Below are 115,343 nucleotides of genomic sequence, written 5' to 3' on the forward strand. Positions count from 1 at the left end.
CCGCGCCGTCCTCTCGGCCGCCGCCGCGCTCCGCGCGCCCTCGACCGCCTCGGCCCCCGCCGCAGCGCCGGCCGCGCCCGCCAGCGAGGCCCGCAGGGCGTCACGCCGTCCGATCCCTTCGGATGTCATCCCGCTCCCTTCGGCGTCGTCGACGCCCATCCAAGAAGGGACGACATAAAGAAGATCGAAATCCGGGGGGCGCTTGCTCGTTCGCCCGGGGGATCCCGGATCCCTCACACGAGCGAAGTGCCCCCGCGTACCGGACGCCTACGCTGGCAACGCTTCGTCGACCAGGGGAGGCGCCCGTGCGCTCCAGCCCTTCCCGGATGCGGCGCCCTCCTGCAGGATGGCGCCGTACACCGCGGCGATACCCGCACCCCACTCCCCGAACCTCAGAGAGCCTCTGGCTTCGCATGCAGGGGCATAGGCGCCGGCCAGTGTCCTCACAGGCGTGGGGAGTCCCAGAGACGTGCGAACAGGTGCGGTGAGGGGCTCATCGCGGCGGCTGTGCGAATCTCGAGAAAGGTGGGTAGACGATGGGCTTGCGTGTGCCGCTGGGCCTAGGCGTGTCCCGGACCGATGCCGCCGTGGGGGCCGTCGTCATCCTGCTGACGGTCACGCCCGCGTTCGTCCCGCACGTGCAGCCGTGGTGGGTGGTGACGCTGGCGGTCCTGACGTCCGTGCCGGTGCTGTGGCGGAACAGGGCGATGTTCGCCGTGGGCGCCGTGGTGGGGGGCGCGATGATGACGCTCGCGCTCACCTACAAGGTGCTGCCCGACCCGCCCCTGCTGCTCCTGCCGTACGGCGTCCTGGTCTGCGTCTTCACGTTCGCGGCCCGCACGATGCCCCTGGTGCCGCGCGCGGTCGCCACCGCCGCCCTCGTCATCGGCGTGGTGGTGTCGCTCGTCGTCCCGCACGAGAACCTGGAGACGTCCCGCTACCTGGTCACCGCGGTCGTCGCCGCGTACGCGCTCGGGCTGGGCCGACGCGCCAGACGCTCCGCCGAGGCCGCCGAACGCTCGGCGGAGGCGGCCGAACGCGCGGCACGACTCGCCGAACGTGAGCGGGAACGCCGCCTCGTCGAGGAACGCGCCGCCGCCGTGGAACGCGAACGCACCCGCATCGCCCGCGACATGCACGACATCCTCACCCACTCGGTCGGGCTGATGGTCGTACAGGCCGAAGCCGGGCCGCTGGTCGTCCGCGACCGCCCGGCGCAGGCCGAGGCGGCGTTCGAGGCCATCGCGGAGACAGGACGCGACGCCATCGCCCAGCTCCGCCTCATCCTCGGCTCCCTGCGCGGCAACCCCGAAGGCAAGCCGCCCGTCCCACCTGCCCGGGCCGCATCCGGCCCGGCAATGGCGCAGCAGCCCGCCCCGACCACGCGACGAACGTCCTCCGCTACGTCCTCGCGCACGGCGCCGGCCACCACGCGGCACGCGACCCCTGCCAGAACCCAGCGCGCCGCCGTGATGCCCGGGCTGGACGGTATTCCGTCCCTGATCACCAACGCCCGCCGGGCGGGCCTGGACGCCGAACTCGAAACGCTCGGCGAGCCTTCGAAGGTCCCGTCCGACGTGGGCGTCGCCGCGTACCGCATCGTCCAAGAGGCGCTGACCAACACGATCCGGCACTCCGGCGCGCAATCCGTGCGCGTACGGCTCAGCTGGTCGCCCACCGTTCTGGAGCTCACCGTGACCGACGACGGCCCAGGCGCCGACGAAGAACCCCGCGAGGGACACGGCATCATCGGAATGCGCGAACGGGTGGCGGCCTGCGGCGGCACCCTGGACGTGCGCCGAGGACGGCCGGGTTTCGTCGTCACCGCAAGACTGCCGATCGGATGAAGGCCGACATGCTCCGCGTACTCATCGCCGACGACCAGGACCTCTTCCGCGGCGGCTTCGCCATGATCCTCAACGCGCACGACGACATCACCGTGGTCGGCGAGGCCGCCGACGGCGCCGAGGCGATCGCCAAGGCCGTCGAACTGGAACCCGACCTGGTGCTCATGGACATCCGCATGCCCGGCGTGGACGGCGTCGAGGCCACCGCCGAGGTGTGCCGCCGCACCACCGCCAAGGTGCTGGTGCTGACCATGTACGACGTCGACGAGTACGTCTACGAGGCGTTGCGCGCGGGAGCCAGCGGCTTCCTCCTCAAGGACGTGCGGCGCGACGACCTGGTGCGCGCCGTCCGGCAGGTGGCCGGGGGCGAGTCGCTGCTGGCCCCGAGCATCACCCGCCGGCTGATCGCCGACCTGGTCGGCCGGGGCCGCGCCCGCCCCGGGCTGAGCCGCCGCCTGGCCGAGCTGACCGAACGAGAAGTCGACACCCTCCGGCAACTGGCGAAGGGCCGCTCCAACGCCGAGATCGCCGCCGAACTGGTGGTCAGCGAGCACACCGTCAAGACCCACGTGAGCAACGTGCTGACCAAGCTGGGCCTGCGCGACCGCGCACAAGCCGTCGTCTTCGCCTACGAGTCCGGCCTCGTGGTCCCCGGCGACGCCTGATCTCCCTCACGCGAGGGAGACGCACATCGCCCTTTCCGGCGATCCGGCCGAGCACCCCGAAGCCCGAACCTCGCAGCAGCCTTCGAACACAGGAGACTGCTCATGCGAAAAACCGCCGCACTCGCAGCGGCCGCCGCCCTGCTGCTGACGTCCGCATGCTCGGCGTCGGCAACGTCCGTCGCCGCGTCGAGTCACGCGTCATGCGAGACGACGACGACCCTCGGCAAGATCAGCGGCGCCGCCCGCGACGGCCTCTGCGTCTTCCGCGGAATCCCCTACGCGGCACCGCCGACCGGAGACCGCCGCTTCCGCCCACCCCAGCCGGTCGCCTCCTGGCGCGGAAAGACGCTCCAGGCCACCAACGACAAGGCCGTCTGCCCGCAGGACCGCGACGGCCTGTCCGAGGACTATCCGGACGACCGTCCCGTCTACACCGACGAGGACTGCCTCTACCTCAACGTGTGGACGCCGCGTCCCGACCAGCGCAAACGGCCCGTCATCGTGTTCGTCCACGGCGGCGCCGCCCGCTTCGGCACCGCCAACGAGCCCCGCTACGACGGCTCGCAGCTCGCCACCCGCGGCGACGCGGTCGTCGTCTCCCTCAACTACCGGCTCGGCATGCTCGGCTGGACGGAACTGGGCGACCTCGACCCCGCCTACCGCGGCTCCGGCAACAACGGCCTGCGCGACCAGATCGCCGCCCTGACCTGGGTACGCGACCACGTGGCCGACTTCGGCGGCGACCCCGCGAACATCACGGCCGTCGGCGAATCGGCGGGCGCGTTCTCCCTCAGCGCCATGCTCGCCACCGCCCACCCCGAGCGGCTGTTCCGCCGCGTCGTCCTCCAAAGCGGCAGCGGCGCGCTCGTCCAGTCCGCCGCGTACAAGCGCCGGATGGCCGCGACCCTCCCCGTCAAATCCATCGACGAACTGCGAAGCATGCCGGTCGCCCGGCTCCTCGAGATGCAGGAGAAGACGATCGAAACCGCCTCACCAGGCGTCCTCGGCGCCCTGCACTTCGGCCCGTACGTCGACGGCACGCTCGTCCGCGGCCCGGTGACGGAACGCGTCGCCGCCGGCAACGCCCGCCGCGTCGACATCCTGCTCGGCACCACCCAGGACGAAATGAACTTCTTCGGCCAGCTGGGCCCCGACGCCATGCGCGCGATCGCCGCCCAGTACCAAGACGTCTTCTTCCCCCGCGAACTCGCCGCGCGCCGCGAACAGATGACGTCCGTCTACCGCAGGGGACGCTCCCCGCTCGACGCCTCCCTCGCGATGTTCACCGACCAGGGAATGCGCGTCCCCGCCCTCCGCCTGGCCGAGGCCCAGAGCCGGTGGCGCCCCACCTACGTCTACGAGTTCGGCTGGCGTCCCCCGTCCGGCTTCGGAGCCGTGCACACGATCGAACTGCCCTTCATGTTCGGCACGTTCCGCTTCAACGGCATCCTCGGCGGCGCCGAAGGCTTCGCCGCCGACCGCGCCCGCCTCACCACCCTCTCCGATCAGATGCTCGACGCCTGGACGACCTTCGCCCGCACCGGCACCCCGAACAGGCGCCGTAGCAAGGCGTCCTCCCGCCCGTACTGGCCCGCGTACCGAGCACCACAACGCGCGACGATGATGTGGAACACCTCGTCGACCATCGCGAACGACCCACGCGGCAACGAACGAGCCCTCTGGAACGGCTACTCCTTCCCCCCGTTCGACCTGCCCTGACACCTCTCCAGGCCGCGCTCTGGTGACGCCCACGCCGCCGTGACCGCACGATGCGCGGCGCCTCGGAGGCAGTGCTCCCACACCAGGTCGTAGGCGTACCTCGGCTGCGCTCAGCCCTCCGCCTGGCGTGCCGGGCCGGGCCGCCGGCTACTCCCACCCGGCGGCCCAGCCCGGCGATCAACGAACACCGCACCGTCTGGCCGGCCACGGCGTCCGCCGAGTTCAGAGCCGCGCCCCCAGGTCCGCCCCGTTCTTGGGACGCAGGAACTCCGAGGGCCGAATCGACCCGTCCGCATTCCGCGGCCCGGTGATGACCGAGGCGTCCGTGCTCACCAACGACGCGTCGTTCCAGGTGCCGCCCAGGTTCCACGAGTTGCCGCTGCCGCCCGAGTTCGACCCCAGCGAAACGGCCGTGCCGTTGCTCGCCGACAGGTTCCTCGTCAGCGTCGAATCCGAGTCGGCGAAGTCGAAGCCGTTGCCGGGGTTCTTCCAGGCCGTGCTGCGCTCGATCGTCAGAGAGCCCGGGTTCCCGTTGTCGATGAACCCGGCCACGGCGTTCTGCCAGGCCATGCTGTTGCGGACGATGTGATTCGCCGCCGGATCCGGGTCGCCGCCGCCCATCTTGAACCCGTTGCCGTCACCGGTGTAGTCGGGCAGGTTCCACCGATTGAACCCGTTACCGTACGCGACACTGCCCTCAATCCGGATCGACGACAGGAACTCCCACGCGTCGAACCCGTCGTCGGAGTTGTTCCACAACCTGGCGCCGCGCACGACGTTCCCCGTGCCCGACCCCTCCTTGATGGCCAGGCCGTCGGCGCTCTCCCCGTTCTTGCGCGGATCCCGGTTCCCGTAACTGTCCAGGTTGATGATCTGGTTGTTGCCGGACGAGCCCTGCAGGTGGAGCCCGCTCTCGTAGTTGTCCCTGGTCGTGAGCCGCTCGAACACATTGTTGCCGGCGTCCAGCCCGAAGATCCCGTACGGCCCGTGGACGATCTCCAGCCCGACGACCCGCCAATAGTCACCCTCGATGTGCAACGCGCCCCGCTGCGCCCGCGGAATGCTCGACCCCACCGCACCAGGCGTGTACGGCATGTTCTCCCCGTCGATGACGACCCGCTCACTGCCGTAGGCCGTCAACGTGATCGGGGCACTCGCCGACCCGTTCTTGTTCAACTGGACGTTGGCGCTCGGCGCGTACGTCCCACCCCGCACGTAGATGGTCGTCCCCGCCTGCGCCAGGTCGACCGCCTTCTGAATCGTCGCCAACGGCTGGGCCTGCGTCCCCGGATTACCGTCACTGCCGCTGGTCGCCACATACAACTCACTCGCCGCCTGCGCGGACGTCGCCCCCACCGAGACGACCCCCACCGCCGCCGCCGCGAGCACCGACCCCATCACGCCGACGCCCCGGAGAAAAGCCATGCTCCACCTCTCCGCCTTTGGTACGGGCGCCCCAGGCTAGGGAAAGCGCTTTCCAGCGACAACCCCTGTTTTCACACCCATTCACAGCACCCCCGCCACCTGCCCCCCACGCCATCCACACTCCGCCCCGCCCAGACACGCTCTGCCCCAGCAACCCCCGCACAACGAGCCCAACCTCGTGCCGGCCACCGCAGCCACCGCCCCCACCAGCAGAGCCCCCAACCACCACGCCGACACACTCCAGAAATTCAAACCCTCGCCCGACGGCAGAGCATGCAGCCCAACCGCAGGCGGTGACCGCAGCAGCCACGGCGACGCGCATGACGGTGGTGCCGTCGTGCAGGGAGTAGGGGTGAACGTCACGCCGGTCAGCCGCACCCGCCAGCCGAGCCGCCCAGCCACCACGCATGCGGTCCGGCCGCAGGCGGTGAGCGGGGCTGCCACGGTGATGCGCATGACGGTGGTGCCGCCTTCCCGGGAGTAGGGGTGAACGCCACGCCGGTCAGCCGCACCCACAATCGCCCCCCCAGCCACCACGCGGACGTATGCGGTCGAGTCGCAGGCGGTGAGCGGGGCGGCCATGGTGATGTGCATGACGGTGGTGCCGCCGTGCAGGGAGTTGGTAGTGACGTCACGCTGGTCAGCAGCGCGGCGGTGTGCGCCAGGACGCGTCCGGTCGTGCCGTGCGGGGCCGGGTGGTGTGCCAGGGCCGCGACTAGGGACGCCACGACCAGGGCCACTCCCCCCCGGTGCCAGATGTGGTGCCCCTGGTCTCGTCCCATAGGTGCGCGACTCTCAGGGCAGAGCGACGCGTCCTGGGAGACCATCACTAACCCCAGCCCCCAGACGGGCCAGTCCCGTCCCTGTCAGCAGCATGACTTCGGCCGCCATCCCCGTAGTCGCCGGGTTCTCCGACGCGAGGGGATGACGGCCAGGTCTAAGTCAATGTGATCAACGGTGTGCCGGGCCGGGCGGTGACGCGCACGACAGCCGGCGGCGGATAGAGGCGCGGCGGCCTGCTCAGCCGCCGCCGAGCCGACTCACCCGCGTGGCCTCATCCGACCCTCCGTGTGTAGATGACGCGGTCGACGAGGCGTTCGCTCTGGCCGGGCGGGGTGAAGTAGAGGTCGAAGCTGTGGCGACCGTCTCTCGCGATGGTGATGACCGTGCGCATGGCGATGGTCTTGCCGAGGTAGTCCGGGCCGAGCACGCCGGGATCGGTGAACGTGCCGGGGATGGACAGCACGGACGAGGTCCCGGCGACCGGGGCGCCGCGGTAGGTCATGGCGGTCGGCGTGACGCTGTCGAAGGTGGTCCACTCGTAGCGGCGGTCGATGTTGGAGAAGCCCAGGATTCCGACCCGGTAGTAGCGGTTGCCGCCGAGAGTCCCCTCGGTCTTCTCCTCCAGGAAACGGCCGCCGGTCTTGCTGATCCAGCGCATCTTGACGGTGATGTCACGGGACACGATCGGCTCGCCCCCGGACCCCAGGATGTAGTTGTACTTGACGGCCTTCCAGGTGCCGACCAGCGGGTCGAGAGCTCGGTGGTACGCGCCTGGGGTGAGGTTGTCGGCGGGGGCGGCGGATACGTGCCGCGCGGTGGGCTGGTACTGGACGGACGCACCCGCCGCGCCGGTCAATCCGACGACCAGGGCCGCCGCCGCGGCGGTAACTGAAATCCTCTTGAGCACGGCTGTTCAACTCCATGATTCGGTTTCGTGGGGTGACGACAGCGGTCGCCACGTGAGGGCGAGAAGGGCGCGGACAAGGCCGCTCGAATGGGCCGCTCCGACGAACAGCCCTGACAGAACATCCCGGAAGAACGTCTCGGCAGGACGTCCCGGCAGAACGTCTGGCAGGACGGCCCCGGTAGAACGGCCCTGGCAGGACAGCCCCGGCCGGACGTCTCGGCAGGACGTTTCCGGACGGGCAGCCCCGGTTGGGCAGCTCTGGCAGGACGGCCCTGCCAGTACGTTTCGGCCGGACGTCCCAGCAGAACGTCCCAGCAGGACGACCTCGGGAGCACGACCCCGGGAGGACGGCCCGGCAGGACGGCCCAAACGACGGCCCAGCAGGACGGCCAAGAGCTGCACTGGCAGGCCGGCCCCCGGAAGGACGGCCCCACCAGAACGGCCCCGGAAGGGCAGCTCTGGCGGAACGTCCCAGCAGGACGACCTCGGGAGGACGTCCCGGCAGAACGTCCCGGCAGAACGCCCAGGCAGGACGGGCCCACAAGGGCAGTTCTGGGAGGCGGGCTCCGGCTGGGTGGCTTGGACGGGACGGCGTCGGTGAAGTGGTCGGGCAGCGACGGTTTATCGAACTTGAACGCGGTCCGTGGGCGATGAGTCGAAGTCGTGAGCATGGGCCCTCGCCCACTGCTCGAAGGTGCGGGCCGGTCGGCCCGTCACGTCCTCGACGTCCGGGTGGATCTGCGACTCGTCGAGTGTGCCGTCGCGGTTGAAGCGGAAGAAGGCGTCGACGTACTCGGAGGGCATGCTCTTCTCCATCTCGACGCGGGCCTCCTCGTCCGGCAGGCCTACACAGCGCAGGTCCCGGCCGAGCACCGTGGCCAGAACGGCGATCTGGTCGGCGGGCAGCAGTGCCTCCGGGCCGGTCAACTCATAGACCTGGCCCTCGTGCCCACCGCTCGTCAGCGCCCGCGCCGCGACGGCTGCTATGTCGCGCGGATCAATGCAGGCGGCCGCCACATCCGCAAACGGCACACGCACCGTATCTCCCGCCCGCAGTTGCGGCACCCAGCGCAGCGCGTTGGACATGAACGACCGAGGCCGCAGGAACGTCCAGGGCAGTCCGGACTCGCGGACGGCCCGTTCGGACAGCGTCATGTAGCGGGAGATCGCATTGCTCATGTCCGCGAGCGCGGCCGATCCGCCGGACAGCAGCACCACCCGCCGCACACCCGCGTCGCGGGCCCGAGCCAGCAACCCGGGCATGTCCGCGTATCCCGGCAGAAGGAACATCCCGCGTACGCCCCTGAACGCGTCGGTCAGCCCGTCGGGCTCGTTGAGGTCGCCGCCGACGGCTTCGGCGCCGTCCGGCAACACGGCGTCCGCCCTGCGCACCAGTCCGCGCACCGGTGCACCGAACTCGTTGAGCGCGCCGACGACTTCCGACCCGACATTGCCTGTCGCGCCTGTGACCAGGAACATCCCTCTCCTAGAGTTCTCGGACGAGCCCGGCCGAGAGCGCGACGAGCGCCACGGCGATCAGCAGGGCACCGACACGCGTCAGCGTCGTGCCGAAAGATCGTGCGCCCGCCTGGCCGACCCCGAGGTGAACGAAGAATCCGCCCGACTGGGCGAGCACCCCGGCCAGGAGCACCGCACCGAACGCCCATTCCAGACCGTTCGAGTAACCCGCGCGGGGCAGGTAGAGCCAGTAGACCAGCGTCAGCACCAGCAGGATCCCGGCGTGCGCGTGCCCGGCGCGGAAGAAACGTTCGCGCAGCTCGCCCAGCCTGCCGCCGTCCGTGGTGATGAACTTCAGCAGCGCGTGCCCGCCGAACTCCACGGTGACGATCGACAGGAGGGACGCGACCGGCATCACCTGGGTCGGCTCCATCAGCCGTCATCGCCTTCCGCTTCCGCCGCAAGCGGTGTGACCGTCTCCATCCGCACGCCCTTTCGTCCCGGAGTGATGGTTCTGCCAGGAGGAAAGGCTGGCAACGGGCTCAGGCCCCTCGGTAGTGTCCCTGTCATCGGGCGGGTGTGCATTTGTCATGGTTTCGCGGGGGAGGCCGGGTGGAGCATGCTCGCGACCGGCTTCCGCTTCGGCCGGCTCGGGGCATGCTGTGGGCGTCTCTCGGCATCCTGATCTACATCCGCGTCGCGAGCGGGATCACCGGCGGCTTCTGGCCGTCGGGCGTGCTGCTCGCCATGGCCTCGTATCCGCCGCTGATCGTGCTCATGGCGCCGTGCCGTGGCCAGGCCTTCCGCCATGTGCTGCTGGCCGCCGTGGTGCTGCTGTATCTCCTGCCGTTCCCGATCGTCGGGTTCGAATGGGACTGGATGCCGTGGACGGTGGCCGCGGCCGTGCTCTGCGTTCTGCCCGCACGGTGGGCGTGGCCGCTGTTCGTCATGGTCGTGGGCACCGCCGGCGTGGTCGCCGCGCTGCTGGGGTACGGGGCCTACTGGGCGATCTGGTACATGATCGTCACGGCGGACGACGGCCTCATCGTGTTCAGCGTCGCCGCACTCGTCGGCACGGTGGAACGGCTGGCGGGCGCCAGGGAGGAACTGGCCCGCCTGGCTCTGCTCCGGGAGCGCCTGCGACTGGACGGTGAGCTGCGCGACGTTCTCGGTGGGAGACTCCAGGCGATCGCGTTCCGGATGCGGAAGGCGGCGAGGCAGGACGCCGCCGACGCCCGCCACGAACTGGACGCGGCGACCGAGCTCGCCCGGGAGACCATGGCCGAAGTCCGGGCCACGGCGGGCGCCTACCGTGGCGGCCCCGTTCCCGGCTATCCGGCACAGGTCGAGTCACCGGCCCTGGCGCGTCACGTCCTGCTGGCGGTGCTGGTCATCCAGTGCGTGCTCGCGACGACGAACCTTCACTTCATCGAGCGGGTGAACCCGCTGACCCTCGCCCTCGGCGTCCTCGGCCTCACCGCGATCGTGGTGTTGCAGATGATGCCGCGCACCCGGGTGACGTTCGTCGCGCAGTCGGCGCTGATCCTGCTGCCGCTCGCGGTCCTCCCCGGATCGTGGGATCGAGTACTGAGCTTCTTCAGCGGTTCGGTCCTCCTCAGGATGCGCCCGCCCCGATCATGGCTGATCGTCGGCGTCACACTGGCCGGGCATCTGGCCGTACTCCTCGCCTACACCAACGACAACGTGGCTAACGCCCTGGCGAGCTTCGGTGGCCACGTCATGCTCATGTGGCTGGTGTACTCCCTCGGACGCCTCACCGAGCTGGCCACCGTCCTCGAACGGACACGTCACGACCTCGCCGAGGACGCGGTTCGGCGGGAGCGGACCCGGATCGCCCGCGACCTGCACGACGTTCTCGGGTACAGCCTTTCGGCCGTCGCACTCAAGGGCGAGGTGGCGGGACGTCTCCTGGACACCGCACCCGACCGTGCCAGGACCGAGCTCGCCTCGCTCATCGCGATGGTCGAACAGACGATGGCCGAGCTGCACTCCATCGTCGGCGGCCGCGTCCGGCTCACCCTGACGACCGAGATCGACGCGGCCCGTCAGATTTTGCGATCGGCCGGAATCGAGACGACGACACACGTGCGAATCCCCGCGTTGCCGGACGAGGTCGACACCGCGCTGGCCACCGTCCTCCGCGAGACCGTCACCAACGTCCTGCGGCACAGCCAGGCCGGGACCTGCGCCATCACTGTCTCGCAGGACTCCGGAACCGTGCGGCTACAAGTCGTCAACGACGGCGCCAAACCCCCCGCTGCCCCGAGTGAGCCGGAGCGACCCAAGACCGGCCTCCGCAACCTCGCCCAGCGAACCGGTGGCCGGCTGACCGCGGGGCACCGCCCCGGCGACCTGTTCGAGGTGGTCGCCGAGTTCCGGTCAGATCCAGCCCGACTCGCTCGCGATCCTGATGGCGTCCACCCGGTTCCGAGCGCCCAGCTTGACGACGGCTGAGCTCAGGTAGTTGCGGACGGTCCCGTACGTCAGAAAAAGACGCTCGGCGATCTCCATGGGCTGGGCGCCGGTCGCCGACATGCGCAGCACCTCGGTCTCCCGATGGGTGAGCGGGCTCTCCGGTGCCTGCAACGCGGCCAGGGCCAGATCCGGATCCACCACGCGCCCACCGGCCGCGACGGTCCTGATCGCGTCCGCGAGCTCCGCCGGCCGGATGTCCTTGGGGACGAACGCGTCCACCCGGGCACCGAGCGCGCCGCGCAGCGTGCCGGGCCTGGTGATCGCCGTGAGGATCACGACGCGGCAGTCGGGCAACCGCTCCCGCAGCTCGGCGGCCGCCGAGACCCCGTCCTGCCCGGGCAGCCCGATGTCGATCACGGCGACGTCAGGCCGATGCTCCAGCGCGGCGGGGACGATCTCCCCGCCCGCGGCCACCTCCGCGACGACCTCCATGTCGCCCTCCAGCGACAGGAGTTCGACCAGCGCTTCGCGAAGGATCGTCATATCCTCCGCGATGAGAACTCTGATCACGCAGTCTCCGCACAGCCAGCCGCCCGCCGACCGCGGACGCCGCGTCCCCGCAGGATATAAGCAAAACTGTCGCAACCCGGGCATACCATCCCACCCATGAACCTCTCAGCGATCACACGCGACGCGATCCTCAACGCCGTCGCCGAATGTGACCGCCTGGGACAACAACGCTTCCTGGCCCAGTACGGCTACGCCCCCTCCCGCAACTACTGGCTCCACCACAACGGCACCTACTACGACTCCAAAGCCATCGTCGGCGTGGCGTACCGGCACGTCTCGGGGAGGCCCCTGGCAGCCGACGACTTTTCCGGCGGCCGGCAGACCGTCGGCCGCCTCCTCACCAAGCTGGGCTTCGAGGTGACCATGGACAAAGCATCCACCCCTCACCAGCGACTCCTCACAGCAGTCAAAGGACTGCGTGTCGCGGGCACCCCCGACGGACCCGCCCGACACCAACCCCTCACCCTCCTCTGGGCCCTGGGCCGCGCCGCCCACCGCCGCCCCCGCCTCGTCTCCTGGCAGGACTCACACACAGAACTACGTGGCCTTTTCCTCCAGTACGGCCGACCGAGCTCAAGACCAAGACCGGAGTTCCCCTGGTTGGCTTTGACGCGCACCGAGCTGTGGGAACTCCAAGGCCACACCGGCGAAATCCCTCCCGCCAGCGGCGAGCCGATCAAGTGGCTGGAACACCACAACCCCCACGGCGGCCTCACCACCTGGGCCTACGAACTCGCCGCCACCTCCGACACGGCCCGCGCCGCCGTCATCACCGAGCTAGGCCACCGCTTCTGGGACGGCCCCTGCCCCGAGCCGCTCCTCAAGAACGTAGGCCTCCTGCCGACTGGCCCCGTCCGTCCACCAGCGCAGCCACCAAGCCCGGTCGAGGAGTACCTACGCCTCTGCCAAAAGATCGAAGCCGCCGAAGCCCGCGGCGACCACAACCGCACGACGACCAACACCCGCACGCAGCCCGTCCGATCCGACGACTCGCGGCGAGCAGTCCTCCTCCGCAGCAACGGCCGCTGCGAGAACCCCCTCTGCGCCGGCCAACCCGACGATGTCACCGACTCCGGCGATCCCATCCTCGAGATCGACCACATCGACGACCGCTCAACCTGGGGCCGCGACCACCCCGAACACATGATCGCCCTCTGCCCCAACTGCCACGCAATCAAAACAAGAGGCCGCTCCCGCGAGACTCTCCGCCCCCTCCTCCGCACCGAAGCGAGGAGTCGCCACACCGCCTGGACATCGCTATGACAGACCTGGAAAGGTCTCCTTGATGATCCGCAGGAGCTCAGCAGCCGCCACGCGATCGAGCTGCAGTGTCTGGCTCGTCTTCTTTTCTGATTGACGAGCGTCCGACCCATACGTGCTGAGCTGCAGTAGGTCACCGGCGGGAGTGGTCACCTTCTGGTAGCCGCACTCGACCTCAGTGGGATGGGGCTTTGACGAGTTGGTGGTCTCGAAAAATTCTCTGATGCGTGCCACGTGTACATAATGCCCGTCTCGCCTCCTGGTGTCGACGTCTTAGCTCTAGGGGGCGGGACCCGATGAGTGATCAAACAAGACTGACCTGGGCAGACGGATTTTCCAAGGGGCAGGTGAACTCTCCGGGGCGAGCGCACCAAGCATGCGATCGCGCCGCTGCTATCAGTGACAGTCCACCCGAATGGGAGGATGACCATCTAGCCCGAAGGTTTGAAATCAGATACTCCGCCGGAGGGCATTCTCGGGCACATCCGCGAGGATCGCCGGAGTCTGGCGACGGTCGCACTTTCTATACAGAAAATAGAGTCGCCGCCTACTTCGCGCGATGCAATATTTAAGACGTTATTCGAGGTGGCGCTGAAGTTGACGATGGAGATACCGAATTTCGATACCGCAGTGTTCGGCAATGGCTACCTGAAGCCTCTTTTCTGCTTCGGATGCCACGATTCCGTCCTGTAGAGTGACGATGATCAGGGGCTTTGTGGGCATAGTGACCGCCTTGTTGATCGCTGCCCAGGTTAGATCTCGGAAGGTCTTCGGGCGGCCCCAACAGACGTACCGCTGGACGCCCGATCGCTCTGCTAGGCAGTGCGTCGGCTTCTCGCCAACGCTGCCTTCCACCACAGACCACGCGGCGCCGAGGGTTCGCTCGATGAGGTTTTCGGGGCCAGGGAAGCGACTGCGCGCGTACTTGGCCATGCTGCCAAGACCTTCCTGGGCCCTGGCGTACTCCTTCATGGGGGTGTCCTTGATCCAGGTGCCCATGCGGTGGTCGTCGAAGAAGGGGCGCAGGACGCCTCCGACTCGAGGATCCTCGATCCACTTGCGGTACTGGAGCTTCTTCTCTGTCTGGGTGAGGAGTTCCCAGTCGAGTTCGTCGGCCTGTCGATACAGTTCTGTGATCACTTCGTCACGGATCGCTTCGGGAAGCTCGGACAACAGTCACCAACCTCGAGTCGCTGAAGGGTCTGGGAATTGCAGACGGGCCTCATCGTAGGCGGTTTCCAAGTTGGCGGCATCCTTGATCCACTCATTCATAAGTGATCCGACGCGCTGGTCGGAGAACTCGATGCTAGACGAGGCGACTCCTTGGAGAGTCTCGACTTCATCGACCTCCAGTTCGCGTTTGATGTTCAGCGCTGCGGCGATGCGGCGGAGGTCGCTGACGAAGTCGAGAGCGATAACGCGTTCCTTGCCCTCACGGAGTCGAAGGCCCCGGCCAAGCTGTTGGACGAAGACGCGTCGGCTGTGGGTAACTCTCGCGAAGCAAAGGATGTTGACATCGGGGACGTCGACGCCCTCGTTCAGGATGTCGACGGCGGTCAGAATCGGAATGGCGCCGGAGCGGAAGGCCAGGAGTCGCGACTGGCGTTCTCGCTTGGGCAGTTTCGCGTGCACGGCCTGGGCGTCGGACCAACGGGGGTTCCGCTTAAGGAGGTCTGCTATGCGTTCGGCGTGTTCGACCGTTCTGCAGAAAATTAGGGCTCGTGGCTCGACGATGTTGCCCCAGACGGCTGCGAGTTCGTCCCTGATGGCCTCGTCCCGCTCCGGAAGGAAGAGCTTGGAGTTGAGTTCCGCGAGGCTATAGGAGTTCTTGCTGGCGTCTCGGACCACTTCCCAGTCGATGTTGTCGACGAACAGCCGGTAATCTACTTGGGCGAGGTACCCGTTACGCATTCCGTCTTCGATACCCAACTTGAAGACGGGCTCCCCGAAGCGGTGGGCGATGTTGTATTCATCGCCTCGCCACGGTGTCGCCGTCACTCCGAGTTGGCGAGAGTCAGCGAGCGCATTGAGCAACTCGCTGTATTGGCCGTCCTCGCCCACGTGATGAGCTTCGTCGATGACTACGAGACTCGGGCGATAACCTCGCTGGACCGCGTAGTAAGCGCTCGCCAGGGTGGCGCAGGTTACGCCATCGAGATCGTCTGGCCGTTCCTCTCCAGTAAGAAGGCGTGTCTTCACCATCTTGGGGAGGTGGCGCCACAATGCGCGTTCGAGTTGGTCGACTAGGTCCTTGGTATGGGCTACCACCAGGACCTGATCGCAGGGGAAGCGCTCAAGGTGGTCGTTGATGACCTCTCCGCTGACTACGGTCTTGCCAAGTCCCGTAGCTAGCACGAGCAGGGCGCGACCCGTTCGTTCTAGCCTTCGATTGATTGCATTTCGGGCTTCCTCCTGGTAGGTCCTGAGGACTACCTCGGTGAACTTCTCGTCTACCTGCGCAAACACCCTCTCCAGCGTGGATCCTGACCAAAGGTTAATCTTCGGCGCCAGGAGAGCTAGTTGGTCGGTGCGCTTGGTCGCGTCGACGCTAAACCGCATGTTGGTGACGACAGCCGCCTTGTCCGCTCGGTATTGATCGCGAGCTCGGGCGACCTCATCGACGGCTGCGGCATTGACGATTCCGCGCTTCTTCCACTTGCATTGGAGAACCCACGCCTGGCCTCTACGGCGGCCCAGCAGGTCGCCACCTCCATCGCCGGAGCCATCGATGTTCGCCACATCAGTGAACCCAAGGTGCCAGAGCAGCCGCTCTATCTGCCGAGGAAACTGGTTCGGTCCCAGGCTGAGGAGAAAGGCTGGTTCGAGGAATCCAGAGCCTGTGGTGTCCATCTATTCTGTGTCCGCTAGGTCGGCCTCGACCAATAGGCAGCTCAACTTCACGCGCTGTAGTTCGATGAAGCCAAGCCTCGGTTGATGCTCCTCCATGAGTGCGAGGTCACTCACGAATCCGACCAGTCGTGAGACGACTAGGACCCGGGAGTTGTCGTCGGTCAGCCCCACATAGGCACGTTTGAAAACCTTGCCATCCAGGAACGCCTCAGGCCGCTTTTCGATTAGACTCATAACAGCGTTGGCCGGCAGAAAGAATGCGAACTCGCCGGACTCCACCACGGTCTCCCACGTGGCATCGCCGCGTTCGAGTGCGAATCGCCGCTGAGCCAGCGCGCGTTCTCCCTCTTGGAGAAGTTCCCAGTAACCGGTCGGCGCACCCTTGATCTCCCGGTGCATGGCTTCTCGGATGCGGTCCAGCAGCCTGCCGGCCCTGCTGGCGAGGACATCCGGAGTGATCTTCTGATCGGTCGCGCGACTCTTGATATCGGCGAGCACCGCCGACAACGGCTTGGGGTCTCGGCCTCGAACTCGCATGAACTCGGCGAGTTCGACCATCGCTAGGTCACGCATGTCGACGCCGAAGCCGGTGAACAGGGGGTTGTTCACCGCGAGGAAGATTTCGACCGTCGGCGCCTTCAACATGTGGGTGAACGCGGGAACGAAGTTTCCTGCGGGGTCCTGGAGCCTGCGTTCTCTAACAGCCCACGCCACTAGTTCGACACCACCAAGGCCTGTGGCCTCGTATCTGCCGGAGAGGTCGACGATTTGGACTGCCTTGTCCCGATAACGGGCCAGCCTCTGGTCGAGAGTCTCGCCGGGAGGCGGCTCCGGGGCGCCTCCAGTGGGTGAGGCGTCCGGTTGTTCGTCGGCTTTCTCGTTGTCGTTATCTTCGAGCCCCATCTCTCCAAGGACATCGTCCGGGTCGTCGGCGGACTCCGGAACGATAGGATGATCATGACGGAAGGCCGCCTCATACCAGATTCGGTCTGTCTGGTACTCAGGGTCTCCTTCTCGGAATGCCCGAGCCCACTGGATGGCTTTCTCGAAGAGGGCCTGCTTGCCGTCGCCGGGAACCAGGTAGTTGAGACCCGGGTCCTCGCGTCGGAATCCGGTGAATAGCTTCGCGAGTGGACTGGTGTTCCTCGGCAATCCGAGATTCTTTGCGATCTTCTCTCGGATCGGGCTGTCACCTCTGACCGTGCGGACCACGGTGCGCCACTCCGGGCCATCGTATTCGAAGGCGTCCTTCTTGTAAGTGACGGGCACGTGATCACAGTGGATCTCCCCTACGAAGCGTCCCCGCTTGTGCCGGGAGTCCACAGGGTACTCGGGGTCGGGATCCTCGATGCCGTCCGGGTCCTCGAAGAAGAAGAGGCGCTTGTCGCGGATGAGGATTTTCCGGCCGTTACGCAGGAAGTCGATCCCGTAGTCGGTCTTGTGAAGGTATCGCTGTACACCGATCCATCCCCAGATCCTGCGAGCGCGCAGTTCGAGCCGTTCACCCTGGCAATCGTCGCAGCTTTCAACCCATTCGGGGTTCCAATGTCCGCAATCTTTGCATGCCTTCGCGGGAGCGAGCGGCTGGTCGATCTTTATGATCGCGGGGATCTTCACGCCGTTCCGGGTCACCGTGCGTGACTCGTCCCAAACGCATGGCAGGCGAGGAGGCACCTTTTTCCCGTTCACCGTGATCAGGAAGTCACGTTCCCGGAGAAGGTAGCTGTAGACGTCTCCCAGGCGCTCACGGATCTTGGCGTCCTGCTTGGACAGCGCGTCCCACTGGTCCCGCTTGAGGTCGCTGATGATTATCAGGGTGCCGTGCTCGTCCGGGTGGTCCTTGGGTTCGTAGCGGACAGGGACCTCGTAGTCGTCGCCGCGCCCCAACTGGACCAGGTCCAGGGTTAGGACGATCCAGGAGGGATCTCCCGCGCGTGTCGTCTTGATGGTTGTCCTTCGCCCCAGCCGGGCGGTCGCCACGTTGAACCCCATGCCGTACAGGCCTAGGGAGCCGTAGCGGTTGTTGCTGGTCCAGCCGGCTCGGACCGCGTTACTCAACGTCTCGAGATTCATACCGCGGCCGTTATCGCGAACCCATACCTCGGCGGTGCGGACGTCGCTGTTGCGGCCCGGCAGCGAGATGCTGACGGTCGGGCGTTCCGATCCGATCGTGTCACGCTGGGCGAGGAAGTCGTCGAAGGAGTTGTCGATCAGTTCGGCGAGACACTGCCACTGGGTGAACTCGATGTCGCCCAGCACGGACAGGATCCGCCCGTGTGGCCTGACGTTGATGTTGGGAACTGACACGGACGTCTCCAGATGAGTTGCGCGCGATGCCCCTGCGTGGTGGTCTCCTGACCGCTGGATGAGCGTAGCCGTCTAGGGCGACAGCTCCAAAGGCGCTGATCTCTGTCGCTGGTCTCGGAAGCGCGCCATCGTCGCCACGGCGTTGGTCTCGGCCCTCGTCACGGCGAGGCGCCTCGCGGTACGGGGTGTGGATGTCGGCCGGACGGCGCTCTCATCGTGTCCTGAGGGCGGCCCGGGCCTGGGACCGCTACTCCCTGGGCGAACGGGGTCCGACGTCAGGGCGGCGAGCGGCCTGGCGATCTCTCGCGCCGCCGAGTATTTGAAAACGCTCTTGGAAGAAGTGTGCGCGGTCAGCAACTCCGCGGTACGCTTTCGCCATGCTTGAGCAGTGGCGAAGAGTAGGACAGGACCGCACCGCGGTCGAGTTGTTCGCGGGCGGGGGTGGGCTAGCCATGGCGGTCCACCGCGCGGGGTTCAGGCCGTTGCTGTTCAACGAGTTCGCCAAACGGGCGTGTGAGACCCTACTCGCGAACGGGGCGACGGCCGTGGAGGAGGGACAGATCCCCCCTATCCCGGAGCCCGGAGAGCCCTGCCCGCTTCGAGAGGGGGACATCCGGAAGGTCGACTTCGACTACTTGAAGGGACGCGTGGACGTCCTCGCCGGAGGCCCTCCGTGCCAGCCGTTCAGCCTGGGTGGCGTCGCCAAGGGGGACGAGGACGAGCGGAACATGTTCCCGGAGATGTTCCGCGCCATCCGGGAGATCGAGCCCAAGGCGGTCATCTGCGAGAATGTTCGTGGGCTCCTGCGCCCCTCGTTCAGGCCCTACTTCGACTACATTCTTCGCGAGCTTGCGCTGCCGTTCGAGCAGCGGGATGAGAGCGTGACGTGGCAGGAACACGACGCTGTCCTGCGACGTGTCCTAGAGGAGGGGGCCACACGGCTCGACCGCCGCTACCGAGTGGTTATGACCGCAGTCAACGCCGCCGATTACGGGGTTCCTCAGATCAGGAATCGGATCATCGTCGTCGCGTTCCGGGAGGATCTGGGTGTCGACATCGACAGATTCAAGGAGCTCGTCAGGCCACGATACTCCGAGCACGCCCTCTTCCGATCCATGATCGATGGCTCGTATTGGGAGCGTCATCCGACCGTGCCTAAGGAGGTGCGTGACCGGGTGATGGCGAGGATCCCTGCGGAACTCCCCGTACCGGACGAGACGCTTCCATGGCGCACCTTGCGCGACGCGATCGCCGGCATCGATGGCCAGAAGCCGCTGCCTCCGATCCCGCCGCAGTACCTCGATCGCAAGGAACGCAATCTCGGAGGCTTCTCCGACCACATTGGCTGGCCCAACGCCCGAATCTATCCTGGCCACACCCCCAATGAGCTCGACCGCCCGGCCAAGACAGTCAAGGCCGGTGTCCATGGTGTGCCAGGAGGTGAGTCTGTTGTACTCCTCGATGACGGATCTCATCGCTACATGTCCGTCCGAGAGACCGCCCGCGTCATGACCTTTCCGGACGATTGGAGACTCGAGGGCCCTCGCGGCGAGAAGATGCGCCAACTCGGCAACGCCGTTCCCGTCCTGCTCGGCGAGGTCTTCGCCAAGGCTGTCGCGCGCGTGCTTGACGAGGCGGAGGAAAAGTGACTGACTCCGCAAGTGGCGCCGAAGGCAGGCGCTGGAAGGAAAGACCGCCTCCAGACAAAGCGTGGAGGTGTCGGCCTGGGCGGAGTAGGGCCGCTAGCGCCGCAGAGCAGGATCGTGCCGCTGGGGGACGAGAACGGCGTTTGGTCGACCTTGGTGACGGTCGCGTCGCGCGTGCGTCGGTCGAGCTGAAACTCTTCGATAAACGTCGAAGGATCCATGCTTACCTGAGGTGGTCGGACAAGGGAAAGACCCGAAACAGGTACCTTGGTGAGGTCGACCGAGACACCCGCGCCGAGAACTTGGCGGAAGGATGGAGGCTAGCCGCGGCACGAGGCCTGTTGCGAGAGGTGCCAGAGGCGAAGTCCTGGGCGAGTTCTCCGGCGGTTCGCTCCGTCATGAAGGCGAACCGTGGTCGCGATACCAGGCCGGAACTCGCCCTTCGATCGGCGGTTCACGCTCTCGGGCTTCGTTATCGCGTCGATCGGCGCCCTATCTCGCAGCTTCGCCGCCGCGCTGACCTGGTATTCACCTCGGCTAAGGTCGCGGTCTTCTCTGATGGGTGCTATTGGCACGGCTGCCCGGATCATCATCGACCTGCGAAGCGGAACAATGAGTTCTGGAGTGAAAAGATCAGGACAAACCAAGCCAGGGATCGTGAGACCGACAGGGCCCTCTCGGACGAGGGCTGGGTCGTGATCAGGGTCTGGGAACACGAGGACCCTCGAGCCGCCGCCGAACGCATAGCTGAAGTGGTGCGTTCGAGGAGAACTTAGGGCTGACGAGACTTTGATCTGCGCATTCGTTCCCCTCCCCTCGGCGAGACCTGCGGGGATGTCGAAGGGAGGGGGATAGGACGGTCCCCTTAGGACTGTTCGGCCTGGATGCGGTCGAGATCTTCCTCGGTTAGTTGGCCTTCGAACAGTGCGCGGATTCGCTCCCTCGAGATCTCGGGGGGAACCAGGCTCGGCTTCGGCATGTTCCCTGGGTGTGACCACCAACGTCCAGGGTGGAGTTCGTCCCACGGGGGACGCTTCCCTGTCCTACGGCGATCCGCGCCGGGGTCATGGTTCCCGAATCCATCCACGACGCTGTTCCACACGGGACGGTAGTGCCTGATCATCACTCGCTCGGCTAGGGAAACGAACACCTCGATGGCGACGAGATGGCGAACCATGAAGTCAGCGACTTCAAGATCGCACGCTTGTTCGATAGAGGATCGATGGTCCTTGAGTCGATCCCAGAGGGCGGTGGAGTTCTCGCTGTCCTCCGCGCCGCCTTTGCGTGTTCCTTTTGGTCGTGCCTGCCCTACGTAGATGGGTTTTTTGCACTCTTCGGAACTGATAGGGGCGTACAGCTCATGAGGGCCTTTGTAGTACAGTGCGTAGATTCCGCTGCCATACATCGGTGGCACGTTCTCCAGTGGCTCGGGCTCGCGCGCCAGTAGCTCCATCTCGACGCTACGCCCCAAGTTGTCGAGGTCCAGGGGATTGTACGCGGTGAAGCGTCGCGCTGCGTTGAACCAGGCCTTTTTCTTGCGGGGTTCCTTAGGTCTGGTGGGGGGTTCTTCCCGCTGTTCGTCGGGCGTGGTGAACAACGGATCAGCCGGCAAGGTTTCCTCCGAATGGCGTATCCTAGGTCGTCAGGCGAATAGGTCGCGTAGACGGTGGTGCGAAGCCCGTCGGTAACCCGTCGCCCGCTACGTGTGCTTGATGCATCGTTCGACGCCGTGGTGTTCGATCAGCCGAGGTCCGAGCGTGATCAGACTTCAGCCTAGTGGGTGATGCAGAGCGGACGTATCGCGTCTGGCGAAGCGTTATCGAAAGCGGAGGAACGCCGACCAAGCGCCCACGCTCAAGCGGGGCCTGACCACCAGGTGGCGTACGAGTTGGCGCTGGTCACAGACGCGGCATCGTGACACCACCGCCGGATCCATCCAGATGCTGACCAATCCAAGGAGGTGAACGCGAGGGCCGAGGGCCCCAGTGTGGCCCCTGGAACTGGCCTGCCGAGCACATCGAGCGTGTGAGTAGGATCTTCTGGGGGCGGTGGTCAAGACGATGGCCGAGCGCTGATGAAGCGGGGGCCGATGCGTTTGCGGGACTGTTACGGCGAACGCAGCAGCGAGCGGGTCAACCGCCTCAACTTGTACTCGGAGAGAGACGGGACATCCAGCAAGGAAGGATCGAGCTGGTCTGGCGCGTGGTGATGGGGGATTCGTGGTTGCGGTCTCTATGGGGCGAGCCGGAAGGGGCACCCGGTCGGATGAGAATGCGACCGGGCTCCCCTCGGCAGTGGGCTGGTTGTGCGGCGCTGTCGGCGAGAGCGTGGACGGCCGGTGAGCTCAACGCGGGCCTGGTGCGCGGGCCGCGGTGTGTTGTTCGTGGTAGTGCAGGACGGCTTCGGTGACCGACTCCAGGTCGAAGAACGGGCGGCGGATGCGGTCGGCGTCGCCTGGCTTGAAGGCGACGGCTTGGGGCTCTATCCACACGTTCAGGTCCGGTGGGACGCGGAGTAGGTAGACGCCGTTGAGACCGCCATTGAGATCGAGGGGTATGTCGCGCGCTGTGAGGAAGCTGGCCAGCCGGCGAGTCGCCTGAGCGGGGGTGACGTCGGCCGCGTAGGGCCTGAGCCAGTTGGATGGGAGGGCCAGCGCGCAGTGGACGGCCTTGCCCGGTGTCGGTGACGGGGCGAGGCGGGCGCGGGTGAGGTGGACGTCCCAGCCCTCCGTCACCGCAGAGACGATCGTGAGGCCGTTGCCGTGCTCCTCGAAGGCGTCGCTGTCCTTGCGGCCGTTCTTCCATCGGCGGCAGGCGTCGAAGACCGACACGACGAGTTGCGGCTTCGGGCACATGCGCGCGTGCGTCCACACCTCCATGGTCATTCCCGACTGGGGCGACCCTCCGTAGGCGGCGTGGATGTAGGCGTTGGTCGCCAGTTCGCTAACGGCGAGTGCGGCTGCGTCGACCAGGTCCCCGGGCAGGCCCGACGAGACCAACGTGGAGGTGAGCAGCGACCTCGCCATTCCCGCGAAAGCCGCGTTGGCGGGGAGCTGCCAGGCGTGGGTACCTCCATTCTGGAGGGGGTGGGTGGTGCCCGTCATCACGGGCGCCTCCCCGTGGAGAATCCGACGGTGCCTGCCGGCCTCGGCTTGTGGGGGGCTGTGCGGCGGAAGTAGGCGGCGCAGGAATGTTACGAGCATCGTGCGGCGGCGTGGCCTCTCGTGGCGTCCGCGGGTGGGTGTCGGCTGAGTCCTGCGGGCGTGCGGCGATTGTTGAGGGCCTGGTTGCGGTCGGTGCTGGGGCTTGGGGAGCTGCCGCCGGGTGGGTGGTGGCTGGACGGCCTGGCGGGAGGCGGCGTCGATTTGCCGGCTCAGCTCGGCCGGGTGCGCGGCGCTGATCAGGCGGTGTTGTCCGCTTCGGTCCAGTGTCAGCGCCCGGTACTCGCCAGTGAAGTCGCCGTACCAGCTCGGCGTCTGGGGGAAGCGCTGCCGGAGCTTGGCCACTTCCTGGTCGGGGTCCAGAACGGTCACGGCCCATGGGGGTGTGGCCGCTACGACACCCATGAGACGCCTCCGCGCGAGGACGCGGCGTGCCGCGAAATCCTGCGGGTGGCGACAGGCTCCGCCGGGCTGGCGCAGCTCTTCGTAGGATTGCCCATGGATTGAAGCTCCAGAGTTCGATCAAGGTCCCGGCCGGTGAAGCCGCACCGCGTCCGGGACCGCCCGCCTTGGAGACCAGCGACTCGTCGAAGACTGCTGGCTTCGAAAAGGGGCGCCTTTGTCGTCTGTCGCCTTCGCTCCGACTCTGGATTAGGCCTGGCAGAACCAAGCGATCTCCGCGTTTCTGTGCGCAGGGAGGCGAAGTAAGGAGTCGCCCCTGACGCCTTGGTGGTCGGGGTGGCAGCTCGGGCAGGGTGGACGGAGCGGTGAGTCGGGTTTGACGGGTGGCAGCCGAGCTGCTGCGGGTCAAGCGGTTGGCTGAGGAACAAGCGCCACGTTGCGCAAGGCGTACAGGCTTTCGCTGGACGGCGCGTTGGTCGGCCCGGCCGCGGGAGTTCTTTCCAGGGGAAGACAGCACGGCATCGGGCTGCTCGGTCCGGCTTCTATGACGCCTTCGATGCCGTTCAGCGCCTGGCCGCCGAGGCCGAGTGCCGAGGGGCCGCCACGCGTGGGTGACCCTTAAGCGCCAGGCATTCCGGGCGGTGGGGCCGAGCCTCAGCAGCGGTGCGTAGAGGGTCACCCGACCAACTGAGCGCGCTCGCCTTGGCGTTCGGCTGTTCTGGCCGGCCTCGGCAGGATGTTGCGGATGCGCTGGTGCGGATGCTGGGAAGACTCGGGCTGAGTACACCGCTGCCGGGGACGCCGTTGGGTGACTGGGGGACTGCCACCTGGCCGATACTGCGTTTGGGGCGCGCCTGACCAGGCTCGAAGTTGGAGCGGTGACGGTGTACCCGTGTGGTCGTTTGTGGCTACATCTGGGGTTGCAAGGGGGCTGGGGAGGGTTACGGCCGGAGCCGGATGCCGGGGTGATCATGGGCGGGAGAGGGTCGGCTCATGCGAATCCTCACTGTTTCCGCTCTCACTGTCTCTCTGCTGGCCACTGGTACCGCGGTCGCGGAGGCTCGGACGGTGCATGCCGCCGTGCCGCAGGCTCGGTTCTCTGCGATCACCGTTGCGCCTGGTGGGTTCACGGCCCCGGCCGTCGTGCCACAGGACGCCACGTCGTTCCGGGTGACCACGACCGATCCCGACGGCGCCTACATTGGGCTGATCGGGCTGCGGGAGGGGGTGTCGCTCCAGCGCTACCTGGCGGATCTGGAGCAGGCCTACGACGACACCGACCGCGAGGCGGCCATGGCCGGATCGCGGGCCGTCGAGCGTGACGCGGTGATGTACGGCGGCGCGGCGGTGCTGCCCGATGTTCCCGTCACCTTCACTCCCAGGCTGCGGCCCGGCACGTACTACCTGATCGACTTCAAGGACGTCGGCTCTCCCGGCCTGGCGGACAAGGTGCGCAAGCTGCGCGTCGTAGGCGGGCACGGTGCTGCGGCCGCGCCCCGGGCCGAGGCGGAGATCGTGCAGGTGCAGACGGTGGACGGCCCCCGCTTCCGCGCCCCTGCACAGTTGCGGGCCGGCGCCGCGGTGCGGGTGACCAACCATTCCCGTCAGTTCAATGAGGCGATCTTCATGCCCGTGCCCGAGGGGACGACCCGTGCGCAGGTCGGTGCCTTCTTCGCCGCCGTGCAGGGCGGGCCGGCGGCCCCCTACCCGTTCATCGGCGGTCCTGTGGGGATGGTGCCGTTGTCGCCGGGCCGTTCCACGGTCATCTCCGCCGCGCTGCGTCCGGGCACGTACGCGCTGGTGACCTGGATGACCGACTACCGCACGGGTCGCATGCACGCGGCCCAGGGCATGCACGAGATCATCACCGTGAAGTGATCTGAGGCGGTGGAAGAGCAGGGCCTTGTGGCCGTCGTCCGTGTCATTCGAAGGTCATGGGTTCGCCGCGCTTGAAGCGGCGATATTGCGTGCGGGTAGTGGGCCAGCGGCATCAGTGGTCACACCGTCAGCTGGCCCTTGATTGGGTCGACGACCAAGACACGTTCGGTGCTCGGCTTGGGCAGGGCTGGGGGAGCGCGCAGTGAACGGCCTTGCCCGGCGTCGGTGACGGGGCGAGGCGGGCGCGGCTGAGGTGGACGTCCCTGCCTTCCGTCACCGCAGAGACGATCGTGAGGCCGTTGCTGTGCTCCTCGAACGCGTCGCCGTCCTTACGGCCGTTCTTGCACAAGCCGTCTCGTCGAGGGCGCGGTGTCAGGCGGTGGCGGTGGTCTCCGTGCGCTGGCTCAGGTCGTCTTTGGTGGCTGGCTGATTGCTTTGGTGACGGCGTCCCACTCGTCGGGACGTGACATCCAGCGGTTGACCGGGAGTTTCTTGCGTCTGCCGTCTGCCTGGACCAGGACGATTCGTCGTCCCTCCACGATGAGGGTGTCGGCGCCCGTCGGCTGAAAGGAGCGGCGGGTGCCGATCGGGGCGATTACCTCCAACGTTCGGGTGTGGGGGGTGTAGGTGAAGTACGTGCGGGTCAGGAGGAGTGCGCCGAGCACGATGAACAGCGCACCGAGCACCAGGTTGACAAGACCGGGGGCCAGTAGCCCCAGCACGAAGTTGACCACGCCGATGACGAGGAACAACCACGCGACGGGCGGGTTGTACCGGACCTGCAGGGTGGTACGGGGAGGATGGAGGGGATCGGCCACGATCGGGTCCTTTCGTCGCCGCCCATGATTGTGCACTCGGCCCGCGCGGTGGCGGTGGCGCTGGTGGCCGGTTGCGGTCGCCTGCGCGACGCAAATCGAGCACGGCGGCGGTTTGAAAGAGGCACCGCCGCCCCAGCGTCGACGTTTCACGTTGTGGTCGGCATACGGCGCGAGGGCGAGATGGTCACACCGGCAGTGACTGCGTCGAGGTCGCCGATGGGAGATGCCTGATCACGACTCGAAAGACCCGTCGGTTCTTATGACCTTCACGCGAATGGCTTGGCGGTTGGTCTGCCGGGTGTGCGGCGGCGAGTTTGATCCCTGATGTGAGGGTGGCCGCATCTGGTCTCTCTCGGCCCTCTGCGCGAGCATGGCTGTGGACGAGCTGCTGTGGGGCTTGTTGTGATTCGACGTGGGGTCGACTGCCTGGCAGGGGGCGGTTAGCCGGGTGTGAGGGATGCGTGAGTCGCGGGGCGGCGGCGCGGTAGTCGCCGGGTGGGGGTTGGAGGGGGCGCGAGCTATGGGGTTCGCGAGGAAGGGCGTAGCGGCAGGCGGTGTGGCTGCTGATGAGGTGGTGGAAGAAACGACAGGTTGGGGGCCTGCTTGTCCTCGGTGAGGTCTGTCCCTGCCTGTGGGGGCCGTAGGGCGGCGGAGGGGTACGCGACGCGTGGGCGTCTCCGCCGCCCTGTTCATTCGGCTCGGGTTCGTTGGCGGCAACTGCGGTTGCGGCTGAGGGATTCGTCGCCGCAGTTACCGGTCCCTGCTACTCGAAGGACGGGGCGCGGTAGGTTTCCTTGCCCTCGAACAGCGTCAGCACCACCTTCTTTTCGCTTATCTGGGTGACCGGAGTCGCGAAGAGGTTCTTCTCGATCACGACGAGGTCCGCCTTTTTGCCCACCTCGATCGATCCTCGTTCGTTCTCCGCGAAGATCATGTGCGCGCCGTTGATGGTGTAGCTGGTGATCATTTCGGGCAGGGTCGCACGCTCCTTCGGCCAGGCGGCTCGATCCAGGTCCTCCTCGCGCGTCGTGGTGGGGTCCAGCCTGGTGATGCCGACCTCGATGCCGGTGAGGGGGTACATGTCCTGTTCGAATGTGTCGCTCGAGGGAAAGTCGCTCGACGAGACGACCGGGATGCCGGCGGTCAGGTAGCTCTTGAAGCGGTTGAGGTTGTTCAGCTTGTTCCGCGGGACATCGTCGTACCAGTCCTTGCCGAACCACGGCGGCTGCGGAACCGGAATCACCCCGAGTCGTTGGAACCTCTTCACGTCCTCCTGTTTCACCCAGTCGGCATGGGTCACGACATGGCGGGAGTCTCGCTTCCCGTTCTTCTTGGCGGCGTACTCGAAAGCGTCCAGGGCATTGCTCGACGGATAGAATTCCGGGTTCCCGATGGCGTGGACGTAGACGCGGAATCCTTCCTTGTCGAGTGCGGCGACGGTCTGCTCCAGGACCCGCTGGTCCCATACCAGCTGACCGGCGCCGACCCCGTCGGCGAAGATCTTGATGGTGTCGATCTTGTAGCGCTCGCCCTGGTACTTGTCGCGCAGCGCGACGAGGTCGTCGACCTGCTCGGTCCCCAGGTTCTCGTCGGCCCAGAGCCCGAGATCGAACCGGACGGTCAGTTCGCCGGCGTCGTCCATCGCCTCGAACGCCTTCAGGAGGTTGACCGTCGGGTAGTGCACCGGGACGAACGTCGAGGTGATGCCGTCCGCGGCGGCGGTCTGCTGCCACTTCTCGATGGTCTGCCGGTACTGGTCCACCGTGAAGTCCGGCTGCGGGAGGGCGTTGATGATCAGGTTCTGTGCCGAGAACTCGTGGACGATCCCGTTGGGCTCACCGGTCTTCTCGTCCCGTTCGATGATGCCGCCGGGCGGGTTCTTCGTGTCCTTGGTGATGCCGGCGAGCTCGAGAGCCTTCGAGTTGACCAGCAGGCTGTGGTGCCCGTTGGAGATGATCACCACGGGGATGTCGGGCACCACCGCGTCGAGAAGCTCCCTGGGCATCACGCCGGCCGCCTTGGCGTCGCTCGCGGCGCTGTCCCACCCGACGCCCCGCAACTGCTTGGCGTCCGGGTTCTGCGCGCGCCACTTCCGGATCGCGTCCTGTCGCTTCGCCACCGTGTCATGGGGGTTCAGGCTCAGCCAGAACAGGCTTTCGGCCATCAGGTAGGCGTGGTTGTGGCCGTCGACGAAGCCGGGCGTCATCATCTTGCCGTGGAGGTCGATCACCTTGGTGTTCAAGCCGGTGAACGCCGCGGCGCCTCGGTTCGAGCCGACGTAGACGATCTTGCCGTTCTTGACGGCGACGGCCTGGGCCCAGCTCCTGCGCTTGTCGACCGTATAGATCTGGCCGTTCCGCAGGACCATGTCCGCCACCCGGGCCGATGCGGACGGTGAAGCGTCGGCGGCACCGGCCGTGGCGGCGCCGACGCCGGCGAGCAACGAGCTCGCGAGTACCGACGTCAGGACGAGTGACCTGGACTTTCTGACCATGGCGCACCTTTCGATCATCGGGGGGAGAGTGGTGTGCCGGCAGTGCGCGCCGTGAGATTGATGTACGAGGGCACGCGGGTGCCGGGAGCTGTTCGCCTCGGCGAGGAGGCCTTCTAGCTCTGCGGCGACGGCTCGGGATTGTTCGGCACGTCGACGTTGGCCAGGTCGATGGTGCGCGTCTCCTTGGCGATCAGTGTGGCGACCAGGGAGATGGCGCCCATGGCGGCGAGGTAGGCGCCGATGGCGTAACCGGTGCCGAACCGGCTGTAGAGGGCGACCGCGATGATGGGCGCCAGCGAGCCGGCGAGCACGGACGCGAGGTTGTACGCCAGCGAGATGCCGGAGTAGCGGATCTCGGTGGGGAAGAGTTCGGAGAAGAAGGCGCCGATGACCGCGCTGAAGGCGGCGAAGATCAGCAGTCCGCCGGCGACGGCCGCGATGATGGCGCCGGTGTTCCTGGTGTCGAGCAGGGCGAAGAAGGCGAAGCCCCAGATGATGGTGGCGACGGAGGCGGCGAGGTAGATGGGGCGGCGTCCCACGCGGTCGGCCATGACGGCGAACAGCGGGATGGTGACCACGGCGATGCCCTGGCCGATCATGACCGCGGTGAGCCCGATGGACTTGTCGAGGTCGAGCATCTCGGTGACGTAGGTGATCACCAGCAGGGAGTAGATGTAGAAGCCGGCGTTCTCACCGAAGCGGGTGGCGGCGGCCAGCACGACCTGGCGCCAGTGGTGGCGGACGACCACTCCCACCGGCAGCCGCGGCGGCCTGCCGGACTGAGCCGCCTCCGCCTGCTTCCAGAGCGGGGTCTCGGCGACGTACAGCCGCAGCCACAGGCCGATGATCACGAGCAGTGCGGAGAGCGCGAAGGCGATGCGCCAGCCCCAGTCCAGGAAGGCGTCTTCGGACATGACCGCGCCGAGCAGGGCCAGGACGCCGGCCGCCAGGAGGTTCCCCAGGGGCGGCCCGACGTTGGGCCAGGATGCCCAGAACGCCCGGCGGGTCCGGTCACCGTGCTCGGACACCAGGAGGACCGCGCCGCCCCACTCGCCACCCAGGGCGAATCCCTGGACCAGCCGCAGCAGGACCAGGAGGGCGGGGGCGGCCGCGCCGAGCACGGAGTACGGGGGGAGCAGCGCGATGAGGAACGTGGCGGCCCCCATCAGCAGCAGGCTGGCGATGAGGGTGGCGCGCCGTCCCCTGCGGTCGCCGTAGTGGCCGAGAACGGCCGCGCCGACGGGGCGGGCGACGAACCCGACCGCGTAGGTCGCGAACGCCAGCATCGTGCCCACCAGGGGATCGGCCTTGGGGAAGAAGAGCTGGTTGAACACCAGTGCGGAGGCGGTGCCGTAGAGGAAGAAGTCGTACCACTCCACGGCGGTGCCGGCGAGGCTGGAGCCCGCGATGAGCGGCAGGCTGGTATGCGCCGTGCGCTTGCTAGGTTGGACAGCGGTGTCGGTCATGTCGACCTCCTGGGGTCGAGTCCGAGCGCGTTGGTGGAGACGAGGCTCTGGGTGGGAGAGCGTGGATCGGTACCTGTCGGCCCCGGCGGCTGTGGGCGCAGCCGCCGGGGCCTTTAGGGCCGGGGGAGATCGATCGTGTCGGTGGCCTAGGCCGGTGGCCTTGGGCGTGGCCGCCTCGGCCGCCTCGGCTCGTGGCCTGGACGGCACTCGGCGGTGCGGGGCATGACCTGGTCGGCCACGAACGGGGCTGGGCGTGCGGAGGCTAGAAGGTCCAGTGGACGGGTTCGTGTCCGCGGTCGACGATGTCGCTGAACCTGCCCGCGAGGAATCCGAGGGGTTCGCCCTCGCGCTCGCAGATGCTGCGGACCTGTCCGATGACGACGACGTGGTCGCCGGCGACGAAGTGCCGTTCCACCTCGCATTCCAGGTGGGCGAAGGCGTCCGGGATCACCGGCACCTCATGCCGCTCGTAGGTCACTTCGAGCCCGGCGAAGTGGTCCTCCCCTCGCCGGGCGAAGCGCAGGGCGAGCTGCTCCTGGCGGGCGGAGAGGATGCTGACCGCGAACCGTCCGGCCCGGGTGACCGCGTCGGTGCTGCGCGCGCCGATGGTCAGGCACACCAGCAACAGCGGCGGGTCGAGCGAGACCGAGGTCAGCGAGTTGACCGTCATGCCGTGCGGCGTGCCGTCGACACTGGTGGTGACCACGGCCACGCCGGTGGCGAAGCGCCCCATGGCGCGGCGCATGGTCAGCGGGTCGATGGCGGCGTTCGCGGTGGCGAGGTCGGTGGAAGGCATGCGGCCTCCAGGGTGATCAGGCGCGGTAGCGCACTTCGAACGTCAACACGCCTTCGTCGGTGCGCCAGGGGCCGTGCGGCATGCCCGGCGGACGGCAGGCGTACATGCCCTTGGTGAAGGTCTTGCCGAGGGTGAGGTCGGTGAAGGAGCCTTCGAGGATGTAGACCTCCTCCCAGAAGTCGTGCTTCTGCACGCCCATCGGGGTGGAGTCGGCTCCCGGCTCGTAGCGCAGGATGCGGGTGGCGACGCCGGTGTCGGGGTCCGCCGCGAGGATCCGTTCGAGGATCTTCGGGTCGTCGCCCGGGCAGATGGTGAAGTCCACGTCGGTGACCGGGAAGAATTCCCGCTCGGGCTTGCTCATGGTGCTCCTCGGGGGTCAGGCGCGGTCGGCGATGTCGTAGCCGGCGAGGAAGGACTCGACGGCGGCCACGGGCTGGTCGAAGCCGTAGTTGCGGAAGGCGTAGCCCTTCACGACGAACGGCGCGCCGGCGTAGAAGAGTTCGTACTGGTGATGGCGTCCGGCGAACTCGCTGCCGATGGCGTCCCAGGCGAGCTTGAACAGCTTCACGCGTTCCTCGGCGGGGGCGTTCGGGCTGTAGATGTAGCGGTCGATGTCGGCACGGGTCTCCGGGTTCGTCATGTCGGCGACGCTGGACGGAACCTGCAGGACGCCGCCGCCGACGAGATCCCGCAGGATCGCCAGGACGCGGGGATAGAGTTCGGACTGCAGGCCCATCGCCCCGTAGAGGGCTCGCGCGCCGGGGCGCCACAGGCCCTGCTCGTCCGGGGCGGCGGTGTATTCGGCGGCCAGCACCGCGGACTCGACGAGGGAGACGAGGCCGGCCAGTTCACCGAGCTTCTCCACCACGCCGGGGAACTTGTCCACGCCGTTCACCATGGCCACCTTGCGGGCCAGTCCGGCCAGGAACTGCAGCTTGACCGAGAAGCGGATCTGCGCCTGCCAGTTCCCCAACGCGTGGGCGCCGGTGTCGAAGAACTGCCGCCGCAGGCCGGCGACGTCCCGGTAGACGAACACCCGCTCCCACGGTACGAACACGTCGTCGAACACCAGCAGGGCGTCGGTCTCGTCGAACCGGGTGGTCAGCGGATAGTCGTAGCCGCTGGTCGCCGCGGGCGCGTACGGGCGGCGGCAGTACAGCTTGAGCCCTTCGGCGGCGACCGGCACGGCGAAGCTGATCGCGAAGTCGGTGTCCTCGGGCGTCAACGGCTTGATGCACGACACGAAGATCTCGTCGGCGACCGCGCCGCCCGTGGCCAGCATCTGCGCGCCGCGCACGACGATGCCGTCCGGGCGCTCCTCGGCCACACCGGCCTGGACCAGCTCGCCGTCCCACGCGTGCGCGGTGGTGGCCCGCGAGACCTGCGGCGGGATGATCGCGTAGGACACGTAGAGGTCCTCCTCGACGATCCGCCGCTGGTAGGCCGCGACGTTGGCGGCGAAGTCGTGATCGCCAGCGGCGAAGGCCTCGGGGTGCGCCGCGAACGCGGCCAGGAACGCGCCGACGTGATCGGGGCTGCGCCCCACCCAGCCGTGCGTGTGGCGCGCCCACGTGGTGGCCGCCTCGCGGAACGCGGTCAGGTCCGCTCGGCTGCGCGGGATCGTGAACAGGCGGTTCACGGTCGCGCCGGTGTCGGGGTCCGTACAGGTCAGGCCGGACGCCGGGTCGGCGGCGATGTCGAACAGCTCGGCGATCGTACGCGCGATGGGCGCGAACGCCGGATGGTGGGCCACATCCTGCACGGCTTCACCGTCGAGATAGACGCGGCGGGCGTCCTTCAAGGAGGTCAGGTAATCGGATCCGGTTCGCATCACAAGTTCCTCTGCTTGGTCTCGTAGACGTGGGTCAGGGCTTCTCCTCCAGGCAGTTCCAGGCGCATCTGCCAGTGGGTCCCATGGACGAAGGTCCCGCCGAGGAGCGGCAGCGTGCCGCAGAACAGGACCACGCTCGGCGGAACGGCACCGATCACGTCGCTCATCTGTTCCAGCAACTCGGCGGGATGCCGCAGGACGGACACACTGCCTTGCTGGTACGGCGCCTCGTCCACGGTGCAACCGGCGACCAACGCGTCCCAGTCCAGCGAGGAAAGGTCGGGGCCGAGTTCGACGACGGTGTTCCCGATCGGCTTCGGGCAGGCGGCCTTCGACTCGGCGACGCCCGTGCGCTCCAGCTCACGGTCGGTGTGGTCGGACCCCACCCCGAGGAAGTGGCGCCCGCCCGTACGGATGATCACCGGCTCCACCTCCCCCGAGGTCGACGCGCCGTCGACCTCGACCACCGGCTCGGTGGTCAGCAGGGCGGTGTCGAGATCGTAGAAGGCCGGCACGCTCAGCGGACGCGGTACCCCGATCGCCTCCAGCTCGGTGATGTGGGCCTCGACGGCCGCCACGTCGCGCGCGGTGTACCCCGCGACGATCAGCTTGTCCGGAACGACCGTGAGTCGTTCGCCGGAACCGGCGACGTGCACGGTCACCGGCGCGGGACGGTCGGTCATGATCTCCTCACCTCTCGGCTCTGCCCGGCGTGCGGCCACCGGCGGTCGGCCAGCACCGGGAACTCGGCGCGCACCTTTCCGACCACGGCCGGGTCGATCTCGCAGAAGGTGACGCCCTCCGCGGTGTCCGCCTCGGCGAGGACGGTTCCCCACGGGTCGACGACGCGGCTGTGCCCGCCGAGCACGACGCCACCGTGCTGGACACCGACCGCGTTGCACGCGATCAGCAGCACCTGTTCTTCGACGGCACGGCAGGTGGTGAAGAGGCGCCAGTGCTCACGCCGTGCCTCCGGCCATGCCGCCGGCACCACCACCGTCTGCGCGCCCCGGTCGACCAGGTCCCGCCACAACTCTGGAAACCGCAGGTCGTAGCACGTGGTGGCACCCAGGGGGCCGAACGGGGTCGCGCACACGTCCAGCGTGTCACCGGGTGTCAGCAGCTCCGCCTCCCGCGAGGCGTACCCGAACACGTGCACCTTGCGATAGGTGTGCGCGATCTGGCCGTCCGGCGCGATCAGCACCGCGGTGTTGAACAGCCGGCCGGTGTCATCCCGTTCCACGATGCTGCCCGCGTGGACGTATGCGTCCAGGTCCCTGGCCCACTCGCGGGCAGCGGTCACCGTCGGGCCGGCCAGTGTCTCGGACCGCTCGGTGTAGCGGTCGAACGCGAAGTATCCGGCCGCCCACAGCTCCGGCAGCACCACCAGGTCGGCGCCCCGAGCCTGGGCCACCATCGCGCCCACCCGTTCCCGGCGCTCGGCCGGCGGCTCCTCCGGGGGACTGGCCACCTGTACCAGCGCGACCCTCATGACAGGCCCACCACGGAATGCTCTGTACCGTTCCAACCGGAGACATCGGGTAGGTGCAGAGCCGCCATCGTGCTGGACAAATGCGCGGTCAGCGCGGCACCGGCGGCCGTCGCCTCTCCGGTCCGCAGCGCGGCGACGATGGCGGCGTGCTCATCGAGGACGCCGCGGGCGCGGTCGTGCTCGTTGGCCACCGCGTGCAGGCCCATCCGGACCTGCCGTTCCCGCAACGACTCGTAGAACTCGGCGAGCACCGGATTGCCGGCCCGACGCACGATCGCCCGGTGGAACGCCCGGTCCAGCTCAATGAAGGTGACCGGATCGCCGATCATCCGCTCCTGTTCGGCCAGCAACGACTCCAACTCGCTGATGAGGCCGGTACTCGCGGGTGTGACCTGCCGGACGCACCAGTCCTCGACCAGTTCGCGCGCCTGCATCACCGCACGAACCTCGTCGTCCGTGATCGGCGGTACAAAGACGCCCTTCTTCGGCACGATCTGCAGGAAGCCCTCGGCCTCCAGCCGCAGCAGTGCCTCGCGCACCGGAGTCCGCGACGTGCCGGTCTCCCGTGCCACCTCCGCCTCGCTCAGGAACATGCCCACATGCCGCGGTGAACGCGCGATGTGCTGCTTGAGCCACCGGTACGCCACATCCTGAGCAGAACCTCCGTCATCTCGTAGACCGCTCATAGGAAGCTTGTATACATGACGCCGACAAGGCTGACAAGAGGTCACTTACCGCGTCCCACCACCACCGTGTGGCGCTCGAACACTGAGTTCCAGGGCACTGTCTGGGAGGCGGTGGGCGAGGCGCTGATCAGCTTGGAGCTCAGAGCGATGCGGTCACCGTGGTGCGGCGCCTGCGCGTTGAGCGCGGCCCTCCAGCCCGTGCCGCTCACGCCCGCAGCGGCTGCCGGATGACCAGCTAACCTGCGCGTCCGCCCGTTACCCCACCGAGCAGGCGGCGTGTACACCGACATCACCGCCGACTCCCCGACGGCCAGACCCCCGCACCGACGACCCCGCGGGCAAGGTGGACGCGGTGGACGTGGACAAGGTGCTGCCCTGGCAGAACCGCGGCGACGGCGGACCGAGCAGGAAACGGGCCATCGCCAGGTAGAGCAGCTTGATCGCGGCCTGCTCGGAGGGGAAGCGCCCGGGCGGCCTGGCGGAACCGCGTGTTCAGACTCCCAGCGGGTGCACGCTCTCCAACGGCCAGGCTCGCCAGGTCTCCATCTCCTTCGTGCGGGGGACCAACTCCACCGCGGCGATCTTCGGCAGGGTGGAGCTGCCGAGCAGTGACGCGCCCATGGTCGGCGGAGCCGCCGGGGGCGCCGGTGCGGCCGTCGTGGGCGAGGGTGCTCTGCGGGCCGGTGGCGGTCGGGGCGGGCTGCGCGGGGGCGCCGGGCTGGAACGCGTCGGTCTCGGTGCTGCCGGCCTCCAGGTCGCGCAGCTGTCCCTCCAGGTAGACCTTGAGGGCGGCTGTGGTACTCGCGCTCGAAGGCGCGCAGGTTGTCCACCCCGCGTTCGAGCACGACCTTGGCGGTGACCTGGGAAACGGTGGTGAGCCGTCGTCCGGATGGGCCGACCGCATTGGCAGGGTGGCGCAAGGTTGGCTGAGGCGCCGGCTGTGACTGCGTCCGGGTAATTCGTACGCGACGCGTGATCCAGAAGTTGGAGGACGCGGTTGAGCCTTGTCGCTTTCAGGTGAATGGCTTCGCAGCGGCGCCCGCCGGGAATGCGGTGGCGGCTCTCATTTCTGATCGAGGATTGTGGGATGGCCGCATCTGGCCTCTTTCGGCTCTCTGCGCGAGCCCGGCCGTGGACGAGGGCGCTGGTGTGGGGGCTGTGATCGTGTCTGTGGTTCGACAAGAGTCGTCGGTTGCTTGGGTGGAGTGCCTGGCAGGGGGCGGTTAGCCGGGTGCCGGCGGTGATGCTTGAGCCGTAGCCGCGGTGAGTTGGCCGTCGCTGGCAGAGCTTGGTGGGGGCGCGGACTATTGGGGTTTCGGGAGGAAGTGCGTAGCAGTTGAGGGTGGGCGTCTCTACACTCCCGCTTCGTGTATGGTCATCCGCCGCCACCCCCGCCGCCTCCGCCGTTGCCCGTGCCGTTCAGCGGGCCGCCGGGGCCGGAAGTCGAGCCGGGCGGGGGTAGTGCCGCGCCGCGTTTTCGGCGGTTGGTGGCCTGGGGGATTGACACCGCGTTGCTGTGCGTCGTCGCTGTTCTGCTCGGCATGATGACGTGGGGGCGGCTGCACGCTTACGTGGCGGAGGACCTTCCGCAGAAGGCGTTGACGGCTACCGGTGGCCTGCTGTTCTCGGGCGGGGACGTTCAGAAGGCCACCACTGACTTCGGCGCCGGGGTATGGGGGACATTCACCAGCGCCGTCTATCAGGCTCTGGGCCTTCTCGTCCTGGTCGAGTTGCTGTATCAGTTCGTGGCGCAGACCTGGACGGGGCGCACGCTCGGTAAGGCGGTCATGGACATCCGCGTGAGGGTGGCCGCGGGGGAGGCGCGAAAGCCCGGCAAGGGGCGCGCGTTCCGCCGTGCCGTGGTGACCACCGCGGGTGGGACGGGGCTTTACTGCCTGGCCTGGATCGTCCTTCTGGAAGGTCTGTTCTTCGCCGCGCTGCTCGTCTGGCTGCTCGCCGTCTTCGTCTTCGTCGCCAACAGCCTGCCCGCGATGCTCGGCGGACGCCGCCGGACGCTGGCCGACAGGCTGGCCGGGACGGCCGTCGTCCGCGCCGGGACGTATCAGCGTGCCGTGGCCGCTGCGGTGCAGGGCGCCGGACGGGCATGGGACGGCACCCAGGCGGCCGGACGCGTCGCTCGGGACGTCGCCCGCGAGAACACCACCCGCCTCGGACAGTCCGAGCAGGTGCGGCGCGTCCTGGAGTCCGAGCGTGCGCAGCAGGTGCAGGGCATGGGCAAGCGGCTGGGCGGTCGGATCAAAGGGGCCTATCACGACCGCCGTTCCGGGCGGGCGCGTGGGGAGACGCCGCCGCTTCAAGCTGCCGACCCCACCCCGGCCCTGCCGCCGCCGCAACCGTATTACGACCCAGCGCAGGGCGGCTTTGGGCAGCAGTACGCGCCGCCGGCACCGTACGTCCCACCGCCGGCTCCGCCTGCTCCACAAGAGGAGCGGCCGGGGCCGGACGAGCCGTACAGGGGTTCCTAGGACGTTTCGGGTTTTCCGGGGGGCGCGGCTGTCCTGGGTGAGGTGTGGCTTGGGGAGGATGTACGACCAGTCGGGGCGCAGGTTGAGGGGGAGAGCGTGAATCGGCTGGTCGGGTGGGGGTGATGTGGGGGTTTTGGTGCTCTGTGGTGGGATTGATCGGTAGGTTGGCTCCGCGATAACCGATCTTGCGGGGGTTTGGGATGGGTGCGGGGCTGAGGCGGCGGGACTTCGGTAAGGCCGCCGGGCTGGCGGGCATGGGGGCGTCCGGGGCGGTGCTGCTGGGCGGGTGCTCGGAGGAGTCCGTCCAGGCGAGGTCGGCGGCGGCCGCCAAGACGTGGAAGGTCACCGGGCAGCGGGGCGCCGGCCTGGGCAGCTTCGACTCGACGATGAAGAGCTTCATGCAGGCCCGCAACATCTCGTGCGGGCAGCTGGCCGTGGTGCGCAAGGGCAAGCTGGTGCTGGCGCGCGGCTACACGTGGACGACCAGTTCCACGCTCAAGACCCAGCCGACGTCGCTGTTCCGTATCGCGAGTCTGAGCAAGCCGGTCACCGCGGCGGCCATCCTCAGGCTGGCGCAGGAGGGCAAGCTCGACCTCGGCGCCCGGGTCACGGACCTGCTGGCGCTGACGCCGCCGAGCGGCCAGACGCTGGATCCCCGGCTCAAGAACGTCACCGTCTGGCGGCTGCTGCAGCACCTGGGCGGCTGGGACCGGGACGTCAGCTTCGACCCGATGTACCGGCGCGATGTCGCGATCTCGTCCGCGCTGGGCGTGCCGCTGCCGGTGAGCCGGGCCAACATCATGAAGTACATGAACGGCCGGCGGCTGGACCACGACCCGGGCACCAAGTACGCCTACAGCAACTACGGCTACCTGCTGCTCGGCCGGATCATCGAGAAGGTCGGCGGGACCGGTTACCAGACGTACGTCCAGAACAAGATCCTCGGGCCGCGCGGCATCAAGCGGATGAAGCTCGGCCGCAGCCTCAAGGCCAACGCGGCCGCGGGCGAGGTCCCGTACTACTCGCAGTACAACGTCTCCACGGTCATGAACGCGACCGGGGCGACCGTGCCCGCTCCCTATGGCGGGTTCAACCTGGAGAACATGGACGCGCACGGCGGCTGGCTGAGCACCGCGGTCGACATGGTCCGCTTCGCAGGCCTGTTCGACGCCGCGAACTCGGTGCTCAACAGCACGTCCATCGGGCGCGCGTTCGCCAAGCCCAGCATCGGGGTGCAGCCCGACGGGTGGTGGTACGGCTGCGGCTGGAGCGTGCGGAACGTCACCGGCGGGCGCAACACCTGGCACACCGGCAGCCTGCCGGGCACCCACACGATTCTGGTGCGCCGCTACGACGGTCTGACCTGGGCGGCGCTGTTCAACCAGCGCGACGACGCGTCAGGGAAGAGCTACGGCGACATCGACCTGGCTCTGCACAAGGCGGCCAACGCCGTGACGACCTGGCCGTCCACCAACCTGTACGGCAACTACTTCTGAGCCCGCACGCGCCCCTCCGCAGTTCCCGGGCGCAGCGCGCGGTGTAATGGGGGCGTGCTGGTTCGCGGCCTGCTGTGGGCGGCTCAGCGGAGGCTGATCTACTTCCCGGACCCCGCGGCGCCGGTGCTGCCGCGGGTGATACTGCCGAGTGCGCGTGAGGTCGCCTTCCGGACGGAGGACGGTCTGCGGCTGGCCGCCTGGTTCGTCCCCGCGGAGGGCGCGGAGGACGCCGCCGACGCTCCGACCGTGCTCGTCGCGCCCGGGAATGCGGGGAACCGGGCGGTGCGTGCCTCGCTGGCGGCCGCTTTGGCGGCTCGCGGGCTGGCGGTGTTGCTGGTCGACTACCGCGGTTATGGAGGTAACCCGGGGAGCCCCAGCGAGACGGGCCTGTACCGCGATATCCGCGCGGCGCATCGTTACCTCACGGCGGATTTGAAGGTTCCGCGGACGCGGCTGATTTACTACGGCGAAAGCCTGGGAGCGGCGGTCGTCACCCGGCTGGCCGTGACCGAGCCTCCGGCGGGTCTGCTGTTGCGGTCGCCGTTCACGGAACTGGCCGACGTCGGACGGGCGCACTACCCATTCCTTCCGGTACGGGCTTTGCTGAAGGACCGCTATCCGGTGGCCGAACAGGTCGCTGCCATTCGGACGCCCACGGTGGTGGTGTACGGGACGGCCGACTCGATCGTCCCTCCTGAGCAGAGCCGCGAGGTCGCCCGGCGGGCGGCGGGCCCGGTACGGGTGGTCGCGGTGCCCGGCGCCGACCACAACGATCTGGTGTTGCTGGACGGTTCAGAGCTCGTCGCCGCCGTCGTCGAACTCGCCCAGAACGCATGCTGACGGCAGGTTGGCAACGGGGTCGTGCGGGCGTCGGCGAGCCCGCCGATGGCGGGTGTTTTCGGTAGAGGAAGGAATGTTGGCGTGGTGACTGTTGAGGATGTGCGGCGAGTGGCCTTGGAGCTGCCTCGGACTACTGAGCACCTGATTCGGGACCGGGTGAAGTTCAGGGTGGGGCGGATCGTCTATGTCGCGCTGTCGCGGGACGAGACCGTTATGGGGTTCGCGTTCCCCCGGGAGGAGCGGGCGGCGCTCGTGGCGTCCGACCCGGAGAAGTTCCTGATGCCTGAGCCTTCTGACGAGCGTTTCAACTGGGTGCAGGCGCGGCTCGCCGAACTGGATGCCGGGGAACTCGCGGAGATCGTCACGGAGGCGTGGCGGATGGTCGTGCCGAAGCGGGTGGCCGCCGCGCACCTGGGAGGGTGACGCCGCGTACGCGACGGGTCCTCCAGCAAGGGGAGTTTCGGTAAGCGATTGGTAAGGGCCGGTTGGCAGGATGAGGGATGTCGGCGGTGGTCGAGTGCTACGGGGACGTACTCGGTCGCCTAGGGAACGTTGCGAGTATGCAGGTCAGGCCCGGGGCGGGGGCGGACGGTGGACGCCGAAGCGGGGTCGGCGTTCATCGTTCGTTGAGCAGGGCGGCCGTTTCGGTGGCCGCCGACGTGTCCCCTAGGCGTTCGTAGACGTTCAGGGCCTCGCTCCAAGCCTTCCGGGCTGCCTCCTCCTCGCCGTTCTCGCGGTGGGCCTGCCCTAGGAGGCGAAGCGTGGACGCCAGGAAGGAGTGCCAGCCGCGGGCGCGCCAGAGGCGGACGGACTCCTCCAGGTTGGTGATGGCGGCGGTGTACCGGCCGGCGGTGAGGTCCAACTGGCCCAGGACGGTCAGGGCGTCGGCGAGATGATGCTCCAGGTTGTGGCGGCGGCTGAGGTAGACGACCGAGTTGGCGGTCGGGAGGGCGCGTTCGTCGCCGAGGGCGGCGTACAGCTTGGCGAGGTAGAGCAGGGAGAAGGCCTCGGCGTAGTGGTCTTTGAGCGCGTGCGAGATGCGCAGGGAGCCGACGAGGAGGGCGTGGCCGTTCTCGATGCGGCCCGTGAGGCAGTAGGCGGCGCCGAGGAACTGCATGGCCGTGGCCTCGAACCGGGGGTTGCCGTGGAGGCGGGCGAGTTCCAGGCAGCGTTCGAGATGTTCGGCGGCCTGTTCCGGGCGGCCTTCCCCGTAGGCGACGCCCATGATGTGGTGGGCGCGGGCCTCACCGCCGAGGTGGTCGGTCTCCTGGGCGAGGCGGAGGGCGCGGCGGGCCGTTTCCAGGGCCAGTTCGGAGTCGCCGCGGGCCGTCAGGCCCCAGCATTGGGCCACCAGCGCGTCGGCCATACCGCGTCGTTCGTCCACCTCCGCGAACAGGCGGTACAGGCGGGTGGACGCGTCGTAGGAGGTGCCCATGGCGTCGCCGGGGCGCTCCATGGAGAGCCAGGTCGTCATGTCGTTCAGGCCGCGGAGGAGGACGGCTTCGCCGAGACGGTTGCCCTTGGCGGCGCACAGCGCCATGGCCTTCTCGTGCAGGGGGACCCAGTCCTGCGCCAGGCTCCGGACGTCGAGGTACTTCTCCATCGACGCGGCCAGGTCCCAGGCGTATTCGTCCAAGCCCAGAGCGCAGGCGTGTTCGACGGCCGCGGCCATCGCGGCCCGTTCGGCGTCGAACCAGGCCATGGGGTCGGCGAGCAGCTGGTCGACCACGTCGGCCGGGAGTTCGTGGCGGGGGGCGCTGCCGTGGATGGGGGCGTAGCAGGGGCCGGGGACGCCTTCCGCGGCGCGTTCGGCCAGGGCCAGCCAGGCGCCGAGCGCCCGTTGCACGGCTGCCTGCCGGGCGGCGTCGTCTTCTTCTTCGACGGCGCGTTCGCGGGCGTAGATGCGGACGAGGTCGTGGTAGCGGTGCCGGGTCCAGCCGTTGGCGTCGGTTCCGGACACGACGAGAAGCTGGGCGTCGACCAGGGCCTCCAGGTGCGTCTGGGCGTCCCGGTAGGAGCCGCCGAGCAGCGCCGCCGCGACCCATTCGGCGAAGTCGGGGGCTTCGAGGAGGCCGAGCAGGCGGAACAGGCGGCGTGTCTCGTCGGGCAGCCGCAGATAACTGAGCCGAAAGGACGCCCGGACCGCCAGGTCGCCCGCGGTGAGCTCGTCGAGGCGGTGGTGCGCGTCGCCGAGGCGGTCGGCCAGCCAGGCCAGCGTGCGGTGCCGCCTGCGGGCCAGGCGCGTCCCGGCGATGCGGACGGCGAGGGGCATGTGCGCGCACAGGCGGGCGACGTCGGCGGCGGCCCGCGGTTCGGCGGCGACGCGTTCGGGCCCGATGATGCGGGCCAGCAGCGCGACGGCCTGCTCCTGGTCGAAGACGTCCAGGTCGATCCGGCCCGCGCCTTCGAGGCCGGCGAGCGGGACGCGGCTGGTGACCATGACCGCGCAGCCGGGGGTGCCGGGCAGCAGCGGACGCACCTCGCCCTCATCGGACGCGTCGTCCAGCAGGATCAGCACCCGGCGGCCGTTGAGGACCGTCCGCAACAGGGCGGACCGGTCGTCCAGGGACGGCGGGACGTCCTGCCCGCCGAGGCCGAACGCCCGCAGGAAACCGCCGAGGACCTCCGCCGGGTCGACCGAGGCGCCGTCCGGGCGGCGCAGCCTGGCGTACAGCTGTCCGTCGGGGAACCGCGCGGCCAGGTGGTGCGCGACGTGCAGGGCCAGCGTGGTCTTCCCGACTCCGCCCATTCCGGTGATCACCGTGACCGGCGAGTACTCGCGGGCGGTCAGCAGGCCGGTCAGTGCCCGCACCTGGTCGTCGCGGCCGGTGAAGTCGGGGACGGGCGGCGGAAGTTGCGCCGGCACGGGCGGCGGCGCGCGGGAGACGCCGAGGGCCTCGGGGGTGCGGCCGTCCTGGGCGAGCGCGGCCAGGTAGGCGGCCTGCATGCGTTCTCCCGGGTCCACGCCCAGCTCTTCGGCGACGCTTTCCCGGTACGTCTGGTAGCGGCGGAGCGCCTCGGCGGTGCGTCCGTCGGCCGCCAGCAGTTCGACCATGCCCGCTTCGAGCCGTTCGTCCAGCGGATGCGCCTCGGCGAGGGCGGCGAGACGGTCGAGCGCGGCGCCCGCGCGGCCCGCCACGGCGGCCGCCGCCGCCAGGTCCGCGGCCGCCGCGTTGACCTCCTCGGTCACCGACCGCAACAGCGGATCCTGCACGTCCAGGATCGGTAGGTCGGCCAGCAGCGGCCCGCGCCACAGGGCGAGCGCCGCCTCCAGCAGCTCGGAACGGTCTCGGGCGTCGCCGGCCGCCCTGGCCTGCGCCGCCAGGGCGCGGAAACCGCCGAGGTCGACGGCCTGGCCGAATCGCTCGTCGGCGAACGTGAGGCGGTAGCCGGAGCCGTCGTGATCGAGGCTCCAGGACGGGTCGGGCGTCGGGTCGATCCTGCGCAGCCACTGCCGCAGCCGGGAGATCGCCACCTGGACCGACCCCGGGTTCACCTCGTCGGGACGCTCCCGCCAGACCAGTTCGACGAGCCGGTCGGCGGGCACGGAACGGCCGGCGGCGACCAGCAGGACGCCGAGCAGGCCCCGCAGGATGGGGGAGCGGGGCGGCCGCACCGGGGCGCCGTCCGCCTCGATGAGCAGCGGACCGAGCACGCCGAAACGCAGCCTGGCAGTGTTCACCCGCCGCCTCCGTCGTTGAGCCGGCCCGGACCGTTCGGCCGGTGAGCGACCACGGCACTCCTCGTTTACACCGCTACCAGGTATAACATGACTCGGATTTACCCACGAGTCAGGAGCGGGACGGACGCGATGCGCGGCGCGGTCGGCTCAACCTCGGCGGAGGACGACCCTCCCGGATCGATGACGGAACGCGCGCTCGTGGGCGCGCCGCCGATCCGGCGGGTGCGGGGTGCGATCTACCTGTGTTACGCGGGCGAGGCGCTCGCGTTCTCCGCCGTGATGGCCCGGATCCCGCACGTCCAGCGCTCGCACGGGCTGAGCGACCAGGCCATCAACGCGCTCGTGGCGCTGGTGCCGGTGCTGGCGGTCGCCGGCGGGCTGCTCGCGGCCGGGCTGAACGGGCGGACGGGCTCCGGTCTCGTCCTGCGGTGCGCCCAGCCGATCTTCTTCGCGGCGGTCGTCCTGCTGGGCGCCGTCCCCGGGACGGGGGCGCTGGTCGCGTCCGTCGCGCTGTTCGGCGTGGCGATGGGGGTCGTGGAGGCGTCGATGAACGCACAGGCCGTGGCGATCGAACGGCACGCCGGACGGTCACTGGTCAACGGGTTCTTCGCGGTGTGGAGCGGCGCGAGCATCGTCGGCTCCCTGTGGATCTCCTTCGCCAACGGCGCCGAGTTGTCGCTGCTGACGGGCTTCGCGGTACCGGCGGCGATCGGCCTGCTGATCGCCGTGGCGACCGTCCGGATGCCGCTGCACAAGGACGCGGAGCGCTCGCTCGCACGGGCGGCGGAGCGACGCGCGGCGCGGGCGGCGCGGCGCCTGCTCGCGCCGGACGGGGACGCGGCGGGCGAGCGTCGCTGCGTCCCGGTCGTCGGGGTGCCGTGGCGGCCGCTGCTCGTCCTCGGCGCGGCGCTGGGGTGCGCGTACGTCGCCGAGGGGGCGATCGCGGGATTCGCCGTCAAGTACGTGCGGGACGAACTGGGCGGCGCGGACACCCTCGCCCCGTTGGCCATCACGGCCTTCGCGACCGCGACGGTCACGGGACGGGCGATCGCCGACCTCGTGGTGCGCCGCCGGGGAGCGGCGTGGCTCGTCCGCGCGGGTGCCGTGCTGGCCGCGTTGGGCCTGGCCGCCGTCGTCCTCGCGCCGGACCCGTGGATCGCCATCGCCGGGTTCGCGGTCGCCGGCCTCGGGTTGTGCTCGGTCGCGCCCAGCGCGTACGCCGCCGCCGCCCGTCACGACCCGGTCGGACAGGGCGTCGCCGTCGCGCGCGTCGGCGTCTTCAACTACCTGGGCGCCGTGGCGGGCACGGGGCTCGTCGCCGCGCTGGCCCCGGTGTCCGGATACTGGGCGTGCTACCTGGTGGCGGCCGTCCTCGTCCTGGTGATCGTCCCATTGGCGAGCCGCTTCGACCCCCGTCCATCCTCCTGACCCCGCGCGCAGGCGGCGCCTGATGGGGCGGCGGGAACATGCCAGAGCGTTAGATTCGCGTCGCCTTCCGTGAAAGAGGCACGTCGTGCGGCCCCTCCGGGGATGATGACGGCGGGAGGTTCGGATGCCCACGGACTATCGCGCCCCGAACATCAACGCCCGGCGTCTCGGGCTGTACCTGCGGCGGACGAGGGAACTGCTCCAGCTGTCGTACGACGAGGCCGCGGCCCGCGCCGGATGCCATTCCGACTGGCTCGTCCGTGTGGAGACCGGGTTCCTCGAACCGTCGCCCGGCGAGGTCGAGCTGCTGCTGGAGCGCTACGAGGTCCGGGGGGCCGAGGTCGCCGACCTGATGATCGACCTGGCGTCGCGGCCGCGCGGCCCCGGATGGCTGGCGGCGCATCTGGACGGGATGAAGGCGGAGGAGCGCGACGCGCTCATCTCCGAGTCGGAGGCGTCGGTCATCCGCACCTACGGCGTCCAGCAGATCCCCGAACTGGCGCAGTCGGAGCCGTACGCCCGGTTCATCGCGTCCGTGTCGTTCCGAGAGCCCGACCCGGACGTCCACTGGGACATGCTGCGCAACCGGCAGACCTACCGCCCGGGCGGGCGGCGCCGCTTCCTCGACGTGATCGTGGACGAGATGGCGCTGACGCTGCGGCTCGCCGACGACGTGATGGTCCCGCAGCTTCGTCATCTGCTGGCTCTCGGCGCCGATCCGGACGCCAGCGTCCGGGTCGTCCCCTCCGCGGCACCGTTCTACGAGGACCGGGCCCACTCGTTCGACGTGCTGGAGTTCCCCGGTGTCAGCGACCGGATCAGCCTGTGCCACAGCATGCTCGGCATCGGCTTCTCCTACGCCGATCTCACCGACACCTGGACCCACATCGAGCAGGGCTCGGCCCTCTGCCCGGAGGAGAGCCGCGAGTTCATCAAGGGTCTCCTCGCCGCCCGCACCGTGAACTGAACGACTCGCCGCCCCCGGCGGGCGCGTTCGACGAACCGCGTCTCGGCGGGCACGGCGAGCCGCCGGTGGCCCGGGCCTGGCCCGGCAGGGGGACCAGGCCCGGGGGAACGAGACCTACCCGATGGTGGCGCCGGTGGGGAGAGGAGGTTCGGCCTCCAGGGCATCCGCTTCCTCGTCGGTGAAGAGGCGGGAGCGGATGAGGAAGCGGACTCCCTCGGGGGCCTCCAGGGAGAACCCGCTGCCCCGGCCGGGGACGACGTCCACGGTCAGGTGGGTGTGCTTCCAGTACTCGTACTGGGCAGCGCTCATCCAGAAGGGCGTGTCGTCGCCGACGTGCCCCAGGAGGACGTCGGAGGCGCCGACCATGAACTCGTCCCGGGGATAGCACATGGGGGAGCTGCCGTCGCAGCAGCCGCCCGACTGGTGGAACATCACCGGGCCGTGCCGGGCGACGAGACCGGCGAGCACGCGCGCGGCGGACTCGGTGAGCCGGACGCGTTCCACCATCAGAAGAAGCCCAGGCGCTTCGCCGAGTAGCTGACCAGCAGGTTCTTGGTCTGCTGGTAGTGGTCGAGCATGGCGCGGTGGTTCTCGCGGCCGATGCCGGACTGCTTGTAGCCGCCGAACGCGGCGTGCGCCGGGTAGGCGTGGTAGCAGTTGGTCCACACGCGGCCGGCCTTGATGGCGCGGCCCATGCGGTAGGCGGTGGAGCCGTCGCGGGTCCAGACGCCGGCGCCGAGGCCGTACAGGGTCTCGTTGGCGATCTTCAGGGCCTCGTCGACGGAGTCGAAGGTGGTCACCGACACCACCGGCCCGAAGATCTCCTCCTGGAAGATCCGCATGTCGTTGGTGCCCTTGAAGACGGTCGGCTCGATGTAGTAGCCGCCCTCCAGGCCGTCCACGGTGCGGGGGCCGCCGCCGGTCAGGACCTGGGCGCCCTCCTTCCGGCCGATGTCGATGTAGGACAGGATCTTCTCGTACTGGTCGTTGGACGCCTGCGCCCCGATCATGGTGGCCGGGTCCAGCGGGTTGCCGGCGACGATCGCCTCGGTGCGGGCCAGGGCGCGGGCCATGAACTCGTCGTAGATGGACGAGGCGATCAGGGCGCGGGACGGGCAGGTGCACACCTCGCCCTGGTTGAGCGCGAACATCACGAAGCCCTCGACGGCCTTGTCGAGGAACTCGTCGTCGGCGGCCAGCACGTCGGGCAGGAAGATGTTGGGGCTCTTGCCGCCCAGCTCCAGCGTCACCGGGATGATGTTCTGCGACGCGTACTGCATGATCAGCCGGCCGGTGGTGGTCTCCCCGGTGAAGGCGATCTTGGCGATGCGGGGGCTGGACGCCAGCGGCTTGCCCGCCTCCACGCCGAACCCGTTCACCACGTTCACCACACCGGGCGGAAGCAGGTCGGCGATCAGCTCGATGAGCAGCATGATGCTGGCGGGCGTCTGCTCGGCCGGCTTGATCACCACGCAGTTCCCGGCGGCCAGGGCGGGGGCCAGCTTCCAGGTGGCCATCAGCAGCGGGAAGTTCCACGGGATGATCTGGCCGACGACGCCCAGCGGCTCGTGGAAGTGGTAGGCGACGGTGTCCTCGTCGATCTGGCTGATGCCGCCCTCCTGGGCGCGGATCACCCCGGCGAAGTAGCGGAAGTGGTCCACCGCCAGCGGCAGGTCGGCGGCCAGGGTCTCCCGGACGGGCTTGCCGTTCTCCCAGGTCTCGGCGACGGCCAGCTTCTCCAGGTTCTCCTCGATGCGGTCGGCGATCCGGTTCAGGATCAGCGACCGCTCGGCCACGGACGTCGCGCCCCACTTGTCGGCGGCGGCGTGCGCGGCGTCCAGCGCCTTGTCGATGTCGGCGGCCCCGGACCGCGCGACCCGCGTGAACACCTGACCGTCCACGGGCGACGGGTTGTCGAAGTACTCGCCCCCGACGGGCGGCACCCACTCGCCGCCGATGAAGTTGTCGTAGCGGTCGGCGAACGCGACGACGCTGCCCTCGGCGCCCGGCTTGGCGTAGACCATGAATGTCCTCCTCGCACCCGGTGTGAACCGATGTGATGCAGGACACTCTGCGACGGGAAGGTTGCCGAAAGGTTGCCGCGGGCGCCGGGGTGCGGGGGCGGCCGGCCGCGTCCGCTGGGCGTCAGTCGCGTAGGGCGGCTTCGATGCGGGCGGCCGTGATTCCGCGGCGGCCGTCGGACGGGGCCAGCAGCCTGTGCGCGTGCTGGTGGACCTCCAGGTCGTAGCGGTGACGTTCGCCGTAGGCGAGGGCGTGCTCGGGGATGGGCGAGGCCAGCACCGCCTTGCGTACCGCGACCTCCAGGTAGTCACGCCAGCGCACGATGCCGGGGGCCTCGGAGTCGGGCAGGAGCGGTCCGGTGTAGCGGTGCACCGCCGCGGTGGTGTCGCCGGAGGCGAGGGCGTCCAGGACGGCGGACGCGTCGCAGACGATGGGCTCGGTCAGGACGTAATGGCGTTGGGCCAACGCGCCGCCGAGCGCGGCCCTCAGGTGCGAGACCTGCGCCTTCAACGACGTCATGGTCACCGGACGGTCGCCGTACAGGGCCTCGCGCAGGCGTTCCGGGCTGAAGCCGTCCGGCTCCAACGCCAGGAGGGCGAGGATCTCCAGCTGGCGGGGGCGCAGGGGGAGGGGCGCGCCGTCCCGCAGCGCCCGGACACCGTCGCCCAGGCAGTCCAACCGGACGCGCGGCGCGGTGACGGGCGGCAACGCGGCGGCGGGCAGGCGGGCCAGCCGGTCCTCGATGCTGGCGGCGAGCGTGCGCACGGTCGGCATGACCATGGGGTGCGAGCGGTCCCACGTGCTGGACAGGTCGAGGACGCCCAGCAGCCGCCCGCCGGGGGCGCGCAGCGGCGCGGCGTAGCACACCCAGCCGTGAAGCGCCTCGACCAGGTGTTCGGCGGAGAAGACGGTGGCGGGACGGCGGTCGCGAAGGGCGAGGGCGGGGGCGCTGGTGCCCATCGCGGTCTCGTCCCAGCGGCCGCCGGGGGCGAAGTTGACCCGTTCGGCGCGGTGCCGCATGACGCGGCCGCCGTAGGTCCACAGGATGGTGCCGTCGGCGTCGGTGACGGCGGCGACGAAGCCGGCCTCGTCGGCGATCGCGCGCAGCTCACCGGCGATCTCGGCGACCGGCCCCGCCAGTGGCGACGACCGCCAGCGGTCCACCACGTCCGGCACGGCCGGTGCGCTGTCGCGGTGCGGGTCGACCACGACGCGCGAACGGTTCCAGGACGCGGCGATCTCCTCGCGCAGCGCCGGGTCGTGGCGCGTCCGGGCATGCGGAACGCGCTCGGCCACCAGCCGCGACCATTCCCGGACGAGCCGCGTCCGCCGGTCCCGCAGAGCACCGTGTGCCGCCATCTGGATTCCTCCTGGCCGGACAAGCCCGACAGGCCCGATTGTTACACCGTGTCGTGCATCGGGTCCATGACCGTCACGGCTCGGCCCCGGGCCGGGCGGCGAGGGCCCGGATTCCGGGGGTGGTGGACTCCTGGACGAACCGGCAGGCCGAAAGCTCTTGCCGCAGGCCCATGCGGACGCCCCTGGCCAGCCGGTACGGCTGGGATTCCACGAACGCGCCCAGCGAACGGCGCAGGCGTGACACCTCCGCGCGCACGGTGACGACGTGTTCGGCGTCCCCGTACAGCGCCCGGCTCAGCGCCTGCGCCGACAGCCCGTCCGGCCCGGCCGCGTGCAGGAGGAGCAGGATCTCGGCGTGCCGGGTGGTCAGTGCGCACCGCCACCGCGCGTCGCCGGACCGCACCTGCAGGACGGGCGCGTCCGCCAGGTCGAGGTCGAGCATCATGGGCCGGGCGCGGGTGGACGGGCGGACGAGCCAGCCGTCCGGAAGCCGTTCGGGAACGCACACTCCCAGCCCCGGGACGGCGAGCGCGCGGCCCTCGGCCGGCACCGCGATGCGTTCGGTCGCGGCCACGCCCGAGCTGTGCGCGACCCAGCCGTGGTCGTCCACCAGCAGGAGCGGTTCGGACGACGTGGCCAGCAGCGGCGCCGCCGACTGGCGCAGCCGCTCCAGGCGCCGCTGGTGACGCTGCCACAGTCGCGACTCGGCCAGCCGGGTGCCGGTGTTCACCAGCGCGCCGACGGCCGGATGCAACGTCAGCGCGGGACCGCTGACGTCGATGATCCCCAGCAGCTCCGCGGTGCGCGGGTCGTGGACGGGGAACGCGCTGCAGTACCAGGGATGCTGCGCCTGCTCGAAGTGCTCGGCCGAGAACAGCTCCACCGGCGCCGCCTCGGCCAGCGCGGTGCCGATCGCGTTGGTGCCGACGCGGGCCTCGGTCCAGGTGGTGCCCTCGCAGAAGCCCAGGTCGTCGGCGCGGCGGCGGACGGCCGAGGAGCCGTGCCGCCACAGGATCACCCCGTCGGCGTCGGTGACCACCAGCAGCATGTGCGAGGCGTCGGCGACCGAGCCGATCAGCTGGCCCAGCTCGTCGATCACCTCGCGGAGCGGCGAGCCGTGCCGCCGCCGGGCCAGCTCGTCGGCGTTGAGCGGGTCGCGGATGTTCTTGTCGTCCGGGTCCAGGCCCAGACGCATGACCCGCGACCACGACCGCGCCACCACGGCGCGCGGGCGCACCGGCGGCGCGGCCCGCTCGCCGCCGATCACGGCGTGATGCGTGCGGACCAGCTCTCGGGCGTAGTCGGGCAGGCTGGTCCCCGGACGGACGGCCCCGTGCACGCGCACGACCTCACCTCCCAGGTCGGGCGTTACGGCTGGCACCGGCCCACCTCCCAGGCCGGTGCGTTGCCCCAGATTTCCCGAAGCATAAACGCAAATTGTGACCCTGGCCACAATTCGTGCAATCCGCTGCAACCCTTGTCGCCCGCGCTCCGTGCGGAATGTGATCGGTGTTACACCGTCCACCGGAGACCGGACGGGTCCGGACATCCATCCCCGGTGCCCGGAGACATCCGGAGACATCCCGAGACCCCCTGGAGAAACCACGGAGAAGGGAAGGCGCAGGTGAGCAACGCTACGCCCGCCGCCACCGCCGGTATCGACGCGCGGACGCGGGTGCGGTCCTGGCTGGCCGACTTCGAGTCGGCCCTGGCCGCCCGCGACGTGGCCCGTGCCGCGGCGATGTTCGCGCCCGACAGCTACTGGCGGGACCTGGTGGCCTTCACCTGGAACATCAAGACCGTGGAGGGGCGCGACGGCGTCGCCGGCATGCTGGCCGCCTGCCTGGACGGCACCGACCCGTCCGGCTTCACGATCACCGAGGAACCGGTGGAGGCGGACGGCGTCGTCGAGGCGTGGCTGGCGTTCGAGACCGCCACCGGACGCGGCATGGGGCACCTGCGGCTGACGGACGAGGGGGCGTGGACGCTGCTCACCAGCCTGCGCGAGCTCAAGGGGCACGAGGAGCCGATGCGGGAGCGTCGTCCCAAGGGTGTCCGGCACGGTGTGGTCCGCGGCCGCACGTCGTGGGGGCAGGAGCGCGCGCTGGAGAGGGCGCGGCTGGGCGTCGAGGAACAGCCGTACGTCGTGGTCATCGGGGGCGGCCAGGGCGGCATCGCGCTCGGCGCACGGTTGAGGCAGCTCGGCGTGCCCGCGCTCGTCCTGGAACGCAACGATCGGCCCGGCGACTCCTGGCGCAAGCGGTACAAGAGCCTGTGCCTGCACGACCCCGTCTGGTACGACCACCTGCCCTATCTGCCGTTCCCCGAGAACTGGCCGGTGTTCGCCCCGAAGGACAAAATCGCCGACTGGCTGGAGATGTACGTACGGGTGATGGAGGTGCCCTACTGGACGAGGGCGAACGTCACCTCCGCGTCCTGGGACGACGACACCGAGCAGTGGAGAGTGCACGTCGACCGTAACGGCGAGCCGATCGTTCTCACGCCACGGCATCTGGTGTTCGCCACAGGGATGTCCGGCAAGCCGAACGTCCCGTCCTTCCCCGGCATGGACGTGTTCGAGGGGGAGCAGCACCACTCGTCCCAGCATCCGGGCCCGGACGCCTACGCGGGCAAGCGGGCCGTGGTGATCGGCTCCAACAACTCGGCGCACGACATCTGCGCGGCCCTGTGGGAGCACGGCGCCGACGTGACGATGGTGCAGCGCTCGTCCACGCACATCGTCAGGTCGGACTCGCTGATGGAGATCGGCCTGGGCGCCCTGTACTCGGAGGAGGCCGTCCGCAACGGGATGACCACCGACAAGGCCGACATGGTGTTCGCGTCCCAGCCGTACCGGATCATGCACCGGTTCCAGATCCCGCTGTACGAGAAGATCAGGGAGCGCGACGCCGACTTCTACGACCGCCTGGAGAAGGCCGGGTTCGCCCACGACTGGGGCGACGACGGGTCCGGCCTGTTCATGAAGTACCTGCGCCGCGGCTCCGGCTACTACATCGACGTCGGCGCGTCCGACCTGGTGATCAACGGCGACGTCAAGCTCGCCCGCGGCCAGGTCTCCCATCTGACGCGCGACGCGGTCGTCCTGGAGGACGGCACCGAACTGCCCGCCGACCTGGTCGTCTACGCCACCGGATACGGCTCGATGAACGGCTGGGTGGCCGACCTCGTCGGGCAGGAGACGGCCGACAAGGTCGGCAAGTGCTGGGGCCTCGGCTCGGGCACCACCAAGGACCCGGGCCCCTGGGAGGGCGAGCAGCGCAACATGTGGAAGCCCACCCGGCAGGAGGGCCTGTGGTTCCACGGCGGGAACCTGCACCAGTCCCGGCACTACTCCCTCTACCTGGCGCTGCAGCTCAAGGCCAGGTACGAGGGGATTCCCACCCCCGTGTACGGCCTGCAGGAGGTGCACCACCTCTCCTGAGCACGCAGGCCCTCCCATCTCACCCCCAGGCCGAACACGATCAAGGAGGACCAACGATGAAGGCAGCCCGCTTCCACGGTCGCGGCGACATCCGCATCGACGACGTTCCGGAGCCGCGGACGCTGCCGGGGACCGTCCTGGTGGAGGTCGAGTGGTGCGGCATCTGCGGCACCGACCTGCACGAGTACCTGGAGGGGCCGATCTTCGTCCCGCCCGCCGGCGCGCCGCATCCGCTCACCGGCGAGACGCTGCCCGTCACGCTCGGGCACGAGTTCGCCGGAGTGGTCCGCGAAGTGGGCGACGGGGTGGACGACCTGCATCCCGGCGAGCGCGTGGCCGTCGAACCGTACATCGTCTGCGGCCATTGCGACCCCTGTGAGCAGGGCAGGTACAACGTCTGCCAATCCCTCGGATTCGTCGGGCTGTGCGGCCGCGGCGGCGGGTTCTCCCGCTTCGTGGTGGCCGAACGCCGATGGATTCATCCGCTCGGCGGTCTCGGCACCGACGTAGGCGCGCTCGTCGAGCCGCTGGCCGTCGCCTGGCACGCGGTGCGGCTGTCCGGCGCCCGCCCGGGGCAGACCGCCGCCGTCTTCGGAACCGGCCCCATCGGCCTGGCCGTCATCGCCGCGCTGCGCGCCGCCGGGGTCGAGCACGTGATCGCCGTCGAGCCCGCGGCCGCGCGCAAGAACAAGGCCGCCGCGGTCGGCGCCGACGAGGTGATCGACCCGTCCGGCGTGAACGCGACGGAGGCGGTGCTGGAGTCGACCAAGGGACGCGGCGCCGACGTGTCGTTCGAGTGCGCCGGGGTCGACGCCGTCCTGCGGTCGGCCGTGCTGTCCACCCGCGCCGGGGGCACCTGCGTGAACGTCGCCATCTGGGGGCACGAGGCGCGGGTCGCCATGAACGACCTGGTGTTCCGCGAGGTCGCCGTCATCGGCAGCCTCGCCTACGCCGGCGACCACCCCGCCACCATCGAGATGATCGCGAACGGACGGATCGATCCGTACCCGTTCATCACCGGACGGATCGACCTGTACGACATCGTCAAGAAGGGCTTCCGGGAGCTGATCGACAACAAGGAGGAGAACGTCAAGATTCTCGTCCGTCCCTGAGCCGCGGGCTCCTCGGGTGGCGGGCGCGGTCGGCCCGGCCAATGCCCCGGTGCCGGGTTCGCCGCGGGGCGCGTCGCGGAGTTCGCGCGGGTTTCGCCGCCGGTCAGGGGGCTGACCGGCGGCGAAACCTCGGGTACTTTCGCGATCAAGAACGTCCGTCGATCTTGCCGGTCGCGGACGTCGGCCCCTGCCCCCGCCACCCGAGGAGATCCGCTTGATCCAGCGCAGAACGGTGCTGAGGGGAGCCGTCGGCGGCACCGCCGCCTCCCTGATCGCCGCCCCCGCCACGGCGCACGCCGACCGGACGTCCCAGTCCGGGCAGCCCTCCCGGCGCATCGACCGCAAGGCCGTCGTCGACCGGCACGCCATCGAGCGCACCGCCAGCGACCCGGAGCTTCCCCTCCAGGTCGGCAACGGCGACATCGCGTTCGGCGCCGACATCACCGGCCTGCAGACGTTCCTGCCGTTCGCCACCATGTCCCAGTGGGGCTGGCACGAGGACCCGCTGCCCGAAGGCCAGAAGCTGGAGGACTACAAGGGAACGGCCTGGGACACCTACGGCCGTCCCGTCCGCTACTGGACCGACGAGGCCGGGCACCCCGACCTCTACAACTGGCTCCGGGGCAACCCCCACCGCATCAACCTCGCACGCATCGGCCTGTCGCTGCGCACCTCCACCGGACGCGACGCCACCGAGGACGACCTCACCGACCGCCACCAGCGCCTCGACCTGTGGACCGGCATCCTGACCAGCCGGTTCACGTTCGACGGCGCACCCGTCACCGTCGAGACCGCCTGCCACCCCACGCTGGACGCCATAGTGGTACGGATCGACTCACCCCTCGTCGAAACCGGGCGTCTCACCGTCTACGTCGACTTCCCGTACGCGACCGCCAAGGGCCAGGGCAAGTTCTCGGCGCCGTTCGTCGGCTTCTGGGACCGTCCCGACGTCCACACGACGACGCTGACGCCGCAGGGCGCGACCCGGGCCCGCATCACCCACCGCATGGACGACACCACGTACCACGCGGCGCTGACCTGGAACGCCGCCGCCGGAAAGCTCACGCGGGACGCCCCCGGACGGCACCGCTACACCCTCACCGGCGCACGCGGCCGGCGCCTGGAACTGACCTGCCTGTTCACCCCGGACGACACCCGCATCGGCGCCCCGCCCGCCGCCGCGGTGAGCCGCGCCGCCGCCGCGTGGTGGCCGGAGTTCTGGCGTTCCGGCGGCGCCGTCGACCTGTCCGGCAGCCGCGACCCGCGCTGGGAGGAACTGGAACGCCGGATCGTGCGCAGCCAGTTCGCGCTGGCCGTCAACGAGAGCGGCGCGTACCCGCCGCAGGAGTCCGGCCTGGTCAACAACGGCTGGTACGGCAAGTTCCACATGGAGATGGTGGTGTGGCACGGCGCCCACTACGCGCTGTGGAACCGCTGGCCGCTGCTGGACCGCAGCCTCGGCGTCTACCGGAGCTTCCTGCCGTCCGCCCTGGAACGTGCCAAGCAACAGGGCTTCCGCGGCGCCCGCTGGCCCAAGATGACCGCTCCCGAGGGACGCGACTCGCCCGGCCTGCAGAACGCGCTGCTGCTCTGGCAGATGCCCCACCCCATCTTCTTCGCCGAACTCGACTACCGCGCCCACCCGACCCGCGCCACGCTGCACAAGTGGCGCGACGTCGTGTTCGCCACCGCCGACTTCCTCGCCTCCTACGCCTTCCACGACCGCTCCAGCGGCCGCTACGTCCTCGGCCCCCCGGTGATCCCCGCCAACGAGCAGAGCGACCCCGCCGTCACCAAGAACCCGGTGATGGAACTGTCGTACTGGCGCTTCGGCCTGCGAACCGCCTCGGTGTGGCGCCGGCGGCTCGGCCTGGGACCCGACCGCAAATGGAACGAGGTCCTGGCCGGGCTGGCGCCCCTTCCGGTCCAGGACGGCAAGTACGTGCTGTACGAGGGCGTCGAGGACATGTGGACCAAGCACACCACCGACCACCCCGACCCGATCGCCCCCTACGCGATGCTCCCTGGCGACGGCGTCGACGTCCCCACCATGCGAGCCACAGCCCACCAGGTGTACGAGAGCTGGCCCGTCGACGACCTCTACAGCTGGGACTTCCCCGTCCTGGCGATGAACGCCGCCCGCCTGGGCGACCCCGCCCGCGCCGTCGACTTCCTGCTGCACCCGAAGTTCGGCTTCACCGACGAGGGCCTACCGGCGAGCGGCAAGGAAGGCGTCCCCTCCCCCTACTTCCCGGGCGCAGGCGGCCTCCTCTACGCCGTCGCCCTAATGTGCGCAGGCTGGGACAACGCCCCCAACCGCCACGCCCCCGGCTTCCCCACCAAGGACTGGACCGTCCACTGGGAAAACCTAGCCCGCGCCATCTAACCCACCTCGGAGGCGCCCTGCCACGTCTCGCCATCCGCAATCCGGTGACCCCCAGGGCGCCTCCGAGCCCCCGCCTCCCGACCGCAGCATCAACCACCTGCACACCTCGATCGCCCCCGCGCCGCCCCGGCCGGCGCCGCCACGCCCCCTGTTCCTCAGCATGACCCTGCTTGGTGTCGGTGCTGGGGGCCGCGTCGACCCACGGATCCAGGCCTCGCAATACGCGGGTGATGCGAGGGAGCGCACAGTGCGTCTATCTCCCTCCGCTGGCAGGGGTGGAGGGCCGCCGGGCCCTCGCCATACGCCCCCGATCGGCTGAAGCCGCGCATCCGATACCGACCTGCTACTTCTCCAGCGCACAATGTCGCAGACCGGGCGGCGGCCGTAGCCCATGCCACGGCACCACCAGGGCCGAGCACGACGCCCCGGATCGCTTGTCGGCCACCTACCGCTGCACCCACGGCACCCGAAGGCGCGAAACCGCCGCACGCACATCGAACATCGCCACCACTGCAGAAGACCACGCGCGGCGGATCAATTGTGAGCGTCAATGATCATTGACGGCGGGAATCGGAGCCTCACCGACCGCTGCGAGCAACTCAATGGGGAACTCCGGATCGTTTTGGCCAACGGCGAGTGCAATCCACCGGCCGACATCCGGCAGCCGCCAGACGAGCATCTCGCCGCTGAGAACGCAAAGCGTCTGCATCGGCTCCGGAGCCGGGCTCTCACCCCACAGATAAGGTTCCAGATCAATCGATTCCGGCCTGCCCCACCGTGCCGTCAACGCGGTCACCAACTCATGAAGAGCGGCGTCGATCTCCTCCTCGGCCGCCTCGACGGTCTCCTCACTGCGATCGTCCCAGAAGTCCTGGCTGGCCAGCAGGACACACACGTGGTAGCCCGGCCCGCTGGAGCGCTCGCCCTCACGTGTGTCCTTAGACGGAAAAGGAAGAGCGAGCATTTCATCGACGGCGGTGAGCCGCTCTGCCGTGGTCATCCCCAGAGACTAGCGAGCCAACGAAGTCCCGCGAAAACAGCCAGGCGTCGAACCGACCAATCACCGCCGGACGCTGGAGCAGAAGGAACGCGTTCAATCCAGTCGCAGCCAAGGCAGGCACCGACACTCGCCAGAAGCGAGCCAAGAAGGAAGCCGCCGAGGTTGGCCAGGACGAAGGCGGCCAGCGCGGCGGTCACCGATAAGACGGCGATGATGAGACGCTGCTCGACGCCGAACCAGAACGCCACGCCCATAGCGGCCAGGAACGTTCCCCGTAGTAAGCGGCATAGCCACCGCGGCCGGTGTGGATGATGACTCCTGCGCCGACCAAAGGGACGACAGCTGATTCCAGGCCTGCGGCGATCGGCAGGCCAGGGGCGGCTCCCGCCCGCGTCCCGCGCAGCAGCAGCACGGAAGGGTGACGGCGCGGTCCAGATAGGTCTCCACCAGCCGCGCCCCCGTCAGCCGCCCCGGCTGCGCAGCCCGCCCAGGTCACGGTGCACGACCTTGAAGGCGTCCGGGCCCAGCCGCAGCCGCCGCTCCTCGGCCAGCAACGCCAGCAGGCCCGCGCGCACACGCGGCTCGTTCATGTCCGGCAGCCGCACCACGCGCAGGTCGGCCATCAGCTCCGGCGTCGCCGCCGACAGCTCGGCCACCCGCGCCGGCTCGCACGTGGCCAGCAGCGTGGTGACGCTGACGCCCTCCAGCCGCGCCTCGTAGGGACATCCAAGGGTGCGTCGTCAGGGCGGCTCTCCGGGGCTTTGGCTGGGGGAGCCTGCCGCAGCCGTCACTTTCGCTGAGTGCTCATTAGTGGTCGCTAGCCAAGGTTCCACTGACCACCTGGGGAAGTCGTTCGTGGGGTGATGGCTGCTCCGCGACCCATCGTCCAGGCCCGGCCGCAAGGCGCCAACGGGTCACCTGGGGCCTGGTCACCCAAACCGTGTCGGGTGTTCTCGGCTCCCACGCAACCACCAGGCCGAGGCCGCCGTCCAGGGCAGGCGCGTCAGCGAGCACTGCTCGTCCAGTCCGCACATCCACGATCTGGAAACGCCAGTCATTCGGGGGTGAGGCGCGCACCACCTCCAGCCGGAACCTCCCGGAGGGGGAAACAGCCGGCCGCTCCGGCCAACTCACTCCAGCACCAGAGAAGGGACAGTAGGCATCGCGGTGTGGGCAGTTCGACGCATCGCCGACATCATCACCGCGGCTTGGACCCGCCGGCTCGCGACCACCAGATCTGCCAGGGACACATGCCGCCCCACAGACCGCCACGGTGAAAACGGCGACGACCCACGATTTCCAGCGTGCAGTGCCGCCCCATGGGCTCATCTGACTACCTTTCTGTCCGCGCATGGTCGGGGCGCTCATCGCTGAGGAATCGCAGCACTGCCTGGCGACCAGGCCGTTGCTGCCGGAGACGCTCCGGGCGACTCGACGCCCGCCACGACCTTCACGTCAGCCGGACCGGGCTTCACCGGTGGCGCGGGCCACGCACGGCCCACGGCCTTGGCAAGCTTCACGCCAGGCGTCGGCTTGCCCGGCCTCTATCCGACCTCCTCGTCTGACGGCTGGGTAGTGGGCGGGCGTTCCGTCCAGGCGTAGCCGAAAGACGCCCCGGTGATGGCCAGCAGTGAGCCGAGGAGGAAACCGCCCAGGTTTGCCATCACGAATGCGGCGAGCGCGGCCGTCACGGCCAGGACCGCGATGATGAGCCGTTGCTCGGGCGCGCACCACAACGTCACGCCCATTGCCGCGAGGAAGGCTCCCAGAAGGAAAGCGGCATGGCCGCCGACACCGGTGTGGATGACCAGCCCAGTTCCGGCCACCGGAACGATCGCGATTTCCATGCCCGCCGCTATCAGCAGGCAACCCGCGACGAACGGTCGTCGTGCCGTCCAGGACCGCGTTCGAGAGAGGACGCGCATCAGCGACAGCCTTCAGAAGCACTCTGGGACGCCACGGCCGATCGCCGCCCGCAACCCGTCCATTCGGAAGGAACCCCCTGTCACCAGCCACGCGTCGGCCTTGACGTCCCGGATCGCGAACCACTGGGCGCCCAGTCCGTAGTCGCCGGGTCTGCCGCCTGCCCCTGACACCGACCGCAACGCACTGGCGTCTTGGTTGACCGCTAGCCCACGGAAGTCCACGTCGGCATCGATGTTCGTCGCCGAAATCTGCAGGTTGTCGACCAGCGTCGGACGCTCAGGGGCGCGCGCCTGGAGCTTGACGACATACCGTCCGAGAGGCGTGTCCACGCCTGCCGACTGGCACAGCCCGCGAATACGCGCCGAACGCATCGTCAGCATCATCACCGGATGGGGGCGTCCGTTGAGCGAACGCACATTCGTGGGAGCCAGGCCGAACCCTTGCCCCGACAGTTCGTCGGCCGACACCTTCATCTGCCGTCCGGAAACAGCGAACGACGCCGGTACGCTTCCGTCGGCCATGCCCACGGCAAGCATGACGAGGGCCAACAGGGATGGCACCAGCACCACGGCGAAACGCCGCCAGCTGAACCGTCCGCGAGTCATATCTGTCCCCCGCGGTCGCCAGCTTTGCTGCTGCCGCACAGTTGCCGGGGGTACGTGACTGGCCTCAGCAGCCGCGTCGTCTCGCTGTGCTCGCGCTGGCAGCAGCGTGCCCAGCTCTTCGGAACCCACGGTGGCGGGGACGTGGGCGTGGCGCCCGTGGGTGGTGCGAGCTCATTGACTACACACTCGATCACAAGCATCTCCCGCCAGCAGTTTGATCCGGTAATCATATGACTACACAACGTGCAAGATGCTGAATTCGCGTGAGTCGTGACCTGTCGCGCCCTCGGGGGGTGCACAGACGAGACACACCGGCCACGTAGTCGGCGTGGAACTCGAATCAGAGGCCGTAGCCGCCGACGAGCCGGACGTCGCGTCCACGACTGCCGCCGCAACACCAAGAGCCCATGTCGGACGACTCGGCCCCGCCACGGTCGCGCCGTGTTCGTTGGCCGCCTGGTGTGCGGGGAGGGTGCGTTCATGCACCCGCTCGCCGCCGCCCAGCGTCGATCACCTGCAAGATTGCCCATGTCGGACGGCTCGGCCCGCCACCTGCGTCGCGTTCGTCACCGCCTGGCGTGGGGGATGCGCCCGCTCGCCGTCGCCCGGCGTTGGTCACTTGTGGGATGGCCTGTTGTGGACGACTCGGCCCTGTCACCTGCGCTGTGTTCGTTGGCCGCTTGGCGTGAGGAATCGGCGCGTCCATGCGCCTGCTCGCCGTCGTCCTGTCGATCGCCTGCGGGATGGCCCGTGTGGGACCACTCAGCCCGCCGCCACCTGCGCTGTGTTCGTTGGCCGCCTGGCGTGCAAGGTGGGTGCGTCGATGCGCCCGCTCGCTGCCGTCCAGCGTCGGTCACTTGTGGGGATGGTCTGTGTTGGGCGACTCGGCCCCGCGACCGTCTGTGCCGTGTTTGTTGGCCGCCTGGTGTGTGGGGTGGGTGCGTCCGTGCGCCCGCTCGCCGTTGCCCGGCGTCGATCAGATGCGAGTCCAACGTGTCGCCGAACGCTGGCGGCCGCCACTGCCGGCGCCCTTCGGTGTCTGCAGGGGCCGGGTGGCGACAGTCGTGCCCCGATCTTCGCGTGCCGCTGCCCGTCGGTCGGTGGGGGGTGGATGTGCCGCTGAGGCGACATGGAACTTCTGAGGCGGCAGAGGTGCCTTACCTACTGTTTGCAATCTCTTGATTACCTGGTGTGATCAAGGGTGGGGGCGGGCAGCACGGCTGTCGGTGGTGATCGATGGTTCCGCGGCGGGAGGGACGGCGCATGGGGGACGGGCGGAGGCGGTCCGGGCAGGCGGTGGCCGTGGTGGGGGTCGGGTGCCGGCTGCCGGGCGGCATCACCGACCTGGACGGGCTGTGGACAGCCTTGGAGCAGAAGGCGGACCTGGTGGGGGAGATGCCGCCGGATCGCTTCCAGGCCGAGTGGTTCGTCGACGAGAGCAGGCCGCGGGTTGACCGCAGCTACACACGGGCGGGCGGCTTCCTTGGAGACGTCAGCGGTTTCGACGCCGCCTACTTCGGCATCTCCCCGAAGGAGGCCGCGTCGATGGACCCGCAGCAGCGGTTGCTGCTGGAGATGGCGGTGGAGGCGCTGGACGACGCGGGTATCGATCCTGAGCGGCTGGCCGGGACGGACACGGGGGTGTTCGTCGGTGTCTCCGACCCCGCGTACGGCGTGCTGCAGGCTCTGGAACCGCGCGGCATGGGGCCGTACTCGATGAGCGGAAGCGCGCTGTCGATCGCGGCGAACCGGTTGTCGTACTTCTTCGACCTGCGCGGACCCAGCATGAGCGTGGACACGGCGTGCTCCTCGTCGCTGGTGGCGGTCGAGCGGGCCTATCGGGCGCTCGTGGACGGCACCGGCCGGATGATGCTGGCCGGCGGCGTCAACGTGCTGCTGAGCCCGGGGTCCTATGTGGGGTTCAGCCAGGCGTCGATGTTGTCGCCGACCGGGCGCTGCCGGGCCTTCTCCGCGGACGGCGACGGGTACGTGCGGGCCGAGGGCGGCGGGGTGGTGGTGCTCAAGCGGCTGGCCGACGCCCTGGCCGACGGCGACCGTATCCACGCGGTGATCGTCGGGGCGGGCACCAACTGCGACGGCCGCACCGTGGGGCTGGCGATGCCGAGCGCGGGGGCCCAGGAGGCGCTGCTGCGGCAGGTGTACGACGAGTCCGGCGTTGATCCCGATGACGTCGTGTACGTGGAGGCGCATGGCACGGGCACCCCCGTCGGCGACCCGATCGAATGCCGGGCGCTCGGCGGGGCGCTCGGCCGGCGGCGTACGGGCAAGCCGTTGCCGATCGGGTCGGTGAAGTCCAATTTCGGGCACCTGGAGCCCGCCTCGGGGATGGCGGGCTTGTGCAAGGCGCTGCTGGTGCTCCGGCACCGGACGATCCCGGCCTCGCTGCACGCCGAGCGGCCCAATCCCGACATCGACTTCGACGGCCTGAACCTGCGGGTCGCCTCGCAGGCGATACGACTGCCCGTGGTGGACGAGCGTTCGGTCGTCGGCATCAACTCGTTCGGGTTCGGTGGCGCCAACGCGCACGTGATGCTGGCCCCTCCGCCCGTCACGAAGGAGTGTCCGCCACAGCATCCCCAACCCCCACGGGACCTCCCGTTCGTGGTGTCCGCCCGTACCCAGGAAGCGTTGCGTGACGCACTCGACCGGGCCGCCGCGCACCTGGACGCGGTCGACGAAAGCGATTTCTACGACGTCGCCTACACCGCGACCCGCCGCCGTGGCCTCCACCGTCATCGCGCCGTCGTGCTCGCCTCCTCACCCGTGGCGGCAGCCAGAGGGCTGCGCGCCCTGGCGGAACCGCAGGGCGATCCCCGCGGCCTCCCCACGGCCGTGGGGACGGCGGTGGGGACGGGCCGCGTGGCGTTCGTGTTCTCCGGCAACGGGTCGCAGTGGGCGGGGATGGGGGCCGACCTGCTGGACGACGAGGTGTTCCGGGCGGCGATCCAGGTGGTGGACGTCGAGTTGACCCCGCGGCTGGGCTGGTCCGTGCTGGAGGAGCTGCAACTGCCGCCGGAGCAGTGGCGGTTGTCGCAGACGGAGGTCGCCCAGCCTCTCCTGTTCGCCGTGCAGGTCGGGGTGGTGAAGATGCTGCAGGCGGCGGGCGTCCGTCCGGGCGTGGTGCTCGGGCACAGCGTGGGGGAGGTGGCCGCCGCCTACACCGCGGGCGCCCTCACGTTGGGGCAGGCGGCACAGGTGATCGCCGAGCGGGGGCGGGCGCAGTCGGCGACGCGGGGCATGGGGCGGATGGCGGCGGTCGGGCTCTCGGAGCAGCGGATCCGGCAGACGCTGCCGCTGTTCCCCGGGGTGGAGGTCGCGGCGGTCAACACCGACCGGGACGTCACGGTGGCGGGAGCGCCCGACGCCCTCCGCCGTCTGGGTGAGCATCTGGGCGAGCAGGACGTCTTCTTCCGGGAGCTGGATCTCGACTACCCGTTCCACAGCTCCGCGATGGAGAAGGTCCAGGAACCGTTGCGTCAGGGGCTGGACGGCGTCACGCCCGGTCGCGCGCGCATCCCGCTGATATCCACCGTGACGGGTGAGCCGCTGAACGGGCCTGAGCTGGACGCGGGGTACTGGTGGCGCAACGTCCGCCACCCGGTCCGGTTCGCCGCCGCCGTCCAACGAGTGCTGGACGACGGGTTCGACGTGCTCGTGGAGGTAGGTCCGCATCCCGTGCTCCGCACCTATCTGCGACGCCTCACGGGCAGGGCGCCGCAGGCACGCGCGGCCGTGGTGGGCACGCTGCGCCGGGACGAGCCGGGGCCGGCCCGTCTGCGCCACGTGACGGCGGAACTGATCGCGGCAGGGGCGCGCCTGGACTGGGACCGCCACTTCCCCGGGCGCGGCACGGTGCGTGACCTGCCCGCCTACCCCTGGCAGCGGGAACGGCACTGGATCGGGCGGCCGCAGTCCTGGGCGCGCCGGATCGGCGACGGGATCGTCCGGCATCCGCTCCTGGGCGAACGGCAGCCGGTGCTGGAACCCACGTGGCACGGGTGGGTCGAGACGTCGGTCATGCCGTGGGTGCCCGACCATCGCCTCGGCGGGCTGGTCGTCATGCCCGCCGCCGCGTACGTGGAGATGGCGATCGCCGCCGGACGGTCGGTGTTGCCGGAGACGGCCGAGGCGGTGGAGGTCGCCAGGGTCGACATCAGCCGGGCCATGGTGGTGCCGATGGCGGCCGACGCCGACCCGTTGTGCGTCCAGACGTCGTTGTCCACGGACACCGGCGTGCTCACCGTGGCCAGCACCGACCGGCAGTGGCAGCAGCCCCGCGAGAACTTCCGTGCCCGCGTGCGGCCCCTGTTGCGTCCCACGCCCCCACGGTTGGACGTCGCCGCGATACGAGAACGCACGGGCGTCTACGTCGACGTGGCCGACTACTACGCGAAGGCCGCGGAAGGGCACATGGAGTGGGGCCCCCACTTCCAGGTCCTGACGGAGCTGTGGAGTGGGGACGGGGGCGAGATTCTGGGCGCCTACTCCTGCCCGTCCCAGCGGGACGAGGCCTACCAGGTGCATCCGGTGCTGTTCGACGGCGCGTTGCAGGCCGGAGTGTGGTGGCTGGTGGAGGGCATGCGTTCGGGGACGGCCTATATGCCCGCGGCGATAGGCGCGGTGCGGGTGTGGGGGAGGCCCAAGGCCGAGGGGCTCCTGTACGTGCGCGAGCGTTCCAGCGGCGCCGACGAGGTGTGCTGGGACCTCACCATCACCGACACCGAAGGCAACGTGGCCGTGGAGGTCGAACGCTGCCGGTTGCGTCGCGTGCCCGTCTCCCAGGCCACCGCCGTGGCGCGCTACCGGCTGGAACTGCGGGCGGCGCCGCGAACCGGCGCCCCCGGCGTCACCCTATGGCCGCTGCCCGGCCCCCGCGAACTCGTCGAGGAGGCGGCCGCGGACATCGCCGCCCTGCGCACGGCCTGGCGCGAGCTGGACTACCCGTCCTACACGTCCAAGCTCGAGGAGACGTTCGCCCACTCCCTGGCGGACGCGCTCGCCACCCTGACCAGCGGCCGCGCCGGCCCCCTCACCATGGACGACCTGCTGCGGACCTGCCGGGAGCCGCACCACCGCGACATGCTGCGCATGGCCGTACCGCTGCTGGAACGCCACGGCCTGCTGCACCACGACGACGACGGTGTGCGCCTGCCGCCGCCACGGCGCGACGTCGCGGACCTGCACCGCGAGCTGATCGCCGGGGGCGCCTCCTTCGTCGCCCAAACCGCCCTGACCGTACGTGCGGGACGGCGCCTCACCGAACTGCTCGGCGGCCGGTGCACCGCCGCCGACGTGCTCACCGGCGGCGGCGGACAGGAACTGCTCGAACAGGTCCATGACATCGGCCCGATCAGCTCGTTCACCAACCGGATCATCCGGGTGCTGGTCGAGCGGATCGTCCGGCGGTGGCCCGCCGACCGCCCGCTGCGCGTCCTGGAGGTCGGCGCCGGGACGGGCGGCACCACGGCCACGCTGCTGCCGGTGCTGCCCGCCGACCGCACCCGCTACCTGGTCACCGACGTCGCCGAGGCGTCCCTGGCCCGCCTGCGGCAACGCGCCGCCGGACATGACTTCGTGGACGTCGGCACTCTCGACCTGAACCGCGACCCCCTCGAGCAGGGCTGCGATCCGGGCGGCTTCGACCTTGTGGTGGCCGCCGACGTCCTGCACCTGGCCGCGGACCTGACCGCCACGCTGCGCCGCCTGACCTGCGTCCTGTCCCCGGGCGGACTGCTGCTGGCCGCCGAGCCGCACCGTCCCGCCACGCTGCTGCCCTTCCTCGGCTTGCTCCCCGAGTTCTGGACGGCCACCGACCGCGACGTCCGTCCCCGCTCGCCGCTGCTGCCCCGCGAGCGGTGGCCGAGGCTGCTTTCCGAGGCCGGGTTCACCGACACCGTCCTGACCGGCGACGACCACGAACCCGCCCGCAGCGACTTCTCCGTCCTCCTCGCCGCCGCTCCCCGAACCCCGGCACGCACCACACGCGAAGCCCCGGCGGTCGAAAACACGGAGGCCTTGCGCGGCCCCGCCGACGTGGAGCCGGAGCCGCACGTCCAACACGCCACCGGAACATGGCTCATCGCGGCGGAGGAAGACGGGCAGACCCTCACCGAGGCGCTCGGCGCGCTGCTGGACGAACGTGGGGCACAGGTCCGCCGAACCACACTCCGGGACGATCCACAGCACTGGCTCGCCCAGGTACCGGCCGACGCCTCGTCCATCACCTTCCTCCTCGCCCTGGGGAGCACCGCCGAATCGCGCCCGGACGCCACCGTGGAGCTGGTCACACGTCGCGCCGCGGCGTTGCGTGCCATCGCGCTCGCCGCCGAGCAACTGCCCGACGACCGGGACGTCCGCCTGTGGCTGGTGACGCGCCCATGCGGAGCGCTACCGGAGCCGAACCTGCCCAACGCCTCCGTCCACCCAGAGGACGCGGCGACCTGGGGGACGGCGCGCACCCTCGACAACGAACACCCGCACCTGGCCGTACGGCGCCTCTCCCTGCACCCCACGGGCGACCCGGCCCGCGACGCCGCCCGGCTGGCCGCTGAACTGCTGCACCCCGGTGAGGACGACGAGGTCGTCCTCACCCCCAACGGGCGGTTCGTGCCGCGCCTGGTGAAGATCGGCGAGCGTCTGCCCGTCCGCCGCGCCGGCGGCGCGTACCGGCTGAAGGTCCGCGAACCCGGCCTGTCGTCCACCCTCGTGTGGGAGCAGACGCCGGTGCCCGAGCCCGGGCCGGGACAGGTGCTGATCGAGACACGGGCGCTGGGGCTGAACTACCGCGACGTGATGCGCGCGGTCAACCTGCTGCCCAGCGAGGCCATCGAGGCCGTCTTCGGCGGCCACGAACTGGGCCTGGAGTGCGCGGGCATCGTCACCGCCGTCGGGCCGGACGTCTCGGAGTTCGTGCCCGGTGACCGGGTCATGGCGTCGGGCCCGGTCGGATTCACCAGCCACGCGGTGGCCGAGACGTGGGCGACCCGCGCCATCCCGCCGCGGATGACGTTCACCGAGGCGGCCGCCCTCCCGCTGGCCCTCGGCACCGTGTACCACGCGCTGGTGCGGCTGGCCCGCCTCCAGCCGGGCGAGACCGTGCTGGTCCACGGCGGCGCCGGCGGCGTCGGGTTCGCCGCACTGCACTACGCCCGCCTGCGCGGCGCCCAGGTGATCGCCACCGCCGGGACCCCGGCCAAGCGCGACCTTCTGCGCGCCGTGGGCGTCGAGTACGTCCTGGACTCGCGCAGCCTGCGCTTCGCCGAGCAGATCAGTGACCTGACCGGCGGGCGCGGCGTCGACGTCGTCCTGAACTCCCTCGCGGGGGAGGCCATCACGCGCGGACTGGAAAGCCTGCGGCACGGCGGCCGGTTCGTCGAACTGGGCAAACGCGACGTCTTCGAGAACAAGCCCCTGCTGCTGCGCGCCCTGGCCGACAACATCTCCCTGTTCGTCCTGGACGTCGGCACGCTGATGTGGAAGGACCCCGAACTGGCGGCCGTGGACCCCGGCTACGTCGACCTGCTGTCCGGCGACGGCGAGTCGATGCCGCACACCGTGTACCCGGCCTCGCGGGTCGCGGACGCGTTCACCCTGATGCGCCACTCCCGGCACATCGGCAAGATCACCATTTCCTGCGACCCGGCGGACGCCCCCGCCGACGTCGAACCACGGCGCCGCCCGCCACGCCTCGACCCGGACGGCACCTACCTGGTCACCGGCGGCCTGAGCGGCTTCGGCGCCGAGATCGCCCGCTGGCTCGCCCGGCACGGCGCCCGTCACCTGGCACTCGTCGGACGCCGCGGCGCCGCCACCCCCGGAGCGTCCGCCCTGCTCACCGAGCTGGAACGCCTGGGAGCCACCGCCCACGCCCATACCGCCGACGCCGCCGACATCGACGCCATGCGCGGAATCCTGGACAAGCTGGACGCCGACGGCCACCCGCTCCGCGGCGTCGTGCACGCGGCCATGCACCTGGACGACGAACTGCTCGCCGACCTCGACGACACCCGCTTCGCCGCCGTCCTGCACCCCAAGGTCGCCGGAGCGATGGTGCTGGACGAACTGACCCGTGACCGGCCCCTGGACCTGTTCGTCCTGTGCTCGTCCATCACCACCGTGGGCAACATCCGCCAGGCTCCCTACGTCGCCGCCAACCTGTTCCTGGAGGCCCTGGCCCGGCGCCGCCGCCACGACGGCCGTCCCGCCGTGGCGATCAGCCTGGGGGCGCTGGCCGACACCGGCGTCCTGGCCGTCGGCACCCAGGGGCAGGCACTGGCCAAGCTCGGCATCGCGCCCATGCCACCCGGCCAGGCCCTCCTCGCCCTGGAGGACATGCTCGCTGAGGGCAGCGACGTCACCATGGTCGGCCGCTGCAACTGGGGACGGCTCCGCCAGATCCTGCCGAGCCTGCACGGCCCGCTGCTGTCGCTGGTGCTGCCTCCGGGCAGCGAACAGCAGGTCCCCGGCCAGAGCGACCTGGAGGTCCTGGCCGAGATGAGCCCCGAGCAGGCCCACGCCTTCATCGCGGAACAGGTCACCAGGCAACTGGCGGACGTCCTGCTGCTCCCCGCCGACCAGATCTCCGCCGACACGCAACTCGACGAGTACGGCATGGACTCCCTCATGGCCGCCGACCTGCTTACCTCCGTCCAGCAGCGCTACGGCATCGACATCCCGCCCATGGAATTCATCCGCAGCGGCGGCACGGTGAACGGCATCACCCAGACCATCCTCCTCCGCCTGGGCCTGCCGCCCACCCCCGATACCACCTCACCCCAGCCGTCCCCCAGCACCGCCACCCCCACCGCAGTCTCCCCGCCCCCGCCGCCGGCGTCTGAGCGGATACGTCAACCTCTCACTGCCCCCACCACAGACACGGCCTCGCAGCAGGCACCCTCGCGCGCCGCCGCCGCCCCCACTGCGGCCTCACCATCTGCCGACACGTCTCCGCGGCTGGTGTCTGAGGGGTCGCGTCAACCTTTCACCCGCGCCGCGACAGACACGGCCTCGCAGCAGGCATCCCCGCCCAGCGCTGCGGTCCCCACCGCAGGGCGGCCGCCCTCCGTCGACGCGTCTCCGCGGTTGGTGTCTGAGGGGTCGGGTCAACCTCTCGCCCGCGCCGCCACGGACACGGCATCCCAGCACGCATCCCCGCCCAGCGGCGCCGCCTCGACTGCGGCCTCGCCATCCACCGACGCGCCTCCGCGGTTGGTGTCTGAGGGGTCGCGCCAACCTTTCACCCGCGCCGCGACAGACACGGCCTCGCAGCAGGCATCCCCGCCCAGCGGCGCGGCCCCCACCGCCGGGCGGCCGCCTTCCGCCGACGCCCTCTCCCAGGCCGCCGCGACCGCGCTGCCTGAAGCGTCGTCCCAGCGGTCGAGCGACGCGGCCGCTCGGACCAGGGAAGAGGCGACGATCCCCGAACCCAGCCCTGCGGACGACGATCAAGGCCACGACGGGTCGTCCATCTCCGCCGCACCGTCATGACCAGGCCTGTCGATGCCGAACCAGCGGCCACGCAACGATCCCTGCCAGACCGAGGAGGACCCGTCATCAGCACGCTGTACACCCGGCTGGCCGGGGTCGCCGCCCACCTGCCGGACGCGACCCTGACGACCGCGCAGGTGGAAGACCGGCTCGCCGAGCGCAACCCCGACCTGGACCTGCCGCGCGGACTGATCTACGAGGGCAGCGGCGTCCGGCGCCGCCACGTCGCCTCGGTCGACGACAAGCCGTCCGACCTTGCGGTCCGTGCCGTCAGATCACTGCTGCGCGACGCCGACCTGCAGCCCGGTGACATCGACCTGATCATCTACGCCGGGGTCTGCGTCGACGTCATCGAGCCCGCCACGGCGCACATCATCGCGGCCAAGCTCGGCGCCTCATGCCCGGTCTTCGACGTGCGCAACGCGTGCAACAGCGTGCTGAACGCCATCGAGGTGGCCGACTCCCTCATCCGCCACCAACACTATGGACGGATCGTCGTCTGCTGCGGCGAACTGCCCACCGCCGTCACCCCCTGGACCTTGAAGGACGCCGCGGAGTTTTACACCGTCGCCGCCGCCTTCACGGTCTCGGACGCGGGCGCCGCCCTGCTGCTGGAGGCGAGCCCGACCCCGGGCGTGATCGCACACCGTTTCGTCGCCCAGTCCGCCGACTGGGACGCGTCCGTCGTACCGCTGCACGACATGACCAACGACCTCTCAACGGGCCTGCCCAGCCTTGGGCCGCTCACCATCGACTCGGTGAAGCTGCTGCACGGCCTGAAGAGCATCGACCCGGCCATCGTCCACAAGGGCCTCGCCGAACACGGGCTGACCTGGGACGACTTCGCCGTCGTCTGCGTCCACCAGGCATCTCTCTCAGTTCTGTGGAAGCAGTGCGAAACCATGGGAATCCCGACCGGCAAAGTCATCGTCACCATCTCCCAGCACGGCAACATGGTCGCCGCCACGCTTCCCGTGCAACTGGCGATGGCCGTCCAGTCCGGACGCCTCCGCCGCGGCGACCTGGTGGCCCTCCTCGGCGTAGCCAGCGGCTTCAGCGCCGGCCTCCTCATCGCCCGCTGGTAACCCCCCAACCCCGCAACAACCCAAGCCATCCACAACACCGCGCTTCCCTACCCCGCCCCGCCCACAGCCCGGCACTCACAACGAACAGCATGAGCCGCTGGCCGCGCCCGCTGCCCGGCGCGCATGCCGCTTGGCGCACGATCTGTGCCGAGCGTCCTGCCGTCTGCCCGCATCCATGCCGTCCCCGCGCATGCCGCTGGCGGTGCACGCCACCCGCCGCACACGCCGCCCGCCGCGCGATCCGTCCCGGGCATCCAGCCCCACATGTCCGAGTCGATGTCATCGCGGCGACGCGCCCGAGTTGCGTGTGTCGGACGTGTGCCTGTCTGCCTCGCTGGCCTGGTGCGGGCCGGTCAGTGCTGCGTGTCGCCTGTCGTGTGCTGCGGTGCGCTGTCTGCCGCACCGTCCCCGGTTGCCTGCGTGTGGCACTTCCGTTCAGCGAGTGCCGCGCCCCACGAGCATGCCTGCGTCCATGCCCTGGGGCGGAGCGTCCAGGTTGCGTGTGCCGGGCGCGTGTCTGTCTGCCGCGCGTCCGCCAGCACTGCCTGCCGCCTGCTAGGCGTTTTGCGTAATGTGCGGAGCCCCCCGACGCCGCGCCCGTGCACTCGCGTGTGGTGCTTCGTGCAGCGCGTGTCATGCGCCACTTGCATGCCCGACGTGCATGCCTTGCGGCGGCGTGCTCGGGGTGAGTGTGTCAGGCGTGGGTGTTGTCTGCCCTGCCGGTTTGTCGCGGGTCTATCAGCGTCGCCTGCTGTTGCCGCGTGCTTGTCAGCGTTGTGTGCCGTCTGCCGTGTTTTGTGTGACGTGCCGTGGCGCGGTAGGCCGCATTGTTCCCGTGCGCTCGTGTGGTACATCCCGTCCACCCTGCCGCTTTACCTGCGTGTCTGTGCTCCATGTGCTTGCGGTGGAGCGTCCTCCGCGCCTCGCTGCGGGGGCGGCGGGTCACCGCTGCGGCGCCGGCGGCCGGGTGAGACCGCTGGCCTTGCGCTCCAGGTAGCGCTGCTCGGCCAGGCTGGTGGTCAGCCGCGCCGCCGTCCGATAGCAGTCGCGGGCGCCGTCGGCGTCACCGGCCATCTCCAGCAGGTGGTTGGGTGTCGCGTGTGTGTCTGCCTGCCGCGCTCGTCTGCCAGTGACCCGTCAGTGCTGCGTGCCGCCTGTGTGTTTTGCGCGACGTGTGGTGCTTCGCCGCGCCGTTGCCGTTCGGTCGCGTGTAGGACTTGTTCATCGCGCGTTGCGTGTCAGCCGCATGTCCGCGTCCATGTTTTTGGATGGAGCATCCAGGCTGCGTGTCGGCTCCCGTTGGTCTGCCTCGCTGGCCTGGTGTGCGTCCGCCAGCGCCGTGTGGTGCTTGCCGTGGTTTGTGCGACTTTCTGTGACGTCGTGGAGGCCCGTCGTTCCGGTTCGCCTGCGTGTGGCACTGGCGTTCGTGCGCGGCGCGTCCCTCGTTCCCTGGATCGGGGCGCCTTGTTTACCGCGTGCCTGTGGCTGTGGGGCGGGGTGTCGATGCGTGCGGGTGGAACCGAGCGCCTGCGAGTCGCACTTTGCTGGCTCTCCGGCCGCGCGCTGCCGTTCTGGGCGTCCGTCTGCTGTGCGTCATCTGCCCTTTTCGTTCGGGAGGTGGACGGAGGAGCTCCACGCGGGGTCAGCGGCTGAGCATGTGAGCTGTTTCACGTGTCACAAGGATCGAGTACGCGGTGTCTTGAGGGCGAACCCTTGGAACGGGAGGAGACACCATGACCGGGAACACTGAAGTCGTCGTGGTCGGCGGGGGATATGCCGGCGTCATGGCGGCCAATCGTCTGACGCAGCGCGACGACGTGGCGGTGACCCTGATCAATCCGCGTCCGAACTTCGTGGAGCGGATCCGCCTGCACCAACTGGTGGGCGGGTCCCACGACGCGGTCGTCGACTACCGGGAGGTCCTGGCCGAAAGAGTCCGGCTGGTGGTGGACACCGTGACCCGGATCGACGCGGCCGGACGCAATGTGGTGTTGGCGGGTGGTGGCACGGTCGGTTACGACTACCTGATCTACGCGGTGGGCAGTGGCAGCGCCGACCCGCGGGTGCCCGGGGCGGCGGAGTTCGCCTATCCGGTCGCCACGCTGGAGGAGGCGCAGCGGCTGCGGGCGGTCGTCGGCGCCGCGTCCGCGACGGACGCGGTGACGGTGGTCGGAGCCGGTCCGACCGGCATCGAGACCGCCGCCGAGCTGGCAGAACAGGGCCGCCGGGTGACCCTGGTCTGCGGCGGAGTGCTGGGCCCGTACCTGCATCCTCGGGGCCGACGCTCGGTTGCCGGGCGGCTGGCCAAGCTCGGTGTGACCGTGCTCGAAGGTCCCGATGCGAAGGTGACGGCCGTGACGCGCGACGCCGTGCGGCTCGCCGACGGCCGCACGCTTCGGAGCGCGGTGACCATCTGGACCGCCGGATTCGGCGTGCCGGACCTGGCCGGGCGCAGCGGGCTGAGCACCGACGCCTTGGGGCGCCTGCTCACCGACGAGACGCTGACCAGCGTGGACGACGCGCGCATCATCGCGGCCGGAGACGCGGCGGCACCGTCGGACCTGCCGTTCCGGATGAGCTGCCAGGCCGCGACGAGGATCGGCGCACATGCCGCCGACACCGTGCTCAGCCGGATCGCCGCCGAGCAACCCGCGCCCATCAACCTGGGGTTCTTCGGCCAGTGCATCAGCCTGGGCCGACGCGCCGGCATCTTCCAGTTCGCCTCCAAGGACGACATCGCGATAAAGCTGTATGTCGGTGGCCGCCCTGGCGCGAAGCTCAAGGAGTTCGTCTGCCAGTACACCGTCAAGCATCTCGCGGCCGAGGCGCGCAAGCCCGGCTCGCTCACCTGGGTCAAGGACGACAAGCGCCGGCAACTTCTGCAGGCCGAGCGCCGCGAGGCGCCGGTCGTCGGTGAGCGGGCAGCCTAGCCGCAGGCGTCTGTGGTTGTCTTCCGGGTGACCGGCAGGCTGGATGCAGGTGAGTGGTGTCGAGTGCGGCGAGGCGCCGGGCTTTGGTGAGCGGGCGCCTTGCCGCGGGGGCCGTGGTTGGTCTTCCGGTGACGACTGGATGCCTACTGTCGGCCGAATCAGGCGTGCGCGGCCGTTTTACGTCTCGTACCCGCGCCCGGCCGGGCCGGTGCCGGTCTGTCGGGTGCGTGGGGGGTGGCAGGTGGCGGTGGGCGGTGTGCACGGCCAGCAGCACCAGCAGGGCGGTGACCACGGTGCCGACGCCGTGACAGGCGCATCTCCGCAAACATGGCAGTGAACTGCGGAGGTGCGTGCGGAGATGGGTGTGGTGTGGTGCGGGGCGTCTCCGCAACATCTCCGCAGGGGTTGCGATCGGTGGCCCTGGCTCCGTACGTGTTCGTGCTGGTGGGCGGGGGTGTGCGGCGTGTGGCGGTTTCCATGTCAGCGAGGGACTTGCATGCGTCTTTGTCAGTGGCGGAGGAATTGGCGTAGTTCGGTGAGGAAGTGTTGGTCGGTGTCTTCCAGGAGGTAGTGGCCGGCGTGTCGGTACACGTGGGTGCGGGCCTCGGGGAAGCGGCGGCGCCATTCGGTCAGGATCGCCTTGTCGAGGACGGGGTCGCGCAGGCCCCAGCCGATCAGTGTGGGGAGGCCGGAGAACTGGGCGAGGGCGCGGCCGGTCTGGTGCAGGAGCGGCCAGGCGCGGTCGCCGGGGCCCAGCGGAATGTCCTGGACGAATCGCTGGATGGCGCGTCGTGTTCCGGGGCGGCTGGTCGGGGCCAGGTAGGCGGCGCGGACGGCTCGTGGCATCGGGCGCAGGACGCCGAAGGGCGGGCTGGTGGCCAGGCGGGCGAAGGCGTTGTGCCTTAGGAACAGGCGCTCGCCCGCGTGTGTGTCGCGCAGCAGCCAGAACGGCATCCGCAGCGTCGGCCTGAACCGTTCACCGTGGGGGTTGGGGAAGGCGGCGGTGTTGCACACGACCAGGCGGGCGACGCGGTGCGGATGGCGGGCGGCCCACGCCATGCCGATTGGTCCGCCCCAGTCGTGCATGATCAGCGTCCAGCCGGTCTCGGGCGCTCCGTGGGCGGTGATGAGGTGCTCGACGAGGGCGTCCAGGTCGTCGACGCGTGAGGCCAGGGTGTAGGTGTAGCGGTCTTCGCCGGGGGCGTCCGACAGGCCCATGCCGATGTGGTCGGGGACGACGCAGCGGAACCGGTCGCGCAGGGCCAGGACCGGGCGCCGCCACATGTAGCTCCATGACGGGTTCCCGTGCACCATCAGCACGGGAGGGCCGTCGCCTTCGTCCAGATAATGCTGGTGTATCCCGGAAGCGTGGCGGAAGCGGTGCGAGGTGAACGGGTAGTCGGGGTACCGGGTCATCGGCCCGCTCCGAGCGGCGATCGACGGAGGTGGGCGGCCAGCCGGGCCAGGCCCTCCGCGGTGCTGACGTGGGGCCGGTACCCCAGGTCGCGGCGGGCGGCGGAGATGTCGAACCAGTGCGCGGTGGCGGCCTGGCTGACCAGGAAGCGGGACAGCGGCGGCTCGCCCCGCACTCCCGGCAGGCGGTACGCGCACTCGGTCAGCCAGGCGGCGGCCGCCACCGGCCGCTTCGGCAGGCGCCGCGTCACCGGGGGGAGGCCGGCGGCTTCCAGCAGCGCGTTCGTCCATTCGCCCAGGCCCTGGGGTTCGTCCTGGGTGATGAAGTAGGCCCGTCCGCACAGCGGTGAGCCCGGCCCCAGCCGGTCCAGCGCCAGCAGGTGCGCGTGGGCGGCGTTGTCGATGTAGACGGTGTCGACGAGTTTGTCGGTGGCGCCCAGCAGCCGCAGGCGACGGTGCCGGGCCGCCAGCCGGGGAAGGAAATGCGGGTCGCCCGGCCCCCAGATCAGGTGCGGCCGCAACGCCACCGTCGGGACCCGCCGTGCCGCCGCGCGCACGAGCACTTCCGCCACTGCCTTGGTGCGGGGATAGGCGGCCAGGAACCGGCGGGCGTAGGGCACCGATTCGTCCACGCCCTCCAGGTCGCGGCCGTCGTGGACCACGCTCGGCGACGACGTGTGGACCAGCCTGGCGCCGGCCCGGATGCAGGAGCTCAGCACGTTGCGGGTGCCGTACACGTTGATCTGCTCGTACTCCCGGTGCCGACCGCCCACGCCCGCCTTGGCGGCGCAGTGGACGACCGCGTCGCACCCCTCCACGGCGGCCTGCACCGCGGCGCGGTCGCGGATGTCGCCCAGATGCTGGACGACCCCCAAGTCGGCCAGCGCCGGCGAGTGACGTCGCTGCAGGGAATGGACGATGTCGCCGCGTTCGGCCAGCCGCCGGCAGATGGCCTGCCCGAGGAAGCCGCCGCCCCCGGTCACCAGCACCTTCACCGCGCCCCACCATCCCCGGAGAGATCGTCGGGGTGCGCCCGTCGGTCGTTGGCCTTGAGGCGGTGGGCGGCCCAGGCGGCCAGGACGTGTCTGCGGATTTTGCTGTGGTGGCGGACGTCCATCGGGAAGTGACGGTGGAACAGCACGTCGTCGAGCCCGGCGGTGTGCGGTTGCTGCTGGGCCAGGGCGAGGAGGTCGGCGCGGATGCGTGCGCGCTCGCGGCGGGACGTTCCGTGGTCGGGCTCCACCACGAGCACGGGACGCTGTGCGGGAGCCGCCCCGACGCCGACGAGGGCCGTGCGGTGCACGCCGGGCACCGTGTTGAAGATCGGCTCGACATGGTCGGTGTACCAGTCGCCGTGTTCGGTGCGGACGCGTTCGGCCTTGCGACCGGCGAACCACAGTCGTCCCTGCGCGTCGATGGTTCCCAGGTCGCCCATGCGGTGCACGACCTGGTCGCCGTCGGCGATGCGGGCCAGCGCGGTGGCGTCGGGACGGTGCAGGTAGGGGTCGCTGACGGCGGGCGATGTCACGGTGATCTCGCCGACGGTGCCCGGTGCGACGAGCAGGTCGTCGCTCCATCGGTCGATCGGCTCGTCGGAAACGGCGATGACACGGACCTGGGCGTCCTCCAAGGGACTCCCCAGGCAGGTTCCGGCGCCGCTGTTGGTGGCGGCGGCGGTGGCGGCGAGTTCGCCGCAGCCGATGGTGCTGACCGGCATGCACTCCGTCGCGCCGTACACCGAGTAGGCGACCGCCTGCGGTTTCAGGAAGCCGCGTACGCGGTCGAGCGCGGCCGGTGACAGGGGTGCTCCCGCCGTCAGCACCACGTTCAGCGAATCCAGGACGAGTTCTCTGGCCAGGCAGTAACGCGCCAGCCGATCGAGCAGCGCCGGCGCGGCGAACAGCGCCCCCACCCCGTGTCGGCGGATGTCGTCCACCAGGACCGCCGGACTGGCCCTGTCCAGCCGCCGCGGATCGATGTCGGGGCACACGACCGTCGCGCCCAGCAGGGGCGCCGCCATCGCGAACGGCGGAAACGTCGACAACATCCGCGTGCCCGGTCCGATCGCCGCGCTGTCACTGAGCATCCGCAGCAGCGGCAACAGGTGCCGACGGCGCAGCGGCACCCCCTTGGGAGGGCCGGTGGAGCCCGAGGTGTAGGCGAGCAGCGCCATGTCGTCGGCCCGCCCGGGCTCGTACACGGGATCGCAGCCCGGCGTGCGCGGGCGGTGCGGCCTCGTGCCCAGCCACAGCCGCCGCGGCCCGACGGTGATGCTGGTGCGGACGCTGCCGCGCCCCCAGCCGAACACCACCCTGGCGAACTGGGCGAGGGGGATGCCGATGAACACCTCGGGCGCCGCCTCGGCCAGGCACGAGCGCAACTGCCCGGGCGGCAGGCCCGGATCGACCACGACGGGCACCGCGCGCAACCGCAACAGGGCGAACACCACGGCCAGCAGGTCGGGGCCGGGCGGTACGAGCACCACCGTGCGGGTGCCGGCGCGCACCCCGGTTCGCCTCAGGGCCGCCGCCGTGTCGTCCACCAACCGCGCCAGTTCCTCATAGGTCACCGCCACCGCCGTTCGGCAGGCCACCGCCTCCGGCCGGCGACGCAGATGCCCGTCAAGCAGTCCCGCCAGATCCGCAGTGATCACCGCAGACCCCCTAACCGACGCACCCCGCACTCGGATGGTCACTAATCGTAATGACCCGCTCACGCAAACTCATCACCAAAACCCACTTCTAACCCCGCAGTCACAGGTGCGGCCCGGCGAGGGCTCCCTCGATCCGGAGTGCGGTGGCGGACAGCGCGTTGACCCACGTGGGCAGGGTGTCGCGGTCGAAGCGCGCGGTGGGCAGGGCCAGCGACAGGCCGGCCAGGGGACGGCCGTGGTCGTCCTTGATCGCGGTGCCGATGGCGGTCAGGCCGGTCTCGGTCAGCTGATGGTTGATCGCGAAGCCGCGTTTGCGGACCAGGGTCAGTTCGCGGCGCAGCCGGGGCAGGTCGATGTCGTCGACGCCTTCATAGAACGCCGCCAGCTCCTCGGGCGTGAGCGCGGACAGGATCGCCTTGCCGCCCGAGGTCAGGTGGGCGGGCAGGCAGCGGCCCTCCCGGTCGCCCACGCGCAGGATCTGCGGGGATTCGACGGTGGCGACGAAGCGGACCTCCGTCCCGGCCAGGACCATGAGGTTGACCGATTCCTGCGTCTGGTCGACCAGGCGGCGCATCTCGGGGATGCCGGCGCGGCGCAGCAGGGCGACGGGCGCCTCGGAGGTCTCCGCCGGGCGCAGCACCTTGCCGGGGCCGTAGCGGCGGTCGGGCAGCCGTTCGGCGAAGTCGCGGTAGACGAGCATCGCCAGCAGCCGGTGGGCGGTGGAGGCCGCCACGCCCAGGCGCTCGGCCGCGTCCGTCACCCGCAGCGGCCCCTCCTGCTGCAGCAGGGCGGCCAGTTGCAGCGCGTGGTCGACGGAGTTCAGCGCATACGGCGGTTTGTTCCTCATAGCAGAAAAAGCTTATCCGCCATCCGGAATGTGCGGAATGTTGGAGACGTGGCGTCCGCGTCCCTCGCGAGCGCACCGTCTCCCGTCCCACGAAGGAGGCTTCCACCATGACCGTCACCGACGGATCTCCGGTGACCATCGTGGCCACCGACGCCGACGACCAGCCGCGGCGCACGCCCGAGCTGGAGGAGCTGTACCGGGGGTTCGAGTCCGAACTGCTGGTGCCGCTGTGGACCGAGATCGGCGATCTCATGCCGCCGACGCCGAGGTCGAAGGCGGTGCCGCACCTGTGGCGGTGGGATCGGCTGCTGCCCATGGCCGAGCGGGCCGGACGGCTCGTGCCGGTCGGGCGGGGCGGCGAGCGGCGCGCGATCGCGCTGGCCAATCCGGGGCTGGGGGGACGGCCGTTCGCCACCCCCACGCTGTGGGCCGCGATCCAGTACCTCAACCCGGGCGAGGACGCGCCCGTCCACCGGCACACCCAGAACGCCTTCCGCTTCGTCGTGGAGGGCGAGGGGGTGTGGACGGTGGTGGACGGCGACCCGGTGGCGATGCGCCGCGGTGACTTCCTGCCGCAGGCGGGCTGGCACTGGCACGGCCACCACAACGACACCGACGCGCCGATGGCCTGGATCGACGGGCTGGACATCCCGTTCCAGCACCTGGTCGAGTCCACCTTCTTCGAGTTCGGCCCCGACGAGGTCGAGACCCGGGAGACGCCGCAGCGGTCCCGTTCGGAACGGCTGTGGGGGCATCCGGGACTGCGGCCGCTGACGCACCTGGAGCCGACACCGGCGACGCCTCTGCTGGCCTACCGGTGGGAGTACACCGACCGCGCGCTTGCCGAGCAGCTCGCGCTGGAGGCCGAGGGGCACCGCGCCACGGTGGAGCCGGGGCACGCCGCCGTCCGCTACACCAACCCCACGACCGGTGGCGACGTGATGCCGACCGTGCGGGCCGAGTTCCACCGGCTGGCGCCCGACACCGCCACCGCGCCGCGCCAGGAGGTCGGCTCGTCCGTCTTCCAGGTGTTCGACGGCACCGGCCAGGTCACGGTGGGCCGGCAGAGCTGGAGCGTCCAGCGCGGCGACCTGTTCGTGGTGCCGTCGTGGCAACCGCTGACGCTGGCCACCGAGGGCGGGCTCGACCTGTTCCGGTTCAGCGACGCCCCCATCTTCGAACGGCTGCACCAGCACCGCGTCCAGTACAAGGAGACCGCCCAGTGAAGCTCGCGACCGTCCGCACCGACGAGGGAACCCGCGCCGCCCGGCTCACCGATGACGGCCACGTCCTGCTGGACGCCCCCGACGTGGGCGCCCTGCTCGCCCGCGACGACTGGGCCGACGTCGCGGCGTCCGCCCGGGGGCAGGCGCTTCCGGTGGCGGAGGCCGTGTTCGCGCCCGTCGTGCCGCGGCCGGGCAAGATCCTCTGCGTGGGGCTGAACTACCGTCCCCACATCCTGGAGATGGGCCGGGACCTGCCCGAGCACCCCACGCTGTTCGCGAAGTTCGCCGACGCGCTGATCGGCGCCCGCGACGACATCCTGCTGCCGCCCGAGTCGTCGGCCGTGGACTGGGAGGCCGAGCTGACGGTGGTGATCGGACGCACCGTCCGGCGCGCCACCGAGGAGGAGGCCGAACGGGCCATCGCCGGGTTCACGATCATGAACGACGTGTCCATGCGGGACTGGCAGTTCCGCACGAAGGAGTGGCTGCAGGGCAAGACGTTCGACTCCTCCACGCCACTCGGCCCCGTCATGGTCACGCCGGACGAGCTGCCCGGCGGCGTCCGTCCCGCGCTGTCGCTCGGCTGCCGGGTCGACGGCGAGGTGATGCAGAAGGCCAACACCTCCGACCTGGTGTTCGACCCGGTCACCCTGGTGCGGTACGCGTCCACGATCATCACCCTGCGGCCCGGCGACGTCATCGCGACGGGCACGCCCGGCGGCGTCGGCCACGCCCGCAAGCCGCCCCGCTACCTGACGGACGGCGCGACCGTGGTGACCGAGATCGAGGGCATCGGCCGCCTGGAGAACACGGCGAGGACGGCATGAGCGCGCGATCCCGGACGGACGCGCGCACCTGGATGGACCGGGGCACCGAGCTGTTCCTCGGCGCCGTCGACCGGCTCACCGACGAGGAACTGGCCGCGCCGACCGCGCTGGACGGCTGGACGCGGCGGCACGTCGTCGCCCACGTCCACGGCAACGCCGAAGCCCTGCGGCGGCTGCTGGACTGGGCCGCGACCGGCGTCGAGAACCGCATGTACGCCGGTCCGCGGCAGCGGGCGGAGGAGATCGAGGCCCTGGCGGCGCTGCCCGCCGGCGAGCTGCGCACGCTGGTCCACCGGTCGGCGCGCGCCCTGGCCGAGGACATGGACGCCCTCCCCGAGGACGCCTGGCGCAGTCCCGTGGTGACCGCCCAGGGCCGTACCGTCCCCGCCGAGGAGATCCCGTGGATGCGGGCCCGGGAGGTGAACGTGCACGCCGTCGATCTCGGCGACGGCGTGACCTTCGCCGACCTGCCCGAGGGCTTCAACGCCGCCCTGGCCGCCGAGGCCGCGTCCAGGCACGCCACTCGCGGGGACGCCGCCGCCCTGGCCGCCTGGCTGACCGGACGCAGCCCCAAGGCGCCCACGCTCGGCCCCTGGCTGTGAACGCCCGACCCAAGAACGGCTCAGCACGCCCAGCACCCCCAGCACGTCCCTGAACGTCACGCACGAGGAACGCAACGATGAACACCGCACCTGACCCTGCCGACGTCGTGGTGGTGGGAGGCGGCATCGGCGGGCTCTCCACCGCCTACGCGCTGGCCACCGCCGGACACTCGGTCCGCGTCCTGGAACGCGCGCCCGAGTTCGCCGAGGTCGGCGCCGGCCTGCAGATGGCGCCGAACGCCACCCGGATCCTGCGGGAGTGGGGCCTGCTCGACGAGGTCCTGGAGGCCGGCGTCACCCCCCGGCGGCTGCTGTTCAGGGACGCCCTGGACGGCGGCGAGCTGACCCACCTGGACCTCGACGACGAATTCGTGCGCCGCTACGGCGGCCCCTACGTCGTCATCCACCGCAGCGACCTGCTGGCGATCCTGGTGCGCGCCTGCGAACGGGCCGGCGTGGCGCTGGTCCCCAACTGCCAGGTACGGGACGTCGTCACCGGTCCGGACGGCGCCACCGTCCACAGCAACCTGGGCGACTACCAGGGGGCCCTGGTCGTCGGCGCGGACGGGCTGCGCTCCACCCTGCGAGCCAAGCTCAGCGACGACGAGCCGATCTGCTCGGGCTACGTGGCCTACCGGGGTGCGTTCCCGATAGCGGACCTCGACATGGACGCCGGCGGCTTGCAGGACGTCGTCTGCTACGTCGGCCCCGGCTGCCACCTGGTGCGGTACCCGCTGCGGCGGGGCGAGATGCTCAACACCGTGGCGGTGTTCAAGTCCCCCGCCTACGAGCGAGGCGAGGAGGACTGGGGCGGCCCAGAGGAACTCGAAACGGCGTTCGCCGGGGCGTGCGAGGACGTCCGCAAGGCCCTGGCCGCCCTGTGGCGGGACCGCCGCTGGCCCATGTACGACAGGCTGCCGATCCCCACCTGGACCGCCGACCGGTTCGCCCTCACCGGCGACGCCGCGCACCCCATGCTGCAGTACCTCGCCCAGGGCGCCTGCCAGGCCATGGAGGACGCGCACTGCCTGGCCACCCAGCTCGGCGACGCAGGAGAGCCCGACTGGGCCGCTGCGACCAAGCGCTACGAGGCCGAACGCACCGAGCGCACCGCCCGCGTCCAGAGCACGGCCCGCGTCTGGGGCGACATCTGGCACGTGGACGGCATCGGCAGGCTGCTGCGCAACGAACTGTTCCGCCAGCGCGACCCCCGCGACTACACCTACGTCGACTGGCTCTACGGCCAATAACCCCTGCCCCAGCGCCCCGAGGAGCTCCTCCGCGGCCCCGCACCGCCGCCTCAGCCATGGGAGCCGTGAGGGTGGCGGACCCGACCTGCGGCCGGTCGTGTGAGCCTCGCCCGCCGGTCGGCGCCGGCGGGCGGGGCCGAGGACGGTTGCCGCCTGTCGCCTTCGCGGTTCTTCCGGAGGCTGCGGCGGCACCTGCCGGGCGGGCTGCCGGTGACCTTCGCGCCGACCGGCGCCAAGGCCGCCGACCGGCGGCCCCTGCCGGGCATGCTGGACGCCGCCGGCGGTCAGTTCGGCCCGGCACCACGGTCAGACGACTGGCGCCGACAAGCACCGCGTCAAGGGGCGGCGACGGTGGCGCGGATGCGGCGGGCTCGCGGCGTCCGCGCCCGTCCGTGCGCGCGCCAGGTGGCTCATCTCGCCCGGTAGGTCGCGCAGGCGAACGGTGTTATCACCACGGGGATGTGGTGCCGTTCGCCGGGATCCGACACCCGGAAATCGATGGTGACCCTCGGGTAGAAAGGCGCCAGGCCCAGCGTCGTGTAGTACCCGTCGATGTCGAGTTCCAGCCGATGGACCCCACGCGCCAGGAACAGTTCGCCGCTCGGGGCACCGAACTCGCCCTCCTCGTCGGTGTGCCCCTTGGCGATCTCCTGCCACTCTCCCTCGATCTGGCTCCCGAGCTGCACGGCGACGCCTTCCGCGGGCCGGCCGTGCATGCTGTCGACAACGCTCACCAGGATGCTCATGGCCCCATCCGTCCGCTTCAGGTTGCGGCGAGCCGGACAGCCGGGGGCACGGGCGTACACGGTCGGCGTTCAATCATGGGGCGCTCGCCTTCGCTCGGGTTCTGCGGCGGCTGACAATGGTGCTGCAGAAGGCTGTTGGGGGATAAATGTTCCCAGCCGCCGCTATCGCGGCGCTATCGCCGAACAATCCTGATCCTGTTGCTTTCGGTATGGCCGCCCGATAGGGCTGCGATAGCGACGGGATGCGCCCGGCCTTGTTTAGTACTGCTAGACGAACTCACGAATTGGTCAATGTGGAGGTTGGCAGTGAGTTGCGCCGTGAAGCACTGGAATGCCGGCACGTATGTGGCGATGTGCGCGCGCGGTGATGCGCAAATCTTGCTGAACGTCGTTGCCGAGGCGCACCCGGACACGAACGGTTCCCCGTGCGCCGTCATCGCGCCGCCGGCCGATGCTCCGTTCCTGGGCGCGGCACCCGGCGGCCCCCCGTGGGGCTGATCTGACCGTTTTCCGGCCTTGATGTTGACGACGCCGATTGGGCCGTTCCACGACGCCGGTCGAGCTGTGGAACGGCCCAACCGGCCCGTGTATCGAGAACAGGCCCGGCCGCGGGCGTTCGGCGGCGCGTCACGCACCGCTCGCCGGGCACCTTTCCGTGCCCCAGCGCCCCGGAGGCTCAAGCCCGGCCGGTCAGTCCTGGACGTGGCCGGCGACCCTGGACAGCGCCGTGGAGAGCTGGCCGGCGAGCGTGGGGTCCGCGTCGCCCGCCAGACTCGCGGCCGCTCGCCATGCCTGTTCGGCGGCATCGGTGCGCCCCTCGTGTTCGTGCAGGCGGCCGACCATTTCCAGGACCCGGGCACGCCACACCGCGGCCGAGCCCAGATCGCTCAGTGCGCCGAGCGCCTCGTTGAGTCTCCGCATGGCGTGATCGACCTTGTCGCGATCGAAGTCGATCTCCGCCAGCGCCAGCAGCGCCCGCCCGCGAAGAAGCAGATCGCCGGTGTCGTCGGCCAGGTTCACGGCGTCCTCGAGATCGGCCTCGGCCTGCCCGTGCAGTCCCTGCCTGGACCGGACGACACCCAGGCCGAGCAGCGCGTACGCCTGGCCGACGATGTCACCGCCCTGCCCGGCGATCTCCCAGACCGAGCCGAACGTCTCCTCCGCCTTGTCCAGGTGCCCCCGGTGCAGGGAGAGCTCGGCCAGCTCATACTCGATCTGCGCGGTGACCCGGCGCGCGCCGAGCTTCCGGCAGACCTCGTAGGCCTGGCCGAGAAACCGCTCGGCGATGTCGAAATGCCGCCAGTCGATATGGATCTGCGCCATGTCCCGCAGCATGTGCGCCTCGCCGATGAGGTCGCCGACCCGCTGGAAGTCGGCCAGCGCCGTCTGGTAACGGGTCAGTGCCGGACCGTACATGCCGCCCAGGCGGTCGACGACCGCCAGGCCGCCCTGCGCCAGCGCCCGGCCATGGACGTCGTCGAGGCTCTCGAACAGCTCCAGCGCGCGCCCGAACTCGCGTGCCGCGTCGTGCACCCGCCCGGTGAGCGCCACCGTGCCGAGGGAGTAGAGCATCGCCGCCTCGCCGCGACGGTTGCCCGCGGCGCGGACGACCGCGAGCGCCCGTTCGTGGCTCTGCCGCCAGTCGTCGACGTAGGAACCGGATTCGAACAACGTCACCGAGGTCATCGCCAGGTCCCAGCAGACCTCGTCCAGACCCGCCTGACCGGCCTGGAGCACGGCCGCGACCAGTGCGTTGTGCTCGCTTCGGAACCAGCCGAGCGGGTCCTTCAGCAGATCGTCGGTGGTGGCTTCGGGGAGGGGCCAGCGCTCGGCGTCCCCGTGCAGGACGCTGAAGTCGCCGCCGTACTCGCGGCGATGCGCCTCGGCGGTGAGGAACAGCCAGCAGCCGAGCAGCCTGCGCAGTGCGGCGCCGCGCGCCTCGGTCGGCTCCTCGTCGACCAGCCGCTCCACCGCGTAGATGCGGACGAGGTCGTGCAGCTGGTAGCGCAGCGGTCCGTCCTCTTCTATCCGGACCTCCACCAGGTGGGCCTCCACCAGCGTCTCGAGCGTGTCCTCGGCGACGTCGACCTCGCAGTCCAGCAGCGGCGCGCCGACCCAGGACGCGAAGTCGACCGGCCCGAGCAGGCTCAGCAGCATGAGCAGGCGGCGGGCGTCCGCGGCGAGGCTCTCGAAGGAGAAGGAGATGGTGGCCCGGACGCTGATGCCGTCGAGATCCAGCTCGTCCAGCCGCCGTCTTTCGTCCTCCAGGCGGCGGACCAGGCGGCTGATCCGCCAGTGCGGTCGAGCGGCGAGCTTGGCCGCCGCGATGCGCAGCGCCAGCGGCAGGTTGTCGCAGAGTTCGACCAGGGCGCGTACGGCGTCCTCTTCGGCGTCCGCCCGTTCCCGGCCGATCAGCCGCGCCACGAGGGCCATTCCCGACGGCTCGTCGAGCGCCCCGACCTCCAGCTGGGAGGCGCCCTCCAGCCCGGCGAGCCGGTTCCGCGAGGTGACGATCACCGCGCACTGCGCCGACCCCGGCAGCAGCGGGATCACCTGGTTCACGCTGGACGCGTCGTCGATGACGATCAGCACCCGGCGTTCGGCCAGCCAGCTGCGGTAGAGGGCGGCCTGGTCCGCCACCTCGGCGGGCAGCGCGGCGGGTGCGATGCCGAAGGACCGCAGGAACCGTTCCAGCAGCCAGCCCGAGCTCTCCGGCTGCTCGCCCCCATTGCGCATCTGGGTGAACAGCTGGCCGTCCGGATAGCGGTCCTGAAGCTGGTGCGCCGCGATCAACGCGAGCGCGGTCTTGCCGACCCCGCCCTTGCCGGTGAGGACGACGACCGGCACGCGCCTCGCCCTGTCGTCGGCCCCGTCCGGGGACAGCAGGGCCAACACCTGCTCGATCAGCTGGTCGCGCCCGGTGAAGTCGGCGGTGGCGGCCGGCAACTGGTGCGGCGCGGGAGTGGCGGCCAGCCATTCCTGCGCCGCACCCCGCACCACGCCGCCGGGAAGGTCCAGGGACCGGTCGCTCGCCAGGATCGCGCTTTCGAGGCGGCGCAGGTCCTTGCCCGGATCGAGGCCGAGTTCCTGCTGGAGGATCTCCCGGCCGGCCCGGAAGACGTCGAGCGCGTCGGCCTGCCGGCCGGACCGGTAGAGGGCGAGCATCATCTGCGCGCGGAGCCGTTCGCGCAGCGGATGCTCGGCGACGAGCTCGCTCAGCTCGCCGATGATCTCGCGATGCCTGCCGAGCTGGAGTTCCAGGTCGAGGCAGTCCTCCAGCACGGTGAGCCGGGTCTCGTCCCACCGGGTGGCGTACACGCGGATGACCCGGCTCTCAATGCCCGCCATGGCCGGCCCCCGCCACAATGCCAGGGCGGCTCGATAGTGGCGGGTCGCCTCCTGCAGCCGTTGCTCGGCGGCCGCGGCCGCGCCCTTGGCCGCGAGGTCCTCGAAACGTTTCAGATCGACCGCGTCGTCAGGTGTGCGGAGCACGTAGCCGGGCGAACGCGTTTCGATGAGCTGCGCACCGGAACGGCCGAGCAGGCGCCGCAATGCCGACACGCTGATGTGCACCTGGCTTTTTGCGGTCGCGGGCGGTGTCTCGTTCCACAGCGCGTCGACCAGCCTGCTGACCGGCACCACACGATTCGCTTCCAGCAGCAACATCGTCAGGACGATCTCCTGTCGAGGTGCGGCCAGGCCAAAGGGCTTTCCGTCGACAACGACCTCAACCGGGCCAAGCAGCTGAAATTCCATCCCCCGCCCTTTCGAGATCGTCCGCTGTTGGAGCTCGTTGTCGGGAAAGTCGGTAGTCTACCCGAATGGCCGACTCTGGATACCTGACGAGCATTGCGTCCGGGTTAACTTTCGGACATTTTCGAAACGATAGTTACCGGGGGGTGGTGAATTCAGGTCGGCCGGAACGCGGCTAGCTCCCGGCGTCCGCCGGTGCCCGCTCCAGCAACTCCTCGATCTCCGCCATTTGCCGGGGCGTGAGCGGCCCGTGCTCCAGCGCTCCGGCGTTCTCCTCGGCCTGCCGGACGCTCTTGAATCCCGGGATCGGGACGGTCTGCTCGCCGCGCGCCCAGATCCAGGCCAGCGCCCCCTGGGCGAGAGTGCGGCCATCGCTGGTCAGGATCTCGCGTATCGCGTCCAGCCGTTCGAGATACGTGTTCTCGGGCCGGCCGCCGTCGAAGTACGTCACCCACTCGTGGCCGGCGCCGCGCACGTCGTCCGCCGGCAGCCGTGAATCGGCGGTGAACTTGCCGGTCAGCATGCCCATGGCGAGCGGACTGATGTTGATGCTGGCCAGGTCGTGCCGGCGGCAGACGTCGAGCATGGCCGGAGCGTCGTCGAAGACGTTCAGGGTGTGCTCGACCGCCGCGCAGTTGGGCCGGGTCGCGAACAGGCGCGCGCAGTCGGGGTCCCACGTGCTCCAGCCGTACGACCGGATGAGACCCTCTCGGCACAGGTCGTCCAGGGCGTCGGCGAGGTCCTCGGCCACCGGCTGCGGTACCGACCCGACGTGCAGCAGGTAGAGATCGATGTAGTCGGTGCCGAGCCGGCGCAGGGAGGCTTCGCACGCCCGCCGGGCATAGGCGGGCGACGTGTCGGTGCCCGCGACCTCTTTGGTCGCGGAGTCGTACCTGAATCCGAACTTGGTGGAGATCACGGCCCGGTCGCGCCGGCCCTTGAGCGCGTCGCCCAGGACGGTCTCGCTGTGACCCGCGCCATAGGCGTCGGCCGTGTCGAAGAAATTGACGCCCACGTCCAGGGCGTGGTGGATGGCTCTGACCGACTCGCGGTCGTCGACCAGGCCCCATCCGTCCGGCTTGCCGTCGAAGCGGAAATTCCCGCCGATCGCCCAGCAGCCGAAGCCCATCGGGCTGATCTTGATGCCGGACTTCCCCAATGACCGCGCGAATGGCACAGGCCCGCTCATGTGTCGTCGTCCCTCCAGAACTTCCGGCGACCGGCCGGGAGAACATTGAGTCGCGCCACCGCTACTCCCCGTGGAGGCTGGTCGGCGGTCACCCGCCAATTGCGCCAGCCGGGGCGATCGTACGTGGTGACTGAGAGGTTTTCTAGGGAGTTGCATGGGTTTTCACTGTCGTCGGAGTCGTTGACCCAGGGTGTGTCGATGGTGACAGTTCGTCGCCTGGGAAGGCGCAGGAAAGCGCGAGCCGACGACCGTCTCGCGCTTTCCTGCCGCGGGTTCTACGGATGTTCCGGCAGCAGCGTGGGCCGGGTGAGCGGCCGGGGCGGGTCGTCGTACATCCGCCGGAACTTTCTGGACGTCGCCCATTGGGCCAGTCCGGCGATGGCGGCGGCGGAGATGGTGAGATTCACCAGGAAATGCACCGCCGTGTAGTAGGCCAGGAACAGCGCACCGCGCTCCGCCAGGACGAACCTGTACATGCCCGCGTCCGCGGCGACGGAAATGGCCAGCAGGAGCACCGGGGCCAGTGCCCATGGCCAGCCGAAGACGACCGGCAGTGCCACCGAAGGGACGGCGAGGAACGCGGCGACGCTGCTCCACACGCGCGACGCCGTCTCGAATCCCTGGGCGAACTCCTTCTTGCGCGCGTACAGCGGCACGCGCACCCGGCCCCGGTGGAACAGCTTGCGCAGCAGCCCGCGCAGCGAGTCGTCGGGGTCGTGCCGGCCGCGCAGGTCCGCGGTGAGGCGGATCTGGTAGTTCCGGGAGAGCCGGTGCCCGAACTCGACCTCCTCCGACCAGCGCAGCCGCGGGTCGAACGGCCCCACCTCCGCGAAGACGTCCGCGCGGATGGCGAACATCGCGGAGAACAGGAACGACACGATCCCGTTGGGCGTGAGCGACCAGTAGTGGTACTGGAGGGCGCGGTACTCCTTGATCATCTTGTCTCTGATCAGCGGGACCGGGTCCTCGATGCCGCAGATGGCGCCGACCTTCGGGTCGGCGTTGAGGATCTTGACCGCGTTGGCCACCGCATCGGGCTCGATCACCAGGTCGGAGTCGACGAAGAACAGGATCTCGCCGCGGGCGTGGGCGGCCCCCAGGTTGCGGGCGACCGCCTGCCCGGCGTTGCGCCGCGTGCTGATCACGGTGACGCCCATCGACTCCGCCACGGCGACGGAATCGTCGGTGCTGCAGTCGTCGGCGACCAGGATCTCCAGCGGCGAATAGGTCTGCGCCTGGATCGCCTCCAGGCAGCGGCCGAGCGTCGCCGCGTAGTTGTAGTTGGGCACGATGACGGTGACGAGGGGGTTGGGGGACGACATGAATGCTCACCTCCGCTTTCGGGTCATCGGTCCGCCGCCGGCCTCCCACCCGAGGCCGGCGGCGGACCAGGCCGGACCAGGCCGGACCAGGCCGGACGATCGGGTCAGGCCGCGGGCTGCCGGCTCGGCAGCAGCCGCGCGGGCAGCCGCTGCGGCACGTTGCGCCCGAGCGCGCGGTACCGCCAGCCCGCGGCGCGCCAGCGATCCCCGTCGAGGGTGTTCCGGCCGTCGATGATCCGCCGTTCGGCCACGACCTCGCCGATCGCGGCCGGATCCAGCTCACCGAACTCCGCCCATTCCGTCAGGTGCAGCACGACCGCCGCGCCCTGGGCCGCGTCGGCGGCGGACAGGGCGTAGTCCAGATCGGGGAACTGCTTGCGCGCGTTGTCGGCGGCCTTGGGGTCGTAGACGCTGACCTCGCTGCCGAGGTCGCGCAGCGCCGCCGCCACGGCCAGCGCGGGCGAGTCGCGGATGTCGTCGGAGTTCGGCTTGAACGCCGCGCCGAGCACGCAGACCCGCCGGCCGGCCAGGGATCCGCCGCACTCCTCGCGGGCCAGCTCGATCACCCGCTCCCGCGCGCGCAGATTGATCTCGTCCACCTCGCCCAGGAAGCGCAGCGCGTGCCCGACGCCGAGCTCGTCCGCCCGGGCCCGGAGCGCCCGCAGGTCCTTGGGGAGGCAACCGCCGCCGAAACCGATCCCCGGCCGCAGATAGGTGTGCCCGATGCGCGGGTCCAACGACAACGCCTCGGCGAGCTTGCGCACGTCCGCGCCGGCCGCCTCGCACACCTCGGCGACGGCGTTGATGAACGAGACCTTCGTCGCCAGGAACGCGTTGGCCGAGGACTTGATCAGCTCGGAGGTGGGGATGTCGGTGACGACGACCGGAACGCCGCGGGCGATGAGGTCGGCGTACAGGTCGCGGAGCACCTGCTCGGCGAAGTCCGAGCTCACCCCGAAGACGAGCCGGTCGGGGTCCAGCGTGTTCTCGACCGCGGTGCCCTCCTGCAGGAACTCCGGGTTCCACGCCACCTCGACCGGGACGTCGGGCCCGCACTGCCGCCTGAGCCGTTCGGTCAGCCGCGCCGCCGTCCCCACGGGGACCGTCGACTTGCCGATGATGAGGGACGTGCGGCGCAGGTACGGCGCCAGCCCGTCGACCGCCGAGAACAGGTAGCTCAGGTCGGCCGATCCGCTGTCCGGCCGCTGCGGGGTGCCGACGCAGAGGAAATGGACGTCGCCGAACTCGGCGGCGCGCCGCAGGGACGTGGTGAAGGACAGCCGCCCGCTGCCCACGTGCCGGCGGATCATCTCGTCCAGCCCCGGCTCGTAGAAGGGGACGCGCGCCTCGGACAGGGCGGTGATCCGGTCGGGGTCGATGTCGACGCCGAGCACCTCCGCGCCCAGCTCGGCCATGCAGGCCGCGTGCGTCGCCCCGAGATATCCGGTGCCGATGACAGTTACTCGCATTGCAGTTCCTCGGTTCTGTGGGGGGTGTGCCCGGTGGCCCGTGCCACGCCGCGCGGCGGCGTGGCACGGCCGGCCGTGGAAGTGATCAGTCGTGGCGGGTCGGGTGAACGGGTCGGGTGGACGGGGCGGGTGGACGCGCCGGTCGTGGAGCGGACGTGTCAGTCGCGGACGCCGGGCCTGACCAGGTCCCGCACGCGCGAGCCGGCGTGGTGCCGGTCGCGGAACCAGTCGACGGTCCGCTCCAGTCCCGCCCGCGCGGTGAAGGTCGGGCGCCACCCGAGAACGGCCTGCGCCAGGGAGATGTCGGGGCACCTGCGCGACGGGTCGTCGGTCATGGGCGCGCCGTGCACGAGCGGCGACGACGAGCCGGCGATCTCCTTGATCAGTTCGGCGATCTCCACCACGGTCATCTCCTCGGGGTTGCCGAGGTTGATCGGTCCGGGGTGATCGGTGTGGCACATGCGGACGATGCCTTCGATCAGGTCGTCCACGTAGCACAGCGACCGGGTCTGGCGGCCGTCGCCGTGGACGGTGATCGGGCGGTCGGCCAGCGCCTGGCTGGTGAAGCTGGGCACGATCCGGCCGTCGTTCGTCCGCATCCGCGGACCGTAGGTGTTGAAGATCCGGATGATCCCGACGTCGGTGTCATGGAGCCGCCGGTAGGCGGCGGCGGCCGCCTCGCCGAACCTCTTGGCCTCGTCGTAGACCGCGCGGGGGCCGATCGGGTTGACGTTCCCCCAGTAGTCCTCGGTCTGGGGGTGGACGGCGGGGTCTCCGTACACCTCGCTGGTCGAGGCCAGGACCAGCCGCGCCTGCTTCTCCCGGGCGAACTCCAGGACGCGCAGCGTCCCGATCGAGCCGACCTGGAGGGACTCCATCGGCCAGGCCAGGTAGTCGACCGGGCTGGCCAGCGCCGCCATGTGGACGACCAGGTCGACGCGCCCCGGCACGGCCAGGTGCGTCGAGATGTCGCACGTGCGCATCTGGAACCCCGCGTGCCCTTCCAGGTCCCGCAGGTTCCGCGCGTCTCCGGAACTGTAGTTGTCGAGGCAGACGACCTCGTATCCGTCGCGCAGCAGCCGTTCGCACAGGTGGGAGCCGAGGAAGCCGGCCCCGCCGGTCACGACGGCGCGTCGCGTCCTGCCGTCTCGCGCCAACCGCATGATCTCTCCTTCATGTCGTGGTCGTGGGTCATTTGCTCATGACAGTGGTGAACTGGGCGGGTGATATCTCCTTCTCGAAGAGCCGGGCCAGATTTTCGAGCATCCGCTCCGCCTGTTTCGGCGGAATCGCCTGGTCCCAGGAGAGCTGGAAATGGGGCGCCCGCAGGCACGTGGTGTAGACGAAGTCGAGCCAGTCCGGGTATTCGCTGCCGGCCAGCCGGCCGGCGACGCCCTTGACCGGTGGGACCTCTCCGTGTTCGATCAGCCAGTCCTGATAACGCTGGTCGGACGCGAGGGTCCTGAGATATTCGACGGAGGTCTTCTTGTGCGGCGATCCCGCGCGCACGGAGTAGAAGTTGTTCGGATTGCCGACGATGTTCCGCGGGTCGCCTTCGCCGCCCGGAACCGCGGGAAAGGCGAACCAGCCGAGTTCGCCGCCGGCGACGAAGTCCGGCGCCTGGTCGAGCAGCGAGATGTACTCCCAGGTGCCCATGAGCTCCATGGCCGCCGTGCCGGTGTGCAGGAGGGTCAACGACTCGCCGTTGTCGTAGGCGATCTCCGCGTAGTCCCGGTTGAACGCGCCCGCGTCGACCAGTTTCCGGATGAGCTGGGCCGCCCGGAGCACGGCGGGGTGCCGCCATCCGGTGCGGTCTCCGTCGGCGATCCGCCGGAAGACCTCGGGGCCGCCGATCCGGTCGACCAGGTACTCCAGCCAGGTGAGCTCCGTCCAGGGCTGTTTGCCGGCCAGCGCGATGGGGGTGATCCCGCTCTTGCGGAAACGGGGGATCAGTGCGAAGAGCTCGTCCAGGGTCGTCGGGGGCTTCGCGCCGATCCGTTCGAAGGCGTTCTTGTTGTAGAAGAAGACGACGGGCTGCATGCTGAGCGCGGGCACGCCGTACACCCGGCCGTCGAAGGTGACCGGGGCCAGCGTCGACGGCAGGTATTTCTCCCGCCAGCCGGGGTTCGCCGCCAGCTCGTCGGTGAGGTCTTCGACCAGCCCTTTGTCCACCAGCGATTTCAGCGACGCGCCGCCCCAGTTGTAGAAGACGTCCGGGCCGTCGTCGTCGATGTCGTCGCGCAGTTTCTTCTTGAGCCGGTCGTTCTCGTACATCCGCGCGGTGACGACGGATCCGGACTGTGCCGCGTTGAACCGGGTCAGCGAGCCGCTGAAGAGGTCCTCGTGTTCGCCCGCCTCGGTCCAGAGCACGACCCTGGACTTCTCGCCGGTCGCGGCCGGTTCCGGTCCGCCGCAGGCGGCCGTGCCCAGGAGAAGGGCGGCGACCGGGGCGGCGGCCCGGACGAAACGGCCCGTTCTCATGGCGTTCCTCCTTCCGGGATCGGATCGGGCGCCGACGTCAGCTCGTCCGCTCGTAGAGCCGCCTGAACCGGCGGTCGAAGACCCACCGCAGGACTCCGTACGCCGCGGCCGCCGCGATCGTGCAGTTGATGACGAAGTGGATCGCGAGGTAGGCGGGCAGGAAACGCGCGCCCGCGTGGCGCCGGACGAAACCCACCATCTTCGGGTCGGCGCAGACGAACGCGATGAGGAAGGCCAGCGGAACCGCCGCGAAGTACGCTCCGAAGGCCGGCGTCAGCACGGCCGTCACCGCCAGCCCGGCGGCGGAGACGATCTCGCTCGGCCGGTGCGCCGCCTCCCGCGTCCCGCGCTGCCCACGGTCCCGGACGAGCAGCGGCACCAGGGACGAGACGCGCAGGTAGTACTTGCGCAGCAGCGGCCGGAGCCGGTCGTCGTCGTCATGCCACCCGGTGATCTCCGGGGTCAGCAGCATCCGGTGGCGCCGGCCGATGCGGAATCCGTACTCGGTGTCCTCGTTGTTGTTCGCCCTGAGGTTCTCGTCGAACAGTCCGATCTCGTCGATCGTGCTCCGCCGCAGCGCGCCCAGGGAGAAGTAGCCGGCCTGGACGACGCCGGCGTTCCGCATGCGCCAGTAGTGCGCGTGCAGGCTCTGGTAGCGCTCGATGATCCCGTCGTCGAACAGCGGTTCCGGCGCGTACAGCCCGGAGACCCCGGCGTACTCGGGGTGCTCGCGGAGAATGCGGACGCACTTTTCGACGGCGTCCGGCGCGAGCGCCACGTCGGCGTCCAGGAAGAACAGGATGCCGCCCTTGCTCGCCAGGATTCCGCGGTTCCGCGCGGCCGCCGGGCCGCGGTTCTCCGGCAGCTCGATCAGCGTGCAGTCGTAGCGCTTCACGATGTCCGCCGACCGGTCGGTGCTGGCGTCGTCGACCACGGTGATCTCGATGCGGTCGTAGGTCTGGCCGAGCACCGACTCCAGGCAGGCCGGCAGTGTCTTGGCGCAGTTGTAGGTCGGGATGATTACCGAGACGAGTTCGGGTGTCGCGTTCACGGTTGTTCCTCACGTACGAGCGGAGTCGGGGTGGAGCAGGCGGGCCGGGCGGGCCCGGCCGAGAAAGGGAAGGCCGGCCAGCACGGCGTCGGCGGCCATGTAGCCGAGCCGGCTGACCGCGATGACGATGACGATCTCTGGTCGCGACAGGACGCCGACCAGCGCGACCGTGAGGACGACCTCCCGTATCCCCACGCCGCCGGGGGTGAGCGGAAGGAAGCTCCCCGCCAGGATCGACAGGGCCATTCCGCCCAGGCAGAGCGGCAGGGTGCGCAGCGCGGGAGCGCCCAGGGCCACCGCGAGCACCCAAAGGTGCGCGCCGTGCAGGCCCCAGCTGAGCAACGACCCGGCGTAGGCGCGGCGGATGCGTCCCGCCGACGGCACCGCGGCCTGCCCGGAACGCCACCGCCGGACCGCGCGGCGCACCAGCCCGGCCAGCAGTTGCGGCCGCGCGATGCCCACCAGGGCCACCAGTGCGGGCGCCGCCAGCCACCACGCCCGCGTGCCGAGCACCGCCGGCGCGGCGGCGAGGCCGAGCGTCAGCCCGGCGGACACCGACACGACGACGTTCAGCGCGAAGGCGGTGACGATCCGCGACGCCGGCACGCCGGCCCGCCGCCCCATGTACAGCTGGAGCATCGGCTGCCATCCGCCGCCCGGGATGTACGTGCCGAGCTGCCCGACGAAGAAGATGCCGGCGGCCGCGCGCCATCCCCGGGGACCGCCGTCCGCGGCGAACACGGCGCGCCAGGCCGCCATGGCCGCCACCGACCCGGCCAGCACCAGCAGCCAGGCGAGGAGGACCGCCGCCGGACTGAGCCGGGCCGCCGCGGCGACGATCTCCTGCCGCTGGTCCCGGACCGCCGTCACGAAGGCCGCGGCGACGCCGGTCACCACGACGATCGCCAAGGTCCACCGCACGGCCGCGTGTCGCGCGACGGAGCGGAGGGCGCGCCGGTTCATCGCGAGTCCCCCAGGGAGATGATCAGGTTCTGCGTCCGGTGGTCCGACAGCGCCCGCCACTTCTTGCCGGGGTCGCGTGAGCCGGCGTCGCGCGCGCTGCGGAAGGCGTAGCGGTGGACCCGTACGCCGGGGGAGACGAACGTCCAGTCCAGCCGCCAGACGGGCGGGAGCGGCAGCACGCTGCCCCGTTCCGGCCAGGACGCGGGGAACAGCGGCCCGCCCGCGCCCATGGCGTCGCGCAGGCCCTGGCCCCGCCAGTCGAAGCCCATGTGCGTGGGGCTGCCGTTGAAGTCCCCGGCCACCAGAATCGGATTGGGGTTGGCGCGGATGTCCTGCTCCAGCGCGTCGTACTGCCCCTGCCGCCACGGCAGCGATTCCTGGAGCCAGTCCCAGAACCGTCCGCTGAACGGATTCACGTCCACGCGCAGCTGCACGGGGATGTGCACGTTGTAGACCGACAGGGTGCGGCCGCCGACGAGCAGGTCCGTGCGCAGCGCCTTGTCGCTCCAGAACTCCGTCCACCCGTTGCGTTCGTCCGGGATGCCGCGCGTGGTGCCGACCGGGCGGCTGGCCACGATCGGATACCTGGACATGGTGAGGAGTTCGCCGGTGGCCGCCATGTGGAAGCCGGGGAACTCCCGCCGCAGGCGGACGCTGTCGCGGATCGGATACCGGTAGTACTTGCCGGAGAAGGAGGCGTGCTCGGAGAGCAGGTAGACGTCCGCCCGCTGCCCGCGCAGGAACGGGTAGAGCCGGTCGAGGCCGCCTCGGTCGAACTGGTTCCAGTACTCGGTGTTCCACGCCATCACCCGCACCGCACCGGGGGGCACCGCCGGTTCCGCGCCCAGCGCGCTGACGTTGATGCCGGTACGGCCGGCGCTGACCGCGACCGACGCCGACAGCGTCAGCACGATCCACCACTTGGCCGACCGGGGGACCCGGTCCCGGACGATTCGCAGCAGCGGGATGCCGGCGAGCAGCAGCGCCGGCACGGCCAGGAACATCAGGGGCGGGGCCAGTTCGAAGAGCTGCCACAGCCACAGGCGTCCGGCCAGGGCGATGTGCAGCAGGACGAACGCCAGCCAGGCCAGGCTCGCCGCGACCAGGAGCCGCGTGCCACGGCACCAGCGTCGACGCGTGTCCGCGGCGGCCTCGGTTTCCCGCCGGTCGGTGACGGACAGCGGAGAGGGAGTGGACATCGTCGGTCACCCGGTCCTGTGCAGGAGCGCGTCGATCCAGGCGCGGTGCTGGTCGCCGGCGACCAGCGCGACGCCCCAGGCGATGGCCCACAGCGTCGAGGCGCCGAGGATCACGCGGTCCCGGACCATCCCCACCGGATCGCCACCGGCCGAGTGCACGGTGACGAGCTGCAGGTACCGGAAGACTCCGATGAGGGCGAACAGCGCGGACAGGATCAGCAGCACCTGTTCGTACGCCCCGGCGGGAACCGCGTTGTGCACGTACATCAGGAAGGCCGCGACGGTCACCACGGCGGTGAACAGGATGAGCTGGTCGACCAGCACCGGGGAGTATCCACGGAGCGCGGGACGGTGTCCGTTCCCGGCGACCGCCAGTTCGTTCCGCCGCTTCCCGAACGTCATCATCAGGCACAGCGACAGCACGCAGACCAGCAGCCAGCCGGAGACCATCACGTCCACCGCGATGTAGCCGGCGACCAGCCGGAGCACGAACCCCGCGGCGACGGCGAAGGCGTCCAGCACCGCCACGTGCCGGATCCTCCAGTTGTACGCCGCGTTGATCGCCAGGTAGGTCAGCACCGGCCACCAGCTCACCGGGGAGGACAGGGCGAGCAGGGCGCACAGGAGCGCCGCCAGGCCGATCGCCAACCCCCAGGCGAAGGGCACCGAGATCCGGCCCGAGGCGATCGGCCTGGACCTCTTGGCCGGATGCTCGCGATCTCGGTGCCGGTCGAAGATGTCGTTGACCACGTAGACCATGACGGAGGCGACGGTGAACGTCGCCACCGTCACGAGCATGCGCCAGCCGGCCGCGGCGGTCCAGACGGTCGCGTCCAGGAACGCCAGCGGGCTGACGAGCAGGTTCTTCGGCCATTGGCCCGGGCGGGCGAGCCGGATCAGGTCGCCCGCCAGGCTGGTGCGCCGATGCGGTGTCGGCGCGGACTTCACCGGTGCGGCGGGTCGCCGCGGTACGGTCTCGGGACTTTTCGTAGAGCGGCCGGTCGCGAACATGGCTGGCTCCTGGCTCACGATGGAAGACGTTGGGTGTCTTGGCGGCACGCCGTGGGGACCGCCTGGGGTCCGCGTGTCCGTCAGAACATGACCTTGGCGAGCGAGAGGACCCCCTGCCGCCACGGTTCGCGCGACGTCGTGCCGGTCGTCCTGGCCAGTCGTCCGGCCGCGCGTTCGGCCCGCCACCAGGAGAAGGTCCGCAGGATCGCGTCCTGGTTGGAGTAGCGCGGCCGGAACCCGAGCCGGGTCCGGGCGCGCTCGATGCTCACGTACGAGTCGGACCGCAGTTTGCGCAGCAGCCGTCCGTACACGGGCGACAGACGGGTGCGTTCGAGGAGCGACAGCGCCGCGTAGGCCGGTCCGGCCGGCAGCGGCACGACCCGGCGGCCGTGGCCGGCGGCGTCCAGCACGGCCTGGAAGTCCTCGCGGATCGTGCCGAACTCGGCCGCTCCCACGTTGTAGGTGTCGTTGGCGACGTCGTCCGGAGCCCCCAGCGTCGTGGTGACCACGTCCACCAGGTCTTCCAGGGCGAACATCTGGATGCGGACGTCGCCGCGGCCGAGGACCGGGAAGTTCCGTCCTTCCTCCGCCCACTCGAAGAGCATCGAGAACAGTCCCATGCGCCCCGGCCCCAGGAAGGTCTTGGGCCGGAGTATGGGCACGCACATACCGCGTTCGCGGAATGCCTCGCACACCGTTTCCGCCTCGGCTTTGGCGCGGCTGTAGGTGTCCACCGGCTCCCGGGGATACTCCTCCGGAGTGGGCACCCGGGTCGGCAGCCCGTACACCGCGGTGGAGGAGATGTGCACGACCCTGTCCACCCGCGCCCGCCGGCTCGCCTCCAGGACGTTGCGGGTCCCGTCGACGATCACCGATCGGATCTGGTCGTCGGGGTAGCTGGGCAGCGCGGCCGCGCAGTGCACCACCGCGTCGGCGCCGGCCACCGCCGCGGCCATGACCTCGGGGTCGCGGACGTCGCCGACGGTGTGCCGCCGGCTCGCGGCGCCGGACGTCTCGGACCAGGGCCGCAGGTCGACACTGTGCACGTCGTGACCGTCGTCCACCAGGCGGCGTACCAGGTGGGAGCCCAGCACACCGGCCGCTCCGGTCACCGTCACCTTCATCGCCACAGCGCGCTCACCTTCTCGCGGACGAACGTGGTCAGCAGCCGCGGCAGCCCCTTGGCCAGGGTCTTGTCGAGGCTGTCGAGGAAGTACTCCAGGTCCTCGGTTTCGGCGACCAGCGGGGGCGCCACGACGAGCGGATTGCGCCCGTTGAGGGTGTAGTAGGTGTAGATGCCGTGCTCGCGGTGCAGTTCGTTGATCACCGCGCACGTGACCAGCTTGGCGCGGAACCTCGGATCGTTGCGGAACCCGCCGGGCGCCATCCGGGCGACCAGGTCGAGCACCTTCGGCCCGCCGTCGAGGAAGATCCCGTGCAGCGCCCCCGCGCCGGCCACGTCGGTGACGACGTCCGGATGCTCCTTGGCGATCTTCTGCAGTCCCGGGGCCAGGACCCGCTCGATGTCGCGGGCCCGCCGGGGATAGTCGTCCTCGACCACGATGTTCACCGCTTCGATCGCCGTCGCGGTCTCCTCGCCGAACCCGTAGTAGGTGGTGCTGGTGCTGTGCATCATCGCGTCGGTCAGGTTGTCGTACGCCTTGCGGAAGATCGGTTCCGAGACGATGTACGCGGAGATCGACGACTTCCCGCCGCCGAACGACTTGGAGGTCGTCACGATGTCGGGCACGAGGTCCGGGTAGCGCATGAAGTAGAACAGGCTTCCGGTCTTGCCCCAGCCGGTGTAGATCTCATCGAAGATCAGCACGATGTTCTCGGCGGAGCAGATCTCGCGCAGGCCGCGCAGGAACTCCGCGGAGCAGGCGCGCATGGTGGACGCGCTGAACGGCTCGATGAGAAGCGCGTACACGTCGCACTCGCCGTCGGCGGTGCGGGCCTCGCGGACCGCGGCGCGGACCGACTCCAGGTCGTCGTAGGTGAAGGTGCCCACGCCGGGGATGCCGGGGAACTGGAAGTGGTTCTGGGCGCCGCCGGTCAGGCTGCCGGAGCCGAGCAGCTTCCCGTGGAAGCTGATGTCCGAGCGCAGGATCGAGTTGCGCCGGCCGCCGTGGTACTTGTAGGCGACCTTCACCGCGCCCTCCACGGCCTCGGCGCCCGAGTTCGGGAAGAACGACATGTTCAGGTCGCCGGGCAGCAGCTGGGCGAGGTTGTGGCTCAGCGCGGCGACGTAGGGCGAGAAGTAGGTCTTGTGCACCTCCATGCGCCGCAGTTCCTGGAAGCGTTTGCGGGCGGCCAGGATGCGCGGATGGTTGTGGCCGTGGTTGAGTACGCCGACCCCGCCGGTGAAGTCCAGGATCTCCCGCCCGTCGCGCGTGTAGATCCTGGCGCCTTCGGCTCGCTCGACCAGTTCCCGGCCGAAGCCGAAGGAGGTCATCAGGGAGACCTGGCTGCGATTGACATAGGAGCGGTAGAGGTCGTGTACCTGCTTGACCGTCAGCTCTTCGCACTCGTCGAGCGTGATGAGCTCAGGCATGAAGCACCTCCGGATCGGAGTCCGCGGGGCCGGCGGTGGCCGGCGTCTTCGCCATGGGAGTGAGCCTGCTCGGCGCGGCTATATGGCGGCTATATGGGCGCTTTGTGCTGTTTGGGGCATAGATGTGGCAGGGCCGCCGGGGCGGGCGGCCCTGCCGTCGCCGACCGGGTCAGCTCTCGTTGGGGGCCAGGCGCACGGGGCGTTGCGCGGCCGACGAACACTCGCGGCCGCCGCCCGTCGCACGGTTCGGCCGATACCTGGCGTTGACGTGCGGCGGGCACGCCGAATATGTCGTGCTCAGCGCGTCGAGCCGCGTCTCCAGGTGGTCACGGTCGGGCGGCCGCAGCCGATCCAGCAGAGCATGGGCCTCCGTGCAGGCCGTGCGGGCCTTCTCCTGAGATCCGGCACCGACGAGCGCCGTGCCGAGGACTTTCAGCGCGCGGGCCTGCCAGAGGGGAGTGGCCAGGTCCCGGAAGATCGCCAGCGCCCGGTCCGCGTGGTGCAGCGCGGAGTCGTAACGTTCCATTCCGGCGTGCAGCCGCGCCAGCGCCAACAGGACACATGCCTCGACGAAACGTTCCTTCGTCTCCCGGGACTTCTGCAGCACCTCGGTGAACTGCGTCAACGCGACACCGATCCGACCCCGGCGGGCCGTGCAGTCGGCCATCGCGTACCGGACGTAGACCTCCCCGACGCGATCCCCGTCGGGCACGACGATGTCGAGCACCTGGCGGAACACCCGCTCCGCCGCGTCCAGCCGCCCCTCCTCCACGTAGGCCTCACCCAGCCGGTGCAGCATCTGCGCTTCACCGCGGCGGCTGCCGATGTCACGGCAGATCGACAACGCGCTCTCCAGGCAGGCCCGGGCGCGGCCGACCTCGCCCCGTTGCATATGGATCTGCGCCAGTCCCCGCTTCGCGTGCGCCTCGGCATAGCGATCCCCCACGTCACGAAGAGCCGCACAGGCCTGTTCGTAGCGCTGTCGCGCCGTCTCCAGCTCGCCCGCCAACCCGTCGAGAAGGGCGAGGTTGCGCTGCGCGAGCGCGTGCCCGTGGCGCTCGCCTAGCTCGGCGAACATGGCGCCGGCCTTCTCGATATGGCTCCGGGCCTCCCCGTAGGACTGCCGGAACACCATGAGGGCGCCGAGGGAATTCAGCACGGCGGCCTCTCCCCGCGCGTTGCCGGCGGCGCGCGTGGCCGCCAGAGCCACCTGGTGGCTGGCCGACCAGTCTTCGAGGAACCCGCCGGCCTCGAACAACGTCGTGGCGGTCGTCGCCAGATCCCAGCACAGCTCGTGCAGCCCCATCCGGGCGGACTGCTGGACCGCCGCCAGGATGGTGGACCGTTCGGCTTCCAGCCAGTTGCTCGGCCGTCCGGCGAGCATCTCCTCCACGTCTACAGGCGTCCATCGGGGTGCAGTGCCGTGCAAGGTCGTGTAGTCGCCGCCGTACACCTTCCGGTGTTCGCGTTCCAGGAGAGCCAGCAGGCAGCCGAACACCCGGGCCAGCGCGTCGTCGTGCCGCTCGCCCGCGGCCAGCTCGCGCGCGAAGACCCGTACCAGGTCGTGCAGCCGGTAACGGAGCCCGCCGGCGCGTTCGGCTCCGCAGATGCCGAGCAGCTGTGCCTCGACGAGCCTGTCGAGCAGGCTCTCGGCCTCGTCCAGCGACACGTTCAGCAGCGCGGCGGGAACCCATCCGGCGAAGTCGATCGGCCCGAGCAGGCTGAGCAGCCGGAGCAGACGCCGGGTGGGCGCGTTCAGCCCGTGGTAGCTCAGCGACAGGCTCGCCCGGACCGCCAGGTCGCCGGTCGCCAGTTCGTCCAGGCGCCTCCGTTCGTCGGCGAGGGTGCCACGGAACCGGAACAGCGGGCGCTGCGGCCGGCTCGCCAGCCGCACCGCGGCGACGCGCAGCGCCAGCGGGAGGAACCCGCACAGCCGCGCGATCTCCACCGCGGCGTCCCTCTCGCCCGCGACGCGTTCTGACCCGACGATGCGTTCCAGAAGCTCCAGCGCGTCCTCGACGCCCAGCACATCGAGGTCGAGCAGACGCGCCCCCTCAAGGCCGGTCAGGCGCGTACGGCTAGTGATCAGGACCGCGCAGGTCGACGAGCCGGGCAGCAGCGGACGGACCTGCGCCTCGTCCGCGGCGTTGTCCAGCAGGACGAGAACGCGCCGGCCGGCCAGCCGGCTCCGATAGAGGTCGACGCGTTCGCCCGGGTCCTCGGGGATGGCCTTCGGATCCACCCCCAGCGCACGCAGGAAACGGCCCAGCACCACCGGGGGCTCCACCGGCGACGACTCGATGCCGCGCAGATTGGCGTACAACTGCCCGTCGGGGAACGCCGCGGCCAGCCGATGCGCGACGTGCACCGCCAGCGCCGTCTTCCCGATGCCCCCCATCCCCGCGATGGCCACCAGCGGCAGGGCGGGCGGGCTCGGCGGGGCGAGCAGATCCGAGATCATGTCGATCTGCGGCGAACGGCCGACGAAATCCGCGACGTCCGTGGGCAGCTGGGCCGGGATCCGCTCGACGGCCTGCCGCGGCTCGACGACGGGCCAGTATTCGTCCGGGAGGGTGCCGCGCAGGATGCCCTCGTGAATCCGCCGCAACTCGGGGCCCGGGTCCAGCCCGAGTTCGTCGGCGAGCCTGCGCTGCGCCGCGCGGTACACCTCCAGCGCCTCCACCTGCCGCCCGGACCGGTACAGGGCGACCATGAGCTGAGCGCTGAACCGCTCGCGCAGCGGATGCTCGGCCACCAGCCCGGACAGCTCGGCGACCAGCTCGCCGTGCCGTCCGAGCGCGAGGCCGGCCGCCACCCGCTCTTCGACCACGGTCAGCCTGCGTTCCTCCAACCGGGCCGCTTCACCGCTCAACGTGGTCGAACGGTCGAAGTCGGCGTACGGGGTGCCGCGCCACAGCGCGAGCGCCTCATCGAAGAGCGCGGCGGCGCGGCGCATGTCGCCCGCCGCCCGCGCCAGCTGCCCGTGCGCCGCGAGATCCGCGAACCGGTCGGCGTCGAGTTCACCGGCGTCGATCCGCAACTGGTAACCGGACTCCAGGCGCCGGATGCGCCGCCGGTCGCCGAGCACGCGGCGGAGCTGATAGACGTACAGATGCAGGTTCTCGTGCGCCGTCTTGGGCGGCCTGTCGCCCCACAGTTCATCTACCAGCCGATCCATCGAAACGACACTGTTGGCGTGGTGGATCAGCAGGGCCAGCAGAGCCCGCTGCTTGGGCGGCCCAAGATGGACGTCACGTTCGTTCTCGCGGACTTGCAGCGGACCCAGGATGGCGAAATCCATGAACCCGTCCTTGTTAGAGAAACCGCGCGGTGCGGCGGGTCCAGCTGCTCTCATCGTGTCCGTCGGTACGCTGCGCATGACGTTTCATGCCCGTCATGCTTACGAGCGGCGTTATTGCACCGCTCCGCCACAGTTATCGCCCCGCTATCGCCGTCCTTCCAGCCGTGACGATGCGGTCATACGTCATTCGTCCACTCGGACGGCGCGGGTGGGGCACAGCACCGCGGCCTGTCGCACCGCCTCGTGGACCCACACGGGAGGCTCTGCCTGCAGGAGGACGACGGTGCCGTCCTCCTCGCGCTGGTCGAATACCTCGGCGGCGGCCAGCACGCACTGTCCGGCGCCGGCGCACGCGGTGGCGTCAACGGTGACGCGCACGGGTCCTCCTAGGAGATCGAACGGGTGGCCAGATCGTCGAACTCGCGGTCCGGAAGTGTCCTGTCGAGCCGCAGGAGTTCCTCGGCCAGCCAGCCGACCGCGTAGCGGGTGTCCGGGTTGTCGGATTCGACGGCCCGGCGGATGGTCTCGGCGACGAGGCCGGGATCGGAGCCCTGGCTCAACCCGGTCTCGGATCGCCGCGCCATGGCCTCGGCCATCTCCCGGTAGGCGCCGCGTCCGGAGAACTCCCTCAGCTGCGCGGCCGTCCGGTCCTCGAACTCGGTCCTGATGATTCCGGGTTGAATGATCACCACGTTGAGGCCGAACGGTGCGACCTCCATGCGGAGCGTGTCGGAGAAGGCCTCGATCGCGTGCTTGGAGGCGTAGTACCAGGCGCCGAGCGGCAGCGCGATCTCCCCGCCGATCGAGGACACGTTGACGATCGTGCCGGAGCCCTGCGCGCGCATGTGCGGCAGGACGAGCTGGACCAGCCTGGCCGGCGCGAAGAGATTCACCTCGAACTGGTCGCGGCCCCGCTCCAGCGGAACGTCCTCGACGGCGCCGTGCAGAACGGTTCCGGCGTTGTTGACCAGGACGTCGATTCTGCCCTGCTCGTCGAGAATGGTGGCGACCACCCGCTCCAGATCCTCGTGGTCGCGCGCGTCCATCTCGACGGCGTGCCCGCCGGCGGCGCGGAGGGGGGCCATCTTGTGCACGCGGCGTGCGGCGCCGTACACCGTGTGACCGGCGCGCAGCAGTTCGAGCGCGGTCGCCAGCCCGATTCCGGACGAGGCCCCGGTGACCAGACAGACCTTCATCGATCACACCTCCCAGCAGACGGGCAGTCGGTGCACGCCGTAGATGAGCATGTCGGTGCGCATGGCCACGTCCTCGGCCGGGACCGCCAGGCGCAGCGTGGGGAACCTGGTGACCAGCGCGGGCAACGCCACCTGCAGCTCCACCCGCGCGAGCTGCTGGCCGAGGCACTGGTGGACGCCGTGACCGAAGGCGACATGCCCGCCGGTGGGGCGGAGCAGGTCGAGGGTGTCGGGGTCGGCGAAGTGCGCGGGGTCGCGGTTGGCCGCGGGGATCGAGACGGTGACCGACTCACCGGCCCTGATCTTCTCGCCGTGCAGCTCGACGTCCTCCAGCGCGGTGCGCACGAGGAACGGGATGATGCTCAGGTAGCGCAGCAGTTCCTCCACCGCCCGGTCGGCGATGCCCGGATCCGCGCGCAGGGCGGCGAGCTGGCCGGGGTGGCTGAGCAGGGCGAAGGTGCCGAGCGCCAGCATGTTGGCGGTGGTGTCGAGCCCGGCGCCCAGCAGCACGAAGCCGATGTTGACCAGTTCCTCATCCGTGAGGTCGCCGGTGGTGAGCTCGCTGAGCAGGTCGTCGGTGGGCGCGGCGCGCTTGGCCGTCACCAGCTCGCCGATGAACTCGCGCACCGCCGTGTAGGCGGCCGCCAGCGTCTCCGGCGAAGCGTCCAGGCGGAACAGCTCCAGCGCGTGCCCCTGGAAGCGCTCTCGTTCCGCGTACGGCACGCCGAGCAGCTCGCAGATCACCTGCGCCGGGACCGGATGCGCCAGGGCCTGCACCAGATCCACCGGGCCGCCGTGCCGCTCCATGGCGTCCAGGTACCCCGCCGTGATGTCCTGTATCTGCTCGGTGAGCCGGCGCATGCGCCGAACGGTGAACCGCCCGGTGAGCAGGCGGCGGTAACGGGTGTGCTCCGGCGCGTCCATGGCGGTGAACATCCCCGGGGGCGCGGGCCGGTCGCTGCCGGGTGCTCCGGGGACCGGCATGTGCCGCAGCTCGGGGCGCACGCTGAACCGCGGGTCGGCCAGCACCTCCCGCGCCAGGGCATGACCGGTCACCAGCCATCCCTCATGCCCGTCGGGATAGGTCAGCCGGCTCAGCGGACGCTGCTCGCGCAGGTCCGCCAGCCCCGCGGGCGGGTCGAACGGCCGATCGGCCGGCCGCGTGGTCGGCAATGATGGGGCCACTGTCGGTCTCCCTCGTACGTTCCCTTCGCAAGTACGCGAAACAGTAGGAACGCTGGGCGCGCACTAACAACCACCGAACTGCGTTGATAAAGGTCAGCCCGGTTTCAATGGTGCAATGAGCATGCTGTTTAATGCACCGGGGCCGGATCTGTGCGCCGACCCGAGGAGGACGAATGCCTGGAGACCGTCTGACCTACCAGGAACGCCAACGCATCGCCACGGGACTGACCACGGGCCTCACCTACAACGAGATCGCCCGCAGGCTGGGACGACCCAGATCGACCATTGTCCGCGAGGTCGCGCGCAACGGCGGGGCGCGCGGCTATCAGGCCGACCGGGCCCAGCAGGCGACCCGCTGGCGGGCCCGCCGCCGCAAGCCTTCCCTCGCCTCGACCGCGCACCAGAGTCCCCGCCCACCGCACCCCGCGGGCGCCACCGCCTCAGGACAGGATTCCCAGGCCCGGCGCGCGTTCGAGGACGAGTTCGCCGACATGATGGTCGAGACGGGCGTCCCGGCCATGGCGGCCAAGGTTCTCGTCTGCCTGTTCACCACCGACAGCGGCAGTGCCACCGCCGCCGAACTCGCCACACGGCTGCGGGTGAGCCCCGCGTCCATCTCCAAGGCCGTCGGCTGGCTGGAGCGGCGCGGCCTGATCGGACGCGAACGCAGCGGCCGGCGAGAGCGGTACGTCATCGACGAGCACGTCTGGTACCAGGCGTGGCTGGTCAGCGTCCGGTCGATGGCCCTGTGGGCGGACTTCGCCCAACGGGGAGCCGACCTGCTCGGCGATGCCACCCCCGCCGGAACCCGGCTCCACGCGACCGGCCAGTTCTTCCGGTTCCTCGGCCAGGACATGAGCCAGGCGGCCGAGCACTGGCGACAGACCCTTTCCAGGAGCCGTTGAAGCCGGACCGGCGGCGTGCGGGCCGGCGTCGTAGCCCGGCGGCCCCTGCGGTGTCCGGGCCGCGGGCCGGTCGGTTCGGAGGGCGAACCCGCGTTCGAGTGACCTGATCAACGCGGCCGCGTCATCGGTGCGGCGGCTGCCACCGGGTGGCGAGCCGGCCGTGCCGCATCCGGCCTACCAGGCGGACGTGCAGCGTCTGCGGCGTGGTGTCGCCCGCGTCCCTGCCGATCTCCAGCATGCTGTGCCGCACCGACAGCTCGTTGGCGTCCACCACCATGCCCGGCGCGAGGACCAACTCCACGTTGCCGCCGGTCACCCGCAGCTCGATGACCAGCTCGGGCGCGCCGCGCACCGCGCTGGTCAGGTCCAGCATCACGTCGCACCACGCGGTGCGCAGCTCCAGCCGGCGCGGCAGCGTCCACCGGCCGTCACGGCGCACCGTGCCGTGCCGCTCCTTGATGGTGACGAGTTCGGGAATGGGCTCGGCCGGGATTCCGGCGAACGGCGTCGTGAGTGCGTCGCCCCCTGGCACCGCGATCAGATCGGCGACGAGCGGGGTCAGCGCGTCGACGGTGCGGGCGGCCAGCGCCGCGTCCAGGCGCTCTACGAACTCCACCGGGTCGAGCCGGCCGTCGGCGACGGCGGCGCGCAGCAGTTCGGTGACCCGGTCGCGGTCCGCGTCGGACGCGCGCAGAGCGGGTGAGCTGGGCGGGTCTGCCGACATTCGGCCTCCTCGGCGAGGTGGTGGCCTTGCGCCACCGGAATTGCTGACTGATCGGTCTCAGGAGACGGGTACCTAAACGATTTTGCGGTGGTAGGCGGCCATGGCGAAGACGCTGCCCGGCGCCTCGAAGCCCACGCCGCGCGGCACGCGCAGTTCCTTGCAACGCCTGTGCCGTCATCGGGATCTCCGCTCGCCGGCCCATGGCGTGTCACTCGCAGAACACCTGCACCTTGGTGTCGGGGTCGTCGACGTCGACGGTGAGGTCGTCGAGGTGCTCGATGAGGTTCTCGATGTGCTGCGGCTTGAGCTCGGTGAGGTCGATCGGCACCCCCGACCTCTCCAGCTCCGCGTTGACCTTGGCGAGCGCCTGCGGAGGGACGAGGCTCGCGAGCCGGACCCCGGCGCGCAGCAGCTGCAACGGGATCCGGATGTTGATCCAAGTCGGTCCGTCGACGCCGACGTCGTCCGCCGAGTTCACCACCACGCGCAGGTACTTGGGCCGGGGTTTCGGGCGGGGTTCGGCTGCCGGCGGCGCGTCGGGCCGTGCTCGTTCGAGGGCGACGATCAGCCGCTCGGCCTCGTCTGCGGTGATCTTGCCCTCGGCCAGCATCTGCAGGATCTGGCGGCGCTGCTCGTTCATCGTTCTTTCCTCTGGCTCATCTGACGCTTACCAGCACGGCCGTCCGGCCCTGCTCGAATTCGATCCGGGTGCCGGGGAGCGCCCACAGCAGTTGCCCGGCCCCGCGCAGCGCGCCCACCGGGCTCACCTTGGTGACCAGGCATGCGACCAGCCCGGCCAGCACGGCGAGCAGCAGCAGCGGTGACAGCACCAGCAGCACCGGCACGACCGGGACGTACAGCCGCAGCCAGCGGCCGTTGTGACGGCGATGGCGCACCGTCACCAGTTGCGGGACCATCAGGACCCCTCCAGCTCGGCCAGCGCCTCCTGGACGCTGATCTCCCCCCGCCGCAGCCGCTCAACGACGTCCGCGCCGGTGGGCGCCGGGTCGACGTCGACGAAGTCGAGCTGCTCGGCGATCCGCTTCAACCGGGACTTGACCGTCGGGTAGCTCACCCCGAAGATCCGCTCCATCTCCTTGATCGAACCGTGCGCCCGGACGAACGCGGCGACGAACACCTGGTCCTCGACGCTGAGCTGAGCCAGTTGCGGCGGCTCGAACCGCCCCTCGACCACGACACCGCTGCCGGCCAGGCGGACCCGCTCGACCACGAACGGCTGCCCGCGCGTCAGGTCCGTCAGCTCTTGCCAGTCCACCCTGGGCCTCCTCGCTCTCGACGACATGCCCGTCGCTCAGTTGTTCCTCGATCATCTTAAGTCGTTAACGCGGAAACCTTAACTTTCTCAAGGGTGATCTTCAAGATTCTGAATCGTTGGCTTCCGATAGTCGCGATCCGTGTGCCCGTGACGGCTGGCCGTCCATGCCCGGCACCGGTACGGCGCGCGGCCGCTGAACCCGCGCGGGGAAGCACGCGGCGCCCACCGCACCACCCTCAAGGCGCCCCGGCGGATTCACCCGCCGGGGCGCCACTTCACCGTCGTTGGAAGCCGACCACGCGGGTGCCAAGACCCCGATCGCCCCCTGCGCTGGTCCCCGGGTACGGAGGCGGTGCGGCGTTCGTCCTGGACCTGCCCGGCGACGGCACCGGCGACCTGCGCGAACAGGCCCGCGCCCTGGACCGCCGGCTCGGTGAGGCGCTGCGCGGCGGCGCGCCGTCGGTGGACGTGGTGGGGCACTCGGCGGGCGGGGTCGTGGCGCGTTTGTGGGCGGCGGAGCACGACGGGGCGCGCAAGGCACGGCGGATCGTCTCGCTGGGTTCCCCGCACCGGGGCGCCCAGCTCGCGGGCGAGAAGAGCTGGTCAGCACCGGTCCGGCACGTCAGTGGCTCCAGCACGTGATCGGCTTGTTCGCCGGCTGGTCGAGGGCGGAAGCCAGATGCCCCATGGGAAGCTGACGGCCCTGTCGCCGTAGCGGCGTCGGTGTGTCTGCGTGGGGATGGCTTCGGGAACGTCCGCCGCAGGACTTCGAACGCCCCGGCGTTGGGCTGGTTGACCAGCACCTTCAGCGTCTCGTCAGCAGTTCGGGCTTGGCGGCCGAAGCCAGCGCGTCCCCGCCGCCGTCGCCGCGGCAGGCGCCCAGCAGCGGACCGGCGGCGGCCAGCGTGCCGACGCCGAGGGCACCGCGCAGCACGGCGCGGCGGGACAGGTGATGGGGCAAGGGGCTGGGGCAGTGCTTCGCCCAAGGGGGATTGGCCCCTGGCCCGGGTGGGGAGGCCGGTGCGGTTCATCACCGCGAAGAGCGGGATGATGTCGGCTTTCGACAGCTCATCGGCGCTCTCGTCGCTTGAAGCCGCCAGTGCCGCTTAGCGGAAAATGCCTGCACAGCTCGCCGGTGTCGCTGCCGTACACGTCAGCGGTGCGGGACACGCACCCCCGCGTTCCCGCCCTCAACATGTGCGACCTCGGCGAGCTGCACACCGCACGCGGCGACATCGGAATTTGTCGGGTCCTGGGCCGACGCCGTGCAACTCCTGCGCGGCGTCGACGCCGCCCGCGCACACAACGCCGTCCGCACCGCGCTGTCGCCCTCCCGGCAACGCGGCATCACCGCCGCCAATCAGACGAGCCGCCGTAGGTCAGGCCGCTGCGGTGGCCTCACGCTCGATGAGCAGCGACAACAGCAGGCCGTTGGGCGCGTGAGGTGTGACGGGCCAGCGTCGCGGCGACGGTGAACAGTGCCCGACTCCTGTCGCGGCGGGGTCCGTAGGGCTACATCTGCACTACCTGAATCCGCGTACGCAGGGGGCCGCCGCGTACTCCGCTGCCGCGACGGGCGACCGTCACACGGCTTGGGCGACCGCCATGCCGCAGTAGGTGGCGCCCAGTCCGGCCGCGATCGAGGCGGCGACCTGCGGCACGGCCTGCCGGTGGGGGTGCACGCGCGTCATGGCTGACCGCGGAACGGTCGCCACGGCCCTTTCGCGCATCATGATCTGGCGTGTCGGCAGACTCGTGCAACCAGGTGCACGGGGTTCGGTTCGCCCAGCTCAGTGCCGGTGCTTCGTCACGACGCGACGTCCACCAGGACCTTGCCGACCGTGCCGCTCTCCACCGCCCGGTGCGCGTCGGCGGTGCGGTCGAGTGGAAAGCGGACCAGCGGCAGGCCATGCTCCCCGCCGACCGGCAGGGCGCCGTCGCGGACCGCGGCGGCGACGTCCTCGGCGGCCGCGGCGCGCGCCTCCGCACCGGCCGTGTAGAGCACCAGGAACTGGAAGCGCGTGTTCAGCACCATGTTCCGCGGCACGTCCAGTTCGACGGGCTTGCCACCGTCGTTGGCGTAGGTCGAGATCGTGCCGCGCGTCCGCAGGACGGCCAGGTCCAGTGCGAGGTCCGCGCCGAGCGCCACCTCGGCGATGATGTCGACGCCGTCCGGGGCGATCTCGCGGATCTCGGCGGCCGGGTCGCCCTCGCGGTAGTTGATCACGTGATGGGCGCCGGCGGCGGTGGCCAGCCGGGCCTTCTCCGGGCCGCTGACCGTGCTGAGCACGGTGGCGCCGGCCCATCGGGCGAGCTGGATCACCGCGTGCCCGACCGCTCCGGCGCCGCCCGCGGCGAGCACCACCCTGCCGTCGAGCGCGCCGGGCCGCAGACGGCGCGGCCCGTCCTCGGCGACGGTGAGCGCGCGGTGCGCGGTGAGCGCGGGGACGCCGAGTGCGGCGCCGACGTCGAAACCGGCCTCGTCGGGCAGCGGCACGGCCTGGTCGGCGGGCACGACGGTGAACTCGGCGGCGGTGCCGGTGGGCCGCCCGGCGGCGGCCATGAACAGCCAGACCCGCTGGCCGACCCGGCTCTGGTCGACCCCCTCACCGACGTCGTCGATCACACCGGCGCCGTCCAGGTGCGGGGTGATCTCTGGGAATCCCATGGGGGTGGTGGCGCCGGAGCGTGCCTGGCAGTCGGCCGGGTTGACCCCGGACACGGCGACCCGGACGCGAACCTCGCCGGGACCGGGCGCGGGCAGGTCACGGTCGACCAACCGGAGAACATCGGGGCCGCCGTTGCCGTGGTAGACGATGGCCTTCATGTTTTGTCCTTGTCTCCTGTGGGGCCGATCGGGACTTCGCTGGAGCGGGACTCGACGGCGTCGAGGGCGGCCAGGGCCGCGGCGTCGAAGGTGATCTTGCTGGCCGCCATGTTGGCCTCGAGGTGGGCCGCGTCGGTGGTGCCGGGGATGAGCAGCACGTTCGGGGCGTGGTGCAGCAGCCAGGCGAGGCCGACCTGGGCGGGCGTGACGCCGAGGGACTCGGCCACGGCACGGACGGCCGGTTCCTCGGTGACCTTGGGCATGCCCGGGAAGTTCCCGCCGAGCGGGAAGAACGGCACCCAGGCGATGCCCTCCGCCACGCACAGCCGCAGCATGTCCTCGTCGTCACGGGAGACGAGGCTGTAGGCGTTCTGCACGCAGGCGATGCCGGCCGGCAGGGCGCGGCGCAGGCCGGCGAGGGTGACGCTGCTCAGGCCGATCGCGCCGATCTTGCCTTCGTCGCGCAGGGCGGTCATCACCGCGAGCTGGTCGTCGAGGTCGACCACCTGGTCTCCCTCGGGCCGCAGCCCGGGACCGGTGTCGAGGCGGCGGAGGTTGACCACCGGGAGCTGGTCGACGCCGAGGCTGCGCAGGTTGTCCTCGACGCTGGCCCGCAACTGCTCGGGCCGCTGCGCCAGCCGCAGCGGCATGCGCCCGCCGGGATCGGGGTCGGCGCCGACCTTGGTGACGACCAGGACGCCGTCCTCGGGGCGCAGCGCCTCACGGATCACGTCGTTGGCGAAACCGAAGCCGTAGAACTGGGCGGTGTCCACGTGATTCACGCCCAGCTCGACCGCGCGGCGCAGCAACGCGACGGCATCGCCGCGGCGGTCGTGCAGGCGTTCGAGCTGGAGGGCGCCATAGCCGACCCGAAGAACGGTGCGGCCGGCGAACGGTGCGGTAGGGGTGCTCATGAGGCTGCCTCCGTGGTCGTTGATCGCAACACGGTGTGAGTTCGGCCTGTAGGGCGCCGAGAGCCGGTGGCGAGCAGGTCCTCAACGGACCGCCCGGCCCAGAGCGCGGCGGTGAGCAGGTAGGTCGCGCCAGTTCCTCGCCCATCCCGCGCAGTCGTGGGCAGACCGGGGGTGCCGTTGCGTGACGTCTCCATGGCGCCACCTTACGATCGATGGATGACAGATTTCAATATTTGTCAGTCAGTCAGTGCCACTGGGAGTGCTGACAGATTTTGACGGCTGTCAGTTCGTTGTCGTACGTTCTCGCTGGTGAGGTCCGGCGACTGGGCGCCAACAGCCTTGAGGTGCCGGCCTCGTACCAGCTCGACAAGGGGGCCTCATGCGCGGGGAGCCGCTCGACGCGGAGACGATCGTGTCGGCCGCCGAAGAGGTGCTGCGCCGCCACGGTCCGGAGAAGGCCACGGTGCTCGACGTCGCCCGGATGCTCGGCGTGAGCCACGGGAGCGTGTACCGGCACTTTCGGTCCAAGACGGCGCTGCGCGAGGCCGTGATACGGCGCTGGCTCGACCAGGTGCGAGAGGACATCGCCGCAGCGGTTCAGGACCCCGGACTGACCCCGCCCGACCGGCTACGTGCCCTGCTCACCACCATGTTCGCCGCCAAATGGACGAAGGCCAGGGAGGACCCGGAACTGTTCGCGACCTTCCGGGCGCTGGCCACCGAGCACAGCACCGTGTCCTCCGCCCACGTCGCCTTCCTGCTCGACCAGATCCGCGCGATCGTCGACGACGGCATCGCCCGTGGCGACTTCGCAGCCGGTGATCCGGAGGAGATCGCGCGAAGCATCCTCAACGCGACCAGCCGCTTCCACGCTCCGATGCACGCCGAGGAGTGGCGCTCCTCCGAGATCGAAGCGGAGTCCGAGGGCGTCATCTCACTCATCTTCAACGGCATCCGGGCAAGGTGACGGCCGCCTCGCCAGGCCGACGACGACTGATCACGCATGCGGCAACGAGACCTCCCGCACATGGGGGAGGTCTCCGTAGTACCCGACCGGCGGTCGTATCGCCGTGCGGCGCACCGGAGGGGCACGTCCGCCGCACTTCCGACACGAGCCAATAGCAGAACCTGGCAGTACTCCACGCGGCCGGGCATGTCCCCCTCGCCCTGACCCGCTCCAACGCCTCCGCCAAGACGCTGCGTGACGCCTCCGCCGGGTCGCTGCGTGGTGCCTGCGCCGGGGCGCTGCGTGGTGCCTGCGCCGGGTCGCTGCGTGATGCCTGCGCCGGGGCGCTGTGTGGCGCCTGCGCCGGGTCACTGCGTGGTGCCTGCGCCGGGGCGCTGTGTGGCGCCTGCGCCGGGTCGCTGCGTGGTGCCTGCGCCGGGACGTTGTCTGGCGCCTGCGCCGGGGCGTTGTGTGGCGGCTGTGCCGGGGCGTTGTGTGGCGGCTGTGCCGGGGCGTTGTGTGATGGCTGTGCCGGGGCGCCGCGTGGCGGCTGTGCCGGGGTGCTGCGTGATGCCTGTGCCGGGGCGTTGTGTGGCGGCTGTGCCGGGGCGTTGTGTGGCGGCTGTGCCGGGGCGTTGTGTGGCGGCTGTGCCGGGGTGCTGCGTGATGCCTCCGCTAAGGCACTGTGTGGCGGCTGTGCCGCCAAGGCGTTCTGGGACGTCGGTGCCGAGGTCCGGCGCGGCAGCCTGGACGACCTGGACGTGCTGTGAGACGCGGGGAGGAGGCAGATGGTGTGATTTATCTGGCTCCCTCCATAACGCGCCAGCGCACGTGGACGCCGCCGCGATCAATCTTCGCGAGATCAACGCGGTAGGCGACGCGCCAGCCGGCTAGGACAAGCCCTTCGCGGACACCTCGGGCACGCTGGTGCTCCCGCCGGGACGGGTCGGCGCCGATCAAGACGCACCCGACCCGGCGGCGCGTCGTGCCCCGGCGGAGGCCGCGGCGGTCGCCCTGGCTCGGCGCGCTGTCAGGGCTTCGGTCCTCCGCCTCGCGCCAACCGTCCACGGCTCACTCGATCACCGCGGCTTCGTTCTCACCCTGACTGGCATCGCCCGACGTACCGGCGTATCCGCTTACGCCGGAGACAGCGCCAACAGACGGCGCGCGGTGCACGTCTGGACGCTGCCGGGCTGTATCGGCTGGGGCTGGAGGCGGTGTCAGCCAGTGCACGCTGCCACGGAGTAGTCGGCGAGGGCGTGCCCTTTGATGGGCCCGTGAGGCGCGTCGGAACGGCTGGCGTCGGCTTTGTCGTGGCGTGTGAGGCGGCACGGGGCGCGAATCTGCCTCGTGCTGCTTCGTTCAGCCCTGCGACGAGGGTCCGGGGCGCGTGTTCGCCCTTCAATGCCGCTGGCTGGCCCTGGCCGCCATGCGACCGTGGCGCGGCGGGAGCTATGACCGATTTCGATGCCCTTGTAGGGGCAAGACGTAAGGAGGGCGCCACCCGTGCGGCGATGTCCGGACCGGCCGGATGCCGGCTTTCCAAGGCCCCTCCAGAAGGCGTTCGCCGGGTGCGAGCGCCGCATCGCCGGCGATGACCCGGCGTCTACCAAGGAGGACGACCATGCCGGACGAGACGTCAGACAACCCGGAACTGATCATTCGCATCCATCCGGTGGGAGGCGACGACGTCTCCTTCGTCACCGCCGACTTCGAAGGGATGGGACAAGCAGTTGAGGTCATCACCCGCGCTCTGAACGAGCGCCGCAGCCTGGTACTGACCCGGGCGCGCTCCAGCCGTGAGCCCGACACCAGCGCGGTCGTCATCAACCTGGCCAACGTGATCGCGGCCCGCGTGTCCGGGAAGAACGGCACCGATCGGCAGATTCTGTGATCGCTCGGCGGGCTGCCCATGCCGGTGCGGAGGCCCAAGTTGGAGGTCGGACGCTCCGGGTGGTCCATGGGGCCGACACGAGTGCGGGGAGGCGCTCGCCTGAGTCCTCGGGCTGCCCACCCCAGACTTTGCCTAGGACCATGCAGACGCAGGTCCTACGTCACGGATCGGCACGCGTTGTCTGTGCCTTGCTCGACCACGCCCGCTCAAGCGCTCCTCGGGGCTCTACCGTCGCGAGGTGGGCTGAGGGATCCGCAGAGCCAGCAGGGCGATGTCGTCGGTGTTGCTGGCGGGCTTGCGGTTCAGGATCTGGTCGCAGAAGTCCTCCAAGGGGTGGTGGGCGAGGGCGGCGGCGTGGCGGCGCAGGCGTTCCAGGCCGGTGTCCAGATCGGTACCAGGCACTTCGATCAGGCCGTCGGTGTAGAGCAGGAGCGTGGAACCGGGCGGCAG

Annotated in this window: 91 protein-coding genes (1 of these 91 running past the window's edge); 30 read left to right on the top strand and 61 right to left on the bottom strand. The window is 70.1% G+C overall.

The features are described 5' to 3' along the window. Window positions 1–536: 536 nt before the first annotated feature. The 3 genes from ABD811_RS32835 to ABD811_RS32845 all read left to right on the top strand — a co-directional run bounded on the left by ABD811_RS32835 (window position 537) and on the right by ABD811_RS32845 (window position 4,231). On the top strand, window positions 537–1,847 hold the full coding sequence (locus tag ABD811_RS32835; RefSeq protein WP_344955569.1) for a sensor histidine kinase: 1,311 nt from the start codon (window positions 537–539) through the stop codon (window positions 1,845–1,847). Window positions 1,848–1,855: 8 nt separating this feature from the next. Continuing rightward, window positions 1,856–2,512, top strand: coding sequence for a response regulator (locus tag ABD811_RS32840; protein ID WP_344955570.1), 657 nt, complete (start codon window positions 1,856–1,858; stop codon window positions 2,510–2,512). A 102-nt stretch (window positions 2,513–2,614) separates the two neighbouring features. Further along, window positions 2,615–4,231, top strand: coding sequence for a carboxylesterase/lipase family protein (locus ABD811_RS32845; protein ID WP_344955572.1), 1,617 nt, complete (start codon window positions 2,615–2,617; stop codon window positions 4,229–4,231). 222 nt (window positions 4,232–4,453) lie between these two features. On the opposite strand, the gene ABD811_RS32850 is transcribed toward ABD811_RS32845, so the two are convergent. The 4 genes from ABD811_RS32850 to ABD811_RS32865 form a co-directional block, all read right to left on the bottom strand. Beyond that, entirely contained in the window at window positions 4,454–5,656 is a 1,203-nt protein-coding gene (locus tag ABD811_RS32850; protein WP_344955574.1) for a right-handed parallel beta-helix repeat-containing protein, read from the bottom strand. 1,054 nt (window positions 5,657–6,710) lie between these two features. Continuing rightward, the gene (locus tag ABD811_RS32855) at window positions 6,711–7,346 is read right to left on the bottom strand and encodes a DUF1579 family protein (protein WP_344955576.1); all 636 of its coding nucleotides are present in this window, start codon (window positions 7,344–7,346) and stop codon (window positions 6,711–6,713) included. A gap of 621 nt (window positions 7,347–7,967) precedes the next feature. Further along, window positions 7,968–8,825, bottom strand: coding sequence for an NAD(P)H-binding protein (locus ABD811_RS32860; protein WP_344955578.1), 858 nt, complete (start codon window positions 8,823–8,825; stop codon window positions 7,968–7,970). A gap of 7 nt (window positions 8,826–8,832) precedes the next feature. After that, window positions 8,833–9,237, bottom strand: a complete 405-nt coding sequence (locus tag ABD811_RS32865) for a hypothetical protein (RefSeq protein ID WP_344955580.1) — start codon at window positions 9,235–9,237, stop codon at window positions 8,833–8,835. Between the two features lie 224 nt (window positions 9,238–9,461). Between ABD811_RS32865 and ABD811_RS32870 the strand changes: the two genes are divergently transcribed. Then, on the top strand, window positions 9,462–11,279 hold the full coding sequence (locus ABD811_RS32870; protein WP_344955581.1) for a sensor histidine kinase: 1,818 nt from the start codon (window positions 9,462–9,464) through the stop codon (window positions 11,277–11,279). On the opposite strand, the gene ABD811_RS32875 is transcribed toward ABD811_RS32870, so the two are convergent. Continuing rightward, a complete protein-coding gene (locus tag ABD811_RS32875; RefSeq protein ID WP_344955583.1) occupies window positions 11,205–11,810 on the bottom strand; it encodes a response regulator transcription factor in 606 nt (201 codons plus the stop codon). The two genes, ABD811_RS32870 and ABD811_RS32875, sit on opposite strands and share 75 nt — an antisense overlap. A gap of 96 nt (window positions 11,811–11,906) precedes the next feature. Between ABD811_RS32875 and ABD811_RS32880 the strand changes: the two genes are divergently transcribed. Continuing rightward, complete coding sequence (locus ABD811_RS32880; RefSeq protein WP_344955585.1) at window positions 11,907–13,073, top strand: HNH endonuclease signature motif containing protein; 1,167 nt, start codon at window positions 11,907–11,909, stop codon at window positions 13,071–13,073. Here the strand turns inward: ABD811_RS32880 and ABD811_RS32885 are convergent. The 4 genes from ABD811_RS32885 to ABD811_RS32900 form a co-directional block, all read right to left on the bottom strand. Beyond that, entirely contained in the window at window positions 13,068–13,304 is a 237-nt protein-coding gene (locus ABD811_RS32885; protein WP_344955587.1) for a hypothetical protein, read from the bottom strand. The two genes, ABD811_RS32880 and ABD811_RS32885, sit on opposite strands and share 6 nt — an antisense overlap. A gap of 342 nt (window positions 13,305–13,646) precedes the next feature. Continuing rightward, on the bottom strand, window positions 13,647–14,243 hold the full coding sequence (locus ABD811_RS32890) for a hypothetical protein (RefSeq protein WP_344955589.1): 597 nt from the start codon (window positions 14,241–14,243) through the stop codon (window positions 13,647–13,649). A gap of 3 nt (window positions 14,244–14,246) precedes the next feature. Continuing rightward, window positions 14,247–15,920 (bottom strand): DEAD/DEAH box helicase, encoded by a 1,674-nt coding sequence (locus tag ABD811_RS32895; protein WP_344955590.1) that lies wholly within the window; start codon window positions 15,918–15,920, stop codon window positions 14,247–14,249. Continuing rightward, window positions 15,921–18,227: an ATP-binding protein gene (locus tag ABD811_RS32900; RefSeq protein WP_344955592.1), complete on the bottom strand. Its 2,307-nt coding sequence runs from the start codon at window positions 18,225–18,227 to the stop codon at window positions 15,921–15,923. A gap of 377 nt (window positions 18,228–18,604) precedes the next feature. Between ABD811_RS32900 and ABD811_RS32905 the strand changes: the two genes are divergently transcribed. Further along, complete coding sequence (locus ABD811_RS32905) at window positions 18,605–19,876, top strand: DNA cytosine methyltransferase (protein ID WP_344955594.1); 1,272 nt, start codon at window positions 18,605–18,607, stop codon at window positions 19,874–19,876. A 347-nt stretch (window positions 19,877–20,223) separates the two neighbouring features. Then, the gene (locus tag ABD811_RS32910; RefSeq protein WP_344955968.1) at window positions 20,224–20,649 is read left to right on the top strand and encodes a very short patch repair endonuclease; all 426 of its coding nucleotides are present in this window, start codon (window positions 20,224–20,226) and stop codon (window positions 20,647–20,649) included. A gap of 89 nt (window positions 20,650–20,738) precedes the next feature. On the opposite strand, the gene ABD811_RS32915 is transcribed toward ABD811_RS32910, so the two are convergent. Beyond that, complete coding sequence (locus tag ABD811_RS32915) at window positions 20,739–21,485, bottom strand: Eco29kI family restriction endonuclease (RefSeq protein ID WP_344955595.1); 747 nt, start codon at window positions 21,483–21,485, stop codon at window positions 20,739–20,741. Between the two features lie 732 nt (window positions 21,486–22,217). Continuing rightward, window positions 22,218–22,976 carry an ATP-binding protein gene (locus ABD811_RS32920; protein WP_344955597.1) on the bottom strand — a complete coding sequence of 253 codons (759 nt, stop codon included), beginning with the start codon at window positions 22,974–22,976 and terminating at the stop codon, window positions 22,218–22,220. A gap of 183 nt (window positions 22,977–23,159) precedes the next feature. On the opposite strand from ABD811_RS32920, the gene ABD811_RS32925 reads away from it, so the two are divergent. Together ABD811_RS32925 and ABD811_RS32930 are read left to right on the top strand one after the other, a co-directional pair. Then, window positions 23,160–23,540, top strand: coding sequence for a hypothetical protein (locus tag ABD811_RS32925; RefSeq protein WP_344955599.1), 381 nt, complete (start codon window positions 23,160–23,162; stop codon window positions 23,538–23,540). Between the two features lie 1,065 nt (window positions 23,541–24,605). After that, entirely contained in the window at window positions 24,606–25,313 is a 708-nt protein-coding gene (locus tag ABD811_RS32930) for a hypothetical protein (RefSeq protein WP_344955601.1), read from the top strand. Window positions 25,314–25,717: 404 nt separating this feature from the next. Here the strand turns inward: ABD811_RS32930 and ABD811_RS32935 are convergent, their stop codons facing one another. The 10 genes from ABD811_RS32935 to ABD811_RS32980 form a co-directional block, all read right to left on the bottom strand. Next, window positions 25,718–26,131 (bottom strand): hypothetical protein, encoded by a 414-nt coding sequence (locus ABD811_RS32935; RefSeq protein WP_344955602.1) that lies wholly within the window; start codon window positions 26,129–26,131, stop codon window positions 25,718–25,720. A 763-nt stretch (window positions 26,132–26,894) separates the two neighbouring features. Further along, complete coding sequence (locus ABD811_RS32940; RefSeq protein ID WP_344955604.1) at window positions 26,895–28,625, bottom strand: amidohydrolase; 1,731 nt, start codon at window positions 28,623–28,625, stop codon at window positions 26,895–26,897. A gap of 113 nt (window positions 28,626–28,738) precedes the next feature. After that, entirely contained in the window at window positions 28,739–30,091 is a 1,353-nt protein-coding gene (locus tag ABD811_RS32945) for an MFS transporter (RefSeq protein WP_344955606.1), read from the bottom strand. Between the two features lie 262 nt (window positions 30,092–30,353). Then, complete coding sequence (locus ABD811_RS32950) at window positions 30,354–30,887, bottom strand: flavin reductase family protein (RefSeq protein ID WP_344955608.1); 534 nt, start codon at window positions 30,885–30,887, stop codon at window positions 30,354–30,356. Window positions 30,888–30,903: 16 nt separating this feature from the next. Next, the gene (locus tag ABD811_RS32955; RefSeq protein WP_344955610.1) at window positions 30,904–31,248 is read right to left on the bottom strand and encodes a cupin domain-containing protein; all 345 of its coding nucleotides are present in this window, start codon (window positions 31,246–31,248) and stop codon (window positions 30,904–30,906) included. A 15-nt stretch (window positions 31,249–31,263) separates the two neighbouring features. Continuing rightward, on the bottom strand, window positions 31,264–32,718 hold the full coding sequence (locus ABD811_RS32960) for a 4-hydroxyphenylacetate 3-hydroxylase family protein (protein WP_344955612.1): 1,455 nt from the start codon (window positions 32,716–32,718) through the stop codon (window positions 31,264–31,266). Next, window positions 32,718–33,401: a DUF2848 family protein gene (locus tag ABD811_RS32965; RefSeq protein ID WP_344955614.1), complete on the bottom strand. Its 684-nt coding sequence runs from the start codon at window positions 33,399–33,401 to the stop codon at window positions 32,718–32,720. The genes ABD811_RS32960 and ABD811_RS32965 overlap by 1 nt, the downstream gene beginning before the upstream one ends. Then, entirely contained in the window at window positions 33,398–34,210 is an 813-nt protein-coding gene (locus tag ABD811_RS32970) for a carbon-nitrogen family hydrolase (RefSeq protein ID WP_344955615.1), read from the bottom strand. Before ABD811_RS32970 ends, ABD811_RS32965 begins: the two co-directional genes overlap by 4 nt. Next, window positions 34,207–34,896: a GntR family transcriptional regulator gene (locus ABD811_RS32975; protein WP_344955617.1), complete on the bottom strand. Its 690-nt coding sequence runs from the start codon at window positions 34,894–34,896 to the stop codon at window positions 34,207–34,209. Before ABD811_RS32975 ends, ABD811_RS32970 begins: the two co-directional genes overlap by 4 nt. A gap of 492 nt (window positions 34,897–35,388) precedes the next feature. After that, a complete protein-coding gene (locus ABD811_RS32980) occupies window positions 35,389–35,517 on the bottom strand; it encodes a hypothetical protein (RefSeq protein ID WP_344955619.1) in 129 nt (42 codons plus the stop codon). Window positions 35,518–36,308: 791 nt separating this feature from the next. On the opposite strand from ABD811_RS32980, the gene ABD811_RS32985 reads away from it, so the two are divergent. The 4 genes from ABD811_RS32985 to ABD811_RS33000 all read left to right on the top strand — a co-directional run bounded on the left by ABD811_RS32985 (window position 36,309) and on the right by ABD811_RS33000 (window position 40,141). Further along, window positions 36,309–37,382: an RDD family protein gene (locus tag ABD811_RS32985; protein WP_344955969.1), complete on the top strand. Its 1,074-nt coding sequence runs from the start codon at window positions 36,309–36,311 to the stop codon at window positions 37,380–37,382. A gap of 200 nt (window positions 37,383–37,582) precedes the next feature. Next, complete coding sequence (locus tag ABD811_RS32990) at window positions 37,583–38,878, top strand: serine hydrolase domain-containing protein (RefSeq protein ID WP_344955620.1); 1,296 nt, start codon at window positions 37,583–37,585, stop codon at window positions 38,876–38,878. A 54-nt stretch (window positions 38,879–38,932) separates the two neighbouring features. Further along, the gene (locus ABD811_RS32995; RefSeq protein WP_344955622.1) at window positions 38,933–39,718 is read left to right on the top strand and encodes an alpha/beta hydrolase; all 786 of its coding nucleotides are present in this window, start codon (window positions 38,933–38,935) and stop codon (window positions 39,716–39,718) included. A gap of 108 nt (window positions 39,719–39,826) precedes the next feature. Then, window positions 39,827–40,141, top strand: a complete 315-nt coding sequence (locus ABD811_RS33000) for an MmcQ/YjbR family DNA-binding protein (protein ID WP_344955625.1) — start codon at window positions 39,827–39,829, stop codon at window positions 40,139–40,141. 193 nt (window positions 40,142–40,334) lie between these two features. On the opposite strand, the gene ABD811_RS33005 is transcribed toward ABD811_RS33000, so the two are convergent. Continuing rightward, entirely contained in the window at window positions 40,335–43,400 is a 3,066-nt protein-coding gene (locus ABD811_RS33005; protein WP_344955626.1) for an AfsR/SARP family transcriptional regulator, read from the bottom strand. Between the two features lie 180 nt (window positions 43,401–43,580). On the opposite strand from ABD811_RS33005, the gene ABD811_RS33010 reads away from it, so the two are divergent. Both ABD811_RS33010 and ABD811_RS33015 read left to right on the top strand, forming a co-directional pair. Then, the gene (locus ABD811_RS33010; RefSeq protein WP_344955628.1) at window positions 43,581–44,828 is read left to right on the top strand and encodes an MFS transporter; all 1,248 of its coding nucleotides are present in this window, start codon (window positions 43,581–43,583) and stop codon (window positions 44,826–44,828) included. A gap of 124 nt (window positions 44,829–44,952) precedes the next feature. Beyond that, entirely contained in the window at window positions 44,953–45,795 is an 843-nt protein-coding gene (locus ABD811_RS33015; protein WP_344955630.1) for a helix-turn-helix domain-containing protein, read from the top strand. 114 nt (window positions 45,796–45,909) lie between these two features. Here ABD811_RS33015 and ABD811_RS33020 read toward each other — a convergent pair whose 3' ends face one another. From ABD811_RS33020 to ABD811_RS33035, 4 genes are all read right to left on the bottom strand, one after another. Next, complete coding sequence (locus tag ABD811_RS33020; RefSeq protein ID WP_344955631.1) at window positions 45,910–46,302, bottom strand: DUF779 domain-containing protein; 393 nt, start codon at window positions 46,300–46,302, stop codon at window positions 45,910–45,912. After that, window positions 46,302–47,819: an aldehyde dehydrogenase gene (gene adh, locus ABD811_RS33025; RefSeq protein WP_344955633.1), complete on the bottom strand. Its 1,518-nt coding sequence runs from the start codon at window positions 47,817–47,819 to the stop codon at window positions 46,302–46,304. Before adh ends, ABD811_RS33020 begins: the two co-directional genes overlap by 1 nt. Before the next feature lie 121 nt (window positions 47,820–47,940). Continuing rightward, window positions 47,941–49,176 carry a GAF domain-containing protein gene (locus ABD811_RS33030; protein ID WP_344955635.1) on the bottom strand — a complete coding sequence of 412 codons (1,236 nt, stop codon included), beginning with the start codon at window positions 49,174–49,176 and terminating at the stop codon, window positions 47,941–47,943. A 73-nt stretch (window positions 49,177–49,249) separates the two neighbouring features. Further along, the gene (locus tag ABD811_RS33035; protein ID WP_344955638.1) at window positions 49,250–50,557 is read right to left on the bottom strand and encodes a helix-turn-helix domain-containing protein; all 1,308 of its coding nucleotides are present in this window, start codon (window positions 50,555–50,557) and stop codon (window positions 49,250–49,252) included. Between the two features lie 243 nt (window positions 50,558–50,800). On the opposite strand from ABD811_RS33035, the gene ABD811_RS33040 reads away from it, so the two are divergent. From ABD811_RS33040 to ABD811_RS33050, 3 genes are all read left to right on the top strand, one after another. Further along, the gene (locus tag ABD811_RS33040; protein ID WP_344955639.1) at window positions 50,801–52,618 is read left to right on the top strand and encodes a flavin-containing monooxygenase; all 1,818 of its coding nucleotides are present in this window, start codon (window positions 50,801–50,803) and stop codon (window positions 52,616–52,618) included. Between the two features lie 56 nt (window positions 52,619–52,674). Then, entirely contained in the window at window positions 52,675–53,730 is a 1,056-nt protein-coding gene (locus ABD811_RS33045) for a 2,3-butanediol dehydrogenase (RefSeq protein ID WP_344955641.1), read from the top strand. 214 nt (window positions 53,731–53,944) lie between these two features. Next, entirely contained in the window at window positions 53,945–56,116 is a 2,172-nt protein-coding gene (locus ABD811_RS33050; RefSeq protein WP_344955643.1) for a hypothetical protein, read from the top strand. A gap of 547 nt (window positions 56,117–56,663) precedes the next feature. Here ABD811_RS33050 and ABD811_RS33055 read toward each other — a convergent pair. The 5 genes from ABD811_RS33055 to ABD811_RS33075 all read right to left on the bottom strand — a co-directional run bounded on the left by ABD811_RS33055 (window position 56,664) and on the right by ABD811_RS33075 (window position 59,647). Beyond that, complete coding sequence (locus tag ABD811_RS33055; RefSeq protein WP_344955645.1) at window positions 56,664–57,116, bottom strand: hypothetical protein; 453 nt, start codon at window positions 57,114–57,116, stop codon at window positions 56,664–56,666. Continuing rightward, the gene (locus ABD811_RS33060; RefSeq protein WP_344955972.1) at window positions 57,113–57,553 is read right to left on the bottom strand and encodes a DUF6114 domain-containing protein; all 441 of its coding nucleotides are present in this window, start codon (window positions 57,551–57,553) and stop codon (window positions 57,113–57,115) included. The genes ABD811_RS33055 and ABD811_RS33060 overlap by 4 nt, the downstream gene beginning before the upstream one ends. Window positions 57,554–57,577: 24 nt before the next feature. After that, a complete protein-coding gene (locus ABD811_RS33065) occupies window positions 57,578–57,772 on the bottom strand; it encodes a hypothetical protein (RefSeq protein ID WP_344955647.1) in 195 nt (64 codons plus the stop codon). Window positions 57,773–58,660: 888 nt separating this feature from the next. Further along, window positions 58,661–59,041 (bottom strand): DUF6114 domain-containing protein, encoded by a 381-nt coding sequence (locus tag ABD811_RS33070; protein ID WP_344955650.1) that lies wholly within the window; start codon window positions 59,039–59,041, stop codon window positions 58,661–58,663. A 12-nt stretch (window positions 59,042–59,053) separates the two neighbouring features. After that, the gene (locus ABD811_RS33075; protein WP_344955652.1) at window positions 59,054–59,647 is read right to left on the bottom strand and encodes a DUF6230 family protein; all 594 of its coding nucleotides are present in this window, start codon (window positions 59,645–59,647) and stop codon (window positions 59,054–59,056) included. Between the two features lie 1,263 nt (window positions 59,648–60,910). On the opposite strand from ABD811_RS33075, the gene ABD811_RS33080 reads away from it, so the two are divergent. Both ABD811_RS33080 and ABD811_RS33085 read left to right on the top strand, forming a co-directional pair. Beyond that, window positions 60,911–69,154, top strand: coding sequence for an SDR family NAD(P)-dependent oxidoreductase (locus ABD811_RS33080; protein ID WP_344955654.1), 8,244 nt, complete (start codon window positions 60,911–60,913; stop codon window positions 69,152–69,154). Continuing rightward, window positions 69,151–70,239, top strand: coding sequence for a 3-oxoacyl-ACP synthase III family protein (locus ABD811_RS33085; protein ID WP_344955656.1), 1,089 nt, complete (start codon window positions 69,151–69,153; stop codon window positions 70,237–70,239). Before ABD811_RS33080 ends, ABD811_RS33085 begins: the two co-directional genes overlap by 4 nt. Window positions 70,240–71,181: 942 nt before the next feature. Here ABD811_RS33085 and ABD811_RS33090 read toward each other — a convergent pair. Then, window positions 71,182–71,313 (bottom strand): hypothetical protein, encoded by a 132-nt coding sequence (locus tag ABD811_RS33090; protein ID WP_344955657.1) that lies wholly within the window; start codon window positions 71,311–71,313, stop codon window positions 71,182–71,184. 659 nt (window positions 71,314–71,972) lie between these two features. Between ABD811_RS33090 and ABD811_RS33095 the strand changes: the two genes are divergently transcribed. Further along, on the top strand, window positions 71,973–73,169 hold the full coding sequence (locus ABD811_RS33095) for an NAD(P)/FAD-dependent oxidoreductase (RefSeq protein ID WP_344955659.1): 1,197 nt from the start codon (window positions 71,973–71,975) through the stop codon (window positions 73,167–73,169). 507 nt (window positions 73,170–73,676) lie between these two features. Here ABD811_RS33095 and ABD811_RS33100 read toward each other — a convergent pair. The 4 genes from ABD811_RS33100 to ABD811_RS33115 form a co-directional block, all read right to left on the bottom strand. Next, entirely contained in the window at window positions 73,677–74,585 is a 909-nt protein-coding gene (locus ABD811_RS33100) for an alpha/beta fold hydrolase (RefSeq protein WP_344955660.1), read from the bottom strand. Beyond that, window positions 74,582–75,577 (bottom strand): NAD-dependent epimerase/dehydratase family protein, encoded by a 996-nt coding sequence (locus tag ABD811_RS33105; protein WP_344955662.1) that lies wholly within the window; start codon window positions 75,575–75,577, stop codon window positions 74,582–74,584. Before ABD811_RS33105 ends, ABD811_RS33100 begins: the two co-directional genes overlap by 4 nt. Continuing rightward, window positions 75,574–77,235: a fatty acid CoA ligase family protein gene (locus ABD811_RS33110; RefSeq protein WP_344955664.1), complete on the bottom strand. Its 1,662-nt coding sequence runs from the start codon at window positions 77,233–77,235 to the stop codon at window positions 75,574–75,576. The genes ABD811_RS33105 and ABD811_RS33110 overlap by 4 nt, the downstream gene beginning before the upstream one ends. A gap of 100 nt (window positions 77,236–77,335) precedes the next feature. Further along, window positions 77,336–78,082 (bottom strand): IclR family transcriptional regulator, encoded by a 747-nt coding sequence (locus ABD811_RS33115; RefSeq protein ID WP_344955666.1) that lies wholly within the window; start codon window positions 78,080–78,082, stop codon window positions 77,336–77,338. Between the two features lie 107 nt (window positions 78,083–78,189). On the opposite strand from ABD811_RS33115, the gene ABD811_RS33120 reads away from it, so the two are divergent. From ABD811_RS33120 to ABD811_RS33135, 4 genes are all read left to right on the top strand, one after another. After that, window positions 78,190–79,308: a cupin domain-containing protein gene (locus tag ABD811_RS33120; RefSeq protein ID WP_344955667.1), complete on the top strand. Its 1,119-nt coding sequence runs from the start codon at window positions 78,190–78,192 to the stop codon at window positions 79,306–79,308. Continuing rightward, window positions 79,305–80,135, top strand: a complete 831-nt coding sequence (locus ABD811_RS33125) for a fumarylacetoacetate hydrolase family protein (RefSeq protein ID WP_344955669.1) — start codon at window positions 79,305–79,307, stop codon at window positions 80,133–80,135. Before ABD811_RS33120 ends, ABD811_RS33125 begins: the two co-directional genes overlap by 4 nt. Beyond that, entirely contained in the window at window positions 80,132–80,737 is a 606-nt protein-coding gene (locus tag ABD811_RS33130; protein ID WP_344955671.1) for a maleylpyruvate isomerase N-terminal domain-containing protein, read from the top strand. The genes ABD811_RS33125 and ABD811_RS33130 overlap by 4 nt, the downstream gene beginning before the upstream one ends. 77 nt (window positions 80,738–80,814) lie before the next feature. Beyond that, on the top strand, window positions 80,815–81,987 hold the full coding sequence (locus tag ABD811_RS33135; RefSeq protein WP_344955673.1) for an FAD-dependent oxidoreductase: 1,173 nt from the start codon (window positions 80,815–80,817) through the stop codon (window positions 81,985–81,987). A 410-nt stretch (window positions 81,988–82,397) separates the two neighbouring features. On the opposite strand, the gene ABD811_RS33140 is transcribed toward ABD811_RS33135, so the two are convergent. Beyond that, window positions 82,398–82,733, bottom strand: coding sequence for a hydroxyisourate hydrolase (locus ABD811_RS33140; protein WP_344955675.1), 336 nt, complete (start codon window positions 82,731–82,733; stop codon window positions 82,398–82,400). A 318-nt stretch (window positions 82,734–83,051) separates the two neighbouring features. Here ABD811_RS33140 and ABD811_RS33145 point away from each other — a divergent pair, with 318 nt between their 5' ends. Beyond that, entirely contained in the window at window positions 83,052–83,231 is a 180-nt protein-coding gene (locus ABD811_RS33145; RefSeq protein WP_344955676.1) for a hypothetical protein, read from the top strand. Window positions 83,232–83,423: 192 nt separating this feature from the next. Here the strand turns inward: ABD811_RS33145 and ABD811_RS33150 are convergent, their stop codons facing one another. From ABD811_RS33150 to ABD811_RS33225, 16 genes are all read right to left on the bottom strand, one after another. After that, complete coding sequence (locus tag ABD811_RS33150) at window positions 83,424–86,399, bottom strand: AfsR/SARP family transcriptional regulator (RefSeq protein ID WP_344955679.1); 2,976 nt, start codon at window positions 86,397–86,399, stop codon at window positions 83,424–83,426. A gap of 262 nt (window positions 86,400–86,661) precedes the next feature. Further along, window positions 86,662–87,675 carry an aldo/keto reductase gene (locus ABD811_RS33155; RefSeq protein ID WP_344955681.1) on the bottom strand — a complete coding sequence of 338 codons (1,014 nt, stop codon included), beginning with the start codon at window positions 87,673–87,675 and terminating at the stop codon, window positions 86,662–86,664. Window positions 87,676–87,950: 275 nt separating this feature from the next. Then, on the bottom strand, window positions 87,951–88,997 hold the full coding sequence (locus ABD811_RS33160) for a glycosyltransferase family 2 protein (RefSeq protein ID WP_344955683.1): 1,047 nt from the start codon (window positions 88,995–88,997) through the stop codon (window positions 87,951–87,953). Window positions 88,998–89,101: 104 nt separating this feature from the next. Further along, window positions 89,102–90,466 carry a UDP-glucose dehydrogenase family protein gene (locus ABD811_RS33165; RefSeq protein ID WP_344955685.1) on the bottom strand — a complete coding sequence of 455 codons (1,365 nt, stop codon included), beginning with the start codon at window positions 90,464–90,466 and terminating at the stop codon, window positions 89,102–89,104. A 158-nt stretch (window positions 90,467–90,624) separates the two neighbouring features. Next, window positions 90,625–91,629, bottom strand: a complete 1,005-nt coding sequence (locus ABD811_RS33170; RefSeq protein ID WP_344955686.1) for an NAD-dependent epimerase/dehydratase family protein — start codon at window positions 91,627–91,629, stop codon at window positions 90,625–90,627. 28 nt (window positions 91,630–91,657) lie between these two features. Then, window positions 91,658–92,947, bottom strand: coding sequence for an ABC transporter substrate-binding protein (locus ABD811_RS33175; RefSeq protein WP_344955688.1), 1,290 nt, complete (start codon window positions 92,945–92,947; stop codon window positions 91,658–91,660). Between the two features lie 37 nt (window positions 92,948–92,984). Continuing rightward, the gene (locus tag ABD811_RS33180; RefSeq protein ID WP_344955690.1) at window positions 92,985–93,998 is read right to left on the bottom strand and encodes a glycosyltransferase family 2 protein; all 1,014 of its coding nucleotides are present in this window, start codon (window positions 93,996–93,998) and stop codon (window positions 92,985–92,987) included. Window positions 93,999–94,007: 9 nt separating this feature from the next. Beyond that, window positions 94,008–94,961, bottom strand: a complete 954-nt coding sequence (locus ABD811_RS33185; protein WP_344955692.1) for a lysylphosphatidylglycerol synthase domain-containing protein — start codon at window positions 94,959–94,961, stop codon at window positions 94,008–94,010. Then, the gene (locus tag ABD811_RS33190) at window positions 94,958–96,160 is read right to left on the bottom strand and encodes an endonuclease/exonuclease/phosphatase family protein (protein ID WP_344955694.1); all 1,203 of its coding nucleotides are present in this window, start codon (window positions 96,158–96,160) and stop codon (window positions 94,958–94,960) included. Before ABD811_RS33190 ends, ABD811_RS33185 begins: the two co-directional genes overlap by 4 nt. 6 nt (window positions 96,161–96,166) lie before the next feature. Continuing rightward, complete coding sequence (locus ABD811_RS33195; RefSeq protein WP_344955695.1) at window positions 96,167–97,108, bottom strand: UbiA prenyltransferase family protein; 942 nt, start codon at window positions 97,106–97,108, stop codon at window positions 96,167–96,169. Window positions 97,109–97,251: 143 nt separating this feature from the next. Further along, window positions 97,252–98,295, bottom strand: a complete 1,044-nt coding sequence (locus tag ABD811_RS33200) for an NAD-dependent epimerase/dehydratase family protein (protein ID WP_344955974.1) — start codon at window positions 98,293–98,295, stop codon at window positions 97,252–97,254. Then, window positions 98,292–99,725 carry an aspartate aminotransferase family protein gene (locus ABD811_RS33205; protein WP_344955697.1) on the bottom strand — a complete coding sequence of 478 codons (1,434 nt, stop codon included), beginning with the start codon at window positions 99,723–99,725 and terminating at the stop codon, window positions 98,292–98,294. The genes ABD811_RS33200 and ABD811_RS33205 overlap by 4 nt, the downstream gene beginning before the upstream one ends. 169 nt (window positions 99,726–99,894) lie before the next feature. After that, the gene (locus ABD811_RS33210; protein ID WP_344955699.1) at window positions 99,895–103,026 is read right to left on the bottom strand and encodes an AfsR/SARP family transcriptional regulator; all 3,132 of its coding nucleotides are present in this window, start codon (window positions 103,024–103,026) and stop codon (window positions 99,895–99,897) included. Window positions 103,027–103,209: 183 nt separating this feature from the next. Then, window positions 103,210–103,404, bottom strand: coding sequence for a ferredoxin (locus tag ABD811_RS33215; RefSeq protein WP_344955702.1), 195 nt, complete (start codon window positions 103,402–103,404; stop codon window positions 103,210–103,212). Between the two features lie 8 nt (window positions 103,405–103,412). Then, window positions 103,413–104,222, bottom strand: coding sequence for an oxidoreductase (locus ABD811_RS33220; RefSeq protein WP_344955704.1), 810 nt, complete (start codon window positions 104,220–104,222; stop codon window positions 103,413–103,415). Window positions 104,223–104,225: 3 nt separating this feature from the next. Then, window positions 104,226–105,395: a cytochrome P450 gene (locus ABD811_RS33225; protein WP_344955706.1), complete on the bottom strand. Its 1,170-nt coding sequence runs from the start codon at window positions 105,393–105,395 to the stop codon at window positions 104,226–104,228. A gap of 185 nt (window positions 105,396–105,580) precedes the next feature. Here ABD811_RS33225 and ABD811_RS33230 point away from each other — a divergent pair, with 185 nt between their 5' ends. Beyond that, window positions 105,581–106,312 (top strand): GbsR/MarR family transcriptional regulator, encoded by a 732-nt coding sequence (locus ABD811_RS33230; protein ID WP_344955707.1) that lies wholly within the window; start codon window positions 105,581–105,583, stop codon window positions 106,310–106,312. Window positions 106,313–106,433: 121 nt separating this feature from the next. On the opposite strand, the gene ABD811_RS33235 is transcribed toward ABD811_RS33230, so the two are convergent. The 4 genes from ABD811_RS33235 to ABD811_RS33250 all read right to left on the bottom strand — a co-directional run bounded on the left by ABD811_RS33235 (window position 106,434) and on the right by ABD811_RS33250 (window position 108,312). Next, window positions 106,434–107,036 carry a DUF1707 domain-containing protein gene (locus tag ABD811_RS33235; protein WP_344955709.1) on the bottom strand — a complete coding sequence of 201 codons (603 nt, stop codon included), beginning with the start codon at window positions 107,034–107,036 and terminating at the stop codon, window positions 106,434–106,436. 208 nt (window positions 107,037–107,244) lie between these two features. Then, complete coding sequence (locus tag ABD811_RS33240; RefSeq protein ID WP_344955711.1) at window positions 107,245–107,676, bottom strand: SHOCT-like domain-containing protein; 432 nt, start codon at window positions 107,674–107,676, stop codon at window positions 107,245–107,247. Between the two features lie 16 nt (window positions 107,677–107,692). Beyond that, window positions 107,693–107,953 (bottom strand): hypothetical protein, encoded by a 261-nt coding sequence (locus ABD811_RS33245; protein ID WP_344955712.1) that lies wholly within the window; start codon window positions 107,951–107,953, stop codon window positions 107,693–107,695. After that, window positions 107,953–108,312 (bottom strand): DUF2089 domain-containing protein, encoded by a 360-nt coding sequence (locus ABD811_RS33250; RefSeq protein ID WP_344955714.1) that lies wholly within the window; start codon window positions 108,310–108,312, stop codon window positions 107,953–107,955. The genes ABD811_RS33245 and ABD811_RS33250 overlap by 1 nt, the downstream gene beginning before the upstream one ends. A 303-nt stretch (window positions 108,313–108,615) precedes the next feature. Between ABD811_RS33250 and ABD811_RS33255 the strand changes: the two genes are divergently transcribed. After that, window positions 108,616–108,954, top strand: a complete 339-nt coding sequence (locus ABD811_RS33255) for an esterase/lipase family protein (RefSeq protein ID WP_344955717.1) — start codon at window positions 108,616–108,618, stop codon at window positions 108,952–108,954. Window positions 108,955–109,117: 163 nt separating this feature from the next. Here the strand turns inward: ABD811_RS33255 and ABD811_RS33260 are convergent, their stop codons facing one another. From ABD811_RS33260 to ABD811_RS33270, 3 genes are all read right to left on the bottom strand, one after another. Continuing rightward, window positions 109,118–109,273 (bottom strand): hypothetical protein, encoded by a 156-nt coding sequence (locus ABD811_RS33260; RefSeq protein ID WP_344955720.1) that lies wholly within the window; start codon window positions 109,271–109,273, stop codon window positions 109,118–109,120. A gap of 846 nt (window positions 109,274–110,119) precedes the next feature. Further along, window positions 110,120–111,139, bottom strand: a complete 1,020-nt coding sequence (locus tag ABD811_RS33265; protein WP_344955722.1) for an NADPH:quinone reductase — start codon at window positions 111,137–111,139, stop codon at window positions 110,120–110,122. Continuing rightward, the gene (locus ABD811_RS33270; RefSeq protein ID WP_344955723.1) at window positions 111,136–112,053 is read right to left on the bottom strand and encodes an aldo/keto reductase; all 918 of its coding nucleotides are present in this window, start codon (window positions 112,051–112,053) and stop codon (window positions 111,136–111,138) included. Before ABD811_RS33270 ends, ABD811_RS33265 begins: the two co-directional genes overlap by 4 nt. A gap of 379 nt (window positions 112,054–112,432) precedes the next feature. Here ABD811_RS33270 and ABD811_RS33275 point away from each other — a divergent pair, with 379 nt between their 5' ends. Further along, window positions 112,433–113,020, top strand: coding sequence for a TetR family transcriptional regulator (locus ABD811_RS33275; RefSeq protein WP_344955725.1), 588 nt, complete (start codon window positions 112,433–112,435; stop codon window positions 113,018–113,020). A 1,603-nt stretch (window positions 113,021–114,623) separates the two neighbouring features. Next, window positions 114,624–114,893: a hypothetical protein gene (locus tag ABD811_RS33280; RefSeq protein ID WP_344955727.1), complete on the top strand. Its 270-nt coding sequence runs from the start codon at window positions 114,624–114,626 to the stop codon at window positions 114,891–114,893. Between the two features lie 225 nt (window positions 114,894–115,118). Here ABD811_RS33280 and ABD811_RS33285 read toward each other — a convergent pair whose 3' ends face one another. Further along, a protein-coding gene (locus tag ABD811_RS33285) for a SpoIIE family protein phosphatase (RefSeq protein ID WP_344955728.1) crosses the window boundary here: on the bottom strand, window positions 115,119–115,343 show its end. 1,506 nt of this gene lie beyond the right edge of the window; 225 of the gene's 1,731 nt are visible here — the last part of the coding sequence; the start codon falls outside the window, past its right edge; the stop codon is at window positions 115,119–115,121.

The sequence above is a fragment of the Actinomadura miaoliensis genome, assembly GCF_039536785.1.
In the GTDB taxonomy this organism is placed as follows: domain Bacteria; phylum Actinomycetota; class Actinomycetes; order Streptosporangiales; family Streptosporangiaceae; genus Spirillospora; species Spirillospora miaoliensis.

Bases quoted from the DNA above. Each gene is read 5' to 3' on its own strand.
- ABD811_RS32840 (WP_344955570.1), top strand. From the start codon at position 1,856: ATGCTCCGCGTACTCATCGCCGACGACCAGGACCTCTTCCGCGGCGGC.
- ABD811_RS33055 (WP_344955645.1), bottom strand. From the start codon at position 57,116: ATGACCACGGCAGAGCGGCTCACCGCCGTCGATGAAATGCTCGCTCTT.
- ABD811_RS32845 (WP_344955572.1), top strand. From the start codon at position 2,615: ATGCGAAAAACCGCCGCACTCGCAGCGGCCGCCGCCCTGCTGCTGACG.
- ABD811_RS33280 (WP_344955727.1), top strand. From the start codon at position 114,624: ATGCCGGACGAGACGTCAGACAACCCGGAACTGATCATTCGCATCCAT.
- ABD811_RS33115 (WP_344955666.1), bottom strand. From the start codon at position 78,082: ATGAGGAACAAACCGCCGTATGCGCTGAACTCCGTCGACCACGCGCTG.
- ABD811_RS32975 (WP_344955617.1), bottom strand. From the start codon at position 34,896: ATGAGCGGTCTACGAGATGACGGAGGTTCTGCTCAGGATGTGGCGTAC.
- ABD811_RS32850 (WP_344955574.1), bottom strand. From the start codon at position 5,656: ATGGCTTTTCTCCGGGGCGTCGGCGTGATGGGGTCGGTGCTCGCGGCG.
- ABD811_RS33235 (WP_344955709.1), bottom strand. From the start codon at position 107,036: ATGTCGGCAGACCCGCCCAGCTCACCCGCTCTGCGCGCGTCCGACGCG.
- ABD811_RS33240 (WP_344955711.1), bottom strand. From the start codon at position 107,676: ATGAACGAGCAGCGCCGCCAGATCCTGCAGATGCTGGCCGAGGGCAAG.
- ABD811_RS33175 (WP_344955688.1), bottom strand. From the start codon at position 92,947: ATGAGAACGGGCCGTTTCGTCCGGGCCGCCGCCCCGGTCGCCGCCCTT.
- ABD811_RS33010 (WP_344955628.1), top strand. From the start codon at position 43,581: ATGACGGAACGCGCGCTCGTGGGCGCGCCGCCGATCCGGCGGGTGCGG.
- ABD811_RS33075 (WP_344955652.1), bottom strand. From the start codon at position 59,647: ATGACTCGCGGACGGTTCAGCTGGCGGCGTTTCGCCGTGGTGCTGGTG.
- ABD811_RS32835 (WP_344955569.1), top strand. From the start codon at position 537: ATGGGCTTGCGTGTGCCGCTGGGCCTAGGCGTGTCCCGGACCGATGCC.
- ABD811_RS32955 (WP_344955610.1), bottom strand. From the start codon at position 31,248: ATGAGCAAGCCCGAGCGGGAATTCTTCCCGGTCACCGACGTGGACTTC.
- ABD811_RS33190 (WP_344955694.1), bottom strand. From the start codon at position 96,160: ATGTCCACTCCCTCTCCGCTGTCCGTCACCGACCGGCGGGAAACCGAG.
- ABD811_RS32870 (WP_344955581.1), top strand. From the start codon at position 9,462: ATGCTGTGGGCGTCTCTCGGCATCCTGATCTACATCCGCGTCGCGAGC.
- ABD811_RS33015 (WP_344955630.1), top strand. From the start codon at position 44,953: ATGCCCACGGACTATCGCGCCCCGAACATCAACGCCCGGCGTCTCGGG.
- ABD811_RS33150 (WP_344955679.1), bottom strand. From the start codon at position 86,399: ATGTTGCTGCTGGAAGCGAATCGTGTGGTGCCGGTCAGCAGGCTGGTC.
- ABD811_RS33085 (WP_344955656.1), top strand. From the start codon at position 69,151: ATGACCAGGCCTGTCGATGCCGAACCAGCGGCCACGCAACGATCCCTG.
- ABD811_RS33070 (WP_344955650.1), bottom strand. From the start codon at position 59,041: ATGCGCGTCCTCTCTCGAACGCGGTCCTGGACGGCACGACGACCGTTC.
- ABD811_RS32990 (WP_344955620.1), top strand. From the start codon at position 37,583: ATGGGTGCGGGGCTGAGGCGGCGGGACTTCGGTAAGGCCGCCGGGCTG.
- ABD811_RS32950 (WP_344955608.1), bottom strand. From the start codon at position 30,887: ATGCCTTCCACCGACCTCGCCACCGCGAACGCCGCCATCGACCCGCTG.
- ABD811_RS33200 (WP_344955974.1), bottom strand. From the start codon at position 98,295: ATGAAGGTGACGGTGACCGGAGCGGCCGGTGTGCTGGGCTCCCACCTG.
- ABD811_RS32920 (WP_344955597.1), bottom strand. From the start codon at position 22,976: ATGACGGGCACCACCCACCCCCTCCAGAATGGAGGTACCCACGCCTGG.
- ABD811_RS32940 (WP_344955604.1), bottom strand. From the start codon at position 28,625: ATGGTCAGAAAGTCCAGGTCACTCGTCCTGACGTCGGTACTCGCGAGC.
- ABD811_RS33265 (WP_344955722.1), bottom strand. From the start codon at position 111,139: ATGAAGGCCATCGTCTACCACGGCAACGGCGGCCCCGATGTTCTCCGG.
- ABD811_RS32965 (WP_344955614.1), bottom strand. From the start codon at position 33,401: ATGACCGACCGTCCCGCGCCGGTGACCGTGCACGTCGCCGGTTCCGGC.
- ABD811_RS33030 (WP_344955635.1), bottom strand. From the start codon at position 49,176: ATGGCGGCACACGGTGCTCTGCGGGACCGGCGGACGCGGCTCGTCCGG.
- ABD811_RS33160 (WP_344955683.1), bottom strand. From the start codon at position 88,997: ATGTCGTCCCCCAACCCCCTCGTCACCGTCATCGTGCCCAACTACAAC.
- ABD811_RS32980 (WP_344955619.1), bottom strand. From the start codon at position 35,517: ATGGGCGCGTCACTGCTCGGCAGCTCCACCCTGCCGAAGATCGCCGCG.
- ABD811_RS32860 (WP_344955578.1), bottom strand. From the start codon at position 8,825: ATGTTCCTGGTCACAGGCGCGACAGGCAATGTCGGGTCGGAAGTCGTC.
- ABD811_RS32945 (WP_344955606.1), bottom strand. From the start codon at position 30,091: ATGACCGACACCGCTGTCCAACCTAGCAAGCGCACGGCGCATACCAGC.
- adh (WP_344955633.1), bottom strand. From the start codon at position 47,819: ATGGTCTACGCCAAGCCGGGCGCCGAGGGCAGCGTCGTCGCGTTCGCC.
- ABD811_RS33090 (WP_344955657.1), bottom strand. From the start codon at position 71,313: ATGGCCGGTGACGCCGACGGCGCCCGCGACTGCTATCGGACGGCGGCG.
- ABD811_RS33080 (WP_344955654.1), top strand. From the start codon at position 60,911: ATGGGGGACGGGCGGAGGCGGTCCGGGCAGGCGGTGGCCGTGGTGGGG.
- ABD811_RS33045 (WP_344955641.1), top strand. From the start codon at position 52,675: ATGAAGGCAGCCCGCTTCCACGGTCGCGGCGACATCCGCATCGACGAC.
- ABD811_RS32895 (WP_344955590.1), bottom strand. From the start codon at position 15,920: ATGGACACCACAGGCTCTGGATTCCTCGAACCAGCCTTTCTCCTCAGC.
- ABD811_RS33270 (WP_344955723.1), bottom strand. From the start codon at position 112,053: ATGAGCACCCCTACCGCACCGTTCGCCGGCCGCACCGTTCTTCGGGTC.
- ABD811_RS32905 (WP_344955594.1), top strand. From the start codon at position 18,605: ATGCTTGAGCAGTGGCGAAGAGTAGGACAGGACCGCACCGCGGTCGAG.
- ABD811_RS33165 (WP_344955685.1), bottom strand. From the start codon at position 90,466: ATGCGAGTAACTGTCATCGGCACCGGATATCTCGGGGCGACGCACGCG.
- ABD811_RS32865 (WP_344955580.1), bottom strand. From the start codon at position 9,237: ATGGAGCCGACCCAGGTGATGCCGGTCGCGTCCCTCCTGTCGATCGTC.
- ABD811_RS33210 (WP_344955699.1), bottom strand. From the start codon at position 103,026: ATGGATTTCGCCATCCTGGGTCCGCTGCAAGTCCGCGAGAACGAACGT.
- ABD811_RS33205 (WP_344955697.1), bottom strand. From the start codon at position 99,725: ATGCCTGAGCTCATCACGCTCGACGAGTGCGAAGAGCTGACGGTCAAG.
- ABD811_RS32960 (WP_344955612.1), bottom strand. From the start codon at position 32,718: ATGCGAACCGGATCCGATTACCTGACCTCCTTGAAGGACGCCCGCCGC.
- ABD811_RS33135 (WP_344955673.1), top strand. From the start codon at position 80,815: ATGAACACCGCACCTGACCCTGCCGACGTCGTGGTGGTGGGAGGCGGC.
- ABD811_RS33245 (WP_344955712.1), bottom strand. From the start codon at position 107,953: ATGGTCCCGCAACTGGTGACGGTGCGCCATCGCCGTCACAACGGCCGC.
- ABD811_RS32880 (WP_344955585.1), top strand. From the start codon at position 11,907: ATGAACCTCTCAGCGATCACACGCGACGCGATCCTCAACGCCGTCGCC.
- ABD811_RS33095 (WP_344955659.1), top strand. From the start codon at position 71,973: ATGACCGGGAACACTGAAGTCGTCGTGGTCGGCGGGGGATATGCCGGC.
- ABD811_RS33230 (WP_344955707.1), top strand. From the start codon at position 105,581: ATGCCTGGAGACCGTCTGACCTACCAGGAACGCCAACGCATCGCCACG.
- ABD811_RS33120 (WP_344955667.1), top strand. From the start codon at position 78,190: ATGACCGTCACCGACGGATCTCCGGTGACCATCGTGGCCACCGACGCC.
- ABD811_RS33155 (WP_344955681.1), bottom strand. From the start codon at position 87,675: ATGAGCGGGCCTGTGCCATTCGCGCGGTCATTGGGGAAGTCCGGCATC.
- ABD811_RS32970 (WP_344955615.1), bottom strand. From the start codon at position 34,210: ATGAGGGTCGCGCTGGTACAGGTGGCCAGTCCCCCGGAGGAGCCGCCG.
- ABD811_RS33220 (WP_344955704.1), bottom strand. From the start codon at position 104,222: ATGAAGGTCTGTCTGGTCACCGGGGCCTCGTCCGGAATCGGGCTGGCG.
- ABD811_RS33170 (WP_344955686.1), bottom strand. From the start codon at position 91,629: ATGCGGTTGGCGCGAGACGGCAGGACGCGACGCGCCGTCGTGACCGGC.
- ABD811_RS33130 (WP_344955671.1), top strand. From the start codon at position 80,132: ATGAGCGCGCGATCCCGGACGGACGCGCGCACCTGGATGGACCGGGGC.
- ABD811_RS33140 (WP_344955675.1), bottom strand. From the start codon at position 82,733: ATGAGCATCCTGGTGAGCGTTGTCGACAGCATGCACGGCCGGCCCGCG.
- ABD811_RS33185 (WP_344955692.1), bottom strand. From the start codon at position 94,961: ATGAACCGGCGCGCCCTCCGCTCCGTCGCGCGACACGCGGCCGTGCGG.
- ABD811_RS33275 (WP_344955725.1), top strand. From the start codon at position 112,433: ATGCGCGGGGAGCCGCTCGACGCGGAGACGATCGTGTCGGCCGCCGAA.
- ABD811_RS33020 (WP_344955631.1), bottom strand. From the start codon at position 46,302: ATGGTGGAACGCGTCCGGCTCACCGAGTCCGCCGCGCGCGTGCTCGCC.
- ABD811_RS33100 (WP_344955660.1), bottom strand. From the start codon at position 74,585: ATGACCCGGTACCCCGACTACCCGTTCACCTCGCACCGCTTCCGCCAC.